Here is a 115,343-nt window from a genome sequence, read left to right as displayed (position 1 = left end):
CCATTGCAAAAATAATTGCTTTATCGGCCATAGTGGTAACCCATTCTTTTTTCAATGCGCCTGGCGCTGATACACCAACAAATACATCTGCACCTTTCACCGCATCTTGTAGGGTACCAGTTTGTTTTTCTCTATTGGTCTTTTTCGCCATATCTAAGTGATGAGGCGGTAAAGATTTATCGTCTTCACATAAAATACCAATTTTATCGACAACCTTAATATTTTTTGCACCTGCAGCTAAAAGCATATCAGCAATAGAAAGGCCAGCTGCGCCGCCACCATTAATGACGATTTTAACTGTTTCAAGCTGTTTTTTAGTCACTTTGATTGCATTATAAAGCGCTGCTAATACCACAATTGCGGTGCCATGCTGATCATCATGAAATACCGGAATATCTAATATTTCTTTTAAACGCCGTTCTACTTCAAAGCATCTTGGTGCACTGATATCTTCTAAATTAATGCCACCAAAAGAAGGGGCGAAAGCGGCAATATGACTGACAATTTCATCAACATTTTGAGTATTAACTGAGAGTGGAATTGCATCAACATCAGCAAAGCGTTTAAACAGTATTGCTTTTCCTTCCATCACGGGAATGGCGGCTTCTGGGCCAATGTTGCCAAGTCCCAATACAGCGGAGCCATCAGTAATAACTGCAACGAGATTACGTTTAGATGTATATTCATAAACATCATCTTTATTCGCTGCAATTGCGCTACAAACCGCAGCAACGCCAGGCGTATAGGCAACACTAAGATCTGCCATTGAATTGATTTCTACTTTAGAGCGAATTTCTAATTTTCCGTGTTTTTCTTTACTAATTGCAAGTGCTTTTTCTTGAACCGTTGTCATGATTTTCACCTTTCTATTTTTGACTAACTGATAAATTTTTATATTAAAGTATAAGATATTTTATTAAGAATGAAGGTAACGCAGTAGCGCCGTTGCCCCAATAACCATTAACGCACCACCAAGGCGAGTTGCAACTTGTGCAAATGGCATTAGATTCATACGATTTGCTGTTGATAAAATCGCAACATCACCCGTACCGCCCATGCCACTTTGACATGATGAAATAATTGATGCTTCGACTGGATACATTTTGAAAAAATAAGCACAAACAAATCCAGTTAAACATACGGTTAAAACTACCGATACAACGGTTAAGAAGTAAGGAATGGTTAAGACATTAACCACACTGCCTAAATCAATATAAAGTAAACCAAGTCCCGCCATTAATGGATAGGTAAAGTGACCTGAAATAAATTTATACCACTGTTGGCTGCCTTTTTCGACACTAGCAGGCAAAATACGTAAATATTTAACAATCGCAGTAGCAATAATCATTAATACTGGGCCAGGGAAGTGAGTTATTTTTTCAAGAATTGCACCAAGCATAAACATCGCAACTAAAATCATTACGGCGCCGCTCATCGCTCTTGCATCAAGAGGGCTAGTATCTTCTTTTAATGCCTCTTCCATGCCATCAAATTCAATTTTTACTAGCTGTCCTTTACCACTTAAATGGGGTTTTAACTCACCAACACGATTAATTATTGCTGTATAAGTTATCGCAAAAAAGTTACCTACAACGGTTGCCGGTATCAAAGCACTGACAAACGAATCATAATCAAGGCCAAGTATATTACTATAAGCGTTTGAAAGCTGTAACACACCCTCACCAACACCACCTGCCATAACCGGCGCTACCGTATAGAAAAATGCATGTTCCCAAGTATCACCAAATGCAACAGCGACGCCAACACCAACTACCGCAGCAAGGCACATACCTATTAACATTGGGATCATCATACGGATAAAACCGTTTACTAAGATAACTCGGTGCATGCCCAATATACTACCGCAAACGAGACTGGCAATATAAAATAATAAGAAATTAGAGTCTTTCATCAACATTTTAGCAGCCATTAATGTGTTGCTGTCAAACACATTGTTATAAACTAAAATTGATGGCACGATCAGCGCCAAAATTGCAGGGGCACCAAATTTTTTCAGGTAGGGTAGATTTTGACCGATAGTACCGAGCAACCAACCTAGGGGTAGAATGACGGCAAATCCACCAATTAAACTTTTTGGCAAAATATCAAGCCAAGCAGAAACCATAACGATGATTGAACAGCCAATGAAAACGGATAAAGGTAAAGAACCAATATAGAATTTTTTTTCTTTTATATCTTGTAAAATACTCATAATGAAACCTCATGATGGGATTTGCTTTTTAAATAATTCTTCTGAGGCGGTTAGTTTAGATTGGTTATATAAGAATGAATATAATTAGAAAGTAATTGAATCAATTATGTAATTAATGTAAGTGACAGGGCTATAAATTTATAAAACATACTATCATTACGTTTATTTAGTAAAAATAGTATGCTATTTATTTTGGTGTTATAAACTTGCTTATAAAAGAAAACTATCGAATATTTCAACTGTAACTAATTCACCTGATGTAACATTACCTCGCTCAGACTCTAGTACAATAAAGCAATTTGCCTGATTAAATGATGAGGTAATATGTGATCCTTGTTCGCCTGTTGAGCTAACAACAAGTTCACCATCTTTATTGGCATGCACATATCCACGCTGAAAGTCTAAACGGCCAACTGATTTTTTTAAGTTTGAAACTGTTTTTAGGTTTAGAGTATGGCTATTACTATCTTGCTGATATAGCGCTAAAATTAACGGCCTAACTAATTGATAAAAAGTAACAAAGGTTGATACTGGATTGCCGGGTAAACCACAAAAAAGCGCATTATTAATCTTACCAAAGGCAAACGGCTTGCCTGGCTTCATGGCGATTTTCCAAAAATTAATTTCACCAATTTCAGCTAATGCCATTTTAGTATAATCTGCATCACCAACCGATACACCGCCACTAGTTACCACAATATCAGCTTCTTTGGATGCTTGTTTTAACGTATTTGAGATCAAATCTAAATCATCTTTGATAATACCAAAATCGATGACTTCACAGCCCAATGCTTTTAACATTAAATGAACGGTAAAACGATTACTATCATAAATACTACTTATTGATGGTAATTGCTCACCAATAGGGGTTAACTCATCTCCAGTCGAGAATATTGCCACCTTTATCGGTTTATATACCGTTATCTTATCTAAACCTAACGTTGCTAGCGTCGTTAATTTTGCAATCGTTAATTTTTCACCTGCTGGAAATATTTCGCAACCAGCTCGGACACTTTCACCAACATAACGAATGTTTTGGCCGGCTTTTATTTTAGTAGCATCAAAGCTAATTGTATTAGCTTTCTTTTCTACGTTTTCTTGCATAATAACGGCATAAGCACCTTCGGGAACTGGTGCTCCGGTCATTATTCTTAAACAACTCTTTTCTGGCCAATGAGTGAATTGTTTTTGTCCGGCAAAAATACTCTCTGCAATGGTCAGTGAGTGACAATTTTTTAGATCAGTTTCTCTTATTAGATAGCCATCCATTGCAGAATTATCAAAGGACGGAATATTCATTGGTGAAATAACAGATTCGGCAGTGACTCGATTTACGGCATCAAATAGTTTAATTGATTCAATTTGCTGGTAATTTATCGAACTTGTCGTTTGTAAAATGAGATTTTTCGCTTCAGAAAATGATAGAAGAGGGGCATTAGACATAACGATTTCCTTACCTTATTGGGAATATAACCATGAAGTTATTTCTAGTGTTGAGCCTAAATTATATATTGGGCAATAAAATAAAGCTCAAAAAATTGAAATAGATCACAAAATTGACTAAAAAATATTATAAATTAATTAAAAAGTATTATAATGACTTTAATCAAATATAACTATAAAGTTTCATATTAAAGTGATATTTAATATGAAATAGGACATATCCTACTAAAACTTAATCATCAGGCTCGATGAATTAAGTTTTTTTTTGACCAAAATTTGTATAAGTTTTTTATCTCAACTCTTTGTACAAATAATAAAGCCGACATTTAGTCGGCTTTATTATTTATGTTAATTTTAAACATTAAATAAGAAGTTCATTATATCGCCATCTTTAACAATATAATCTTTTCCTTCTGAGCGCATTTTGCCCGCTTCTTTTGCACCTTGCTCACCTTTGAAGTTAATAAAATCATCAAAAGCAATTGTTTGAGCGCGGATAAAGCCTTTTTCAAAATCAGTATGAATTTTTCCTGCTGCTTGTGGTGCGGTTGAACCAACAGGTATTGTCCATGCTCTCACTTCTTTTACGCCTGCGGTAAAATAAGTTTGTAAATTGAGTAATGAATAACCTGCGCGAATTACTCGATTTAAGCCTGGTTCTTCTAAGCCAAGATCTTGCATAAACTCATCACGCTCTTCATCATCAAGCTCTGCAATTTCAGCTTCAATTGCTGCGCAAACTGGCACAACAACTGCATTTTCTTGATTAGCAATTTCAATTACTCTGGCAAGATAAGGGTTGTTATCAAAACCTTCTTCATTAACATTTGCAATATACATTGTTGGCTTAATAGTTAAAAAGCTAAGGTATTTAATTGCTTCAGCTTCTTCTTTGGTCAGTTTTAATGTAATAAGTTTATTGCCTTGTTCCAAATGAGGTAAGCATTTTTCAAGTACTTCTTGCTCATATTTGGCATCTTTATCGCCACCTTTAGCTTTCTTTTGTACTCGTAAAATTGCTCGTTCGCAGGTATCTAGATCGGCTAATGCTAATTCGGTATTAATTATTTCAATGTCTTGTGCTGGATCAATTTTACCTGCAACATGGATGATATTATCATTTTCAAAGCAGCGCACAACATGACCAATTGCTTCTGTTTCACGAATATTTGATAAAAATTGGTTACCAAGTCCTTCACCTTTAGAAGCACCTTTAACTAAACCTGCAATATCAACAAATTCCATGGTCGTTGGTAATATTCTTTGTGGTTTAACGATTTCAGCTAATTTATCTAAACGAGCATCAGGCATTGGCACAACACCTGTATTTGGTTCTATTGTACAAAACGGAAAATTTGCTGCTTCAATTCCTGCTTTGGTAAGTGCATTAAAAAGTGTTGATTTGCCCACATTTGGTAAACCGACAATTCCACATTTAAATCCCATGATTATACCCTAATTAAACATCAAAAAATGGCTGCGATTATATACTAATTTCGATTGTAACGATATAGCTAAGATCGCTATCCTATTTTTCAATTTAGTTGATTTAGCGATCTTATAAAGGCAATCGATTTATATCGAGTCTCTTTATATCCGCTAATAATTAGCTTTTTATCAATAAAATATCTTTGTTTTAATTCTGTGCTGACACGGTGTATGATAGCAAGATGCTTATAAAGGAAAATTACATATGAATCAAAAAGTATCAGCTCATAAACGTTCGATTATTAATGGCATATTAACAGTTAAGCAAAGTGAGCGTTTATCGCCTAATCTTATTCGTATCATTTTTAATTGTGATAAAACGTTTGAATTTGATCCACTCTGGATTGGTCCTCATGCAAAATTACTTTTTCCTATCAAGGGAAGTCGTGATATCGTTTTTCCCCAAGCGAATGAAGAGAATAAAATTATTTGGCAAGACGGTACTCGCGAGCGAGTAAGGACCTATAGTATTCGAAGCTATAATAAAGCTGATAATACTATTGCTGTTGATTTTGTGGTACATGATAGCGGCATCGCAACGTTATGGGCTCAGCAGGCTAAAATAGGCGATTGCATTGGTTTGATTGCAATGGGCGCTAAAAATCGATTTGATGAAAGTAAACAATTAGTATTATTAGGTGACATTGCTGCAATGCCAGCGATTTGCTATATATTAGAGAATTTACCACAAGGGCAAAAAGCAATAGCGGTAATAGAAGTTCGAGATGAGCAAGATAAGTTGCCTTTAACAATAACTGGATCTGCCCAATTGACATGGATTGTTACCGCACACGGTCAAGATAGTCAATTAATTAACCAGTTAACTAAATTAAATCTAACTATCGATCCACAAAATACAATCTTTTGGGGCGGTATGGAATCCTCTATTGCACAGGCAATACGCCATTTTTTAAAAGATAATTTTGCAACGTTACCAAGTGATGCAATGCATTTTATTAGTTATTGGCGGGAAGGCTTTGCTGAAGGGCAATTTAAGCATCATGATTAATAAAGTATAGCTAATTAATTTATGAATATACTCGCCCATCTTCATCTTGCTTCATTGGCTAATAGCTCGATTATTGGCAATGCGGCGGCTGATTTTGTTAAAGGTGATCCTTATCGGCAATACTCAAAACGTATTGCCGATGGCATTATGATGCATCGACGGCTTGATAAATTAATCGATAACTTACCAGCAGTGAAACAAGCTAAGTTACTTTTTCGGCCGCAAACTCAGCGAGTAGCACCAATAACCCTTGATATTATTTGGGATCACTTTTTAGCGAAAAATTGGCCTAACTATGTAACAAGTGTTAGCCTTAACGAGTTTAATTTACAAATAAAAACCATTGTTGATAAAGATATTACGCTTTTTTCGTCGGATTTTTCGCAATTTATGAGCCACCTATGGCAAGGTCAATGGTTGGTAAATTATGCAAATATCGATTTTATTGGGCGGGTATTAAATGGAATGGCTAATCAGCGGCCAAAACTGGTTTTATTGCGTGACACTTTTCTCGACTTTACTGACAATTATCATCAATTAGAGCAATCATTTATCACTTTTTACCCACAGTTAATTATTCAAGCAACTGATCGTCAATTATAGCCTTTTATTGACCGAAAGATTTTATTTTATACTGCGATAATTAAAGCAAACTTAGTTATTTAATCTAACAACTCACCAAATATTGATAAATTATTTTATACCTATTTTTAATCTAATTTATGTGGTTAGTTATGCAAAAAATTGTGCTGATAATTTTATTACTAGCTAATATGGGGTGGGCGAATTGCCCAAATTTTACTACCTACCAAGCCGAAAAAGAGCTACTTTCACTCGAAAGTCAAATTGCGATTTGGGATAATGCCTATTTTATTAACGGACATTCATTAATTCCTGATGAAGTCTATGATCAAGTGCTAAATCGTTACCAACAGTTGCTTATTTGTTTTCCAAATTATCAACAAACTGATTTTAGTCAGCAAGTGATAATCAACCATAAAATTATTCATCCAGTTGTTCATACTGGCGTAAAAAAACTAACATCAATCGATGCAATAAAAAACTGGATGGTAAATAAAACGGATCTTTGGTTGCAGCCTAAAATAGATGGCGTTGCGGTGACACTCATCTATGAACATGGCATATTAGTTTCAGCAATTAGCCGCGGAAACGGTAGCTATGGTGAAAACTGGACCGAAAAAGTCAAATTAATGCCCATGGTACCTCAAAAAATAATAACTCTCACGCCACAGGTTTTATTACAAGGCGAGCTATTTTGGCTGGTTGAAAACCATATACAAAAGCAGCATGGCAGCAATAACTATCGTTCAAAAGTTGCTGGCGCTTTAATGGAAAAATTACCAAATCACGAAAAATTAAGCCAAATTCGATTTTGGGTATGGGAATGGCCAGCTGGGCCACCAATGATGACGCAGCGCTTAACAGAGTTAAAACAGATGGGATTTAATTATGGGGTTGATGATACAACAGCCATTAGCACTTTTTTGCAGGCACAGGCAATTCGTGAACAATTATTTAACTCCCCGCTTAATTATCCCACCGACGGTATTATTATTCGCGAAGGCAAAAGGCCAGCAGGGCAATATTGGCAGGTTAAAGAACCGTATTGGATTATCGCTTGGAAATACCCAATACAAGAAAAACTAACCGTCGTTAAAGATATTCAATTTTCTGTTGGCCGAACCGGTAAAATATCAACAATTATTTATATTGAACCCATTACCATTGATAGTAAAAAAATAACCCGTTTATACCTCGGTTCAATTAATCAACTTATCAAAACTGATATTGCTATTGGTGATAGCATTGCCGTTAAATTATCAGGGCAGAGTATTCCACAGTTAAAATCAATTGTTTGGCGCGCATTCGATCGTAAAAAGCAGCTATTACCTGATGAAAAAGTTTATACATTTATGACATGCTTTACATATAGTAAGGCTTGTCATCAACAGTTTTTAGCGCGCCTGGCTTGGTTGAGTGGTAAACAGGGTTTCAATTTTAATCATATCGGCCAAGCAACTTGGTTAAAGTTGGTAAATGAAGGCAAAGTCACCTCGGTGATTAGCTGGTTAGAACTAGAACTTAATGACTTTGCTAATATTCCAAGTATTAGTGAGCAACAGGCCAATAATCTCTTTGCCCAGTTTCAATTAGCTAAACAATCATCATTTGTTCTATGGCTAGCAGCATTAGGCATAACCGATTTACCACCAACAATTAATCAATATTGCTGGCAAGACATCGTCTTATGGAGCATTGATGAATGGCAAACCAAAACAAATATATCTTTATCTAAAGCAAAAAAATATCGATTATTAGTGAATAGTGAGCAAATTAATAAGCTACAAAAAACCTTAGCAAGGCAAAAGGTTAGCGGATTTTTTTAGCTTTGTTACCTAATGATAAAAATAGGCTATTTAAGCTTTTAAGTATATAATTTAGCAACAATTGAATACCACAATAGCGGCTAGGTTATTGATGATGGGTAAACAAATAAAAGCAATTACGTGTCCTAAATGTGGTTATAATCACAAGGCAAATCTGGATAATGAGCGATATCATTGCAAAAATTGTAACACTGATTATTCTTTAAATAATGATCAAGTTAATATCAATAATAGCCCTGATAGACCGCAAGCAAAAAGCCCACTTGATGCGGTTAATATTAGTAAAAATAAGACCAGCGTAAGTATTATAAGTGCTATTATTGGCTTACTTTTTGTTGTTATGATAATTAATAGCATTACAAGCAAATCGACACCAAAAAATGATAACAGTAATACTCGCTTTTCAAATAATGATTTACCAACCAGCGATAAAAATAGCATTATTAGCCAGCAATCTGGCGCGATCTTAAAAGACAATATGAAGTAATTTTATTAATCTATGGATAATAGTCATGAATGAGTTAAACCAAACTGTAGCGCCAAACCATGATAGTACAACTGTGCCGGCTATTTTGCCGATAAAAAATAGTTTACTTTTATCTTGCGCCCCCATATACAGTTGCCAATTAGATGGCAAAGGAAAGTCGATAGCAATTGCGCCTGATGGACAAGCAACAGTAAAACAACCTTGCTGGCTACATTTGGATTTTACCAACCCACAAACCATTGATTGGGTAAACTCAACTCAATTGCTATCTGACCTGGCTAAAGAAGAATTACTAAAACCAATTCAAATAGCTAAAGAGGCGCGGTTTGATAGTGGTATTTTAGTGGTATTAAAAGGGGTTAATATAACGCCAAACGCATTACCTGATCCAATTGTCACATTTCGTTTTTACATTACTGATAATTTAATTATTTCAACTCGTCACCAACAAATTGATGCCATCGCTTTCTTAAAGGAAAACTTAGATAAAGGAATTGGCCCTGTTGATGTGGCTGATTGGCTGATTCAAATTTCTCAATTAATTAGTGATCAAGTTAATATATCATTTGATAATGTACATAATAATATTATTAGGCTTGAAGATAATGCACTAAATCAACGCACTTTTTCTTATAAAGAAATTGGCCGAGTTCGTAAACAGTTGATTGTTTTACGGCGACTATTATCCCCACAACGAGATATTTTTGTTCGCATCTCAACTGAGCGAATATCATGGATTGATGATAATGATCGGCAACATTTGCATGATATATCTAATCAGCAAAGTCATTACATTAGTGACATTGATAGCTGCTTATTAAGGCTGGGTTCATTAATGGAGCAAATCAACGGATTTTTAGCCGAATCAACCAATAAACGTATTTATTTAATGACCTTAGTTACGCTTATTTTTATGCCACTGACTTTTTTAACTAGCTTACTTGGGGTAAATTTAGCTGGCATTCCATTTAGTGAAGCAAAATGGTCATTTGGAGCCTTCGTTATTATCATTATTGCGGTATGTATTGGTTCAATTATTTGGTTAAAGTCTAAAAAATGGATGTAATTTATATCTCTAAAGTCATAAATAATATTTAGGCATACTAAGGTAAATTTTCATGGTTATTTATGATGTACAAGATAGGGCATCGATTGCGCAATTATTCCTAAGTTGTGATAAGACGTTTATACAATCGTACTTTCAAGGTTATATGGGAAAGGGCTATGTCGATGATTTAAATAACCCTAAGTCGGCTTTAATTATTATTGGTGAATTCTATTTTTTTGCCGGTACTGAAAATTACCACTTAGCCAGTTTTAAGCCCAGTTCCTACCACAGTAATTTCGCTATAATGGTGCCGCCTAATCAACAATGGGCAACGCTTATTGAAAAAATATATGCGAGCAACGCCCAAAAAATAACCCGTTATGCTTTTAAAAATAACACATTATTTGATATTAATAAGCTTGAAAAAATCGTTTTACAGCTACCGTCAGAGTATCAATTAAAACTCATCGATAACACATTATATCAGCAAATATTACTCTCTGACTGGGGCAAAGATCTTTGTGCTAATTTTAAATCTTACAAAGAATTTAAACTGCGAGGTATTGGTGTAGTTGCACTAAAAAATGATATAATTGTTGCCGGAGCATCATCTTACGCAGCCTATAAAAACGGTATTGAGATTGAAGTCGATACAAAAGAAACGGAAAGGCGTAAGGGGTTAGCGTTAATTTGTAGTGCAAAATTGATAATGACATGTTTAGATAAAAATATTTATCCAAACTGGGATGCTCACAACGAGGCTTCGCTTAATTTAGCTCAAAAACTTGGTTATCATTTAGATAAAAACTATTTTGCATATATTATTGGTTATTGTTGTTTATGAGTCAGATTTCTACTAATGGTTATAAATTATTCATTGCTGAAAAGCCAAGCTTAGCAAGAGCGGTTGCCGATGTGTTACCCAAACCGCACCAAAAAGGTGACGGTTTTATTCGTGTCGGTAATGGCGATATTGTCAGTTGGTGTATCGGTCACTTACTCGAACAAGCCCCACCAGATAGTTATAATGAGCGCTATAAAAAATGGCAAATTAGCGATCTACCTATTATTCCTCAAAGCTGGGTATTATTACCTAAAAACAGTACCCAAAAGCAGTTTAATGTTTTAGTTGGTTTAATCGGTAAGGCAACTGAAATTGTACATGTAGGCGATCCCGATCGTGAAGGCCAATTACTGATTGATGAAGTGCTAAACTACTGCAAAATCCCAAACGATAAACTTCGTCTAGTTAAGCGCTGTTTAATTAGTGATCTTAATGCTTCTGCCGTTGAAAAATCACTCAATAATTTACGTGATAATTATGATTTTGTTCCGCTATCAACCTCAGCTTTAGCAAGAGCAAGAGCCGATTGGCTTTACGGCATTAATATGAGCCGATTATGTACGATAAAAGGTCAAAATCGGGGTTATAAAGGCGTGCTATCAATCGGCCGAGTACAAACGCCGATACTTGGTTTAGTCGTTAGGCGAGATCTCGATATTGAAAATTTTGTCAGTAAACCGTTCTATGAAGTTTTTGCCATCATTCAAACTAAGCATCAAGAAACCTTTAAAGCAAAATGGCAACCAAGCGAAGCATGCGCACCTTATCAAGATGAAGAAGGCCGGCTTTTAATTAAAGCATTAGCCGAAAATGTTTGTGAGCGCATCAAAAACCAGCCAGCATTCATTGAAAACGTCAGCAATAAAAAGAAAGAATTAGCGCCGCCGATGCCATTTAATTTATCGGCATTGCAAATTGAAATGGCCAAAAAACTTGGTTTAAGTGCGCAAGATGTATTAGATACATGCCAGTCATTATATGAAAAACATAAATTAATCACCTATCCTCGTTCTGATAGCCGCTTTTTACCTGAAGAGCATCTACAGCAAATTGATGGCATAATAGCCGCAATTAGCAATAATTGCACCAACTTACAAGATGCGATTTTAAATGCAGATTTAAAGATTAGAACTAAGGTCTGGAATGATAAAAAAGTTGAAGCGCATCATGCCATTATTCCAACACTAAGAAAAGCAGATACCACGCGCTTAAACCATAATGAATTTGCTGTTTACACCATGGTTGCAACTCAATATTTAGCCCAGTTTTACCCGAATTATCGTTACGCTGAGCTGCAAATTGATGTCGATATTGTCGGTGGTAAATTTATCGCTAAAGCGAATCAAATGTTAGCTGAGGGCTGGAAAGTATTATTTAAAAATACTCAAAATGTTAATGCAGAAGAGTCGGAGCCATTACTGACTAAACTAGTTAAAAAAGGTGAGCAAGCATTATGTATTGATGCTGAGCTAATTAGTAAAGAAACCTCACCCCCTAAGCCGTTTAGTGATGCAACACTACTATCGGCAATGACGGGAATTGCGCGCTTTGTGAATGATCCTGAAATCAAAAAAATCTTAAGGGAAACCGATGGCTTAGGCACCGAAGCAACGCGCGCAGGAATTATTGAGTTACTGTTTAAACGTGAGTTTTTAACGCGCCAAGGTAAAACTATTCGCTCAACTGAAATCGGGCGGCAATTAATTAATATGCTACCAACGGTTATGACCGTACCGGATATGACTGCCCACTGGGAATCCCAGCTTGACGCAATTAGCCAAAAGTCATTTAGCTATCATCAGTTTATGGGGGAATTAACCCAGTCCATTTATCAGTTAATTGAAAAACTTACTAATATCCGTTTTAACCGTTAATTATTGCGTGATAATTATAATTTAGTCCATCAAATTTATGCATTAAAAAGTAACATTTAGTTATAATCAAGTTAAATAATTAAAGGGAATCATATAATGGCTATTATTGATAATGCAAAATATTCATATTAAAAAAATAATTTTAATTTTGATAATTGTAAATTAAATAGAAAGGCATATGGTGAGTTTATAGCATCTTATATAACTGGTGAGAAGGAGGGGTTTGTTTTAAATATAGATAGTGAATGGGGTTCAGGTAAAACTGAATTTTTAAAACGCTTATATATAGAATTATTAGCAAGAAATCATCCAACAATTTATATTGACGCGTGGGAAAGCGATTTTTCAAATTGTCCTTTAACTGTTGTTTCAAGTGAATTAATTAGTCAGTCAGTTATCTTTATTCGATGAAAAATTAATTGAAAATAGTACATTAGATGCTATTAAAACTAATGTTGGAAAAGTTATAAAAGTTGCAGCAGTAGGAATGGCTGGAATTGTTTCTCATCGGCTTTTTGGAAATTCGACAATTGGTATCGATACAGTAAAGGAATTAATAAATAAAAATCCAAACTATATTTAGATAGCTTAAGTGATGAGTATCAAGAACAAGTGAAGGCCATTAGTTGTATTCGTTCCGACTTAATCTGACGGTTTTCACTTGTAGCATACAATCAAATCTGACAGTCTGCTTTGAGCGAAAGGCGGAAGTTCTCAATCGTTTTACTCAAAGATTAGTATTTAACTCAGAAAAGTCCCACTTCAGTGTCGCTTCGGTACAATTCTATTTTTGTGCCCTTAGGTAGACTGATAACTCATTTTATTTAAGAGGAGTTTCAATATGTCTGATATTTTTAAAGCCGCCTTTATTTTTGTTGCGCCGGCTGCTGACTCTAAAAAGCACATGTCTTGGGTAAAGACAGACAAGGTTCATGTTAAAATGGTCGCAGTGCATGATTATCATCAAGGCTGTATGATAATTGATGATTTATGTCTCGAAGGTATCAAAGCAATAGAGTTATGTGCAGGATTCGGTTATTTGGGGGTTGCTAGCATAGTGAAGGCTGTCGACGGACGGATGCATGTTGGTGTTGTACGTTTTGATCGTCATCCTTGCTTGGATAACCTCAGCGGTGATACACTGTTCATGTCATCTTCTGAATCTTAAATATTGCACCATATATGCTATGCCGCAGATACCGACCTCAACCCGATTTGGCGCCTTGGCTAGCTCATTGTTGGGAATGGAGCTTCAATAAAAACGACATTTTACCAGAAATTTTCCCAGGGACGGGCGCTGAGATTCTTTTTAATTTGGGAGATAATTTTTCGATAACAAGCATATCTCAGTATGGCTTACCTCAGAATTTTTTAGTTAATCAAGGTGCTGTGATATTACTTAGTCCACGCTACAGCCGTCTGATTTTTTCCACTTGTAAACAAGGCCATATATTAAGTCTACGACTACGCTCTGCTGCTTGGTTCGAAATTTTTAATATACCGTTAGATCTTCTCTGTGATCAGGTGTTACATCTCGATGAATTGGGTGTTTTTCCTACGAAAGCAGAAATAATTCTTAAACAAGGAGCCCCCATTCTAAGCCATTGGATACGACAAGAGCTTACTAACCGATCTCGTCGCAATATCAATTTTTTGCAGCCGATAGAAAAACTTTATCGTGGTATTCCATATAGTGAGTTTAGACAGTTACTAGACATAAATACACGTACACTTCAGAGACGGTTACGTTGCTATCTTGGTGTCGATGCCCGTTATTTCCAACGCACAGCTCGCTTTCAGAGAACGTTACACAGGCTTTCATCAGGGACACTATTATTTGATGCTATGTTAGAAGAAGGTTATTATGACCAATCTCATTTTATCAAGGATTGTCAATTTTTTACTCAACGTTCACCAACTAACTTACTAACCCAAGAGCAAATCATTATTAACTATTACAATCACGAAATAGACACATTTGTTAGTTTTTTTTAAATAATTTCACATGGGTGAACAAGAAGAAAATCACCTATTTCAGATCCTGATGATTATTCGACTAGCTAGGCTATTGATTAATAAGGACAGATATAATTACAGCACCCATAGTTTGGCGAGAAGTTAGGAATGTCCGTTTCTGGCACAGAGCTGCCTGTCAGATTAGGTTTAGGTCTGTACCGTAGGGGGGCAGGTGGAATCTGAGCTAATACAATTAAGTGATTCTATAGTTACTTTTTAAATAGAAAATAACTATTTGTATATCAAATAAATAACTTAATCCTATTTTTTAATAATTATCATTGAATTATGCCGTAACATGCCCATGGCGATTTTTGACTGATTTGAAATACCAGTAAAGAGTTAAATAGGCAAGTATGCTTGCAAGTAAATCAGAAACGGGAGCGGCTAACCAAACACCATCTAAACCTAAAAACTTTGGCAAAATATAGAGCGTAGGTAATAGTATTAAAACTTGCCTTGATAAACTTAGAATGATAGATATTTTTGCCATACCAATACATTGGAAGAAGCTCGTTGTTACCATCTGAAAGCCAATCAAAATAAATAATAGCGTAATATAACGCAGCGCGGTTGATGATAAGTCAATCATATCTTGCTCTGAGGTAAAGGCACTGGCTAATAAATTGGGAATAAACATACCAAGTAAAAAACCAATACCGGTGATGACTGTTGCAATTTTAACAGCATAAAAAAACGTCTCTTTAACGCGAGCATAGTTTTGCGCACCATAATTATAACCGACAATTGGCTGCATCCCTTGATTAACGCCAATAACAACCATAATAAACAAGGTAATTAATCGATTGGCGTTTGAATAAGCTGCAATTGCATCATCACCACTAATATTGGCTAATGGCGCATAGTGATTGAGTTGCCAGTTAATAAATACAACCACAACTGACGTTGCAACTTGCATCGCAAAGGGCGACATACCAATTGATAAAATATCTAAAATTGACTCTTTATCAAGGCGTAGGTTTTTTAATCGAAGCCTGACAACGCTTTTATTGCTAGTAAAATGAATCATGACCAAAATAAAGCTAAGCATCATTGCGATAGTTGTTGCAAGGGCAGCTCCGCGCATTCCCCAATCAAATAACTTAATAAAAATGGGCGCTAAGATAATATTTGCAACAACGGTTGATAAAATAATCAGCATTGCTTTTAATGGGTAACCACAAGCCCTCATCATATTCGCGTAGTTAAAGGATAATGTTAAAAAGAGGCTTCCTGGTAAAAATATTTGTAAAAACTGTTTGGCATAAGTATGGGTAACCTCGCTTGCACCAACAAGGTAGAGCAGTGGATCAATAAATATCATTAAAACGGCAAGCGTTATGCCACTTAGTAACAATGTTAGTACAAATGACGAGCCAATAATTCGTTCCGCTTTATCTTGTGCTTTTTGGCCTAAAAAAATCGAAATCCGACTTGCAGAGCCAACACCGATTAATAAACCAATTGCGGCCGCAATGGTCATAACTGGTAGGATTAATCCCGCAGCACTTAATGCCTCACGGCCGATCCAATGGCCAATAAAAATACCATCAATAATGTTGTAAAGTGTATTCACGGTTGTGCCAATAATCGCAGGTAAAGCGTATTGCCAGAAGAGTGAACTCATTTTTTTGTCGGTAAAATCTTTATAATTGGTTGCCATCAGCGGATCTTTTTTATTTATGTAGTGAGCAAAAGTGAATATACTTGCATGAATTAAGGCTAATCAATACATTTTGCTATTAAAATATACTTATAGTCTTATTTGAATTGTGGCTATTCTAACAGACAAATAAATTGTTTATACGCATTTTTTTGATAATTTCTGTTAAAATAGCACTAATGTTTATCAACCAAAGATAGGTTAGCCAATGAGTTTACAAATTGAACAAATTATACTTCATCAATTGATCCGAAAAAGTGAGACAGAAATTGATGTCGTATTACGTGATTCAGTGCTTGAAAATCATCAGGTTGTTACTGATTTAATCGCTGATATTAACCGTGTTTATAATAATAAAGCGAAAGCTTATGGTTTATTCCATGAAAATAGCTTATTTGAAACATCAGTTAAAGAGATGAAATTAGGTAATCAAGATTTTTTAAATTTTAGCCAACAATCGGTTAAACAATTACGTAATGAACTTGCGAAGTATCCTTTTGCGGAAGGTGGTTCAGTAGTATTTTGCCTCTATCGTTATTTAGCCGTTGAATATTTATTAATAGCCGTACTAAATACTTGCCATAGTATGTTAGTTAATGACAAGCTTGAAATTAACCAAACTCAATATCTAGACATTGATCACGCTGATATTATTGCAAGAATCGACATTACTGAGTGGCAAACCGATCCTGATTCTAAGCGGTATTTAACGTTTTTAAAAGGCCGTGTTGGTCGAAAAGTGTCAGACTTCTTTATGGATTATTTAGGGGCTAGCGAAGGCTTAAATGCAAAAAACCAAAATAAGAATCTAGTCCAAGCTGTTGATGATTATTGTCAGGAAATTCAACTTGATAAGCAAGAGAAAAAAGCCGTGCGCGAACAAGTCTACGGTTATTGTAAAGGGCAGTTAGAAGCAGGTGAAGAGATAAAATTGTCTAATTTGGCTAAAGAGCTACCAACGTCAGATGATAATAATTTTACGTCTTTTGTTGCCGGTCAAGATTATGATCTTGATGAAGAGTTTCCAGTTGATCGCGCGACATTACGCCAATTGAAAAAATTCTCGGGTAGTGGTGGCGGATTGACGATTAATTTTGATTCAGACCTTTTAGGCGAACGAATTCGATGGGATGCTCAAACCGATACGCTTGTGATTAAAGGATTACCGCCTAATTTACGTGATCAGCTGCAACGTAATAATAAATAATTACTATAATTACGATGATTTAAACATCTAAATAAACGTTTTAGATGTTTTCGTTATTTTTTTATTGTAACGTATCATTATAATGAAAAAACACACCATAGAATTTTAACCATTAATTATCATTAGACTGACTGGCGCTATTTATAAATCTAATTATTGTAATAGCTTTAAGATAATAGTTGGATTAGCTATGATAGGTGCAATAATTTATCGTATGGTTAGTTTAAATAAATGGAGAGATAAAGCATGAAATATATTGGTGCCCACGTTAGTGCATCGGGCGGCGTTGATAATGCCCCGATTAATGCAAATCAAATTGGTGCGACGGCTTTTGCTCTATTTACGAAAAATCAGCGTCAATGGCAAGCAAAGCCACTTGAACGTGCAACGATTGATAAGTTTAAATTAAACTGCGAAAAATATGGTTATAGTAGTAAACAAATCTTGCCTCATGATAGCTATTTGATTAACTTAGGTCATCCAGAAAGTGAGCAGTTAGAAAAATCGCGAGCTGCATTTTTAGATGAAATGCAGCGCTGTGAGCAGCTGGGTTTAACACTATTAAATTTCCATCCTGGTAGTGATTTAAGGCAAATATCGGTTGATAACTGCCTTGCTCGCATTGCTGAGTCAATTAATATCACGCTTGATAAAAGCAAAAATGTGGTAGCCGTGATTGAAAATACCGCCGGACAAGGCTCAAACTTAGGTTACAAGTTCGAACATTTAGCGCAAATTATACATCAAGTTGAAGATAAATCGCGAGTGGGTGTTTGCATTGATACTTGCCATGCATTTGCTGCCGGCTATGATCTACGCACGGTTAAAGCGTGCGATGAAACTTTTGATGAATTTGATAAAATAGTTGGCTTTAAATACTTACGCGGCATGCATTTAAATGATGCTAAAAGTGAACTGGCTAGCCATGTCGACAGGCATAACAGCCTTGGTAAAGGAAATATTGGCAAAATAGCCTTTGAGTATATTATGCAAGATCCTCGCATCGATGAAATCCCGTTAATTTTAGAAACTATCGATCCCGATATTTGGGCTGAGGAAATCGCTTGGTTAAAATCCTTCACCTAAGCCAGCATGACTTTTAGTTTTTCAATTATCATCTCTCGACTTGGTCCTTGATAAATCGGAGGATCGGGTCGTTCACAAAATTCTCGCCATATAAAAAATGTAAGCTCAGCACCATCTGTTATTGTTTCAGGGTTTTCAGCGCCAAAAGACTGCAATTGGCGATATCTTTGATCTTGCCAAAAAAGATTGATTAACCACTGAGTGATTGGAATAAAGTGAAAATGAATAGCTAAATTTTTATTATGGCCATAGCGGCTTATATATAGGTGGTTGGGCGTCAGTAATTCATTTAACGCATAGTCAATTTTAGACATCAAATATGTCATCTCTGTTAAAGCTTTTTGGGGCAGTAAATGCAGTTGCCCCTCATCTAATCTAGAACTTAACATAATATAGCCTGGTAGCGCAGAATTAATACGATGGTTAATATTCCAATAAGCTGTCTGCTTTATAAGCATATTTGCAGGGATTTGCATAATGTTCCTTTTATTGCAAGGCTGACGAACTTAATTTTCTAAAATGAACATCATTAATATAATAAAATAGGGTTATTTCTACTCATTGTATTATAAAAAATAGCAATGCCAAATAACGTTACTAAAATTATATGATAAAGTATTTATGGATCCTCTTTCCGCTATGTCGTAATAAACGATCCCACATCGATAATACATAACTATATAAAATAATATTAGGAGATACTCTACATGTCGAGTAATAGTGATAAATCCCATAAGGTACCGATTAAAATCGGTATTAAAGCTTATCTTTCACTTATTGTTGCTATCCTCTTTTTTTCAGGCCTTTTTCTTAATGTAGATGGCATGAAATGGCTAGGAGCATTCGATTTTACAACCCTTGGTGGGTCATTTGGTACGATGCAAAACCCAGCGAAAAATACCTTTGTTGGTGAAGCTGGAATTAGTGCCAAGGCTGGTTTTTTATTTGCACTATCATTAGTCCCAACGGTAATGCTAGCACTTGGGGTGCTTGAAATTTTTACTCATTACGGCGCAATTCGAGCTGCACATAAATTACTTACACCATTATTAAAACCAGTTTTAGGTTTACCGGGTTTAACTGGCCTTGCTTTAATTACCGATTTACAAAGTACTGATGCGGGGGCCGCTTTAACTAAAGAATTATATGATGAGAAAGTGATTGGCCAAAAAGAGTTAATCATTATGGGCTCGTGGCAATATTCAGGCGCGGGGCTAATTAATAACTATTTTGCTATTGGCTCGGCTCTATTTGCGTGGCTAACGGTGCCCGTTGTTATTCCATTAATTTTAATGTTTGTAATGAAATTTGTTGGCGCTATTTTTGTTCGTATTGCATTAAATACATTTTATAAAAAGGACTTTTACTAATGAATAATACGACTAAAAAAGAGACAAATAACCCATTTGATATTTTTATCATTGGTGCTAGAAAAGGCTTTAATATTGCTATTAATAATCTAATGCCTAATGTATTAATGGCTTATGTTATTGCGCAAATTCTTAATTTACTAGGCTTAATGGATTTTTTAGGCATTGTTTTTTCACCAGCAATGTCGATTTTTAATCTACCAGGCGTTGCAATAACTGTGCTCTTAACTGCGTGGTTATCGGCATCAGCGGGGACTGGTGTTGCGGTAAGCCTATTTGCCCACCAGCAACTAGGTATTACCGATATCACTATTTTGGCGCCAGCTATTTTTCTAATGGGCTCACAGTTACAATATATGGGGCGCCTTTTAGGTGTAGCAGACGTGCCTAAACGATACTGGCCATTACTGATGGTAACGAGCATTCTTAATGCGATTATTGCAATGCTAGTGATGAGAGTTATTATTTCTCTCTAATTTAAAGGAGTAAGCATGTCACAAGTACTAGAACATTATAAATATTTACACACTATTCCCGAACTTGGGTTTGTTGAACACAAAACCGCAGCGTATATCAGTCAGCGCCTCAAAAATGCAGGATATGACGTTTGTGAGCACGTCAATAATACAACTGGGATCACGGCGCTTTATGACAGTGGTAAACCAGGGCCTACGTTAGCGCTACGAGCAGATATGGACGCGCTTGGTCATATTATTGATGGCAAACACTGCGCAATGCATACCTGTGGCCATGATGCGCATTCGTCTATTGCACTAACGACCGCCGAGCAAATTATGCAAGAAAACATCGTGAATAAGGGCCGTATCAAATTTATTTTTCAGCCAGCTGAAGAACTAGGTTCTGGCGCGTTAGCCATGATTGAGGGCGGGGTTATTGATGATGTCGATATGATTATTGGATTGCATTTGCGCCCTAAAGATGAGTGCCCCAAGGGCTTTGCTTCTCCTGCAATGTATTATTCTGCCTCGACAACCATTGAAGTTGATTTTATTGGTATTCCTGCGCATGGTGCGCGTCCGCATCTAGGTATTAATGCCCTTGATGCCGCATCACTTGCGATACAAGCCGTTAATAGTCTTCATTTAAATCCAGCCCTTAATTATAGCGCTAAAGCGACGCGCTGCATTTGTGATGCAGGGGTTACTAATGCTATTCCTGCTAAGGCTCATGTTTGCTGGGATTTAAGAGCACCAACTAATGAGGCAATGGATGAGTTAAAAGCTAAAGTACTTAACGCGATTGAGTTTGCTGCAAAATCGATTGGTGCAAATGCTAACATGTTAGTTTCCAAAGAGATCCCAGCCGCTGTGATCCATGATGAAGTTACTGACATTATCGCTGAAAGCATTAAAGATGTACTGGGCGAAGCGGGCTTAAAGGCGCCAATTTATACACCCGGTGGAGAAGACTTTTTTAATTATCCACGCGAAAGAGCACACATTAAAGCCGGATTTTGGGGATTAGGCGTAGATTTAGTGCCTGGTTTACATCATCCCGATATGCATTTTGACACCACTGCTATGGTCGATGGCGTTAATATCTCTAAAGCATGTATTAGGCGGGTTTTAGGCTAATTTACTTTCCCTTTTTATCATTTAATAAGTTTGTGAAAAAGTCACAAACTTATTTCTAATTTCATCGTTCACTCATTAGCAGCCAATTGAATTTATCATGCTTAATATATAACTAAACGCTATATGATTATGCTTAATTCATATTTAGTTAGTCAGATTTTTATTGTTAGATTATTACTAAAACAATACCTTATCAGGATTATATTAGGGATAAATAATGAAAAAACTACTAACGCTACTTGTACCATTAATTTTTATGAGTGGTTTAGCCAGCTGCGATAACGCCGATCAAAGTACTCATAATCAAAGTAAACACATTATTAAAGTTGGTACTTCACCTGGTCCTTACAGTGAACTGTTCTTAAGCGCAATTAAGCCCATTTTAGAAAAAGAAGGTTATCAAATAACTGTAATTGATTTTACTAATTTGCGTCAGGCTGATGTTGCACTTAATGATGGCGATATCGATTTAAATGTTGACCAGCATACTGCTTACTACCAAGATTTTAATAAAAGTACTGGCGCTAACCTAATTGGCATTACCCAGATCCCAACCGTGCCAGCTGGAATTTATGGCGGTAAGAAAAAGTCATTAGATAAAGTCGCTAAAGGTGATACGGTAGCAATTCCGGTAGATCCATCAAATACTGCGAGAGCTTATACATTATTACAAAAAGCGGGCTGGCTTACATTTAAAGAGGGCACTGATTTAACCAAAGTATCGGCTAGCGATATTGCTGGTAATAAATATAACCTCAATATTATTGAAATCGATTCTGCAACAATCCCACGTTCATTAGCCGATGTTGATTACGCAATTATTCCCGGCAGTGTTGCTTATGCAGCAAGTGTTGATATTAACAGTACATTATTAGCGGAAGATATTTTGGAGCACTTAATTTTAGTTGTAACAATTAAACAAGTTAATGAAGATTCACCATGGGCTAAAGCGGTAGTTGCAGCTTATCACAGTGAACAATTCAAACAGTATTTAAGCGCGCATAATCAACATAATTATTGGTTTATTCCACCAGCATTAAGATAAGTCGGTACTAATATTTAGGATGAATGATAAGCGATAAATCCCTTTTAATAATATTAAGTTGCGAAATATGATTAAGTTAGAAAACATTGATGTGATCTTTAATGATAAAAATAAACAGCCATTATACGCGGTAAAAGGAGTTAATTTATCGGTTAAAAAAGGCGAAATTTTTGGTATTGTTGGCTACAGTGGGGCCGGCAAATCAACGCTGGTGCGAGTGATTAATTTGTTACAAAAACCTACTTTGGGTCAGGTTACGGTAAATCAACAAAATTTATTAACCTTAACATCGGCTAAGTTACGCCAAGCTAGAAAAAAAATTGGAATGATATTTCAGCATTTTAATCTGATGAATTCTCGCACTGTTTATGACAATGTCTTATATCCACTACGTGATTCAATTTTGTCTAAAAGTGATAAAAAGCAAAAGGTAATTCAGCTACTTGAGTTGGTCGGGTTGACGGATAAAATGCACGTTTATCCGTCACAGCTTTCTGGTGGCCAAAAGCAGCGCGTTGCTATTGCAAGGGCATTAGCTAATGATCCTAATATTTTATTGTGCGATGAAGCGACCAGTGCCTTAGATCCTAAAACGACTCAGGCCATTTTAAAATTATTAAAAGAGTTAAATCAAAGGCTTGATTTAACCATTGTTTTAATTACTCATGAGATGCAGGTAGTAAAAGAGATCTGCCACCAAGTTGCGGTGATGGAACATGGTCAAGTAATAGAGCAAGATGATATCGTCAATATTTTCAGTCATCCAAAGCAAGCCTTGACGCAAGACTTTATTCGAACTGCATCAAATATTGAGCAAGCCTATGAAACGATTTTTAATCACCCATTACTCGCTAACGAATTAAAAAATCAGACTCTTTTTGAGCTGCGTTTTACGGGCAATAATCATTTTTCACCTTTTGTTAGTCAGTTATATCAGTTATACCAAATCAAGGTCACTATTTTATATAGCCATTTAGAGATCATTCAGCGCCAGCCAGTAGGTAGTCTAATTGTGATCTTTGATGGTAATGAGAAGGCGGTTATTACCGCTGAATATTTTCTTAGTCAGCAAAATATTTCAGTGAGCCGTTTAACCTCACTACAAAACAAAAATTATTACTCAATATAGTACAAGGGATAACTATGTATCATTTATTTGCCGAATATTTTCCAAACGTTGTTTTGATGCCAGATAAATTTATTCAAAGTACCATCGAAACGATTTATATGACCTTTTTTTCAGGTATTATTGGCGGCGTATTAGGCGTAGTACTTGCAATTGCATTAGTTGCAACTAAAGCAAATGGTATTTTAGCAAATAGCGTATGTTATTCTTTTTTAGACAAAGTAATTAATTTATTTCGCTCAATTCCCTTTGTTATATTACTTGCACTAATCTATCCAATTACTCGATTTATTGTTGGCACAACGATTGGTATGAACGCCGCTTTAGTACCTTTAACAATAGGTTTTGCACCATTTTTTGCTCGTCAAATTCAAAATGCATTATTGGAAGTTGATGAAGGAATTATTGAAGCGGCTAAATCAATGGGATCATCTCCGCTAGAAATTCTTATCTATGTCTATTTAAAAGAGGGATTACCTGCAATTATTCGCGCCTCAGCCGTCAGTATTATTAGTTTAATTGGTTTAACCGCTATGGCTGGGGCGATTGGCGCGGGTGGTTTAGGCAGCCTTGCAATTAATATCGGTTATAATGGCTTTAAAAATGATGTAGCAGTCATGAGCACCTTAATTATTTTGTTGTTCGTTTTTATTACGCAATGGATCTGTAATTGTTTAATTAAAAAGGTCAGTCATTGATATTGGCTTTTAATGAAAACCTGAAGTAGCGGTAATTTTACCGCTACCAAAATTTATGATAATTGGATTATGATTTTTTTTTCTATACCTTTTTCAACCACATTTGCTTGGTTTATGTAAGGCAGATTCTGCTTGCTGGCATCGGTGATTTGTTTTAAATCAAAGCCATGTTGAATTAGTGATGCTAGCGCTGAATTAGGCAAAATAGTATTTAAAATATTAATAAAAGCGATGGGAACAGTAAATGATTCATTAAGTTCATTGTGAATAAATTTTTTAATAATTAGTTTTTTCATAAGTTATTCCTATAATTAATTAAAATATCATTGATACAAAGTATGATTAATTATGACATTGTTCTAATAGCATCATCATTGCTCCTAGCTTTGCTCCTAATGTGCGTTCAATTAAAACTAACATTGCTTGTTTTCGTGCCAGTTCCTCTTGCTTGGTCCAACTAAATACACTTTCCCCAAACAAGAATAATGAACCTGCCAAAATAAACTGAATCGTACTAAGAGGATCATCAACGTGAAAAAGTTGTTGTTTATTACCTTGCTCAATTACCTGCGCTAATATAGGTCCTAATATTTTTATTATTTTGATGTTGATACGATCATGTAGTTCTCTATTTTCAGGTAAATGCATACTATCAACGATATTTTGCTTTTCATTTCGTAAACGATTTTGTTGGCTAATGATGCTCACAATTTTTTCAATTGCATTGCGATCGTTACTATCTGCAATTTGCTTGGATTTGATCGCCATCTCATCGACAAGTTGCTTCGTTAGTGCTTCAAGAATATCTTCTTTTGATTTAAAGTAATAATAAAATGTACCTTTAGCTATACCTGCTTGACGTACAATCTCCTCGACGGCCGTTTTACTATATCCCTTGCTTTGAAATAAATTATTTGCTACTGCTAATATTTCTGCTCGTCTAACATCAGGGGTTTTCACTGTTCGCATATTATGTGATCTTTTCTAACTATTTTAGAAATAATACATTATAGACTGACCGTCGGTCAATTATTTTTAAAGTGGTATTGTATGAAACCTAATTCATGAAATAATGAGAGATGTATTTTTATAGGTTGTTGATTACAAGAGCAAATATTTGCTCTTGTAATCAATCGTCAGCCCAACTGACTTTGGACAAAGTATTTACTATTTTTATAGTGGTAATGTTTAACTGAATAATCAAACGGCTCACCAGCTGAAGTATAAAATATCTCTTCGACATAGAGCGTGGGCGAACCTTGCGGTAGCTCAAGTAGCATGGCACTGTCAGTGTCAAGCGTTGTTACTTCAAAATATTTATCAGAAAAACCAATATTGATATTAAAAACGTGTTTGATGTAATTAAAAATTGATCCAGATATGATTTCTAAATTTAAATATGGCACCAAACTTTTGCGATAATACGACTGTTCAAGGCAATGAATATTATTTTCAACATAGCGAATGCGTTTAACCGAATAAATATCCTCACTTAAATCACATTGTAACTCTTGAGCAATTTTTGCCGTCGGTTTGATAATGCTTAGCTCGATGGCTTTGGTTGAACTTGGAATTCGATCTTGATCATTGGTAAAGCCATGGCTTTCAATAAAACTAATATAATCATTTTTTTTGGGCTGCCTAACAAATATGCCACTACCTTGCTGTTGGTATATAATGCCTCGACGCTCTAATTGGTCGAGCGCTTTAATAATGGTGGTTCGACTTACATCATAGTGTTTAATTAACTCTTCAATATTTGCAAGTCTCGTGCCTGCAACGGGTTTTGTAGCATAAATTTGTTGTTCTATTTTTTGTGCTACTTCATCATATTTCAACATATAAAATCTCAATGGTAGGTTTTGTATTCACGAGGTATAAATTAAAAAAGCGAAGGTTCTTTTTTATTCATTTTTAATTATTTCATTGTTTATTAACGGTTTTTATTCTTTTATTAACTATTTATGCGACGTAAAATACGATTATTGGCGAATAGTTTAGCGTTAATTAGGGTATTTTTACAATTTAAAATGCAGATAATTTGTGATTTAGATCCCAAACAATAAAATTGTTAGTAACTAATTTTATTGTTTGCGTGTAATAATTTGATCTCAATAATAATGAGGTTATGTTATGACTAAAAAAGTAAGAGATTACGACAAATTAGCAGCGCAAATTTTACAAGAGCTTGGCGGTGAAAAAAATATTATCAGTGCCGCTCGCTGTGCAACTCGCTTAAGGCTCGTAACCCAAAATCAACCGGCAGACGCCAAACAAAAAATTAGTGCTTTAGCCGGTGTTATAACGGTGGTTGAAAAAGGAGGGCAGTTACAAATTGTTATCGGTACTCATGTTGATAAGGTTTATGACGCTTTTTTAAAGCTAGTTAACATAGAAGGCGCAGCGCCAAGCGAACAAAAAATGTCGGTGTTAAATCGTATTATCGCAACCATGTCAGCTGTTTTTGCGCCTTTTGTCTATATTTTAGCAGCAGCAGGGATTTTACAAGGTATTCTTATTTTAACTTGTTTAGCTTACCCCTCTTTTAATACGACAACGACATATCAAGTGTTAAGCTTTATGTCTTGGACACCATTTCATTTCTTACCTATCTTGATTGCAATTACGGCATCAAAGCATTTTAAATGTAATTTATATATTGCATTAGTTTGCTGTGCGGCTTTAGTTTCGCCTGATTGGGGCGCAATTGCATCATCAATTAAGAGCGGTGAAAACTTATATTTTTTAGGGATCCCGTTATCTGAAACGGTCTATTCTTCAAGTGTTTTACCGCCACTTTTTTTAGTTTGGCTACTTTCATATCTTGAGCGTTTTTTAGAGCCACGAATTAACAGTGTCATTAAGCCATTATTTTTACCGTTAATTTGTATGTTAATTATGATCCCGTTAACAATTGTGTTTATCGGCCCAATTAGCTCACATGCCGCAAGTTTTATTGCTGATAGTTATAATGGCTTAGTTGCCCTTTCTGCGCCGTTAGCCGGTAGTGTGATAGGGGGCGTGTGGGAAGTCTTTGTTATTTTTGGTGTGCATTGGGGAATAACGCCAGTTGTCATGGCTAATTTTCAAATGTATGGACATGATTCGTTCCAAGCATTCCAAACAATTTCTGTTATCGGGCAAGTTGGTGCGGCATTAGGTTTCTATCTAAAATCTAAAAATCATGAGATGAAAGGTATCTCGTTATCTGCGTTTATCACCGGAATTTTTGGTATTACCGAACCAGCTATTTATGGTGTTAATTTAAGATTTAAAAAACCATTTATTTATGGCTGTATTTGCGGACTGATTGGTGGTTTAGTTTCTGGATTTTTTGACCCATTCTATTTTGCTTATGCAGGTTTACCTGGGCCGCTAACAATTGTTAATGGTATTAGTGCCGAGTATCCTAGCTCAATTGTTGGTATTGTCATTGGTTCAATTATTGCCTTAATTGGGCCGATTGTTTTAACACAGTTTTTTGGCACTGGTGAAAAAGCATTAACGAATGATACGGTCGATGAACAACCAAAAATTATGTTTGAAAGCGTGCAAATTAAAAGCCCAATGATTGGTGAAGTATTCCCTTTATCTGCTGTACCTGATCCAGTTTTTGCAGAAAAGATGATGGGTGATGGCGTTGCAATAGAGCCTAGCGATAATCATGTTTATGCCCCATTTGATGGTGAAATTAAGGTGTTATTTGATAAGTCACGTCACGCTGTTGGTTTAGTTTCACCGCAGGGTGTTGAATTGTTAATTCATGTTGGTATTGATACTGTCAAATTAACTGAGCCTTATTTTAGTTATCATGTATCACTTAATCAAAATGTTAAACAAGGTGATCTATTAATGAGCTTTGATATGGAAAAAATTAAAGCAAGCGGTTGCCCATTAATTACGCCAGTTATTATTACCAATTCAGCTGATTACCAATATATTGATCCAATTGATCAAGGATTGGTTACGACGCAAAACACCATATTAATTATTAAACAGTAAAAGGATATTGTATGAAAAAGAAAACATTTTTATGGGGCGGTGCATTTGCCGCTCATCAATTTGAAGGTGGATGGGATCAGGGCGGCAAAGGCCCAAGTGTGGTTGATGTAATGACGGCAGGCGCACATGGCGTAGCAAGGCAAATTACTCAAGATATCGATCCCGATAAATTTTATCCCAACCATACAGCGATTGATTTTTATCATCATTATAAAAGTGATATCAAGTTATTAGCTGAGCTTGGGCTAAAATGTTTTAGAACATCAATTGCATGGAGCCGAATCTACCCTAAAGGTGATGAGTTAACACCTAATGAAGAGGGATTGATGTTTTACGATAATATGTTTGATGAGCTTATTCGTTATGGGATCGAGCCAGTTATTACGTTATCACATTTTGAAATGCCACTTCATTTAGCGCGCCATTATGGTGGTTTTAAAAATCGTAAAGTGGTGGAGTTTTTTGAACGATTTGCTAAAACCTGTTTTGAGCGTTATAAAACTAAAGTTAAATATTGGATGACATTTAACGAAATTAATAACCAAATGGATACCGCTAATCCTATCTTTTTTTGGACTAATTCAGGTGTAAAAGTTGAGGCAGGTGAAGATCCGCAGCAAGTATTGTATCAAGTTGCTCATTACGAATTACTTGCGAGCGCTAAAGCGGTGATTGCCGGCAGAAAAATCAATCCGGATTTTGAAATTGGTTGCATGATTTCTCATGTTCCAATCTATCCTTATTCTTGTAACCCTGATGATATTATGGCTGCTGAAATTGCGATGCGTCAGCGTTTCTTTTTTCCTGATGTTCATGTTAGAGGATATTATCCGTCTTATGCCATCAAAGAATTTGAGCGCAAAGGCTATCAATTAGATATTACTCAAGATGATTTGGCTATTTTAAAAAAAGGCACCGTCGATTACATTGGCTTTAGTTATTATATGTCGACTGTAGTTAAAGCGGACGTTAATAATGATAATAAAGAGAATATTGTTAATGGTGCATTACCCAATTCTGTGCCAAATCCATATATTAAAAGTAGCGATTGGGGCTGGCCAATTGATCCAGAAGGTTTACGTTACACGTTAAACCGGTTATATGAGCGTTATCAATTACCCTTATTTATTGTTGAAAATGGCTTTGGCGCAATAGATGAGGTAGATGCACAATTTAATATTCATGACACGCCGCGTATTTCGTACTTAAGCCAGCATATAAAAGCAATGTTAACTGCGATTGATCAAGATGGCGTTGATGTGATGGGTTACACGCCTTGGGGGATAATTGACGTTGTTTCATTTACTACTGGCGAAATGAAAAAACGTTATGGCGTTATCTACGTTGATCGTGATAATGAAGGTAATGGGTCGATGAAACGTTATAAAAAAGACTCTTTTACTTGGTATCAAAACGTGATCTCAACCGATGGTAGCTCAATTTATCCTAAGTAAATTATGAGGATCAACAATTAAACTGGTTAATTATAGCCAGTTTAATTGGTTTGTCAGGTAAAGATTAGATCCCATCATCGATAGTGGTTTTTTTGATTGAAAGGGTATGTTAACAGGGCAAAAGTTAACAAAAATTAGTTTTGCTCTAAGATTTCGAACTTTTTAGAATAAACCCGCGATGAATCTCCCCAAGGATGATAGCCTAATCCATTATAGGTAAAACCCAATTTTTCATAATAACCAATTAGTTCTGTACATAAATGAACATCGTTAAAACCCAATAATTTAGCCTGTTCAAGAATATGATCAACTAAATAACGACTCAAACCATGTCCACGGTGATTGGCTTCAATATACAGTGCACAAAGCCAAGGGTATAGCTCACATCGGCTTATAAAATCATTAGGAATTAAGCCTGCGCAGCCAATAATGTTATCTCCATCAAATAGTAAGTACCATTGTGGTAATGGGTTTTTGGCATCAATCGAGCGCATTATGGCATCTTGATATACCATCATCGATTCTTTTGTCGCCCATTTTTGTTGAAAATAGCTGATAGCTTTGGCCGCAAATTCAGGTTGGTTGCGGATTGAAATAATGTTCATTAATATCGCCTAAATGGATGTAACACTAAGTTATAAGATTATGCCGAGTTAGTTTATCGATAATTAAAGTCATTGGCTTAATGTATGTCATTATAAATATATTGTGCAGGTAAGGTAAATGAAAAACAGCTACCTTTGCCCAATTCACTTTGTATTTCAAGTTTAGTATTCGTATGATTTTGGAGCGCATGTTTCACTATGGCAAGGCCTAATCCGGAGCTATTTTTTACATGTGTTCTTGCTGTTTCAACTTGATAAAATCGTTCTGTTAGGCGGTGTTGATGGTGAGGGGCAATGCCAAGCCCAGTATCTTTGACGCTAAAATAAGCACCCTGAGCAGTTTTTTGCCAAGTGATGGTTATATGCGTATTGGCCGGAGTATGTTTGATTGCATTGTAAATTAAATTACTAACGACGCCATAAAGCTGGTCTTTATGTCCCATAACCATCAATTTATCATCAATATGACTATTTACATGATATTGAGGATAAATTTGACGAATATTTTGTATTATATTATGCAATATTTCAGGTATATCTATTAATTGAATTTGATTTTTAATGGGATTATTTTCGATCTGGCTTAAGGTTAAAATTTGCCCGACCAATGACTCCATTCGTTCAATTTGACCTTGCATAGTGGTAACGATTTTTTGCTGACTATTTGGCGGAACTAAGCCGTCATTAAGCATATCTAAATAACCTTTTACAACCGTCAACGGCGTTCTTAGTTCATGACTTGCGTTAGTAAAAAAATCATGACGCTGCTGTTCTGCTAAATAGAGTTGGTCAACGTCACGGACAATAATCATCCAATGGCTATCGATATAGGGAATAATACGAAATTCAATATAGCTTTTATTATTAAATAATAGTGTTAGGGGATGTGCAAAATTTTTTTTCTGCATATAGCTTGCAAATTCAGGGTGGCGAATTAAATTTATAATATTTTGTCCTTTATCATTAGGCCAACGAATATAGAGTTGATACTGAGCAATTTTATTACACCAGTCAATTTTGCCATCTTTATTGGTTAATATCAGTGCATCAGGAATTGACTCGGCGCCGTAACGAAAGCGTTTAATGATTTCGGCCAGTTCATTTTGCTTTTGCCGCATTCGTTTTTGGCGCTTGTGTAATCCATAAAAAATAATATTAAAACTTCCCATACCGGTTGGGGGATAAAGTGTATTTTGCTGCCAAATCCAAGAGGATAAAATAGAGAGGTGATAAATATTCCATAATAGTAAAAGCACGAAGGCAGATAATACAAATAACAGGATTTTATCAACAATGATCCCAAGTATTATTGCAATTAATAACGTTACACTAATTTCCAGTAGTATGCGTTGCCAAAAGTTTTGCTTTAACAAAATATCTCCTGTTATTTTAGATTTTCACTGAAAATCGATAGCCTGAGCCACGCACAGTTTGAATAAATTGGTCATGACCAGATTTTTCTAACTGTTTACGTAAACGGCCAATATGAACATCAATTGTGCGATCATCAATATAGGTATCTTGTCCCCAAATATGATCAATTAACTGATCACGGGTAAACACGCGCTCAGGTCTACTCATAAAAAATGAGAGCAATTTATATTCGGTAGGGGCGAGTTCGATTTCTTGATTATTGGCAATGATACGATGTGATTGTGTATCAATTTTGAGGTTGTTAAACTCAATAATATTGCTATTTTCTGGGTAAGTTCGGCGTAATATTGCATTGATTCTAGCGATTAACTCTTTATTTGAGAAAGGCTTGGTTATATAGTCATCTGCGCCACTATTTAGGCCCGTTATTTGATCGTCTTCATGCTGCCTGGCGGTTAACATAATGACAGGTATGTGCTGGTTTTGGTCTTGTTTTCTTAATTGCTTTATAAAATCAATACCACTGCCACCAGGTAACATCCAATCTAATAAAACTAAATGGAAATTAGCTAATTGGCTTTGTTTAATAGCCTCGGCGTAGTTTTTTGCCTCAAGGATATGATATTGATGTTGTTCAAGTAACATTTTGACCATATCAAGAATTGCTTGTTCGTCCTCGACAATAAGAATGGTTTTTGTCATAACAGCGATCACACTTAATAACGTTATATTAATACACCAATTATGTAACAAGTATATGACAGTTTTATGAAATGAGTAAAATATTGTGACAAATGTCGATAATTTTGCGGTTATTGGCCCATTAATATATGGGCCTACTATCACTTAGATTTATTTGCCTTTTTCGATGTAACTCATGTCACCAACCGATTCGACAATAAATTTCCCATCATCGCTATAGCGAATTTTAGTAACACTTGCATTACCTAATTGGCGATTAAGGGGTTTATCGGTCATATCATTAATCATCGCTAAAATTGCCATGCCATGAGAAACAATTAACACATTACCACCGCCTTGTGCTTGTGCTTTTTTCGCTATCATGGTTAATGTATTTTGCATACGTTCTTTAACTGTTTGGTAATTTTCTGCCTGCCCAGATTGCTCGACAGCCGCAATTGCATTCATCATTTTATCAATCGTTATGTTACCCGCAGAAAAATCCTGCATTAATGCTTTATCAGATTGATAGCCTAAATGCTTAGCCGCTGGGCCCCACATATTGGGGTCTAAATCACCCTCAAAAACGCCAAAACATGTTTCACGTAACCCTTCAAGCTCCGTTATATCAATTTTATCACCTTTTGCAGCTAAAATAACTTTGGCTGTTTGCCTTGCCCGGCCTAAATCACTTGAATAAGCGGCAATGAAATCAGTGCCTTTTAAACCACGACCTAATTGCTCGGCAACGTCGATCCCTGCCTTAGTTAACGGGGTGTCTGACCAGCCTTGCGCACGGTGAGTGGTATTAAACATAGTTTTGCCATGGCGAGTAACATATAAATACACATCGGCGGCAAATGCGTTTGAATAGGTAACAACAAGCAGTAAAAGAATACTGATTGATTTAAGTAGTTTTTTCATAATAAATTCCTTTAGTTATGTCATCGATTTAATTTTTCTTATTTTATTAAAGTAAATTAAATCGGTATTCAATAATCGCTTCACCAGATAAGCTTGGCGAACGTTGATATTTGCCGTTTTGATCTAAAGTTGGTGTTCGATTATTATTTTTGTAAGACCAACCGTAACCAAACATGGTAAATACCGATAGATTTTTTAACCTTGGATCGGTTGGTACCCAGCGGTTAAAAATATTGATTTCACCAGTTTTTACAGTATTGCTTTTATAATCAAATTGGCCGTAATTGAGTTGTAAACCTGTTGTTAATTCATCAATAAAATTATAAGTACCAACCGCGGTTAACGCCAGTTCACCATCGCGCATATAATCAGCGCCTGCAGAGGTTAGGGCATTAAACCGGCCTCGAGTGTTTTGTGCAATATGGCGGCCATAATAACCAATTGCATTATTTTTTTTGGCATTGGTATAAGCAACGCCAAATTTTAAGCTCCAGTCTTGCTCCTGCCATTTGGCATCGGCAGCATAATGCCAGGCGTGATTATCGTACTCTTTTTTGTTTGCTGGCATATTTTTATAAGCATCTAATGCATAGCTGCCGTAAAGCTGACTACCTAATGTGAACTGCTTTATTGGTTTATATGAGGCTTCAATCACATGGCGGCGCTGATAATCCTGCGCTTCACCGTAATTATAAGTTAAGAATAAATTTTTATCTTTGTAGGTAAGTCCGCTGGTAACGATGTAATCGATATTTTTTTTATTTTTGGTTTGAAAATGGGTCTTATTAGGTGAGTCACGATTAATTGCCGACGTTACATAAGCGGTATCTAACGATAAATTTTGATAAGATAGCGTAGCACTATAACCAAAATAGCTATTTTGCGATAAACGATTTGAGGCGGTTAATACGCCATAATTTTTTAGTATTTGCCAGCCGTACTTACCATTAAATTTTAGCTCGTCATAACCCAACTTTATTTTTAAATAACGTTGGCCAATTTTGCTAAAACCTTTGGCATTGTCTTTATTAAAACCAGAACCATCGTTATAGAGTAAACCACGGGTTGAAAAGTAATCACTGGCACCTAATTTAATTACGCCAGTAAATGTTGCATCAAAACCAATAAAATCTAAAAAATAACCAGATTTGTAATCTATGCCAAAAGCTTGCCCCCAAGCATTATGAACTTCTTTTGGTTGAGCTTCATTTTCTTTTAAATATTTCCAATAATTTCGTAATGTAAGATCAACTTTACTGTCTTTAAAAAATGAATCTTCGGCTAAGGTATCTAATAATTCATAATGGTTATTTTCGGCTGCTTGTACGCTAAGTGTTGCTGATATTAGTCCTAAAATTATCAATTTATTCATATTTTTTATTTCCTAAAATAAAAAACCCAATAATCCAGATAAGCGAACTTATCAAAACTATTAGGTTTTGCCTGCGACGCAGTAACAATCCTATTCATTAAATAGTATTTACTTTATCTTATTGATTCTATTGGTTATTTAATGCGATCTTACCTTTATTTACATAGTCCATACTACCAATTTCATCAACATGATATTGGCCATTCTTGTAGGTGATTTTTATAATAGTTGCATTGCTTAATGGTTTATTTTTTGCAATATCATCGGTTAAATCAGATATCATCACTTGCATCGACATACCTGATGAAATGGCTAATATATTTTTATCACCATTTTGTAACGCATTTTGCACAATGGTATTAAGTGCATCTTGGGTTCTTGATTTCACTTGTAGGTAAGTTTCAGCAAGTTGCTTTGGATCGACTTTTGCAATCGCATCAACCATTGGCTCTATAGCAAGTTGTCCATTTTTGTAGTCTTTGAAATAGTTATCAACTGATTTATAACCAACTAGTTTCATGCTATCAGCAACAATCTTAGCATTTGGCCCGCCTTCAAATCCGCCATAAAAAACTTCTCGTAACCCTTGTAGTTCATTAATTTTATAATCTTTAATGCCCATTTGCGCTAAAATAACTTGCATCGTTTGGCGCTGACGGCCTGCATCGCTAGTATAATACGCATCAAATTTGATATCTTTAAGTCCTTCACCTAGGTAACGAGCAACTTCAATACCTTGCTCGGTTAATGGCGTGTCAGCCCAACCTTGCACGAGATCGAAACTGTTAAATAACGTTTTACCATGCCTTGCAAAATAGATAGTCACGCTATCATCATGTTTGCTTTGGGTTGAACAACCGACTAAAGCGGTTGTTATAGCAAGTAATCCAACAATGAGCAGTTTCGTTATTTTCATCATAATCTCCTCTGTTTTAGGGGTAGAGCATTATTTTAATGTGTTGCCATTAGACTTTATAACTGATTGATACCAATAAAAACTTTTTTTACGAGTACGGTTTAGTGTGCCAGAGCCATCTTCATTTAGATCAACATGGATAAAACCATAACGTTTCGATATTTCAGCTTTAGATGCACTGATTAAATCGATAGGTCCCCAACTGGTATAACCCAGTACTTCAACGCCATCTTCGATAGCTTCATGCACTTGCACTAGATGGTCATTAATATAATCTATTCGATAATCGTCATTAATTGATCCGTCAGTTTCAACTTTATCTTTAGCACCTAAGCCATTTTCAACAATAAACAGTGGCTTTTGATAACGTTCATAAAGTAAATTAAGTAGGTAGCGAATGCCTGTTGGGTCAATTTGCCATCCCCATTCAGATGCTTTTAGATGTGGATTAGGCACCATATCTAAGATATTGCCTTTTTGGCGTAAAGAACTATCCGCAGTACCACAACAGCTCATGTAATAACTAAATGAAATAAAGTCGATGGTTTCTTTTAAATCTTCACGATCTTGTTCAGTTATTGTTAGTGTTATATTATTTTCTTTAAAATAACGAGTCATATAACTTGGGTAGTAGCCACGTACTTGCACATCACCAAAATATAACCAGCCATGATTTTCAAGGTGCGTTGCCCAAACATCTTCAGGTTTTGAGGTTAAAGGGTAGGCAACTGCGCCAAGTAACATATTACCAATTTTAGCCTCAGGCATTATTTGGTGACATAATTTAACTGCTCTAGCACTTGCGACTAATTGATGATGAATTGCTTGATATATCTGTTCTTTGCTACTATCTCTTGCTAAACCAACGCCCGTAAAAGGTTCATGTAATGACATATTTATTTCATTAAACGTTAACCAGTATTTCACTTTGCCTTTATAGCGATTAAACACGGTTTTTGCATAGTTAGTAAAAAAATCAATTAATTTACGGTTGCCCCAGCCGCCATATTGTTTTACTAGTTGGTATGGCATTTCGTAATGTGACAAGGTGATCATTGGTTCAATATTATATTTGGCCATTTCAGCGATAAGTTTATCGTAAAATTCAAGGCCTTTTTCGTTCGGTTGATTTTCATCACCGTTAGGAAATATTCGAGACCAAGCAAGCGATATACGTAAACAGCTAAAACCCATTTCAGCAAATAAAGCGATATCTTCTGGGTAGCGATTATAAAAATCGATTGCGGTATCTTTAATGCTAGTGATATCGGTTTGGCTGCGGTCAACGATGTCACCAAAAATTCCATTTGGTGTACAATCTGACGTTGATAATCCTTTACCGTCTTTTAAATATGAACCTTCTACTTGGTTCGCCGCGACTGCGCCGCCCCAAAGAAATTTTTGTGGAAATTGTATTGTCATATATTGCTCCTTATTTTTGCGATAGTACTAACAGTGATTCACCGCATTTAATTTCTGTTTGATTAGTGATTGATGTGACATCAGTATAATTATCACTGTTACTAATAATAATTGGGGTTGTTACTTCAAATCCAGATTGTTTGATAGCGTCAATATCAAAGCTGACGAGTAATGTCCCTTTTTTAACTCTATCACCCATTTCAACATGAGCCTCAAAATATTTTCCATCAAGTTTAACAGTATCAATACCAACATGAATTAATATTTCAGCATTGGAATCAGTCATAAAACCAATGGCATGTTTGGTCCTAAATAATGAGACTACTTCGCCATCTTCAGGAGCGACGACTTGACCAACTGTTGGAATAATTGCGATCCCTTTGCCCATTAATTCGCTGGCAAAAGTTGGGTCATTGACTGACGATAATGCAATGCATTGCCCTGTCATTGGGCTACTGATGGTGATCGTTTTGCCATGTTCATTATCTTTAGCTAGGGTTGTTGCATCTAAGGTATTTGACGGCGCAGTTGATTTAGGTAAGCCCCAAAAGTAACTGAGTATCATCGCAATAACGAAGGCAATGATCGTTGCAACAATCGCCGCGTAAACCGTTGCGTCAATTCCGGTAGAAGGGATAATTTGTATAAAGGTAAATACACTTGGGAAACCAAAAGAAAAGATCAAGGTGTTATATAAACCAACAACGCCACCACCAATCGCTGCGCCGACGCAGCCAAAAATAAACGGTTTTTTATTGGGTAGATTAACGCCATATATTGCAGGTTCAGTTACCCCAAACAATCCTGATAATACTGATGAACTCGCGAGTGCTTTAAATTCTTTATCTTTAGAACGTAACATAACGCCCAGTGCTGCGCCGGTTTGTGCAAATACGGCTGGAATAAGAATAGGAATAATAAAATCTGATCCTGACACGGCTAAGTTATTCATAAAGACAGGGATCATTCCCCAATGAATACCAAATATTACTAGCACCTGCCAAATAGCAGCAAGGATCATCGATGCTATCACCGAATTTAGTTGATAAACAACCATGATCCCATCAGCAATTGCGCCACTTAAATAAGTTGCAACTGGGCCAATAAGGATAAAGGTTAATGGCACGGTGATAATTAAACCACAAAGCGGTGAAATAAACTTTTTAAAAGAATCATGGAAAATTTTATTAAAGTTTTTTTCTAACAACGAATAAAACCAAGCGGCTAAGATTACAGGAATAACTGATGATTGATAAGGTACGAGCATAACCGGAATTGAGAAGAACTCCGTCGTACTGTTAAGTTGCCCACCTAGCATATTAACAATGTCGGGATAAACTAATCCCCCGCCTAATGCCATACCAATAAAGGCATTGCCGCCAAATTTTTTCACTGCACAATAACCTAAAATTATCGGTAAGTAATAGAACGCTGAATCGGCAATAGACGATAAAATAATATCAGTTGATGATTTTTCGCTAATAACATCGGTAATGCGTAAAAAGGAGACGATCCCTTTTAAAATACCCGCTACAACCAGCACGGATAACATCGGCGCAAAAATACCAGATATAATATCAATTAATTTTGATAAGATATTGCGTTTATCTTTTGTGGTTGACTTAGTTTCATTGTCTAGTTGGGCGATTTCCATTATATCGCTATAAACTTCATTCACATTATTACCAATAACAACTTGAAATTGGCCACCACTTTCGACAACCATAATAATGCCTTTTTGTTTTTTCAACATTTCAGCATTGGCTGTCGCATTGTCCTTAAGGACAAACCGTAATCTGGTCGCACAGTGTACAAGGCTAATAATATTCTCTTTTCCACCAACATTTTTTATTATCGACTCTGCAAGTTCTTTGTTTTTCATAAAAAAATCCCATATTGAAGCCAAAAAAAAACCTAAATCCTCTTATGCAGAGAGATTTAGGTTTTGCCTGTCTTTTAAGTAAAAGCAGTAACAATCCAAAATTTAAACGCAGACTAACAGTTTTATAATATGTTGAAAAGTACTACCCACGGGATAAATTTAATTTTGTGATAAATATCACGCTTTCTTTAATTCAGATTGATGCTGTAGTTCTTTTCTTAATCGTTCAATATGAATCGTTAAATATAGACTTTCATCATCAGTTAAAGGATGCTCATATTGTTGAATAAGATGCATATCGATACGATTAGTACAGAGATAGGACTGATGATATTTTTCTTTAACTATTTCATACAATGAAATATCCTCACTTGAGGAGAAATTACCATTAATTACGCGCTGAGCAAAAAACTTTAAATGAGTGATAAAGCGTTGATAGGTTAAACTTTCTTCATCATACTCAAATTTAAAATGATATTTAACAATATTTAAAATTTCACGCATCACTTTCGTCATTGTGACGATATTTGGCATGGTGTCATTTAATTGTGCATTGATAATATGGAAGGTAATAAACCCAGCTTCATCTTCGGGCAGTCCTACATTTAAACGTTGTTTGATAATTTGTAGCGCATATTCGCCGATCTTAAACTCTTTTGGGTAAAGCTTTTTAATTTCCCACAAAAAGCCATTTGGAATATCAAAACCTTGTTTATGTCTTTCTATTGAAAAATTAATATGATCAGTGAGTGAAATATAGATGCTATCTTGTAATTTTTCACCCAGCACAGATTTAGCATGGTTGATGATTATCTCGCTGACGGTTATTACCTCAGTTGGAATTTCAGATAATAGTTCTGCAAATCGAGGTAGCGTCTCTTTATTATTGAGTGAAAATTGTTTTTCAATTAAAGATTCATCAATAATATCACCTTCTTTTTTCTTAAAGGCAATACCACGACCCATAATAATGAGTTCATTATTTAATTTATCAAGCGTTACAATTACATTGTTATTTAATATTTTATGGACTTTCATTATTGTTCTAAAGGAAAATTTATTAAATTAAAGGCGCTATATTATTGTGATGTCTTTGAATACGCCAAGAAAAAATATCTATAGTGTGATTTATCTCTGATTATTTTTCATGATTTTTTATTTAATCATTAATTGAGTAAGTACTTTTAGTATTTTCGATAAGATATTTCATTTTTTGTACTTCGTTTATATCGATGGTATAGCGTAGTGATTCATTATTTTGAGTATGGCTCATATTTACATCGCTATTTTGATGCCGCATAGGCGATAAAATGGTTTTCGTGGCCGATGAATGAAATTCGCTGAGGCCGATATTAATAAATTGTTGAAGGTTAGCGGATTTTATCCCACATCCAGGCATGATAATTAAATTTTTACTAGAATTATGAAGTTGTTCAATTAGGTTTATTCCCTCTAGCGCAGTATTTTTTTGACCCGATGTTAATAAGCGGTGAAAACCTAAATCATGCAGCTGTTCTAAGGTTATTAACGGATTTTTACAAATATCAAAAGCACGGTGAAAAGTAAGTGATAATCCTTTAGCTGCCTCGATTAAACGCGTTAAATTTTCAATATCTAACGTTGCCGATAATGTTAACGCGCCAAATACTACCCCTGCAAAATTGAGATCATGCACTAATTTAATATCGTTAATCATGGTGTTGATTTCACTTTGGCTATAATAAAAATCACCACCTCGAGGCCTAATTATTGGGTGAATTGGTATGGGTAAATTGAGTTGTGATAATTGTAATAAATCACCGTAACTTGGTGTTAAGCCGCCATCGCTTCGACCCGCGCAAAATTCAATACGATCTGCGCCGCTTTGAGCTGCAACGATGATGTCATCAATGCTATAACAACAGATTTCTAGCTTCATGTTGATTAAATTATAAAAAAGTATAGTATGAATTTTATTATATCGTTTATTGCTGAATAATTCACGATTATCAATGTCTTTATTAACCTATTAAGTGGGCCTATTATGTTTTATGATGCAGCTTTCAGGCAGAAAAAAATGGTAATTTTTGCTGCTTTTTTAATTAGTACATTCATTATTGGGATAGCTGGAGCACTTCAGTCTCCAACATTAAGTCGGTATTTATCTTTTGAGGTACAAGCCAATCCTATTTTTGTCGGGATATTTTTTTCAGTTAATGCGGTTGCAAGTATTGTTGCGAGTTTCTTAATTGCTAAATATTCTGATAATCATGGCCAACGGCGTTACATTGTTCTGTTTTGCTGTATTATGGGCATTTTTAATAGTATTACTTTTGCATTTACTCGTCATTATTATGTTTTGATTACTGTGGGCGTTTTTTTTGCTGCACTTGCATCAGCCGCGATGCCTCAAATATTTGCATTAGCGCGTGAATACGCAATTAAAACTGGCAGTAATGTTGTTGCATTTAATTCACTAATTAGAGCACAGCTTTCGTTGGCTTGGGTTATTGGGCCGCCATTATCGTTTTTTTTAGCGGTAAATTATGGTTTTACAACCATGTATTTAAGTGCTGTTGCAATGTATATTGTGGTTATTGTGGTGATAACGTTGTTTTTACCCTCAGTACAACGAAACCCAACACCAGTAGACATTTCGCCAACCATATCAGCCGATCCCGAGCAATCAATTCTTAAAAATAAGAGCGTTATTTTTCTATTTTTAGCAACCATGTTTATGTGGATTGCAAATATGATGTATTTGATTGATATGCCACTATATGTTGATAGTGTATTACATTTATCTAGCGCTTTGCCAGGCAAACTAATGGGGCTTGCCGCGGGAGTTGAAATTCCAGTTATGCTTATTGCTGGTTATTTGGTTCCTTATGTTGGTAAGCGTAATTTAATATTTTTTGCAGTGGTATGCGGAGTATTATTTTATATTGGGCTTATTTTATTTCAAAATGAATATGCCTTATTGGCGTTACAAATTTTTAATGGATTATTTATTGGGATTGTAGCGAATATTGGTATTATTTATTTTCAGGATCTATTGCCTACTAGAGTCGGCGTTGCATCAACGCTATTTAATAATGCGGTGACATGTAGCGTGATTATCGGCGGATTAATTCAAGGCATTATTTCAGATCTCTATGGGCATCAAGCTATATATTGGATTGGGCTTGTTATGTTACTTATTTCGTTATTATTATGTACACAAGTAAAAGCAGCGCAATAGTATTGCGCTGCTTGATAAGATAAAATTATTTTAATTTTGCCTTTAGTTCTTCAATCTCTTTGATCCACTGCGAATTCATTTTTTTAGCATATTTGGGCATATGTTTTAATCTTACTTCATAATTATTTAGCTGCTTTTTTGCTTCATCAAATTCTTGCCAGTAGATTAACGCTTGTAAGTAATTTGATAACGCATCTAAACTCGGATAATAATCGACTAACGCTTTAAACTCTTCGTGTGCTTGTTCTTTTTCACCAAGTTTAACCAAAATGTTAGCATATAATAGGCGTCCTTGATCTGTGCGATAATTCGGATTGGTTTCTCGCAAATACTCGAGTGTATTTTTAGCTTTGGTGTAATTATTAGTTTTAAATAATGCGTAAGCATATTCTAATAAGATATCTGGTGCGGTTTTGTAAATTCCCGATAATGCCGTCTCATAATAGTGAAGGGCTTCTTGTGCTCGGTTATTATCAACAAGTGATTTAGCCAAACGGACTTGGTTATCTACTGTCGGTGATATTTCAATTGCATTTTGTGCCGCTTTTAGTTCCCGTTGAGGGGTAAGTATGTGACGAACTTTAGATTCAATTTGATAAGCAGAGCGAGTGTTTCGTAATGAAGGTAGAAAGATCGCAATAAAATAAACAATACTACCTAAAAAAGGAAACATGAATAATATTAAAAGCCAATAATAGCTTTGTCCAGAACGTATAACATGTATTGCAAAGCAAATTGCAATGATGGTACTTAATCCAATTCCGAAAAATGGCATAACAAAACCTATTAGTGTAGAAATATAAATCAAATAAGGATAAATTTAACATATATTTTGTAATTAGAAAAACATGCTCTTAATTAGCATATAACAATAATATTGTAATAAATATACGACCACTCAAAATAAAAGGGCAGTTAAGCCCTTTATCGATAATAATTAGTTATTAAACTAATTGATCTGCTGATTTTAGAATCGAAAGTAGTAATTGCCAGTATTTTTCAACTGAGTGAATATGAACTTTTTCATCTGGTGAATGAGGCGATACGATAGTTGGCCCGATTGATATCATATCCATATGAGGATAGTGTTTGGTAAATAAACCGCATTCAAGTCCTGCATGGATCACCATTATTTTTGCTTTTTGGTCAAAAATACTGTGGTATCGATTTTCCGCAAGTTTTAGTAGTTTTGAGTTAAGGTTTGGTGTCCAACCTGAATACCCACCATTAATTTCATAATTTGCATCGATTAATTGGCTATGGGAAATTAATGATGATGCTACCGCATCTTTAGCTGAATCGACTTGCGAGCGAATTAAGAAATAAGCGGCAATTTGATTATCTTTAATTTCAACAATCCCCAAATTTAGCGATGTTTCTACAACTCCAGCAATATCGTTACTCATTGTAACTACACCATTTGGCGCACTGTTAAACCAATTTAATATTTTTTGTTGCTGCTCAGCACTAATGACGCGTTTTACGTCCTCTTTTTCAAGCTGATTATAGGTAAGCGAAATATTGGGTTCAATATGTTTAAACTCATTTTGTAAGGTTTGTTGGAACTGTTTAATGAGTGCATCAAAAGCAGGTAAGTCTTTTTGACTTAATGTTATTTCAGCAAATGCTTCGCGTGGGATCGCATTACGTAGTGTACCACCAGAAAAGTGAGCGAGTCTAAATGGTACATCTTGAGCATATTGAGCTAAAAAGCGAATTAATAATTTAATCGCATTCCCTCTACCTAAATGGATATCACAACCAGAATGACCACCTTTTAATCCTTTTAGTGATAAACGTAAAAAGGTATCTTGATTATCAGGAATAATTGCGTAGGTAATAGGAAAACTTGATTTAAAATCAACACCGCCTGCGCAACCAGTAAAAATTTCACCTTCGTCTTCTGAATCGGTATTGATTAAAAATTGACTTTTGAGCCAGTTAGGCTGTAAACCAAAGGCACCAAACATTCCAGTTTCTTCTGATGCCGTTACTAAAACCTCAAGTGGGCCATGTTCAATTGTTGGATCAGATAATGCAGCTAAAGCTGAAGCAAGGCCAATCCCATTATCAGCGCCAAGTGTTGTACCTTGCGCTTTAACCCATTCACCATCGATATAGGGTTTAATTGGATCGACTGAAAAATCATGAATGGTATCTTCATTTTTTTGTGGAACCATATCCATATGAGCTTGTAGCGCAATAGAAGGGTAATGCTCCATGCCTTTGCTAGCTGGTTTGCTTAACAAAATATTGCCCACTTTGTCTAATTTACACTCAATTTTATGTGTTGTGGCAAAATCAACAATATAGTTAGTTATCATCTGTTCATGATGAGAAGGGTGCGGAATTTGACAAATATGGTCAAAAATAGTCCAAAGTGACTTTGGTGCCAAAGAAGAAATCATAATAACCTCAATATTGTATTAATAAATTAGTAGTTTTTATTTACTACTCACTCTATAATTAGGTGCAATTTTACATTCATTTTGGGTGTATTGATATCTCAATCTATCGATTTGGATATTCAATGTGCTCTATTATCTAAAATTGTAGGTCATTATGTTAACACAAGAAGAATCATTGCAAGAAGAAATTAAGGCAAAAAAGCAAATCAAAGCTGATCAAATTGCCGAAAAGCAGAAGTACACCGTAACGTGGGATATGTTACAAATGTATGGACGACAGCTATCCGCTCGGTTATTACCTGCGAGCCAATGGAAAGGTATTATTGCCGTTAGTCGTGGCGGGCTAGTCCCTGCAGCTATCCTAGCGCGAGAATTAAGTATTCGCTATGTCGATACAGTTTGTATTTCTAGCTATGATCATAATCATCAACGCGAAAAGCTTATTTTAAAACAAGCTCAAGGTGATGGTGAAGGTTTTATTGTTATCGATGATCTCGTCGATACAGGCGGCACCGCTCACACCATTCGCGATCTGTATCCTAAAGCAAGGTTTGTAACTATTTTTGCAAAACCTGCGGGTAAACCACTTGTTGACGATTATGTTATCGATATTCCTCAAGATACTTGGATCGAACAACCTTGGGATACGGGTATTAGTTTTGTTCAACCATTAAGCGATAATAAATAAGGTAGATAGCACTTAACGGTGCTATTTTGATGTACTCCACCATTATCTTTATTGATTTTGAGTATGACAATTATGGCTGCGAATAAGAATTTATCGGAACAATTATTTAATCCTAAGTTTGATTATCCTGAAACGTCATCTCTTGTTCAACGTAATGATTCGTTTGCCTATCAAATAGGCTCGGTTCTTGATGGTGAGAATCGTGATAATTGGTATCGTATCATTAATCGTTTAGCTTGGCACTGGCGTGGATTACCTTTACTTGATGTTGAAGAAGTGTTATCACGTATTGCAGTATCGACGCGTAAACATAGTTATGATAAATGGTTAGATACCGTTATTGGTTATCAAGCAGGTAATTGGATTTATGAATTTTTGGCCAAGGCCGTAATATGGCAAAAAAAAGCTGAAAACTATCATGAAGATGATGAGGCAGTACAGTTAAAATTTCGCTGTCACCAAGCATGGTTGACGGCGAGTTTGTTTGCGAGCTTAGCGAGTTATCCTCATTATCGTAATGATGATCTTGCTATTCAAGCTCAAATGTTTGCTAATCGCTATTATCGGGAAGCGATGAATCATAGTGAATATCAAATTAAAGATCTTGAGTTTATTGTTGATAATAAACCCGTAAAGGCTATTTTGCATACGCCATTAAAAATTGATGAGACACCAAAGGCTTTTCCTGTGGTATTTTTATGTGCAGGCTTAAGTAATTTGCAAATAGAATTTTATAATTATTTTTCACAATATCTAGCGCCCCATGGGGTTGGCTTATTAACTGTTGATACGCCATCATTGGGTTATAGTCGTCAATTTAATCTTTCACAAAATACCAGTATTATTCACCAATCAATACTTGAGCAGATTAAAACGGTGCCGTTAATTGATTATGATAATATTATTTTATTAGGTCATCGGTTTGGTGCAAATATTGCGACAAGGCTTGCTTATTTAATGCCAAATAAAATTAAAGGTATTATTAACGTCGCACCTATCTTGCATCAATTATTTGTTGATCGTCAAATGCAGACAAGTTTACCACCAATCTATCGTGATATTATTGCGAGTCGTTTAGGTGTTAATGGTATTTCAGATCAGCAGTTGATGGCTGAATTAAAATTCTTTTCATTAAAAGAGCAGGGCTTACTTGCAAGGCCATGTTCAGTGCCCGTGCTAAATATTCATTACGAGGGTGATGTAATGAGTTCACTTAACGAGATAAAGCTACTCACGTCAAGTAAGAAAGTCTCATTAGTTCAACTTAAATCGCTTTCTTTAAAAGAGAGCTTAAAACAATCATCAGCTCAGTCAGCTAAATGGATTGAAGCATTAATTAAATAATTATTTTAAAATTAAATGGTTGAAAAATGAAGCTACAGACTATTGTAATAAAACTTGGCACTAGCGTTTTAACGGGTGGGTCAAAAAAATTAGACCGCTCTAAAATTGTAGAACTAGTCAGACAGTGCCATCAATTACATCAACAAGGGCATAAAATTGTTGTAGTTACGTCAGGCGCAATTGCCGCAGGGCGCGAATGCCTTAATTACCCAGAACTTCCTAAAACGATTGCTTCAAAACAATTATTAGCATCGGTAGGACAAGGTAAGCTGATTCAATTATGGGAACAGTTATTTTCTATCTATAATATTTTTATAGGGCAGATGCTATTAACTCGCGCTGATTTAGAAGATCGTGAGCGCTTTCTTAATGCGCAAGATGCATTAAAAGCGATGCTTGATAATCAAATTATTCCGGTCATTAACGAAAACGATGCGGTCGCAACAACTGAAATTAAAGTCGGTGATAATGATAATTTATCAGCACTAGCTGCAATTCTTGCGCAAGCTGATAAATTAATTTTATTAACTGATCAAGAAGGGTTGTTTACCGCCGATCCAAGAATAGATCCTGATGCTAAATTAATTGCTGAGATTGAAACTATTGATACCGCATTAAGAGCAATCGCGGGTGATAGTGTTTCAGGGCTTGGCACTGGTGGTATGGGAACAAAATTGCAGGCGGCTGAAATAGCGGGTATAGCTGGTATTGAAGTGATTATCGCGGCAGGCAGTCGAGCTAATGTTATTATTGATATTGCAAATAATATTCCTGTGGGGAGCCGCTTTCTTGCTAAAAAAACGCCGCTTGAGCATCGTAAGCACTGGTTATTTGGTGCTCCAGCCGCTGGCATGATTGTACTTGATGATGGGGCTGTAGATGCCATTTTACATCAAGGCCGCTCTATTTTACCCAAAGGTATTATTAATGTCGTGAGTAATTTTTCACGCGGTGAAGCAATTGATATTTGTAATAAAGCGGGGCAAAGTATCGCTCGAGGAGTATCGCGGTATAATAGCGATGCTTTAAGACAAATAGCGGGTCATCACTCACAAGATATTAGTCAGTTAATTGGCTATGAATATGGCCCCGTTGCGGTTCATCGTGATGATATGATTGTTAAATAAATATGGAAAGTAAACTCAAAATAATAAAGAATGAATATAGGGTTTAAGCTGTACTAAATATTCAATAATTAATGGGCTTAAATATAGGAGTAGTTATGTTAATCGAAATGGGTGAATCAGCAAGGCAAGCTGCATTTCAATTATCCCAGTGCTCTACCTCAAAAAAAAATGCTGCATTAAATTGTATCGCTGATTTGTTAGAGCAAAAAACAGAATCGATTTTAGCGGCTAATGATCTTGATATACAAGCAGCCAAAGATAATGCGGTTAGTGACGCAATTTTAGATAGGTTGTTACTAACTAAAGAACGATTAATTGGGATCGCAAATGACGTTAGAAAAGTCGCTACATTGAATGATCCTGTTGGTGAGATAATTGATGGCAGTACATTAGATAGTGGCTTAAAATTACAACGACGCAGAGTGCCATTGGGCGTCATTGGCGTAATTTATGAAGCAAGGCCAAATGTTACGATTGATATTGCATCACTATGCTTAAAAACGGGTAATGCTGTTATTTTACGAGGTGGTAAAGAAACAGTTTATACTAACAAAGTTATGATTGATGTTATTCAACAAGCACTTGAACACGTTAAACTGCCCGCTTGCGCTGTGCAGTCGATTAATAATTCTGATCGTAAGTATATTAATGAATTACTTAAGCTTGATAAGTATGTAGATATGATTATTCCGCGTGGTGGCGCTGCGCTGCATAAGCTATGCCGTGAACAATCAACGATCCCTGTCATCACTGGTGGCATTGGCGTTTGCCATCTTTTTATTGATGAAAGTATGGATTTTGATAAGGCATTACCCATTATTATTAATGCCAAAACCCAGCGACCAAGCACATGTAATACACTAGAAACACTGCTTATTCATGCAAGTATTGCTAAGCAATTTTTACCTAAATTAAGTCAAGTGATGGCTGATAATAGGGTCGTTTTACATGCCGACTCAGCTTCGCTCGCGATGCTAAAAGGAACCCCGGCTAGTGTTTTACCTGTTACAGATGATGAGCTACGACAAGAATGGTTATCAAAAGATCTTAATGTGGTAATTGTTGATTCATTAACATCGGCTGTTAAGCATATTCGTGAATATGGTAGCGCTCATTCCGATGGAATTTTAACGCGAAGTTTAGTAAATGCTGAAAAATTTGTTAACTTAGTCGATTCTGCCGCTGTATATGTTAATGCTTCAACACGGTTTACCGATGGCGGACAATTTGGACTAGGCGCTGAAGTTGCTGTTAGCACGCAAAAACTGCATGCAAGGGGCCCGATGGGGCTTGAGTCGTTAACCACTTATAAATGGATTGGTTACGGTGATGATTTAATTCGTGATTAATTTTTATATCAAAAAAAAGGCGACTAAGGTCGCCTTTTTGCTATTTGCTTAATGGATTATCGGTTGTTGCGCCATCAGGAAAATTACGCATCAATAAGGCAAATTCAAGAGAGATATCCTCAGATATTGGTAAATAAACAATGTGCCCATCACCAAGGCCTGATGTTACGTCTTGACCTTTCTTATTTTGCATACTTTCAATGACAAAATTAATATTACCATTAGGTGTCATCAATTCAACACTATCACCTACTGAAAAGCGATTTTTTACAATAACTTCAGCAAGGCCATTTAAACGTTTACCGCTAAATTCACCAACAAATTGTTGTCGCTCCGAAACAGAATGGCTATGAATATAGTTTTGCATATCTTCATGATTATGACGACGCAAAAAGCCTTCGGTATAACCACGATTAGCCAGTGATTCAAGCTCAATGAGTAAGCTTGGGTCAAATGGTTTACCTTCAGCTGCCGCATCAATTGCGCGGCGATACACTTGAGCGGTACGAGCGCAGTAGTAGAACGATTTTGTGCGACCTTCGATTTTGAGCGAATGCACGCCAATTTTAGTTAAGTCTTCAACAAGTTCAATTGCTCTAAGATCTTTTGAATTCATGATGTAAGTGCCATGTTCATCTTCAAAAGCTTGCATGTATTCACCTGGTCGACCTGATTCTTCGAGCATAAAGACTTGATCAGTGCGACTTGCTAATCCTTCAATAGGTTTTATTTCAGTGATGGAGATTGGCTGATGCTTATGGACAATTTGACCTGTTTCGTCTTCTTTACCTTCGGTAATGTTATATTTCCAGCGGCAAGCATTAGTGCAAGTCCCTTGGTTTGGATCGCGCTTATTAATGTAACCGGATAATAAACAGCGGCCAGAATAAGCCATACAAAGTGCTCCATGAATAAACACTTCTAGTTCCATTTCAGGTACTTTTTCCCTTATCTCACTAATTTCATCTAATGATAACTCTCTTGATAAAACAACGCGGGTTAAGCCCATTTGATGCCAAAATTTTACCGTTGCCCAGTTTACTGCATTCGATTGTACCGAAAGATGAATTTCCATTTCAGGGAAATTTTCTCGCACTAACATTATTAAACCTGGATCAGACATAATAAATGCATCAGGTTTCATTTCGACAACGGGTTTTAAATCGCGAATAAATGTTTTAAGTTTGGAATTATGTGGCGCGATATTCACGACAACGTAAAATTTCTTACCTTGTGCATGGGCTTCATTTATACCGATAGCTAAATTTTCGTGATTAAATTCGTTATTACGTACACGTAAGCTATAACGGGGTTGGCCTGCATAAACGGCGTCAGCACCATAAGCAAACGCATAGCGCATATTTTTAAGTGAGCCAGCAGGGGATAACAGCTCAGGTTTTAGATATTGAGATTTCATTTTATAAAATGCCTCTGATTTCAGGTCAGTGAATTGACGTTTAATTTATCAAGTCAACTCGTTTTTAGCATATTGTTTAATTACAATTTACTGTATAAATTTTAGGAAATTTTGACTATTTGTAACTAGCCGTAAAACCGAGGCATTATTACCGCCTTTTTGTTTTACTTCAAGTTGTTTTTTAACAAAAATGGATGTTATGCTAGCTACGATTAATTAATCGTTATTTTATTGTTGTAAGGTGTTATTATAGTGAAAAACAACATAATGATAAATTGTAAATTACTGGTTATTTAAATAAGGATTATAGCAATGCAACATAACCCATCTTTTGAAAAACTGTGTGAAAGTGCTCGGGAAAATGTTAAAGAGATCGATATAGTACAAGTTAATCATTTAATGCAAAACAATCAAATGCCCTTGTTTATCGATGTACGAGAAGATAGTGAATGGCAAAATGATCATTTACCGCATGCAAAGCATATTGGACGGGGAATTATTGAACGAGATATTGAAACGCTAGTACCTGATAAAAATACCACCATAATTTTATATTGTGGTGGCGGTTATCGCTCTATACTTGCAGCTGAAAGCCTACAAAAGATGGGCTATAAAAATGTTATCTCAATGGCTGGTGGATATCGTGGATGGAAAGAACACGGTTACTCTTTAGTAAAAGATTAATCTTAATAAAAAAATTTGTTTCGATGAATTTTAATCTGATTGAGCAATTATATTTTTTGTCTGTTAGTACGTTATGCTTTTTATATGAAAAGAGCATAACGTTGATTAATCACTGTAAAACAGCATGAAATGAGTTAGTTATAGCTTTTATTTAAACTATCCAACTCTTGCCCCACCTTTTTTTGTATCTCAATGGATTGTTTTTGCAGTAATGCTATTTCATTTTTATCTTCTGATGTGAGCTCAGTTTTTGAAGATATTTCTTGAAGTTTTAAGGCTAGATTATTTCCGTCAATGATACCTGTTCGAACTTTCTCAACTTCTTGGCTTTTGATGTTCATTGCAGCCAATGAGCTATTGGTTGTTTCGAGTAATTTTTTAGATTTTGCTATGACTGATTTTATTGATTCTTTATCATGATTTTGCATTGCTTGCGATAGGGAATTGCGTATGGTTATCGCTTCATTATTGGAATTGTTTATAATCGTATTAATTAACTTTAAATCAGTACGAATATCTGCCTCATTTTGTAATGAAAGCGAGTTAACACTGCTGGTTAACTTGCTAGATGTATTTGTGTGATTATCTGCATTATCACACCCAACTATGAATAAACATAGTAACAACAGCGGAATAGATTTTTTTTGCATCAGTATTTCCCTCATAATTGATTAAATTCTATCGAATAGCCTTTGTTATCGCAATCTGCATTCTTTCTAATGCTTTAGTTAAAATGAAAATATTTCAACATTAGCTAAAAGCATTATGTTGGATAATAAATGATCCGTTAATGGATAAAAGAATAAATAAGATAACACAAACAGCGTAATTATAACTGAAATTTTTCTTTTTTTAGTAATTAAGTCATTTAGATTAAATTTTAGCAGTAATGTGGGGTGGCTTTTTGATTGAAATGATATGATAACGGGGTGAAAAGTTAACAAAATAATATAAGTTTATAAATTTTTAGTTTATTTCTTGAAGAATTGAATTGATTATATTGAAAATTTTAATGGAGGCGCGTCCCGGAATCGAACCGAGGTCCGCGGATTTGCAATCCGCTGCATAACCACTCTGCCAACGCGCCAAATAAGCGACGCTAATTATGGCGTTATTTTATAATTATGACAAGAAAATTTTTCAAATTTATATTTTATTGAATAAATATTCACCTTTTAAGTGATAAAAAGGGCGGCTAGCTTAAATTTAATACGAATTCAAGCTATGTCATAATTATAAAATAATCATTATTGTATTAACTTTCTTTCTCTTTTTGATAAGAATATATCCAGAGCTTATTTTCATGCCATTCTGCCAAAAAAATGTCGTCTAGCTTAGAGTGCTGTTTAGCAATTTCACTTTTTAACCATTGCTCGGTAAAGTTTAATGACTCTAAGTTTTCAGTATTAATGTTACTATTCTCAATTAGCGCAATAGCCATCTCTTGCTCACCTTTTTTGACCACCGTCAGTTGCCCATTATATTCATACCAAACATTTTCAATGTCATTTAAATTGGTGTAACCGCGCTGATGTAAAAGCATAATAAAATCACGGATGGAAATTTTGGCAGAAGCAAAATTTTCGGATAAAATTTTTCCGTCTTCTATTAATCGAATTGGGCGACCATCGACCAGATTTTTTGCTTCACTACGTTTAAATGTTACGTAGCGAACGAGCAATAATAAACCCGCCCATGCACCAGCTGCACTAACTAATAAATAGACGGTAATTGAAGGATTGTAAAGAGGCCCCCCAATGATGGCACCCAAGACGATATTACCCACTTGATCCAGTGCTGAAATTGGTGCTAAAGAACCTTTACCGGATAAATGAATATAGATAATAAGAATGATGAAGGCTGCTGCCATTTTGATAAAAATGTTGATATAAATAGAGTCCATCAGATCATACCCCTTATAGGCCATAAGTAAGATTACATTATGATTATGCTATTTAAATTTCAATAAAAATTAAATTAATCAATTAATTAATTTCAGACTAAGCATAATTCTATCTTTAATTATTAGCAACCATTAAAGATAAATTTTTAAGATCTAAGCGATATAAATATAGGCGTAATTTAGATTTAAGTACATAATTAATTTTATTTTTTAATGTGTTCAATAGGTTATGATATCAGGCTTTTAGGTGGATTTCTATTTAGTCTAGAACAACTCGGTTAGCGATATTGTAAATAGGTATCATAATAGTATTTATCGATTCTATTTACTAAAATATCATAAGGTTATAAAGTTTTCACAAAATATAAAGAGAGGTCCCGTCCTAAAAAAAACTGATCATATGGACGGGATAAGGCATGTAAACGTTGTCGTTGTTATGCGGTAAAAAAATATGCTTTGGCACTATACATAAAGCATATTTAATTAACAATTTTCGTTTAAATCAATTTACTCATCACCCAAAAAACCACCACTTTGGTGCTTCCATAGCTGAGCGTATAAACCATTTTTTGCTAATAACGCTTGATGCGATCCTTGCTCAATAATTTTACCTTTATCTAATACAATCAAGCGATCCATTGCCGCAATAGTGGATAAACGGTGCGCGATCGCAATAACCGTTTTACCTTGCATTAATTTATATAGGCTATCTTGTATTGCAACTTCAACTTCAGAATCAAGTGCACTTGTTGCTTCATCTAATAGTAAAATAGGTGCATTTTTTATCATTACACGCGCAATGGCGATGCGTTGCCGCTGTCCACCAGATAATTTAATTCCCCGTTCACCAACAAAGGCATCATAACCACTACGACCTTTAGCATCTTTGAGCGATAAAATAAACGGCTCTGCTTCAGCTTGTTTAGCCGCATTACGCATTTGTTCTTCTGTTGCGGTTGGTTTACCATAAAGTAGGTTTTCTCGAACAGAGCGATGCAGTAATGAGGTATCTTGTGTGACCATACCAATTTGAGCTCGTAAGCTATCTTGAGTGACACCGGCAATATCTTGATCATCAATTAGAATTTGGCCACTTTTGATATCATACATACGTAATAGCAAGTTGATGAGTGTCGATTTACCCGCGCCAGATCGGCCAACTAAGCCAATTTTTTCGCCAGGATTGATGGTAAGCTGCATATTTTCAATAATCGAGTTATCTTGATGATTATCATAATTAAAGATAACATTATTGAAAGTTATTTTACCTTGCTTTACGCTTAATTCTGTCGCATTTGGTTTATCTTGCACAGCTTGAACTGCTGAAAATGTATTAATACCATCTTGTACTACCCCCATATTTTCAAATAGAGCGGTCATTTCCCACATAATCCAATGAGATAAGCCATTTAGCCTTAATGACATTGCCGTTGCAGCCGCGATGGCGCCAAGCCCTACCAGAGAATTTGTCCATAATAATAATGCGATCCCAGCGGTGCTTAATATTAAGCCTATATTGAGTAGATGATTGATTATTTCAAAACTACTGACTAATCTCATCTGCTTATTAACCGTTGTTAAAAATCCATCCATTGACTCTTTTGCATAGCTTGCTTCATTACCCGCATGTGAAAATAATTTTACCGTCATGATATTAGTATAAGCATCGGTAATTCTTCCTGTCATCAGTGAACGGGCATCGGCTTGCTGCCGTGCAACTTTGCCAAGTCTTGGTACAAAATAAATTAAAGCGATAATATAACAAGTTAACCACGCTGCAAATGGTAATAAGAACCAAAGGTCAAATCCCGATAAAACCGCTGACATTGTTATAAAATAGATCACTGCAAAAACAAGAATGTCAGCCAGTAAAAAGCAAGTATCACGTACCGCTAATGAGGTTTGCATTACTTTAGCCGCAACGCGACCGGCAAATTCATCTTGAAAAAAACGCATACTTTGGTTTAACACTAAGCGATGTAAGTTCCAGCGTAAGCGCATTGGAAAATTACCTGCAAGTGCTTGATGCTTAATGATGGTTTGTCCCGCCACTAACAACGTGCTGGCTAAAATAATTGCGGCTAAAATAAATAGCGTTTTCCCTTCTTTTTGCCAAAGCTCATTAGGGGCAATAACCGTTAGCCAATCGACCATTTTACCCATCATTGCAAATAAGAATGCTTCAAAAGCACCGGTTGTTGCGGTGAATAAAATCAGCAAAAAGATGAATAGTCGAGACCCCTTAGTTGCTTGCCACATAAATGAAAATAAACCTTTTTGGGCAATTTCTGGCGTCGAGTCTGGGTAAGGATTAATTAATTTTTCTATAAATTTATACATCAATATCTATCCAATATGATTACTTCAATATTCTTATATGTAGGTAAACTAGCACAGTTTCAACCATTTGACTGATATAATTTACTACAACTGCGTCAAATAAATATTATAAACAAAAAGTGATAAGCAATAATTATCGATATTTTTTTTATTTATAAAAATTTAATTTTAAACGTTATTTACGGAATTTAAGATATTTTAAGTTTTACAATGAAAGTTAGCTGGTTTATTCAAGCTAGGGTGATTTATTTCTTTAAACTGTCTAATCATATTCACCAGAGAATTTATTAATTTAATGAGTGTTAATTATCATTAGGTATTTAAATGGAAAACGTTATAGAACAAGATTTCAATTTACAAAAAAACAAAAAATCAGCGCGGGTAAAAAAAATAATAATTCTTGCGCTTATTTTTATTATCATAGGCTTAAGTTATGTAATTTATTGGTATACCTTTTCTCGCTTTAGACAATCTACTGATAATGCATATGTTATGGGAAATCAGGTTGCAATCCATGCACAAATTGGTGGTGGGGTATCATCTATTTATGTTGATGATAATGATTTTATACAGAAAAAAGACGTTATTGTTACACTCGAGTCTATTGATGCTGAGAATGATTTTGGTTATGCAAAAAATGTTTTAGCAAAAGTTATTAGAGAAGTACAACAAATCAAACTGACAAATGAAAAATTATCGGCAAGCATTGAGTTAAAAAAAGTAAAGTTAGAAAAATCACAAAAAGATTTAGATAGACGGGAAGCACTTTGGTTACGAAAATCGATCTCACAAGAAGACATTGATCATGCTAGGCAAGATGTACAAATTGCACTTAATGATTTAGAAATCGTTACACAAGAGTTAGCGATTAACCATGCACTGTTAATGCAAACACCATTGTTGGCACATCCAAGTATTCAACAAGCGATTTTTAAATTACGAGAAGCATGGTTAAATTTAAAACGGACAAAAATTATTGCGCCAGTAACGGGATATATTTCTAGACGCAGTGTTCAAATTGGCGAACAAATAACAAAAGGCGAACGATTAATGATAATAGTGCCTCTTGATCAAGTTTGGGTTGAAGCTAATTTTAAAGAAGTTCAGTTAAAAGATATCCGTATTGGTCAAAAAGTCACATTAACTAGCGATTATTACGGTGATAATATTATTTTTAATGGCAAGATTGCAGGCATTGCGATGGGTACAGGCAGCGCATTTTCATTGTTACCAGCACAAAATGCGACAGGTAACTGGATCAAAGTAATTCAACGCTTACCGGTCCGTATCGAGTTAGATAAAGAACAAATTCGCGTTAATCCATTACGCATTGGCTTATCTATGACTGTCAATGTCGATACTCGCGATCATAGCGGCAAATTATTAACCGATATTCCTGCTCGAAAGATTAAATATCAGACAGATGTGTTTGATTATGATGATGATGAATTTGAACAATTAATTCAGCAAATTGTGCAAACTAATCTCAAATCAACCCCAAAATGAGGTATTAAATGCCATCATTCCCTTTTTCTGGAATTAAATTAACGGCGTTTATTTTTGCTTTAGCAACGATAGCTTTTTTGCAAATTTTAGATTTAACGATAGCTAACATTGCACTTTCAACTATCGCTGGAAACCTTGGTGAATCTACATCACAAGGCACTTGGGTTATTACGTCATTTGGCGTAGCTAATGCAATATCGATTCCTTTAACTGGCTGGTTAGCAAAGCGATTTGGTGAGGTAAAGCTATTTTTAGTTTCAATTCTATTATTTATTTTTAGCTCTTGGCTATGTGGTATTTCTAATAGTCTTGAAATGTTAATTTTTTCGCGAATATTACAAGGCGCGGTTTCTGGCCCCATTATTCCTCTTTCTCAGAGTTTATTATTAGCTAACTCGCCAGATTCTAAAAAAAACATGTCGCTAGCAATATGGTCAATGACCATTATTATTGCCCCTGTTTGTGGTCCTATTTTAGGCGGATGGATCAGTGATAATTTCTACTGGGGTTGGATTTTTTTATTAAATATCCCGATTGGTATTGTCGTATGGTTGAGTGCAAGAATATTATTAAAAGGGCGGGAAAGCGAAACTAACAAGCTTCCTATTGATACGGTTGGGCTCGCTTTATTAATCGTTGGTATTGGCTGTTTACAATTGATGTTAGATAGAGGTAAAGAGCTAGACTGGTTTAATTCTTCAGAAATTATATTTCTTACTGTAATAGCATTAGTTTGTATCTCATTTTTAATTTTATGGGAAACGACATCAAGTTATCCTATCGTGGATCTTTCTCTATTTAAATCACGAAATTTTACGGTTGGTACTATTTGCATTAGCCTTGCATTTTTACTTCATATTGGTACGTTAGTTATTTTGCCGCAATTATTACAACTGGTTTTTGGCTATAGTGCAACTTGGGCAGGACTTGCACTTGCGCCAATCGGCCTTATTCCAATCATATTAGCCCCCATTATCGGTCGTTTTGCTTCTCAGCTCGATATGCGAAAATTGGTCACATTGAGTTTTATTATTTTTGCTTTATGTTTCTTTTGGCGAGCTTATACATTTGAACCCAACATGAATTTTGCAAGCACCGCTTGGCCTCAGCTTATACAAGGGTTAGCTATTGCTTGTTTTATTATGCCTTTAAATATTATTATTTTATCTGATATTCCTACTAATAAGTTAGCTGCAGCAGGGAGTTTATTTAATTTTTTTAGGACGTTAGCAACTTCAATCGGCACTTCTGTAACAAATTCATTATGGGAACGAAGAGAAGTGATTCATCATAATCACTTAACTGATTTTATGAGCACGAACGTACAAACCGTTGAAACAACTTATCAGCAATTTAAAATACAGGGATTTTCAGTTACACAAACGTCAGCAGTATTAGCAGAAAAAATCACACAACAAGGGCTAATCATATCGTCAAATGAAATTTTCTGGTTATATGGTGTTATTTTTATCGTTCTTATTGTGATACTTTGGTTTGCAAAATCAACCATAAAACCTAAAAAAGCACTTTACCCCAAAAAGCTAATTTAAATTAATAGATAAGTGATTACTCTATTTTTTTACGAGTTCTCAAATATTCTCGCATTGCACTTTATTAACTTTAGACATTAATTATGTTATCTTTTTAGCTTGGTTAATAAGTGGTTTTTCGTTGTGAAATGCGTTAACCGATGAATAGCTTTTAAATAAATAAGTTGTAAAAATAAATAATAATTCAGTCTTTATTTAGCTAAAAAATCAGAGCGAAGAATTATGACAAATACTATTATAAGAAATAATTCGTTAATTAAATTATATAAACAAGAGTTATCGACATTATATTTTTTATCAAATATCACAACTGATTGGCATAGCCATCCTAGTATCCAGTTATGTATATCATTGCATGATGTGCCTTTAGAATTGGAGATAATTGGTAAAAAACATAAGGCGTTTGGCTTTATCATTCAGTCAAACGTTTCTCATAAACTCAATACAACAGGAATATGTTGTATGAATTTTTTAGTTAATCCAGAATCGCCTTTTTATCATTTATTATCTCATTTCACAGAAAATAGCACTATTCATTGTCTTAATAATCACGAGGCACTTAAACTTGCTAATTACTTTATTAAATCGATTGTAACGCAGCAATCTTTGGATATTTACCATATTTGTGGTTTATTAGGTGGATTAGATGCAAATTGTGTATGCCGTCAAGATAACCGCATAATTAAAGCTGCAGCTATCATTTCATCATTACACATAAAACAGATTTCCTCACGAGAAATTGCAGCTAAAATACATCTTTCAGAAAGTCGTTTTCTGCATTTATTTCGATCTAAATTAGGTGTTAATTTTCGAGGTTATCTTTTATGGCAAAGGTTACAAGATGTTCTTGATACAATCGATTCGCAATTCACATTAACAACATTAGCCAACGACATGGGATTTTCTGATTCTGCGCATTTTAGTCGAACATGTTTATCTTGTTATGGACTAAGGCCTTCTGAGCTTAAACGGGCACTCATTGATAACGATGAAATGGTATGTAATACTCCGAATAGAAAAGGTTATTGCCTTCACCGTATATTTAAAACGCTGTATTCTCAAAATAGCAAGTTAACGATATAAACTTATTGTATATTATTTTTTAACTCACCAAGGAACAGATTATGACCAATTCGGTGACGATTGCAGCTATTCAAATGGTTTCGACTCAAGACTTACAGCAAAACCTTGCTAAAGCGAAGCAGCTTATTAAAAAAGCTGCATTACAGGGCGCACAATTTATTTTATTACCTGAATATTTTTGTTTAATTCATCAAGATCCAAATGCAAAACTAACTATTGCAGAGTCTTTTGGTCAAGGGCCAATTCAATCGATGTTAAGTAAGATTGCCTGTGAATATAAAATATGGCTTGCAGCTGGAACTATTCCACTTAAGAGTCATGAACCAAACAAAGTAACGAATAGTTTATTGCTTTATGCGCCAGATGGCTCAATACATACGCGTTATGATAAAGTTCATTTGTTTAGTATTCAAACACCAACAATGCAGATAAATGAAGGTGACACTATGGTTGGTGGGCATAATATTGTCACCGCAGATTTACCTTTTGGCCGTGTTGGTTTTGCGATTTGTTATGATGTACGTTTTCCGGCTTTTTTTGCAGCGATGGGTGAGTTAGATCTTATCTTAATGCCCGCCGCCTTTACTTATCCAACCGGTCAAGCGCATTGGGAATTACTACTTAGAGCAAGGGCTATCGATAATCAATGTTTTGTGTTAGCCGCAGCTCAAGGCGGCATGCATCAATCAGGTCGGCAAACTTGGGGGCATAGTATGATAATTGATCCGTGGGCATCAATTATCGACTGTTTAAATGAAGGTGAGGGCGTTGTCATTTCAACAGTCGATTTTAGTCAAGTACAAAAAATACGTCAAATTTTACCTGTGACGCGTGATCGTCATTTACTTGATTCATTATAATAAAATTATTTATTTAGGAGTGTTTCAATAACATCATCGCCAACATGTCTAAAATCTTGGCCTTTTATAAAATAAAAGATTAGTTCGCTAATATTTTGACAGCGAGAACTGATTCGTAAGATTGAGCGAGCGCAGTTTAAGGCTGTGATAATGTTTGGAATAGAGCGCGGATCTTCCATCATAAATGTCATATGTTGGCGGATCACCATTTCATAATTTTGATTAATACGTTTATCTTCTTTATAAACGCGTACCGCTTCATTAAGATCCATACGAGTAAAGGCATCTAAAACATCACGAAGCATTAAAATGACGTTATGGCCCATTGCATCAAGGCCGGTTAAAATATCTTGTTGCTCTTGAGTAAAACTTTGTTTCGCAATTTGGCAGATATCTTTAGCCGAGTCGCCAATGCGCTCTAGTTCAGTTATTGCTTTAATAATGACCATAATTAAACGTAAATCACTTGCTGTAGGTTGCCGCTTGGCGATAATTTTGACGCAAGCTTCATCAATTTCAACTTCTAATTTATTCACTTTTTGATCATTTTCAATGACTTGTTCAGCCAAGTTCACATCGTGATTAAGTAGGGTACTTATTGCATCAGTGAGTTGTTTTTCAACTAACCCCCCCATAACCATAATTTGAGTACGAATATAAGCAAGATCAGCATCAAATTGACCAGAAATATGTTTGCCTAAATAATCCATAATGTCCTCTTTATTTTACTTGAGACGATGTCACACCACATATAATAACGGTTGATTCAATCAGCATTAAAACGGATCATATCAACCGTAACGACCAGTGATATAATCTTCGGTTTGTTTCTTAGTTGGTGAGGTAAAGACATCATCAGTATTACCATATTCAACTAATTCACCTAAATACATAAATGCGGTAGAATCAGAACACCTTGCCGCCTGCTGCATATTATGTGTGACGATTAAAACGGTATACTCTGATTTAAGCTCGGTTATTAGCTCTTCAATTCGCCCTGTTGATATTGGGTCAAGTGCTGAGCACGGCTCATCAAGGAGTAGTACTTCAGGGCGAATAGCAATCCCCCTTGCAATGCAAAGGCGCTGCTGTTGACCTCCAGACAAACTATAACCGCTCTGGTGTAGTTTATCTTTTACCTCAGTCCATAATGCTGCTTTTGTTAACGCCCATTCAACCCTTTCATCCATTTCAATGCGAGATAATTTTTCAAATAATTTAATACCAAACGCGATATTATCATAGATTGACATTGGGAAAGGCGTCGGTTTTTGAAAAACCATCCCCACTTGGGCTCTTAATAGTGAAATATCTCGGTGGTCAGTTAGTATATCATTCCCGTTTAATAATATTTCACCGGTTGCATGCTGCTCTGGGTAGAGTTGATACATTTTATTAAAAGTACGTAGTAGCGTTGATTTACCGCAACCAGAAGGACCGATAAATGCAGTGACGCAATTTGCTTTAATATCAATTGAGATATCTTTTAAAGCATGAAATTTATCATAGTAAAAATTAAGATTATTTACTTGAATTTTTGTCGTTGAATTTAATGTCATAGTTAATCCAAATCATATCGATTAATGAGTTTATTTCGCTTTTCGACTAAATAGCAGCCTTGCCACAATATTTAATAAGAGCACAAATAGTGTGATGATAAGTACGCCAACCCAAGCGAGCTGTTGCCACTCGATAAATGGACTCATTGCGAACTTAAATATTGTTACTGGTAAGTTGGCAATTGGGTGCGATAAATCGGTGCTCCAAAACTGGTTTGATAAGGCTGTAAATAACAGCGGAGCTGTTTCACCTGCAATCCTTGCAACTGCCAGTAAAACGCCCGTTACAATTCCTGATAATGACGCTTTTAAGGTGATTTTAACAATCACTCGCCAGCGGGGTGTACCAAGTGCATATGCTGCTTCGCGTAGGGTGTTGGGTATTAATAACAGCATATTTTCTGTTGTTCTGACAATGATAGGGAGCTGGATCAGTGCTAATGCAATAATGCCTGCCCAACCAGAAAAATGGCCCATATATACAACAACAAGCATATAGACGAATAAACCGATAATTATTGACGGTGCTGATAGCAAAATATCATTGATAAATCGAATAATGCTGGCTAATAGCCCTTTTTTACCATATTCGGCAAGATATACGCCGGCCAAAATTCCGATAGGTGTACCAATTACGGTCGCCCATACAATCAGTAACATACTGCCCATAATGGCATTAGCAAGGCCGCCTCCATCGGTATTTGGTGGCGGGGTCATTTCGGTAAAAACATCAAGCGATAAGCCGCCTAATCCTTTCTCAAAAGTTGAGAATAAAATCCATATCAACCAAAACAATCCAAATGCCATGGTTAATAGCGATAGAGTAATTGCAATTTTATTTTTAATATTGCGCCATTTTTGTAATCGATTACGACTTGATAGATTGCCGTTTGTCATTATCGACCTTCCTTCTTATTCAATCTTGCGATAAGCAGTTTAGAGCAAGCAAGGACGATAAAGGTGATCACAAATAAAATAAGTCCAAGTTCCATTAATGCCGCCGTATGTAAACCCGGCTCGGCCTCGGCGAATTCATTTGCGATAGCTGACGTTATGCTATTCCCTGGCATAAAGAGTGATAAACTATCAAGTTGATAAGTATTACCAATAATAAACGTAACAGCCATCGTTTCGCCAAGTGCGCGGCCAAGCCCTAACATAACGCCCCCAATAACGCCGTTTTTGGTATAAGGTAATACGACGTGGCGAATGCATTCCCAAGTTGTACATCCAACGCCATAAGCGGCTTCTTTCATCAGTACTGGCGTTTGCTCAAACACATCACGCATTACTGAAGCAATGTAGGGAATGATCATGATCGATAAAATGAGTCCAGCTGCTAAAATCCCGATCCCAAAAGCAGGCCCGGTAAAAAACAAATTAAGAAAAGGAATATTGGCAAAGATATCATTCATCGGCGTTTGAAAGTAGCTTGCAAAAAGTGGCGCAAAGACAAATAAGCCCCACATACCATAAACTATGCTTGGGATCGCAGCTAATAGTTCAATTGCAATGCCTAAAGGCCTTTTAAGCCAATTAGGTGATAGTTCAGTTAAAAATAGCGCAATACCAAAACTCACAGGAACTGCAATTAATAACGCAATAATTGAGGTGACAATCGTACCATAAATCGGGACTAAGGCACCAAATTGCTCAGCTGGAACATCCCACTCTTTATGCCATAAAAAAGATAGCCCATACTCGCTAATACTTGGCCAAGCTGCAATAATTAGTGCGAGAATAATCCCACTAAGAAGTAATAACACTAAAATTCCAGCGCCCCGTACGAGAGCATCAAAAATTATATCGCCCCATTTAGAGGGGGCTTTAGTCGTTTGCTTAATTTTTATCATTGTCTATTTAATTTTATAAAGTTAATTACATCAATTAATAAATTGCTTTGCCATCAGGACCTAAAATATTCGTTGCCCATGCCGCTTTTATTTTTGCAATAACAACATCAGGTAAGGTTGCATAATCAAGGTTTATGGCTTGCTCGCTACCATTTTTATAAGCCCAATCAAAAAATTCGAGGATATTTTTACCTTTAACTACATCAACTTGAGACGTATGGACTAGAATAAACGTGGTTGATGTAATCGGCCATGCATTTTGACCTGGTTGATTAGTTAAGTCTTGTGCAAATGATTCATCCCATTTAGCTTTTTCTGCCGCAGCACTAAAGCTTGCTTCAGATGGGGAAACCACCGTTTTATCAGCCGAAAATAATTTGGTATAGGCTAAGTTATTTTGTTTAGCATAAGCATATTCGACATAACCAATCGATCCTGGCAAACGCTGAATAAAGGCAGCAACGCCATCATTACCTTTACCTCCGATGCCAACTGGCCATTTTACCGTAGTGCCAGCGCCGATACGACTTTTCCAATCCTCATTAACTTTGTTTAAATAGCTCGTAAATACAAAAGATGTACCTGAACCATCAGCACGTCTTATGACATTGATTGCTTGATTGGGTAATGTGATAGTTGGGTTAAGTTTGCTAATTGCCGCATCATTCCATTTGGTAATTTTACCTAAATAGATATCGCCAAGCGTCTGACCATCAAGCAATAAATCACCTGACTTAATACCCGGTACATTAACGGCAATGACAATACCACCAATCACTGTTGGGAACTGAAATAGGCCTTGTTCTTTTAACTGCGGTTGAGAAAGCGGGGCATCACTTGCACCAAAATCAACGGTGCCAGCGTTAATTTGTTTAATGCCGCCTGATGAGCCAATTGATTGATAATTAACTTTAACACCGGTTGCCTTATTATAGGAATCTGCCCATTTGGCATAAATAGGTGCTGGAAATGAAGCCCCCGCACCAGTAATATTAACATCGGCTTGAACTGATGTGGAAAGAAGAAATAATGACGAAATAATAGAAGAAAGCATAATTCGATTTTTCATATCTGCTCCATTGGTCTGATTGCACAATTTATTTTATGCTAACAATAATATAAAAGTTTTGTGACAGTCTTATGACAATAGAATATTAATTATTTCGTTATTTTTTTGTTGTAAACTACAATTATAGTGAAAAACAGCATAATGGATATTATGCTGTCTTGGGAGGATCAGTCTGTTTTGACTACCTAGCTAATTAATCGACTATCAAGGGTCTTATTTTCGTTAATGAATTCTTGCAAGTAACGGTTATCAGGTAACGCAGTGAGTGCGCCTTTTTTGGTTGTTGCTAATGCACCACATGCACTGGCAATTGAAATCATGGTGTCAATCATCGCAATGTTATCGGGTAAGCCATTTATTGCAATACTGCTTAATAAGCCTGCAACAAAAGCATCCCCCGCACCAGTAGTATCAATACTACTAACTTTATAAGATAAATATTGATACTGATGATTATTCCATAAAATGATACTTCCTTCGCTTCCTTTCGTTATAATTTTTAAGCTCGCTGGGTAGTTGTTTTTTAATTTATCTAATGCAATCGACCAGTCTTTGCTTTCGGTGAGCCAAAAAAGTTCTTCATCAGATAATTTTAAAATATCAGCTTGATTAACAAAATCAGTAATAATATCGCGCATTTCTTGCTTATTATCCCACATTTGTTCACGTAAATTGATATCAAAACTAATTTTCCCTGCACTCGATTTTAGTTTTTTAATTGCATGATCTAACGTTGCTCGTCCCGTTTTTCCAACTAAAGCTAGTGAGCAAAAATGCAAAATATCAGCGCCAAAAGCTGGGATTGCCTCTTGTGATAAAAATTGATCGGCTGAGGGTGAAACTAAAAAGGTAAAACTGCGTTCGCCATTCTTGGCTAAATCAACTAATACCGTACTGGTTTTGATTTTAGGATCAAATTCCAAACATTGGCAATCAACACCATAATCAGTGAATGTGTCTTTCATAAAATGGCCAAAAGGGTCATCACCGACTCGCCCAATAAATCCGGCTGGATTACCAAGCTTTGCAATGCCAACTGCGACATTAGCCGGTGCACCACCAGCACAAGCTTGATAAGTTTTATTTTCTAATGGTAACAAATCAACAACTGCATCGCCTAAACACCAAATTTTTGTATTTTGCATAGTTCAATTCTTATAGTTAGTGATAATCATCAATGATTATAGGAAAGTAAATAATAAATAACTAAATTTATTTTATGTTAGGTTGATCACAAATAGCTAATGTTAACGTTAACTTTCGTGATTAACATCACATTTTTTAAATCAAAAGATACCATTTCTATAGGTTAACGTTAACATGTCGGAAGATTAATAGTAAATATGAAGGTTTAATTATTATGAAAAAGTCTAGTAGACAGTATTATTTTTTACTTAGTGGATTGTTTTTCTTTTTCTTTTTTACCTGGTCTTCATCGTTCTCGCTTATTTCAATTTGGCTGGAACAAACGCTGGGTTTAGGTGGCATGGATACGGGGATCATCTTTTCAGCTATTTCAATTGTTGCTTTATGCTTACAGCCCCTATATGGATTTATTCAAGATAAATTAGGCCTAAGAAAAAATTTATTATGGGTGATTGGATTTTTGTTATTAGCCTCTGGGCCATTTTTTATCTTCGTTTATGCGCCAGCATTAAAGTTTAATATTATTATTGGGGCGGCATTAGGCGGAATATATGTGGGTGCAACTTTTGCGTCAGGTATTGGTGCATTAGAATCTTATATCGAACGAGTTAGTCGTATTGCTGGTTTTGAATATGGACGTGCCCGTATGTGGGGATCGCTTGGCTGGGCTGCGGCAACGTTTTTTGCAGGGTTTTTATTTAATATTAATCCAAATATTAACTTTGTATTGGCGTCATGTTCTGCTGTGGTTTTTCTTATTCTTCTATGCTTTATAAAAGTTGCCAAAATCGATGCTATGGGACAACTTGAATACGGTAAAGCGAGTAAATTACAAATTAGCGATGCGCTCGGATTATTAAAACTTTCGCAGTTTTGGGCATTAGTTATTTTCGCTATTGGCGTGAGTATGTATGGCGTTTACGACCAACAATTTTCTGTTTATTTCTCTCATCAGTTCGCAACAAGAGAAGATGGTAACCGAATCTATGGTTTTCTAAACTCATTACAAGTATTCCTTGAAGCAGGGGGTATGGCATTAGCACCATTTTTAGTTAATCGAATTGGTGCTAAAAATAGTTTACTATTAAGCGGCGCTATTATGACTTTACGTATTATTGGTTCCGGTATCGTTGAAGGGCCAATATTAATTTCAGCAATGAAATTATTGCACGCTGTTGAGTTACCCATCTTATTAGTCGCAATTTTTAAATTTTTCTCTACCCGCTTTGACCACCGTTTATCAGCAACACTGTACCTTGTTGGGTTTCAGTTTGTTTCTCAAGTTTGTGCCAGCTTTTTATCGCCATTAGCAGGCTATGGTTATGACAGAATTGGTTTTGCAGATACATACATGATAATGGGCTGTGTAACTGGGGTATTTATGTTAATAGCTGCTTTCCTACTTCAAGGGGATAAGCAAATAAAATCAGTAATTGGAGGAGTTGTAAATGAAAGCGTTACTCACTAAAGGTAATCAAGCTGTTGAGGATTTAGCTAAACAAGTTAAAGATCGTTATTATCCGGCGTATCACATTGCAGCTAAAGCTGGTTGGATTAATGATCCTAATGGCCTTGTTTATTTTAATGGTAAGTACCATGCCTTTTTTCAACATTATCCTTACAATGAAAATTGGGGGCCAATGCATTGGGGCCATGTTGTTAGTGATGATTTAGTACACTGGCAACATCTGCCTATCGCCCTTGCACCATCGGAAGATTACGACATAGATGGGTGTTTTTCAGGCTCGGCAGTTGATGATAACGGTGTGCTCGCGCTAATTTATACTGGCCATGTATGGCTAAAAGAGCCTGGTGATGATAGTGCTATTCGTGAAGTACAGTGCTTAGCTATTAGTCATGATGGTATTAATTTTGAAAAACAAGGTGTTGTACTAACGCCTCCTGATGGGATTATGCATTTTCGTGATCCTAAAGTTTGGCGACAAGCTAATAAATGGTTTATGGTAGTTGGCGCCCGCGATCAGCAAGATGTTGGTCAGGTTCTACTTTATAGTTCAAATGATTTACGTCATTGGAATTTTGAGCAAGTGCTTGCTAAAACCGATGATCCAGATGTGTACATGATGGAGTGCCCAGACTTTTTCCCATTAGGCGATAAATATGTCTTACTATTTTCACCACAAGGGATGAAAGCTAATGGTTACGAATACCGTAATCGTTTTCAATCAGGCTATTTAGTGGGTGAATGGCAGCCGGGCTCGCCATTTAAAATCGTGCGTGAATTTACCGAAATGGATAATGGTCATGATTTTTATGCCCCTCAAACATTAATTGCAAAAGATGGTCGCCGCATTGCAATTGGTTGGATGGATATGTGGGAATCGCCAATGCCAAGTAAAGCCGATAAATGGGCGGGGGCTTTAACGCTACCTAGAGAGCTGACTTTAGCATCAGATAACAAAGTACTTAGTAAACCTGTGCGTGAAATTAAATCATTACGTGGTGATGCACAAGAATTTACCCGCATAGAATTAAAAAGTACCAAACAAGATTTACAAATAGCAAGTAATCAGTGCGAACTTATTGTAAAAATTGATTTATCTAAAACTAGTGCAGAAAGAGCAGGGCTTGAATTATCTGCATCTAAAGATTGCAACGAATCAACGCTTATCTACATTGATAATCAAGCTAAACGTTTGGTATTAGATAGAGCTCGCTCTGGTGAGGGGGTACAAGGATATCGCAGTATTCCTTTGCCTGCTGGTGATGTTTTAACGTTACATATATTTGTTGATCACTCCTCTATTGAAGTTTTTGTGAATCAAGATCAGGCAGTACTTACGAGTCGTATATATCCAACCCATGATGAACGAACGATCTATTTATTTGCTGAAAATGGAGAGTTAGTCGTTGAAAAAATAAACTATTGGTATTTAAATAAAATGAGATAGGTAATAATAAATGAAATCATCTAGTTTAATTCTTGGTCTATGTTGTTTGTATTCAGTACCAGCTTTGGCATCAATTGAGTGGCAAACGCCACAAGGTGAACTAAAGCTGTATGGCGATGTTGAATTTAATGTTGATGCTGCAAGCAAGAAAAAACAGCTCACTTCAGTTAAAACAACCGCTAAAAAGGATTTTGATGCTGACGATATTAATCGTTGGGATGTTAATGGGCGAATTTTAATTGGTTTAGATGGCAAAAGAGTATTGGAAAATCAAAATTATGCAGGATTTTCCGTGCAACCCCTTGCTGACCTAAGTGGAAAAGTTAATTTAGATGATGCTGATTTTTATTTTGGTAAACAAAATGACTGGCAATTAAAAATAGGTCGCTTTGAAGCGTATGATATGTTCCCATTAGGTCAAGATACCTTTATTGAGTATTCAGGTAATACTTCTAATGACTTATATCATGACGGCTTTGGCTATATCTATATGATGAAAGAAGCTAGGGGGCGTAGCAGCAGTGGCGGAAGCTTACAGCTTATAAAAAACTTAGGTGGTTTTAATTTTGAAGTTAATACGATGATAAAAGACGGTACAACGTTATTTTATGATGATCTTTATCATGGTTATAAGTTAAAAAATGATAAAAACGTGGTTTATTTACGCCCTGTTATTTCGTATAAAGATCAAGATTTTTCAATCGCTGCCGCAGTTGAAAGTAATGTTGTTAATAATGCTTATGGTTATCATGATGCTAATGGTGATTGGCAAGATCAATCTAAACGAACCGGTTATGGATTAACGATGAGCTGGAATAGTGTCGGTGATTTTAGTCGTGCATCAGAGGGCTTACTCGTTAATATGAGTACCGCTTACTTAGATGCTGAGCAAGAGAAAGACTTTACGGCAGGTATTAATGCTATTTGGCAGCAATATGCATTAGGCTATATTTTTGCAGCTAATGATATTAAAGCGTTTAACCCTGCATATACTAACTTTAATGGACTTGACACTGTTGGTAAATATAAAGTACATACTGTTCATGCTTCTTATCTTATTCCTAATGTCATGGATATGGATAATTTTAACATCTATTTAGGTGCATATTGGTCAATGCTCGATCGTGATGAGAAGCAGGGCGGCGGTGACGAACATCGTTATGGTGGAAGGGTTAGGTTCAAATATTTCTTCTAAACGATCGGTCGATTTAATTCACTTACTTTGCTAAGTTAGTTAAATAAACTCGGTATTTAAATAGATTGCCTGATTAATAATGGGCAATCTATTTTATATTCTTGTTTGTCTTTTATTCCATTAATAATATGCAATGCTGCTCGTTCGCCAATTTGATAATGTGGCAGTTGCACGGTCGTTAATGGTGGATAAAACAATTCACCGATCCCAACCATATTATCGTAACCTAATACCGCGACTTGTTGGGGAATTTTATAACCTAGCCCAAGTAATACTTGATATACGAGCAAAGCAATTCGATCATTACCACATATAATCACATCAATATCTGGTGATCCTTCTTTAAAATAGCGATTAATAATTTCGATCGTGTCGAGGTAGTGTTCATCGCCAAGTTCAAGATTTAAGTGGTATGACGTTAAGTCACTCAATAATAAATTATGATCTTGCCAAGCTTGTTCAACGGCTTTACGACGAAGTTTACCTGCTAGTGTATTTAATGATAAGTATATACATAACGGTTTTTTATAACCTTGCGCAATAACACGTTCCATTGCGTGGTATTGTCCTTGATAATCATCAGGAACATAACTTGCGACAGGCAAATCGGAGCTAATGCAATTAGCCAGAACAAGAGGCTGACTTTGTAATTTAGACGGAATAGTTATTTTCCTAAATCCCATCGAGGTGAAAATAATCCCCGCAGGCCTATAAGAGAGTAGCGTATTAATTGATTGCTCAGCATCATGATCATCAAATAAGTTTACGATTAAAGTAGTACATTGGTGTGCTTGCGCTGTTTTTTCAATTGCTTGTAATAACTCTACAGAAAAGGGAGTGGTTGCCGTATCTAAGGCAAGTACGCCAATTAATTGTGGTACTTTTCGATCGCCACGAATTTTTAATGCCGATACATCTGGCACATAATTTAGCTCATCAATCGCTTTTTTAACTTTTGTGTAAGTATCTTTATTTAATTTATCAGGGCTATTAATCGCTCTAGATACCGTCATTAATGATACTTGCGCTAATTTTGCCACATCCTTTAATGATGCCATTTTTCCCTCATAATATTCCCTGAACTAAAGCCTGACTATCATATCATACTTCACTATTCGATATCATCTTCGTTAGACGAGCTAGCTATTTAATTCACCGATTTAACGAGACGACGTTTGTTGGTGGTACTTTCAATAAATTACCTCGTTAATTTAAGTCCCTTTTAGATAATAATTATTTTTAAATATTTACTTTTGTATGTGGTACCGATAAAAATTGATTAAATTTCTTTCTTATGTAAAAAAAAAAGTATAGTTATAATGAAAGAAGCTTAACCTTTGTAATAAAGTATATATAATATGAAAAATTAAATTTGATTTTAATCAATTAAATTTTAAAGAAATAAAGTGGGATATGGATAATTAAGTATATCTCACAATAATAATTTGACAAACAAAGCAAAAAGAGATGAAAGATGAATAAAATTTATAAGATCAAGAAAAATGGTCAAGGGCAATCAGTTGTTACTTCTGAATTGGCAAAGAATAAAAGTGTGAGCGCTTCCATATTAGCTGTAATGGTTGGCTCTGCTTTATTATCTGTATCAAGCCTAGCTCTTGCAACCCCAATCAGTAAAACTGCAACGGGCTCAGGAAAGACAGTAACAATTAGTGAGAATGAGCTAAATAACAATGAAACTGAGACTGCAATTATTGGAGTAGGTACTGATGGTGCAAATTCTTCAATAACAATTACAAACTCCATTATTTCAACATCAGGTACTAATACGTCGGCAGTTGTTGGTAAAACAACATCATCAACACCGGATACTATTGGTAAAGTTACCGTTACAGTAGATGAAGGAACCTATTCGACAACAAACAGTAATGATGCGAATGTTATTGTTGGTGAAATTAGTAATTATACTGGGGCAGGTAAAGATGTGAGTGTTACGGTTACCTCTTCGACAGTTAATGCGGCAGGAACAGGTAATGCTAATGGTATATTCGCAAGTACTAGTGCTGACTCAGGAAAGGTTAGTATTGAGTCAGCAAATTCCTCCTATAATATAGACACTAAGGGGAATGCGATTAATGGTGTTAGTAATTCGGCCGATAATTTATCGATAAGTTCAACTTCAGATACGATTGTGTCAACCCAAGGTGGCGGGATCTATGCTAATGCTCAAAGTACTGGCGCATCGAGTATTGATATTAACTCATCATCCTCTATGATTGTAAAGGGGAATGGTATTAGTAGTATCAATAACGGTTCAGGTTCGAGCACGATTACTTCATCTTCATCTAGTATCACTGCAAATGGAATTGGAATTAGCAGTATCAATAACGGCTCAGGTTCGAGTACGATTACTTCATCGTCATCTACTATTACTGCAGATGGAGTCGGAATTAGTAGTATTAATAATGGTTCGGGCGCTAATGTAATTACAGTCGGAGGAACCCTTAAATCAGGCGAGAGTGGTATTTATGCTACGTCAAAGTCTGGAAAGATAAATATTAATAACACGGCAAGTATGGAAATTTTAAATGATTCAGCCAATGCTATTGATGTAATATCTGCTGGCGGTGATGTTAATATTTCTGCTAATGATAATAGCATTAAAACTAATGGCAATAATGCTAATGCTTTCAATGTTGTGACAACTGGCGACAAAGCTGCAATCACGGTAAAAGCATCTCATATGAAATACAGTTCAACCGGTGCTGATACGTCTCTTGTAAATATTCTATCTAAATCGGCCAGTGGTGATATCGATGTTAGAATGACTAGTATTGACGCTAATTCGGTTGGAAATAATGCAAATGGAATTATCGTTGCAACCGATACAGGTAGTTCTGCAAATAATATCTCTATCACAACTAGTGGCGGGATAATAAACTTAGATACACCGGTAGGAAGTAACACCAATACGTATGGTATTTATGCTGTACATGAGAGTGGGTCAGTTAACAGCGGTGATATTAATATCTTTAATACTGATACCGCAATTACCATCGGAAATTTAGCCGAGGCTAATGATACGCAAATCAAATCTCATGCGATTAAAGCCGGTATTTTAAATAGTGCAAGTACCGGTATTATTAATGTTACCAATACTGGTAAATTAGTGACATATTCTGGCGGCTCAAATGGGATCGATATTGTTAATAATGGTTCTGGAACAGTTACTCTTAGTAATAGCGGTGAAATAATTACATCGGGCGTTAACTCGCATGGCATTAGTGTTTCGGGTGATAATAATGGAGTAATGATAGAGCAAACTGCGGGAGATATTGTAACCAACGGAATCGACTCTTCAGGTATTAATGTTACTGGCGTTACATCGGGTGATATTGATATAAATACTCAAGCTGGCTCAACGATTACAACCAATGGCGATAATTCAAATGGTATTACCGTTGCCGGTAATAGCTCATTGGGCAATGTAAATATTAATAATATCAGCGATATTAATATCAATGGCAAAGCAAGTAGTGGTATCAATTATTCAAGCATGCCAACTACTCAGGGCGTGACTGCTAATATTATTAATAGTGGTAATATTAATCTATCAAATGCGGCTAATTCAGTTATAGCTTCAGGAATAGTTGCGCAAACCAATGCTAATGATTCTTTAGTTATTACCAATACCGGTAATATTACACAAACGAGCAAAACTAATTCATTAAGTGCAATTAGAGTAAATGTTCAAGAAAATTCAAGTACTACAGAAACAAATCTGATTGCTAAATCAAGTGCGAAAAGCGTTATAATCAATAATAGTGGCGCTATTAATGCCGAAAATAGTATGGGAATTGCAGCCTATTTAGTTAATGGCGATATCACAATTAATAATACAGGTAATATTGCAACAACATATAACAATGCTGATTTTATTGCTTATACTCATGGTATACAAGCAATCTCAGATACAGGAAATATTGTTGTAAACCATGATGGTGGAAATATCGTATTAAAATCCGATCCTAACAATACTGTATCTAATGCAGGTATAATGGCATTACAAAATGATTCTAGCGTGGCAAATACGATTAATGTCAATGTCAATAATGACGCGGTTGTTGACGCTTCGTTAGGATTAAAAGGTATTGATGTTAGAACGTCAGGAACGGCTGATATTTATATTGCAAGCGCAGCTAAGGTAACGGGCGGTGCTCATAGTGGTATAGCGATTAATGCCTATTCAAAAGACGGTACATTTACCGTGACCAATGACGGTACATTAAATTCAAGTAATGACCGAGCTATCTTTGTTCAAAATGGCGGCACAGCAGCGGTCAATGTGACTAATGCTAGCAATATGACAGGTTATATCCAAACGGGTACTGCTACTGACTCAACATTTGCAACAACTAACCTAACCAATACTGGAGCGTGGGATTTACGAAATACTTACCAAGCAGCCGCATTAAATTATGGTAATTATACTAAAGATACGGAAGGCGCTGCTATTTCAAGTTTTGGCGGTGGTGTGATTGATAACCAAGGTACAATTAGTTTAGTTGCCAGAAATAGCGATTTAACACTTGATACCACGGGCGATTATCATTCTGTTGGCGCATTAAGTATGGCTGATGGTGCAAGCCAAGCACAACTATTAAATGTGAGTCGTTTTAGTAACTCGGGTATTATTGACCTAACCGCTAATGGAAGCTCTAAAGCAGGGAATGTACTAGTTATTAGTGGTAGTGATACGGCGGGAACCAATGGTGATGGTACTTTTGTTGCTAATGGTGGCTCAATTAAAATGAATACTGTTATTAACCAAGGTGATGCAGATAGCCAAAGTGATATGTTAGTACTAGATAATGTTGAACTAGGAAGCGCTGCAACGAAAATCTTTGTTACACCGGTCGTTGGTAGTACAGCAGTAGAAACGATTAACGATGGTATCAAATTAATTGATGTATTAGGCACACAAAACAATGATGCCTTTGTTTTAGGTGATGTTGTGGTTTATGGTGGATATGAATATCGATTAACGACAGGAAGTGGTCAAGGCTTTTATTTAACTTATTTTGATAAAGTTAATAATAAAATGGTTGATCCAAATGTTGGTACACACTTAGCTAACCAATATATTGCAGCCACAATGTTTAACCAAGATATCTATGATAGACGTTATAGTGTTAGGGAAGGCAATAGCGCAATTTGGGGGCGCACCAATTATTCAAAAGCGAAAAGCGATACACTTAATGGTAGACAACACTTTAAAGCCGATACTTACATAATGCAAATTGGTGCTGATATTGTTAAAAGTGATGATTTTGTTGGTGGTATTTATTATGGTTATGGTCACAGTAATGTTAAAAACCATTCAAATCAATCAGGCACCAAATCAGACGGTACGGTTGATGGGTATATGATGGGGATTTATGCAAGCTGGGTACCTGATGAGAATAAAGGACCATACGCTGATTTTTGGGGTCATGGCGCGTTGTATAACAATGCATTAAAAGGTGATGCTCAAGTAAATAAAGTTAAATACGATAGTTACGGCTATGCATTATCATTAGAAGGTGGTTACGGCTTTGTACTATCTGAAGATAGTGATACAGGTCATAGCTGGATTTTACAACCACATAACCAAATTATCTTTAATCAAGTTAATTCTGAAGCATTTACTGATAGCAATGGTTCTGAATTTGGAAAATCAAAAGCATCAGGGATCACCAATCGACTAGGTGTACGTTTATATAGTAACTATACTGATAACGTAGATAAATTTAATCCTTATGTTGAAGCTAACTGGCTCTACAATAACGTATCGGAAAAAACGAAGATTGATATTGAATCATTTGACGATACAATTGGCCGTAATGTCGGTGAGATTAAAGTTGGTTTACTTGGTAAGTTAACGAAAGATACTAGCATATGGGGTCAGGTTGTTCATCAATTTGGTACAAATAGTTATAGTAAAAATGAAGTTCAATTTAATATTAGCTATGAGTATTAATCATTAAATAATATTATCTGTTGATAACACCAAAAAAGCGTATTTGCTATGAATACGCTTTTTTTTAACAATTTTTAACTCAATGAAAAGAAAATACTCACCCTTAAATGATTAATTATTATTTTTACTTAGTTGCTCAATTAACTGTAACATCTCAGGTAAAATATCTAATATCAGTAATAGTTGTTGCAAAATAATTGAGTCATTATTATCGATATCATGAGTTTGTTTATCTAACGTATCGCTAATAACTTGACGAAGTAAGACTAAGTGCTGATCAATTTTTTGTTGCTCATTTAAGACATTAATAATAAAAACTGACGTATCATCAAACAACGTTAATGTTCCATCTGTTATTGTTTTATCTCGGTGAGCTGCAAGTGTTGAAATATAGCTAATTAAACTGTGATTTAAGGTTAGAAAACGAAAGGCTTGATCGGTAAATTGCTGATCAATATGGGGCTCTTTGGTCATAATACTAATCAGCGCCGATAAGTCAGCATTATTTTCATGAACACTGCGCCTAATTAATCGATACTGAGCATCGTTGCTTTTACCTGAAAGATATTGGCTTCCTATTAAGGCAAGATAATGACTATCATCATTACATGCCCGTTTTATGAGTTTACCTAAATTTCGAAACTTCCAATCAGGCCAAATAAAACTGACCGCAAGCCAAGCAATAATGCAGCCAATAACCGTTGCAATAATTCTCAAGATAGCAACTGTTAAGCTACTTTCGCCAATAAGTCCAAAACTAAAAAACACCAGTAAAGTAATAAATGCTGTAGCATAGGCATATTGAGAGTTTTTAAATAGAAAAAATAACCAACCACTTAAAATAATAAGTAATAATTGTGCTTCAATGTTAGGTAATAAAAATGTAAGAGGAATACCTATTGCAATACCTGCAATCGTACCAAGTACCCTTAATTTTAGCCGAAATTTAGTGGTTGAATAGTTCGGTTGGCAGACAAATAAGCTGGTTAAAATAATCCAATAGCCATGCTGCATATTTGTTATTTGAATAATAATATATCCAATTGAGAAGACTAAACTCATACGCACAGCATGACGAAATAGCGGCGATTTAATCGATAAATTTTGTTTAATTTGTTGCCAACTGTCTTTTATACCACCTAAGTTGTTATCAATGAGTTGTCTTTGCGTATATTGGCTCGAGAGTTGCTGTTCATTGTTGATATTTGATAAAAGCAAATCAATATTTTGCAGATTCTTTAATAAATGGGTAAGGGCGTTAATGAGTTTACGATCGCCTTGGCTATTTGTAATAGCTTCTTCTAAGTAGCTAAAATATTTCTCAAATGCCGGATTATGATGATAAATTTGGTTATACTTAATGCTAATTGCAAGGGTATTACAGGCTTTTGCTTGTAAGTTTAAAATACGAGCGAAGCGAAATAAAATATCACTGTGTTTAAACTCCTGACAAAGCGTTTTATAAGCAACGTGAGTGGCACTTGCTCGTTCATGAATATCTTGAGCGACAAAATAGTAATTGAGCATATTACGGATATAAGTTTGACCACGATAACTTTTTAACCGATTAAATAGTGAATGCTTCGTTTGATTTAAGGCATCAATAAGTTGGTTATTTGCAAGTGTCAAACTTGATAATTGGCTTTTAAAACCATTACTTTCATCTGGATCGAACAAAGCCGCTTTTGCATCTAAGTATTGGCCAAGTTTAAAAAATAATACTGCTAAGTTTTGTTGTGTTGTTCTTATTGGTTGCAATATTGATTCAATAAAAGAGATCAAATTATACCAAATTGCTCCAACTAATAAGTATATAGGCTGCGAATAAAAGTCATCATACATTTTATGGCCAAGCATGGTATAGGCAGCAATGAGCAATGAGCCAAAAGCAATCACGCCATAACGTTGACCTAAAGCACCAAGCATCGTAAAAAGAAACGTTGATGAAACGAGGCCTATAATAAAAATAATAGGGTAGGGAAATAATAATTGAACAGAAAAGGCTGCTAATGCAAAGCAAGCTAATGTGAAAATTAGATTGATTAAGCGATAGAGTAAACGTGTATCAATCTCGCTTAATGCTGCGGCAACAACGCCGAGTGTTAATGGGATCACCGCCTTAATCTCACCAAAATACCAAGGAATAAAGGTAGTTCCAGCAAGACTAATTAAAATGCGCATACTATAAAGTACATTGCTATGATAAAAAACTTGTCTTAATGACGAACGTAAAGTATTCACAATTTAGCTAGTAACAGTTATTTATTGACTTTATTGTAGCCTAAACCATTAGCAAAATATAGGGTGTGTCGAGAATATATCGGTAATAGGTATCAGTTAGATAAAAAATAATAACTACAGCGATAGTTATTATCTATGCATATGATTGTTGAATTTTGCGCTAATATATCAAATTACTATACTTAGTAGGATTTGATTTAACGATGACAATGACAACTATTGAAAAAATTAAAAAGCAGATCGGTGACAACCCGATCATCTTATACATGAAAGGCTCGCCGAAATTACCAAGTTGTGGTTTCTCGGCACAAGCATCACAAATTTTATCGCAATGTGGTGCCCCATTTGCTTACGTTGATATTTTACAAAATCCAGATATTAGAGCCGAGCTGCCTAAATACGCTGATTGGCCAACCTTCCCGCAATTATGGGTTGAAGGCGAATTAGTTGGTGGATGTGATATTATGATTGAGATGTTTCAATCTGGCGAACTGCAAACCTTAGTGAAAGAAACGGCTAGTAAATATCAAACAGCTTAACGCGTAATCAAAATTCGTTACTAGATCTAAAATAAGGGAATAACTATATTCCCTTAATAATTAGTCATCCAACTCACTATCTGACGCTTATAAAAGTATGCAAGCTAGCTTAATAATAAGCGATTGAGTTATCATTTTTTAGATAAGTTAAATACAAATCAAACGTTAAGAATGATTATTTTCTTCGGTCAGAGGCCAACCACCGAGTGATTTAAACCGATTAACCATTTCACAAAATAAGACAGCAGTTTTTTCGGTATCATACAGCGCTGAATGCGCCTCTTTGTGATCAAATGGGATCTTCGCCGTTTCGCAAGCTTTAGCTAGCACGGTTTGCCCATAAATTAATCCCGCTAATGAGGCGGTATCAAAGGTTGCAAAAGGGTGAAATGGATTACGTTTGATTTTACATCGCTCTGCTGCGGCCATTAAAAAACCATGATCAAAATGGGCATTATGGGCAACGATAACCGCGCGATTACAATTATTATCTTTAATGCCTTGACGCACCATTTTAAAAATTTCATCTATCGCCGTTAATTCTGATACAGCGCCACGTAGTGGATTTGATGGATCGATACCATTAAAAGCCAATGCAGAGGGTTCAAGTATTGCCCCTTCAAATGGATTGACATGAAAATGAATTTTGTTATCTATAGCGAGCCAACCATCATGATTCATTTTCACTGTGATCGCAGCTATTTCAAGTATTGCATTGTTTTTATTATCAAAACCAGACGTTTCAATATCAATTACAACCGGGTAAAAACCGCGAAAGCGGTCGCATAATTTGTTTGCTAAAGTAGATTCAGGCACAATATTAACTTATTTTGTAAAACTAATGGCTATATTATGCCAGTAATTGTAAAAATTGGATAGCGATACTAAATTGATATAGGCGGTAGGATAAATATAGTATATATTGTATATTTATACAGTTGTAATGATAGTTTAGCGATGAATTTGGTAAAAAAAATTATTCATATTGATATGGATTGCTTTTATGCTGCGGTTGAAATGCGAGATAATCCTCGTTACCGTAACCTACCTATTGCGGTAGGTGGTGATCCTAGAAAAAGGGGGGTAGTTGCTACGGCCAATTACCTTGCTCGTCAGTATGGAATTCATAGCGCCATGCCAATGGCCCAAGCTATCAAATTATGTCCGCATCTTAAAGTTGTAGCTGGTCGTCATCATATTTATAAAGATGTATCTAAACAAATTCATCAAATATTCAAACAATATACCCCATTAATTGAAGCATTATCACTTGATGAGGCTTATCTTGATGTCACTGATTGTACTTTATTTCATGGATCTGCAACGTTAATTGCTCAAGATATTCGGCAAAAGATTGCAAAAGAGCTTAATTTAACCGCATCAGCTGGCATTGCACCATTAAAATTTTTGGCTAAAATTGCTTCTGATATGAATAAACCTAATGGCCAATATGTTATACCGCCTGATAATGTACAAGAGTTTATTATTAATTTACCACTAAAGAAAATCCCTGGGGTTGGTAAAGTAACAGAAAAAAAATTAGCTGAATTAGGATTAATTTATTGTCGAGATGTCACTCGATATGATTTAAGCAAACTCTTAAATCAGTTTGGTAAATTTGGGCGAGTATTGTATGAACGTTGTCAGGGGATTGATGATCGAGAAGTTCATAATGATCGACAACGTAAATCAGTAGGTGTTGAAAGAACGATTGCTAGTGATATTTATCGCTGGGAGGAATGTTTACCTTTTTTCGACTCATTATATGATGAGCTGGAAAAACGATTAAGTAAAGTCAGAGATGATTTAGTCATTGCTAGGCAAGGTGTCAAATTTAAATTTCATGATTTTCAGATAACTACACAAGAACATATATATCCAAAACTTAATAAGCAAGATCTCATAGATCAGGCTAATCAAATCTGGCAAGATAGGCGAAAAGAACGGGGGATTAGATTGATTGGTTTCCATGTGACATTAATCGATCCGCAGCTTGATAAGCAACTTATTTTGACCTTCTAATCAGACTTATTTTTCGTTAATATTTTGTTGTAAGGTGTTATTATAGTGAAAAAAAAGCTAAAGGATTGAACCCTTTAGCTAGCATAATTATTGCTTTATTGCTTTATTGCTTTATTGCTTTATTGCTTTATTGCTTTAATAACTTCAAATGATCCTGACATAGTTAATGTAATTGAAAACTCAGAGGGTGGCTGAATATCAATACTATCCTCAGTAAAATTTTGAGCTTGAGCGCTCAGCATTTTTTGTGTATAGCCATAATTTCTTGCTTGTACTGAGTAAATATTGCTATTTTCATCGCTATTAAGGTTAGTTGGAAAGCCTAGCTGATATTGCTGACCAAGTAATCGAGTGGCTTTTGCCGCAAGTTTATTATAAATAGCTTGTTCATACTGCGCTAAAACACGGTTTTTTTCTGAATCTGACACTTGGTAATTCATATCATTATTTACCATCATTTTTAATTCCTGAGCTTTTGCAATAATTTTGCCAATTAGCGTAAAGTCAGCTACTTTTATTTGAATGGTATTTTGAACATAGTATTTTTTTACAAGTTCAGTTTTATCTGAAATAGCTTTACTATCATAGCCTGCAATTGAAATATTACTAATACCTAACTTATTTAACTCATTAATAATTCGTTGATATTTTTGTTGCGTTAATTGTTTTGCTTTATCGATAGAATCGCTACTTTCTTCAATATTAAAAATATAAAATTTACTCTCGGGATTTTGTTTTATATCATTAATATTATTTTTATCGAGTAATTTTAAGGCATTGAAAAACTGATCATTAGTCATGTTAGCATGGACGGTAAATGTTGAATTATAACGTTTAGCTTGATCGGCTGTTGGTTGTTGTTTTTCATTTTCATAATTTTGATAAGCGACGGTCGTTAAATCATCATTTTTAATACCTAATTTATTAAGGTACTCATTTAACATTTTCATGCCAGTTGCATTACTATTGGATGCAATGGTTGGCGTTGTGCCTTCGGTGATAAAGGTAATTGAGAACTCAGCTGTATCGGGTTTTATTTTGATTGTTTCGCTTATACTGGTATTAATGTTGCCGATGACAATAGCATCGTTACCATATTTAAGACGTTGTAATTCGAGTATATTATTTGAATCATCGTGCGCGATAACTGATTGAGCCGCATGAGATACTGAGGTGATCCCTAAATTTAATAGTAGAACAAATAAAAGTTTCTTTTTCATTTTTTCAACCTTCTAAATAACGTGATTTATGGTGAATGAATTACATAAGTAAGCGATATTATGCTCGATAAAACACACTTTGTAATAGAGCAATTATTGATTATATGTGATTTTGGGTCAATTTATTATATTAATAAAAATATGCATCTAATAGTCCGAAAAGATAATAAAAATAACACTGCATTATTGAATTAATATTATACCGTTGTAATGTGTTTCATTGATATTATTTTAACCAACTTAGAGAGTTTAGTTGCGGTGATAATTATTTGCTTAACGTTTTTTTAAAATGTGTTGCGTTGATACTCCTGATAAGAATTCATTAACAATGATAATTTTTAAATTTCGACTGTATTTTGACATAAAAAGACCCCCAATAATTGATTGTCCAACTATTGGGGGTCACTTCAAATTCGCACTTTTTTTATCGGATGACAACGCTACTGTTATTGAGTGACGCCATATTGTTTTTGGTATGCTTCAACGCGCGCCAATTCATCTGTTTTATCATCTTCTTCAGATAAATAATTAACTAAATCATCTAATGTAATAATCGATATGACATCACAGTTATAAGCTTTTTTGATCTCTTGGATAGCAGATAGCTCCCCTTTGCCTTTTTCTTGACGATCTAAGCTAATAAGTACGCCAGATAATTTTGAGTGATTATCTTCAAGAATACGCATTGATTCACGAATGGCTGTCCCAGCTGTAATAACATCATCAACTAACATTACGCGCTTATCTTTAATTGAACTACCGACTAAATTACCACCTTCACCATGATCTTTAGCTTCTTTGCGGTTAAAACAGTATGGAATTTCAATATTATGATGCTCTGACAGTGCAACAACTGTTGCTGCAACAATTGGGATCCCTTTATATGCAGGGCCAAAAATAACGTCATATTTGAGATTTGCATCAATGAGAGCTTCGGCATAAAAACGACCTAATAGCGCGAGATCTTTACCTGTATTAAACAATCCAGCATTAAAAAAGTAGGGGCTTTTTCGTCCTGATTTCAAAGTAAATTCGCCAAATCGCAATACTTCTCTTTCAAGTGCGAATTGAATAAATTGGCGTTTGTATGACTTCATATGATATTTCTCCAGACGTTAAGGTACTAATACTTTAAAAAATAGCTTTAATAAATGAGCTTTAATAATATAAATAAAAATAAAGCGACTTATGTCGCTTTTTAAATCGATTTTATGAGGCAATACTTAATGCTGTTTTTTGTGCCTCAATAATAGTACTAATGCCATTTTTTGCCAAAGCAAGTAAGGTCATTAATTCATCGTGACTAAATGGTTCGCCCTCAGCGGTTCCTTGTATTTCAATCATTCGTCCATCGTCAGTCATAATTACATTCATATCGGTTTCAGCATTAGAATCTTCGATATATTCTAAATCACATAATGCTTCATTTTTAACGATCCCAACTGAAACAGCGGCAATAAAGCCTTTAAATGGGTTGGTTTTCAATACACCTTTTTCTACCATGCCATTAAGCGCGTCATAAAGTGCAACACATGCGCCAGAAATTGATGCCGTGCGTGTACCGCCATCTGCCTGGATAACATCACAGTCAAGGGTTATCGTATATTCACCTAGTACTTTAAGATCAACTGCTGCGCGAAGTGAGCGGGCAATTAAGCGCTGAATTTCCATTGTTCGGCCACTTTGTTTGCCTTTAGCTGCTTCACGTTGAGTTCTGGTATTTGTGGCTCTTGGTAACATACCATATTCAGCTGTTATCCAGCCTTGATTTTGACCTTTAAGAAAACGTGGAACACCTTCTTCAACGGTTGCATTACAAAGTACTTTAGTTTCACCAAATTCAATTAAAACAGAACCTTCGGCATGTTTAGTATAATTACGCGTAATTTTTATCGAGCGGACTTGTTCCGCAGTTCGGCCGGAAGGGCGCATGTCTATCTCCAACGTGGTTTTTTATTTTATATTGAATCAATACTGTATTAGGAGGACATTTCTCAATTTGAATGAGCAATGTTTAGCCTAAGCTAAGGGCGCATTATACAGAATTTGTTGCATAATGCACAGATCAATTTGTGTAATATACTGAGATTTTAGTGATTAAATCGAGCTTTTTGATATGACAAATTTAAAACCCGCAATTTTGCGGGTTCTATTTAATAATGATGAACTTAAGCGCCTACTGTTAAATCAACAACTTCAGCGATTGGGGCATTTTTTTGTACTGATTCAACGCCATTATCTCTCGCTGATTCACTTGAATATTGCTGGCTTGTACCAATGATTTGGCCATTATCTAATGACTTTAAATTAAAATATTTTGGTTTTTTGTCATAAGCTTTCTCGCTAGGGGCATTTTTCTTAACTGATTGAACGCCATTTGAGCAGTTACTTTTCGTTGTATATCCTTCGCTTTGTAAAATTATCTGACCATTACTTGCTTTTAAATGGAAATAAAACTGATTATTCTTCGGACTTTTAAAAATTTCAAATTTACTACTCATGATTAACTCCTGATTAAAGCTGATTAAAAAATAAAAAACATGCAGCGCAAATTATATACTATAAATTATTAATTTTAATGCAGCTTGTTATTCTATTTTGAAATAATTATGTAAATAAACAGTAAGTTAAGTTCTATTCTTTAGTGTGTTATCTTGAGATATTAAAAATCAGTATGATAATAATCTGTTTTATTATCTATTATATTAATCATTCTTTAATATGATATTATGGGCGTAATTTGTTATTAAAGGTTAAGATTATGATTCGTAGTATGACAGCATATGCAAGAAAGGACGTTAATGCCAGTTGGGGACATGCCGCTTGGGAACTTCGCTCCGTAAATCAACGTTATTTAGAAACGTATATCCGTTTACCAGAACAATTACGTTCACTCGAACCCATCATTCGAGAAAAACTTAGAAGCCGTTTAACGCGGGGAAAAGTTGAATGTAATTTGCGTTTTGAGCTTGATTTGGCTAATCAACATCAAGAACTCTTTTTAAATAAAGAGCTTGCTAAACAGTTATTACAAGCCGCGAATTGGATCCGCGATGAAGCATCAACGGGTGAAGTCAATGTTGTTGATGTATTACGATGGCCGGGTGTTATGTCAGCGAAAGAACAAGATCTTGATATTATTTCACAAGAAATTTTAGCATCACTTGAAATCGCGATTAATGACTTTATTGAAGTAAGAGAAAGAGAAGGTAACGCGTTAGAGTTATTGATTATCCAACGTTTAGAGGGCATAACCCAAGAAGTGATAAAAATTCGTAATTGGATGCCTGAAATTTTACAGTGGCAGAAAGATAAATTACATGCCAAATTAGATGAAGCTAAAATTGAGCTTGAATCAAATCGTTTAGAACAAGAACTGATCTTATTAGCACAAAGAATCGATGTTGCCGAAGAGCTAGATCGATTGTCAACGCACGTAAAAGAAACTTATTCAATCCTTAAGAAAAATGAAGCGGTAGGGCGTAGACTCGATTTTATGATGCAAGAGTTTAACCGTGAATCAAATACTATCGCTTCCAAATCGATCAATGCAGATGTTACAGCATCAGCAATTGAGCTTAAAGTATTAATTGAACAAATGCGTGAACAAATTCAAAATATTGAATAATCATTCGTATCATTATAAATATGATAAAATTCAAAAAAGCCTTAAATAAAAGGCTTTTTTTATATTGAGATAATCAACAACGCTCACTGATAAGTTATACCGCCATCATAATAAAATATTGCTAGCGATTAGCTATATTGCTAATCTACCTTATTGGCAAAATAAAAAAATTAATAACTAAAACGATATTATTGCATGTTAAGCGAATGTTATTTTAGCAACGAATTTGATATTAAAATGGAGTTTTTATGTCTACGATGTTAGATATGCCGCAAATGATGGCATTTGTATTGATTCTTTTTATATTATATATCGGTGATGTTATTTCAACATATACCAAAGCATGGGTTCCTTCTGTTTTCATCTGTGCGGTGCTTTTCCTTGCCGGTTATTGGACTTTTTTCCCAAAAGATATTGTTGGTAGAGCGGGGATAACAACATCAGTTGCAGTGATGTTAATGTACCTATTAATTACGAATATGGGGACATTATTATCTTTACGTGATTTAAAAAAACAGTGGAAAACGATTTTAATTTCTTTAGCGGGCATTGTCGGCATTATTGTTATATGTGCAATTGTAGGTATGCTCTGTTTTGATCGTAATACGGTAATCGTTGCTATTCCCCCCTTGGTTGGGGGCATTGTTTCGGCAATTATCATGTCGGGTGGCGCGAAAGAAGCTGGTTTACTTGATTTATCGGTATTTGCAATAGTGATTTATGTTATGCAGGGTTTTGTTGGTTACCCATTAACATCGATTATGTTAAAACGTGAAGGTTTACGTGTGTTAAAAAAATACCGAGCAGGTGTATGGCAATCTAGCTATGAGACTACGTCAACAAATCATAAACTTGATGTGGTTAATACACTAGATGAATACCCAATGCCCAAATTATTTAGCAAGTTCCCAAATAGTTATAATAGCAGTTATTTCCAATTTTTGCGCTTAGCATTGGTCGGCTATTTAGCTTATTTAGTTTCAACTCTTTTAGCCCCTATTATTTCAGTTAGTCCTTTTGTGCTATGTTTATTATTTGGTGTGATTGCCTCATCTATCGGTTTTTTAGAACGTCATCCGCTCAAAAAAGCGAATGGATTTGGCTTTGCCGTTATGGCATTGATGTTATTTATTTTTGACACACTAAATCATGCAACTCCGCAGATGTTATTGAATTTACTTGTGCCATTAGTGGTTTTAATTTTATCGGCTGTAGTTGGAATGCTTATTTTTGCAGCGATAATAGGTAAGGTTTTAAAAGTTAGTATTGAGATGGCATTTGCCATTGCATTAACTGCACTATATGGTTTTCCGGCTGATTATATTATTACCAATGAAGTGATTAATAATTTGACGTTTGATGCAAAGGAAAGGCAAATTCTTAACAACCATATGTTAGCACCAATGCTAATTGGTGGCTTTATATCAGTTACCATTGTGTCAGTAGTGTTAGCTGGCGTCATGGTTGGAATGATAACGCCAATAAATTAGTAATAAGCTGAGTGAAGGAAAGGAAGAGTAATGATTAATAATAAAATAGCGACATTAGTTGCTCAATATAACCATGATATGGTGGCTTTTCGGCGCGATTTGCATAAGCATCCTGAATTACCCTTTGAGGAAGTTCGTACTACAGAGCGTATTGCACAGGAGTTAGATAAACTCGGCATTCATTATAAGCGAACTGAGCCGACGGGTATTATTGCTGAGATAAAAGGTGGTAAACCGGGTAAAACGATTTTACTTAGGGCTGATATTGATGCTTTACCCGTAAAGGAGCTAAACCAAACAATCGATTATAAATCGACCATTGATGGTAAAATGCATGCGTGCGGACATGATTCTCACACGGCAATGTTACTTACCGCAGCCAAAGTACTCAATGACATCAAACAGCAAATAGCTGGCAATATTAGATTCGTTTTTCAGCCAGCAGAAGAGATTGCTCAAGGCGCTAAAGCGATGATAAAACAAGGCGTGTTGGAAGGTGTTGATAATGTATTTGGTATGCATATTTGGTCACAAACACCCGTTAATAAAATTTCATGCATTGTTGGTCCTTGCTTTGCCTCTGCCGATTTATTGACTATTAAATTTAAAGGTAAAGGGGGACATGGCTCAATGCCTCATGATACCGTTGATGCCGTTATGGTCGCATCTGCATTTGTGATGAATGTACAATCGATCGTTTCTCGTGAAGTTGATCCATTAGAGCCTGCAGTTGTTACTATTGGTCGTATGGAGGTTGGTACTCGTTTTAATGTGATTGCTGAAAATGCCGTATTAGAAGGAACTGTGCGCTGTTTTAATCTTGATGTTCGTGAAAAAATAGTTTTAGCAATAAAGCGTTATGCAGATCAAGTTGCGGCAATGTACCGAGCTACGGCAGAGGTGGATTATGTTTATGGCACTTTACCCGTTATTAATGAGCAACGTAGTGCGTTGTTAGCGCAGTCGATAATTAAACAAGCTTTTGGTGAATCTTATTTATATCAAGAACGCCCGACAACAGGAGGCGAAGATTTCAGCTATTATATCGAAAATATCCCAGGTACCTTTGTATTATTAGGCAGCGGTAACAAAACGAAAGATACGCAGTGGGCGCATCATCATGGTTGTTTTAATATTGATGAAGAGGCTATGGCACAAGGTGCGGAGCTCTATGCTCAGTATGCATGGGCATATTTAAATCAAGATGAATTTTAAACGATAACGATTAAGCTACATACTTATGACGTATGTAGCTCACTTTCTTTAAAAATACTGTAACAAAATTAAGCTAAATCCCATTACTGTCATACCACAAAGAATACCAATGCTTGGGTTGCGCTTAGGATCCACTTCTTTCGCTAAAGGAATAAGCTCATCAATTGAAAGCGCAACCATAATACCAGAAACAACAGCCATAATGCTTGCCATTAGTGTTGGTGTTACGTAGTCACCGAGCATAACATAAGTTAAAGCGCCACCCACAATCTCAGAGAAACCCGATATGCTAGCCCAAAATAATGCTTGCCATTTTGAGCCCGTCGCAATATAAATGGGTGCGGCAACGGCTAACCCTTCGGGTATATTATGAATAGCAACCGCAATTGCAATGCCGATCCCTAATTCAATGTTTGCACTGGCGGTGATAAAAGTTGCAATACCTTCAGGAAAATTATGTAGGCTAATCCCAAGTGTTAATAAAATTGCTGTGCGTTTTAATTTATCTTTATGTGATGATGTAACCCGCTTTATACACTCAAGATCGCCACTTTCGCATGGAATATCTTGTGGATGATAGTGAGGTAATAATCGGTCAATGGCAAAATAACCAAGCAAGCCAACAATAAACATTAAGTAACATAAAATAGGCGAAACAGAAGGCGTATTAAGCGCCGCCGGAAGCATTTCCATTAATGAAATTAATAACATAATACCTGCTGCAAAGCCTAGGGAAAATCCTAATAGCCTCGCGGAAGGTTTTTTAGTTAAAACACCCAAAATAGCGCCGATAAATGTCGATGCACCGGCTAAGATAGTTAGGATAAGTGGAGTTGAAATCACATAACACCTTATCGGCTCAAGGAAATAATTCCCCACCATGGGCTAAACAGGCTCATAAACACCATATTCAATATAATCAAAATAAAAACAAAGATCATAAAAGATAGGTCAATATTACCAATTGGTGGCACAAAGCGTCGTATTGGTGCAATAAGTGGCTCGGTTAATTGATATAACACTTCTTCGAGTACCGATTTACCGCGGCTAATCCAGCTTAAAATAGCTCTAGCAAGTAACATCCAGAAAATTAAATTACCTAGCGAGTATAAGATGACATAAAATCCACAGATTAAGTACTGTAAATTAAAATTGGGTGCATTATTATCATACATTTTCATAATCACGATAAATTTAATTACCGCAAGAATATACAGTACTAATATTGTTGCTGTATCAATTTTACCAAGCGAAGGAATCAGTTTGCGTAGAGGACCAATCACCGGTTGGGTGATTTTAATTACAAATTGAGTACACGGATTATAATAATTGACTCGCGTATATTGCATCCATACTCGTAAAATAACCAGATAGACACAAAGCGTTAATAACATATTAATAATATAAAACAACGGTGACATCAAAAACTCCTTTATCTTTATTTTTAGCAATATAGCATAAAAAGGCTAAATTGTATTATCTCATACCAAATATAGCCGAGCCAATTCTTATCATATTACTACCCGCTAAGATTGCGGTTGTCATGTCATCACTCATTCCCATTGATAACGTATCAATTGGGTAATGTTTCTTTAAGGTGCTATAGAGATTAAACATTTGTTCAAAAGCAATGCGCTGCTGATTGGGAGCAGTTTCTGCTTTGGGAATAGCCATTAATCCTCTTAATTTTAAATTAGGTAGCCTTGCTATCTCATGGGCTAATGGTAGGAGTTCATCAGACATAATTCCTGATTTAGTTTGCTCATTACTGATATTAACTTGAATGAGAATGTTTAAAGGTAATAATGAATTAGGCCTTTGTTCATTAAGGCGTTTAGCTATTTTTAGCCTATCTACCGTTTGTACCCAATCGAAGTGTTCGGCAACAAGTTTACTTTTATTTGATTGCAATGGCCCAATAAAGTGCCATTCAATCGGTATATTTAAACTTAACTGCCTAAAATACTGTACTTTTTCAATGCCTTCTTGCACGTAGTTTTCACCAAAAGCACATTGCCCTGCATTAAGCGCTGATTCAATTGCTGAGCACGGTTTGGTTTTACTTACTGCAATAAGTTTTATTTGATTGGGATCGCGATCGCACGCTTTTGCTGTTTGCGTAATTTTATCATGTACATGCTGTAAATTATCTTTAATCATTATTGCTCACGTAAGGATTGATATATGGAAACTATTTTCGCATTAAGTGTAACTCAAAATGCCTCTGATTTGCATCTTTCTAGTGGTGAAAACGTTATAATTAGGCAAAACGGTCAATTAGTTAAAATAGAGGACAGTGCCTTAACGAATCAAGAGCTAGAAAAAAAACTTTTTGCTATTTTAACACAAGAGCAATTACAGCAAATAGAGAAACATAAACAAGTTGATTTTGCTTATCACCATGAAAAATTTGGTCGGTTTCGCGGTAATATATTTTATCAAAAAAGAGGTATTTCAGCCTGCTTTCGTCTTATCCGTGGCGCAATTCCCTCCCTTGAAGATATTAATGCCCCTGAAATATTAAAAAAATTAGTTATGAAAAAACAAGGGCTAATTTTTATTACGGGAGCAACTGGATGTGGTAAATCAACAACACTAGCGGCGATGTTGGAACATATTAATCAGCATCAAGGAAAACATATTTTAACACTAGAAGATCCTATTGAGTTTATATATCAAAATAAGTTAGCGTTAATCCAACAACGTGAAATTGGTACACATTGTACGCGCTTTTGTGATGGATTATCATCAATGCTTCGACAAGATCCCGATATTATTATGCTTGGCGAATTAAGGGATAAAGAGACGACCGCAGCTGCATTACAAGCTGCTGAAACTGGGCATTTAGTTTTAGCAACATTACATACTAACTCTGCGATACAAACAATTAATCGCATTATTGATTTATTTCCTGAACAATCGAAAAATTTTATCAGTTCACAATTAGCCAGCTCATTACTGGCAATCGTTTCACAGCAATTGATTATGGAAATAGGTGGTGAACGAAAAGCAATTTTTGAGGTATTAATTAATACATCCGCTGTGAGTCATTTAATTCTTCAAGGAAAAATTAAACAATTGGTTTCCTTAATGCAAACGGGTTCTAGTCATGGCATGAACTTGATAGCGGCAGAATAAAAAAAGGTGCAAAGTAGCACCTTTTTTTATTGCGATCAGGCTTAAAATAGACGCATGAGTAATAATAATACGCCTAATACAATAGCTGCAATACCTAATATATTTTGGAATGGAAGTAATTTGGTTATTAAATTCTTGCCAGTTACTTGAGATTTAGGATTCTTTGATAAAACATAATTATTAATCAAATTGAAACCTAAAAGAAAACCAAGAATTATCATAATTATCGCTGTCACGAGTAATAAAACCCAACGACCACCGAAACCAAAAGTAAAGTATAGATTTGCTTCACTTAATAAATCGATGATTTTAATTAAACCGATAAATATAATAATTACACCAAACCAGCCTTGATAGGGTGCGACTTTATCTAATAAATCTTTAGCACTTGGCTTTTTAGACAAAATTAATGTTGGGATAGCTAAAATTCCCGATATGATAAGAATTAATAAGTATAGAAAATACAACATCATAATTTTTGCCCTTCATTGTTAACTTGTTTTTACTATTACCTTGTTTTCAATTATTAGAAAACGAGTGAATTATCTGGCTTTTCTAAAATGAAATCAAGAAATTTCTATATGAAATAGCGTAAGTTATATAATATATTTTACGGTTATTCTAATTCCTTTTCAGTAAAAAGCCCGCTAAACAGGTCGGTACTTAAATAGCGTTCACCTGAAGAGGGGAGAATAACAACAATTGTTTTATCTTTATATTCTGGCAAATTAGCTAACTTATCTGCCACAAATACCGCAGCGCCTGATGATATACCTGCTAATATGCCTTCTTTATCCATAATTTTACGAGCGGTTTCAATGGCATCTTCATTAGAAACTTTTTCAACTAAATCAATTAAACTCAAGTCAAGATTATCTGGAATAAAACCAGCGCCAATCCCTTGAATTTTATGAGGCCCTGGCTGTATGGCTTCCCCTGCAAGCACTTGACTTATAACGGGAGAGCTTAACGGCTCAACTGCCACCGCAGTAACATTTTTACCTTGTGTCTTTTTTAAGTAACGAGTAACGCCAGTAAAGGTACCGCCTGTGCCAATCCCAGCGATGAACATATCAACTTGTCCATCTGTATCTTGCCATATTTCAGGCCCAGTTGTTTTTTCATGAATTTCAGGGTTTGACGGGTTACTAAATTGTTGTAGCATTAGGTTATGTTTAGGATCACTAGCGACGATTTCTTCAGCTTTTGCAATTGCACCTTTCATGCCTTTTGATGCTTCCGTTAAAATAAGGTTAGCTCCCAGTACTTTTAACAATTTCCGTCTTTCAATACTCATGCTTTCAGGCATGGTTAGTGTTAATTTGTAACCTCTCGCCGCTGCAACTGCGGCAAGTGCAATACCTGTATTACCACTAGTGGGCTCAATTAGTTCAACATCAGCCGTAAGTAAGCCTCTTTTCTCTGCATCCCAAATCATATTTGATGCAATGCGGCATTTAATACTAAAGCTTGGATTACGAGATTCTATTTTGGCTAGAATATTACCGTGGCCAAAATGTTTTAATCGTACAAGAGGTGTATGACCAATAGTTTGTGAATTATCATCAAATATTCTACTCATTAGGAAATCCCCGTTAAGATAAAAGGAATGGTTTATTTAAAAACCAATCAACATTATTATTAAAATTATAGATCGTTAATCATAAGATTGTACTAATAATTTGTTATAAGGATATATTTATTTGAGATAAGCTGTAGATTATTAATTTTTGCGATAAAGAGGCGTTATAGCCCCTAAATATCGCAAAAATTGAGATACTAATAATCGAGCTGATCGACATTTAGTCCTAAAAATACAAAAGGCTTACTGACTTTATAATCATTTGTTGCATCGCCAGAAAATATATTACGTTGTTCCTTGCCTAATTTAAGTTCTTTTACTTGACCTGTCTCTGCTGAAAAATCAATTTTCTTTAAGTCAGTCCAAAAAATATTTGGCGTTAATGCCGATTCAAAAAAGTAAAGTTGATGTTTATGGTTATAAAGTGTTCGCCAGCGAGTTGATGATATTTCTGGCGATGCTTCGGTTGTCAAGCCATAAGGTACTGAAACATTACGTATAACACTAAAAACACTTGCGATGGCAGTAGTGGTGTCGCTATCTTTGGGAATACTTTTAATATAAAAAGAGGCTCTTGCAAAGCGATCAGCCGCTCGATTGGTACCAGGTAAGAACGATAATCCGCCAATACCTTGCCAATACTCTTCCATTGCAAGCTGCTTATCATAAGTAGGGGAGTTGGTCATTACTTGATAATTACGGCTATGGTGAATAACTTGTTTTCCATCAATATATTCAATTATTGCGCTATCACCGCTACTATCTGATAATGATAAGTGCAGCGTTGCAAGTCTCTTTTGGCCTGGCACATTATCAGTTACAACCGCTAATGGATGCTCAGTTATATAATCTATTGCCTCAGCAACTGAAGCAAAATTATCTAACATATACTGCGCCCAAACTGAAACAGATAAGCCATTATTATTGGTCAATTTACTTGGATATTGTGATTCAGCAAGCCAAAGTAAATTAGCCACTAAGCCTTTTTCATTAACGCCATCGGTTGTTGAAACATCATAGCCGGAAGCAATCACACTACCATATTTTGATGTCCATTTTAACGCGTGCTCAGCTATTGCCCCATTACGATCCATTCCTCGAGGGAAAATCCATAAGTTAGTCGCAATTTCATCTTTCCAATCCATTGATCGCGCGGTAATAATTTGCTGATTATTACCTAAATAAACAATTCGAGTACAGGCGTCACTTATGGCTGAAAATCCAATTAATGATGCGATAAGTGCGCATTTTAATTGTGGTTTAAATTTAATGTATTTCATTACCTTCTCCCTTACTTTGTTAATGCACAGATTATCCCATTGATTTAAAAGGTGGTTTTGCTAACCAAATTGTAACAGTTAATGCAATGAATACCCAGCCACATAACCAAAAAATATCATTTGCAGAAAGAATTAAACTTTGCGCTGAAATCTGTTCATTTATATATATTGAAGTTTGTGTCTGGGACAAACCGTATGATGACATTTGCTGATAATATTGTACTGTATTTGGACTATATTGATTAATCGATTCCGTTAGGTTGGCATGATGTAGCGATGCTCTATTCGCCCACATTGTAGTTGTAATTGAGGTGCCGACTGAGCCTGCTAAAGTGCGAAAAAAGTTAGACAGACTTGAAGCCGAGGCGATACGATCGGCAGGTAATCCTGATAAAGTTAATATTGTTAATGGCATAAAAAAGCAGGCGACAGCAACCCCTTGAACTAATTGCGGCATCGCTATCCCGATAAAATTTATGTTTGATTCAAAGGTATAAGCTCGCCAAAAGAAGCATAATGCATAGAATAAGAATGAATTAGTAATAATCCAACGAATATCAATATGGTCAGCTAATTTCGCCACATAAGCGGATAATAAAATAGGCAAGAGCCCTATTGGTGCAAGGGCAATACCCGCCCAAGTTGCCGTGTAGCCATAAACTTCTTGTAATAATTGGGGTAATAGTACTATTGCGCCAAAATATGCCATATAAGATAGGCTTGTTGAAATGGTACCAATTGAAAAATTTCTAATTTTAAATAACGCCAGATCAACAACCGGATTTTTATTATTTAACTCCCAAATAACTAAAAATGTGAGTGCAATAGTTGCAATAATTGCTAGCACGACAATCTCTTTCGATGCAAACCAGTTAAGTTCTTGCCCTTTATCAAGGAAAACTTGTAAACAGCCAACACCAACTGTTAAAAGAGCAAGGCCGATATAATTAAAGGCTAATTTTACGGTTGTTGATTCCATTTGTTTTAGTAAATAAGCACCTAAAATAACAACAAGAGTACCGATTGGCACATTAATAAAAAATATCCAACCCCAGTTATAATTATCGCTAATATAGCCACCAAAAATTGGCCCACATACCGGCGCTAAAATAATTGTCATAGACCAAAGCGCTAGTGCTAATTTTTGCAGGGCAGGGGGATAACCTCGGAGTAAAATACTTTGAGATAATGGAATAACTGGGCCAGCAACCGCTCCTTGGATCACTCTAAAAAAGAGTAGCATTGCTAAACTATCTGATATGCCACACAAAAAAGAGAATAATGTAAAAAGTGCTGTAGCCCATAAGAAAACCTTTACTTCACCATAGCGTTTTGCTAAAAACCCTGTGATGGCAATCGATATGGCATTTGAAACCCCAAATGCGGTAATAATCCAAGTGCCCTCGGTTGTCGAAACGCCCAATGAGCCAGATATAGTTGGAATTGCCACATTAGCAATAGTTGAATCTAGCACTTGCATAAACGTTGCCAGTGATAAAATAACTGTCATCAGGACAAGTTTTGCACCTTTAAATGGTGTAAAGTTGCCCATGCTATTGCTCCGTTGTTACTCGATAAGTATTTTGTTCAATAATATTTTCAATGATCAAGTTAACATCATCTAAATTGAGAACAAGCGCATTACTTTCATAAAAAGGTGTTGTTCTTTGCGTTGTCGTCAATACTTGTCCTTCATCATTTCTTACGTCTACAGTGACATTCATTGAAAGCCCAATTCTTAGGGGGTATTGATTGACTTGCTGTTTATCTAATTCAATTCTAACGGGTAAACGTTGTACCACTTTAATCCAATTACCGGTTGCATTTTGTGCCGGTAATAATGAAAAAGCGCTACCTGTGCCCATATTTATACCGACAACTTTTCCTTGATAAGTGACATCATCACCATACAAGTCGCTCGTTACCGTAACGCTTTGACCAATACGAATATCTTGTAATTGCGTTTCTTTAAAATTTGCGTCGATCCAAACTGGCTCTTGTGGCACAATCACCATCAATTGGCTTTGCGTGCTAACTTGAGTCCCAACCTCTACATTTGTTCTTGCCACATAACCTGTAATCGGGCTTTTAATCGCTGTTCGTTGTAAATTTACCCAAGCTTGTCTAAGCGTATCTGCTGCCTGTTTGACGGCGGGCTGCTCATTTAATGTCACATCATGAAGTAATACTTGATTTGCCTGATATTGCTGTTTTGCTATTTCAACTTGTAACTGTGCTAACTCCATTGTTTGTTTTGCATGTTGCAACTCTTCAACCGATACATCATCTTTACGGCCTAACGAGATGCGGCGCTGATAATCTTGCTGTGCTTGTTGTAAGCTAATTTCATCAGATTTTATTTTTGACAAATATTGATCTGCATTAATATACAAAACTTGAGTTTGTCGAACGGTGTTAGCCAGTGAATCTTTGGCTTGCTGGTAAGCAAGTTTAGCATCAGTGTCATCAAGAATAATTAAAATATCACCGGCTTTAACTAAATCAGTATTAATTACATTAACTTGGGTAACTTTACCTGAAGTTTGAGCAACAATTGGCGATTGGATCCCTGATACGTAAGCATCATCAGTTGAGACTTCACCACGTAAGTTGATAAACCAGTAGATCCCATAGAGACAAAAAAGAAAAATAAATACACCGATAGCAATAAAGATCCATCGATTACGACGTTTAACGTTATTTGGGGCGGGGTTGGGTGATGAAACCATAAATAATTATCTCTCTTTTTTATCAATTATTAATCTCGGCATAATTAGCATGCATCAATAAATCAATTACTTAGAGTAATGCTGTTTAATATATAAGATAACGATTATTTAACAACTATGTAATACCTATTAATCATCTCGCTAATTTGGTTATACTTAAAAATAGCTTGTCTGGATTTTATTGTCGGTTATATGCTAGATTGTAAATAATTCGAACTAATCAGTGCCTAAAGCTTCATGTATTGGTATTTAAATAGAACTGCTGATGTTATTATCAAATAGGCGCTTATTGTTGATTAAAAGGTATTGATAGAATGGTAAAATCAGATTTAGATTGTCTGCAAACTAAATTACAACTTGGTATTAGTAAGTGCCTATTAGGTGAAAAAGTGAGATATGATGGCGGAGATAAACGATTATCCTTCGCGGTTGATGATCTTTCTCCTTTTGCAAATTTTCATTCTATCTGCCCTGAAAGTGCAATTGGATTACCGACTCCTCGCCCGACAATTGGTTTATATCAGACAGATCAACAATCGGTTATGATGCGTTTTAATGATCAGCAAATAGAAAGTGATATTGACCACCAAATGACGCTATTTTGTCAACAAATCATGAGTGATTTGCGTAATTTATGTGGTTATATTGTTTGTGCTAACTCGCCAAGTTGTGGTTTGGATAATGCCAAGGTCTACGAGAATGAAAGGGAACATCTTATTACATCGGCAGATGGACGATTTAGGGCCTGTTTACGCAGTTATTATCCTTGGTTACCTATTGAAGACAATCTTCGCCTAGCTAACCCTGATATTCAAAATCATTTTGTTATTCGCCTATTTGCCTTACAACGTTTAAATGATCTTAATCGTCATGGACTAACTCGTCATGCATTATTAACCTTTCATAGCCGATATAAATTACTTTTACTTGCCCATTCTCAGCCACTTTACCGCCAAATCGGCCCCTTTGTTGCAAAGCTTGATCAGTTTGATGATTTGCAAGCATTTTTTGTACAATATCGTGAACAATTAATGACATTATTATCTACACCGGCAACTAAGGAAAACCACACTAATGTTTTGATGCATATGCAAGGTTATTTTAATCGTTACTTAAACGGGCAACAAAAAAAATCATTAACCGATACTATTTTAGCATATCGCCGAGGTGAGTTACCGTTAAGTTCACCTATGTCATGTTTAAAAACATGTTTAGAGCAATACCCCAATAGCTATTTATCAGATCAATTTTACTTTACCCATTATCCAAAAGCACTGCCGTCTATCGATAATGGTGTGACTTAACTTTGTTCGATTTGCTGTTCAATTATCGATAAGGCATGACGACAATTAGCAATACGTTTTTCGATAACCGCTAATTGTTTTGTTTGCTCATCGGGTTGAAGTGTTAAGTCTTGTTGTAGCTGATATTTCATTGACTCTAACCGAGTTAAATAGCCTAGATTTTTCGCGAGTTGTTCATGCAGTGTTGACTCGGTTTGAACGTTATTTTTTGTTTTGCGCAGTGATAATGTCGATAATTCGCGTTGTAAAGCAGAAAGTTGCTTAACAATTAAATCAGATAAATAAACGATTTGTTCTAAATAATGATTTTGATTTTCCTTATTTATTAGATTGGTCAACTTTTGATAATTGGACTCTAATTCAGTTAGGTAAGGGGTATAACCGTTTAATAATACGCCTTGATAGTTAAATAGCTGAGCATCAAAGCAAGGCTCGTATAGTTTTTTTTTCGATAACGCGGCAAATTGCTGCGTTAATGAGGCAATTTTATCATTTAACTTAATTAAAAAAATTTCGTCTTGTGTCACTAAATATTGCCTTAGTTAATTGTGATATTTATTTTGATAATCATCGTCTAAATACATTGCTGATAATTTATATAATTGCATAAAATGCATTAAATCGATGGTTTCTTTTTCAACTGATTTTTTAGCTAAAATGCCAAGTTGAATCAGCTTTTGCTGAGTTTCGATATACCAAGGGAGTAGGTTAAGAGGTAAAGGACTACTAGCGCGTTTACCCAACCATAAAATTCCTTGTATCGGTAAGCTAATTGCAAATATAGCGGTAATTATAGTACTTATTATGCTTGAGTGCATATAAAATTGCCAAACAAAGAACGCGATGATAAGTGGTGGCAAGTATTTATTGGCGGCTTTAATATAAAAAATAATTTTTATTTCAGGGAAAGATAAAGCCAAAGACTTATCTGTCGGGCAGGTTTTCATATATTTATGGCCAGTTTTAAACAATTTTATTACATTCATTATTATTCGATTCCTCGACATTAGCTTTTTATTGCCTTAAAATAACTCCCATATTAAAGCTTAAGGGGCGCTTGCTATTGTAATGCAAAGTTTCAATAGATTAAAAGTGTTTCTTATTATCGTGTTAATCGTCAGATTAATTTAAAGTATTTTTTTCTAATAGTCTCACCGACGAGCCGTTGTGGGTGACTTTGTTTTATTTTAAAAAAGGGTTTGCTATGTCGAGTAATCTTATTCTCGTTCTTAATTGTGGTAGTTCTTCACTAAAATTTGCAATTATCGATCCTGCAAATGGTGATGAATATATTTCTGGCTTGGCTGAATGTTTTAATTTGCCTGATGCGCGTATCAAGTGGAAACTTGATGGTCAAAAGTCTGAAGCTTCATTAGGTGCAGGCGCTGCGCACAGTCAAGCGTTACAATTCATTGTTAATAACATTTTTTCTAAAAAGCCAGAATTACTTGCTAATATTAAAGCAATTGGTCATCGAATCGTTCATGGTGGTGAAAAATATACAAAATCTGTCGTAATTGATGATTCTGTATTAAAAGGTATTGAAGATGCAGCAGCATTCGCACCTTTACATAACCCAGCTCATTTAATCGGTATTCATGAAGCATTTACTGCATTTCCACATTTGAAAAATAAAAATGTTGCGGTATTTGATACTGCATTCCACACGACTATGCCTAAAGAAGCCTATTTATATGCTTTACCGAAAGAATTATATGAAAAACATGGCGTAAGACGCTATGGTGCGCATGGTACTAGCCATTATTATGTTAGCCGTGAAGCTGCTAAAATGTTAAATAAACCAGTAGATGAATTAAATGTGATTACTTGTCATTTAGGCAATGGTGCATCAATTACTGCGGTTAAAAATGGTAAATCGGTTGAAACTTCAATGGGATTAACGCCACTTGAAGGCCTTGTAATGGGCACTCGTAGTGGTGATATTGACCCAGCTATCATGTTTTTCTTACACGACAACTTAAAAATGTCAGTTGCTGATATCAATAATCTTTTAAATAAACAATCAGGATTATTAGGCTTAACTGATGTAAGTAGCGATTGTCGTTATGTTGAAGATAATTATGGTAAAGTTGAAGGTGCAACCAATGCGTTTGATGTTTTTGTTCATCGCCTAGTTAAATACATTGGTGGATATAGTGTATTACTTGATGGACGCTTAGATGCCATTATCTTTACCGGTGGTATTGGTGAAAATTCTGAAGGTGTTCGCCGCCATGTAATTGAAAAATTAAGTATTCTTGGTTTTGAACTTGATCAAGATAAAAATTTAGCGGCTCGTTTTGGTAAAGATGGTTTTATCAACAAAGAGGGAACTCGTCCTGCATTAGTTATTCCAACTAATGAGGAACTTGTTATTGCGCAAGATACCGCTCGCTTAACAGCATAATGATAGATGACCGCCTGATACAGGCGGTTTTTTTTAAGATTGATTTAAAAGGAGTACAAACAGTGGCTCGTACAATTATGTTAATTCCTACTGGCTCAAATGTTGGTTTAACTGGCGTGAGTTTAGGTGTTATTAGAGCAATGGAGCGTCAAGGCGTAAAAATTAGCTTATTTAAACCTGTCGCTCAACCTGCATCAGGTGGCGACCGCCCTGATCAGACAACTACGTTAATTCAAAGTAATACTTCAATTCCAACAAATAAACCACTTAAAATGAGCCATGTTGAAAAACTATTAGGGTTAAATCAACAAGACGTTTTAATGGAAGAAGTTATTGCACTTTATGCCGAAGGCAGTAAAGACTCTGAAGTTGTTTTAGTTGAAGGTATTGTTCCTACAGCCAATTATTCATTTGCCAACGAATTAAATTTTAATATCGCAAAAACATTAGGCGCTGAAATTATTTTTGTTATGTCGATGGGCAGTGATACGCCGGATCAACTAAAAGAGCGCGTCGAAATTGCACGATCTAATTTTGGTGGCATCAAAAATGATAAAATCACTGGCGTCATTGTCAATAAAGTCAATGCTCCAATTGATGCTCAAACACTTGCACGCCCTGATGTCGTTGAAATTTATCATACGCCGAAATACGATGGTAAAAAAATTGAAATCGATGACTTAAGAAAATATAGCCCATTACCTGTTTTAGGTTGTATTCCTTGGAATATTGATTTAACTGCTTGTCGTACAATTGATATGGCAAATCACCTTGCAGCTAAAATAGTTAATGAAGGTGAGATCAAACAACGCCGTATTAAACATGTTTCTTTCTGCTCACGAAGTGTCCCTAATATCATTTCACATTTACGTCCTAACGCATTGTTAGTTACCTCAGCAGATCGAGCAGATGTATTAGCAACGATTGCACTATCTGTTATGAACGGCACTGAAATTGGTGGCGTATTATTAACTGGTGGTTATGAGATAGAACCGCAAGTCGCTCAGCTATGTCAACAAGCATTTGAGACAGGCTTGCCTGTATTTAGTGTTGATACAAATACTTTCCAAACATCGATTAATTTGCAGCGTTTTAATTTAGAAATCCCAGTTGATGATAAAGAGCGCCTGGATTCAACGCAAAATTATGTTGCTGACTATATCGATTCTAATTGGATCAAGTCGTTAACGACAGAACTATCGTTACACCAAAGCCGTATGTCACCACCTGCGTTCCGCTATCAATTAACCGAACTCGCGCGTAAAGCTGAGAAAACAATTGTATTACCGGAAGGTGATGAACCTAGAACCATTAAAGCTGCGGCGATTTGTGCTGAGCGCGGCATTGCTAGATGTGTATTACTGGGTAATCCTGATGAAATTAAACGCGTTGCTAAGTCTCAAGGCGTAAATTTAGGTGAGGGGATTGATATTCTAGACCCTGAGGTTGTCCGTGAAAATTATGTTCCACGTTTAGTAGAACTACGTAAAAATAAAGGTATGACCGATATTTTAGCGCGCGAACAGTTAGCAGATAACGTTGTCCTTGGTACTATGATGTTAGAACGCAGTGAAGTCGATGGTTTAGTCTCTGGCGCGGTTCATACAACGGCTAATACTATTCGTCCACCATTACAGTTAATTAAAACAGCACCAGGTAGTTCACTTGTTTCATCGGTATTTTTTATGCTAATGCCTGAACAAGTTTACATTTATGGTGACTGCGCAATTAATCCTGATCCAAATGCACAAGAGCTTGCTGAAATTGCTATTCAATCAGCAGATACTGCAATTGCATTTGGCATTGAGCCTAAAGTTGCAATGATCTCTTATTCAACAGGTAATTCGGGCCAAGGCGCCGATGTTGAAAAAGTAAAAGAAGCAACTAAGATAGCGCAAGAAAAACGTCCTGATTTATTAATTGATGGTCCATTACAATATGATGCAGCGGTAATGCCTGATGTTGCTAAGTCTAAAGCACCTAATTCCAAAGTTGCTGGGCAAGCAACTGTATTTATCTTCCCTGATTTAAATACAGGTAATACTACTTATAAAGCCGTTCAACGCTCAGCTGATCTTATTTCAATTGGTCCTATGCTACAAGGCATGCGTAAACCAGTGAATGATTTGTCTCGCGGTGCATTGGTTGATGATATTGTTTATACAATTGCTTTAACGGCAATTCAAGCAACTCAGCAGTAATACTTCTACTTTAGAAAGTAGAATTAATTATATGAGGTGATATAATGTCGCCTCATATTTATTTAGGGTATTTATAAATAACGGCTTATTGTGAAATGTTATTTATAAGTATCATAATTTTATAAATAAAATCAAAGCAATCTGTATTGATTTATATTTTTAGTCCCATTTATTTTGGCTTTAGGAAACTTGCAATGAAAAAAGATATTCACCAACAGCGTATTTTAATTCTTGATTTTGGCTCACAAGTGGCGCAGCTTATAGCTCGTCGTGTTCGTGAAATTGGTGTGTATTGTGAACTTTGGCCTTTTGATGTTGCGGAAGAAAAAATTAAACAATTTAATCCGCAAGGGATCATCTTATCGGGTAGCCCAGAAAGCACGACAGAAGCAAATAGCCCAAGAGCGCCAGAGTATGTATTTAATGCAGGGGTTCCGGTATTAGGCATTTGTTATGGTATGCAAACGATGGCAATTCAAGCGGGTCAAGGTGGGCAAGTAACTGGTTCAAACCAACGTGAGTTTGGTTATGCTAAAGTCGATATTGTTGCATCATCTAAATTAACCGACGGTATTTTTGATAATAAAAATAGTGCAGGGCATAATGAGCTTGATGTTTGGATGAGCCATGGCGATAAAGTAACTAAAATACCTGATAATTTTACGTTAATTGGTAAAACCGAAACGTGTCCATTTGCCATTATGGCTAATGATGAAAAACAATTTTATGGTGTGCAGTTCCATCCTGAAGTGACTCATACGGTTAAAGGATTAGAACTATTACAACGTTTTGTAATTGATATTTGTCAGTGTGAAAAATTATGGACACCATCGTCAATTATTAATGATGCAGTTGAGAGAATTAAACAAAAAGTTGGTAAAGATAAAGTATTATTAGGTTTGTCGGGCGGCGTTGATTCTTCTGTAACGGCATTATTACTTCATCAAGCTATTGGTGATCAATTAACTTGTGTGTTTGTCGATCACGGCTTATTACGCTTAAATGAAGCACAGCAAGTAATGGATATGTTTGGTGATAAATTTGGCCTAAATATTATTGCTGTTAATGCTGAAGAGCGTTTCTTATCTGCATTAAAAGGTGAGGCTGAGCCTGAAGCAAAACGTAAAATTATTGGTCGTGAATTTATTGCAGTATTTGATGAAGAAGCGATTAAATTGAAAGATGTACAATGGTTAGCTCAAGGTACTATCTATCCTGATGTTATTGAATCAGCCGCAGCGGATACGGGTAAAGCGCACGTCATTAAATCACACCATAATGTGGGCGGATTACCTGATGATATGAAAATGGGCTTAGTTGAACCTTTACGCGAACTCTTTAAAGATGAAGTGCGTAAAATTGGTTTAGAGCTTGGTTTACCTTATGATATGTTATATCGTCACCCATTCCCTGGGCCAGGCCTTGGTGTTCGTGTATTAGGTGAAGTTAAAAAAGAGTATTGTGACTTACTACGTAAAGCCGATGCTATTTTTATTGAAGAACTATACAAAGCCGACCTATATCATAAAGTTAGCCAAGCGTTTACTGTATTCTTACCCGTTCGCTCTGTTGGCGTTATGGGCGATGGCCGTAAATATGATTGGGTTGTATCATTACGAGCCGTTGAGACCGTTGATTTTATGACTGCGCACTGGGCACATTTACCATATGACTTTTTAGGACGCGTATCTAACCGTATTATTAATGAAGTTAATGGTATTTCACGTGTTGTTTATGATATAAGCGGAAAACCACCAGCAACTATTGAGTGGGAATAATATCAATCGATATTATCGTATCTCATATCGTCTTGCCTAACCTAAAAGAGCCTTGTTTATCAAGGCTTTTTAGTCTCTTGTAATCTCAACTATCTTAAATTTTTTTATTGGTGTCTTTGGCGGTATAGAAAAATTAACATAGACTTTTTAGAAACAAATACCGACAAGCGTGACGGTATCGAGGTAATTATCTTAACGCAAACCAAGTTAAAATCAATAAAACCAAAAGAGAAATTATATAAAATACTTGATCGAAATAGATTGCATGCCTCAGTATCAAAAATAACCACTATATCATTTAGGTATGATTAACCAGATTAATGAACGAAGATAAACCATACAGTGCGATAAAGTGGTTAATTAATAAAATAGTTGTATAATTGGTAACAAATTAATGTCGTGAGCTATTAATATGTTTGATTGGTCAGTACCTGAATTAATCTTTATTATGTTTCTTCTTGGCCCTGCATATTTTTGGTATGTTTATGTTGTTGTTCTGTTTATTTCTATAATGCTAATAAGGCACAATAAGAAAAAGGAAAATATAAAAAATAAAATATTCTTTTTTCTTGGGTGGTTTTTAACTATATTTACGATTATCAATTGCATTTGTACTGGCCTATTTATATTGTCATGGGTTCATAGATAATATTTTTTCACACTCAATTTCTATTAAAATTTTCCGTGTTTATTCTACATAAAATAGATAAATATATAAGGTGAAATTTAGAGTTTAATGAATATGGATATTGGATAAAAGCAGAAAAACAGGTGATAATGGAGCGGTTACTGATCTCATAAGAGAAATTAAATATCGGTAAATAAAATACCTGCCATATAAGCCTGACCAAGTGTTGGGCTTTTTTAGATCCAAAATTTGAGTAAGGCGATCTTTTTAACCAAACCTGCATATAGATAATTCCATTCGGCTTATTCAATCTAGGTGTGTCATTTTAGTTAAGCTATTGTTTTATTTTTTAGTTTATTGATGTTAAAAGATTTGTTTTAAATAAAATAATGCGATACCACGTAAATTCAAATTGACAAAATAATGATATAGCTGTATATTTATACAGCATTAAGAGGCCGCTTAATTCACCAATCTAATCCAATAAATATAATAAAAAAGGAATTAAAATATGTATTATTCAGACAAACCTGCCAATATTATTGCAACAAATAGCATGTTTATTTTAAATGAGCATTATGATGGAAAAACAATTCAAGTGGGAGGTACGATCTCTTTTCCTGATACACCTGAGGCATCATTTAATGATGGTAGATATAACACTTACCTCTATTTAAAAACCTTTGAGGAAGATGGTCAAGGTAACTATAATGGAAAAAATAAATATGTAAAAATAGTTATTAAACCAACTCAAAAAGTATTTATTAGTGAGTATGGCAAGTCTTTAATGAGAGTTAATGACATGGGAGAAATTACGAGCAAAGACACTGCATGCACTATTTCTATTGTTAATGTTAATGACTTTTCTATGGATGATGAATTTTGTGACCAATCATATAACAAACGTCTCCTTCGTAAAGTCTATAGTTGTTATTTTGATAATGAGCGCGGCTTTTATGGTGATTCAGCAAGTTATATTATGAGAGCTTTTAATGACAAAGCAATTAAAGATTTTAATATAGAAGTTGTCGATGATATTGATCTTCATATACTGTACATGGCTGAACATTACAAAGAATAAAATAACATAATATTTAGCTATATTACAATTCCAAATAAAGCATTCCTAGTGAATGCTTTTCTAGATTTAACCTAATTTAGCAAAGCCAGACAAACAATCAGACTAACCTTCAAATAAGCGCTGGTATGCTAACTCCTTTTAACTAATCGCTTCTAATAGCAGGCTTTATGTTTTCTGTGTGTAAAAATGAGCCCTAAGAAGCTAGCTTTTGAACGACTAAGTTATATCTAAAAGTTAAAATGAAAATAGATAGAGTAGAAATCAATTTTGTGCAATCTAAATTAATCACTATCAGCATCAGTTTTTAGCGATATACTTAAGATACTCTTTATTTATTCTATTTTACCTAACGCCCGGAAAGCTATTTACTTTTTGAATGGTAAAATCAGGAAATGAATTAACGACTTTAACCTTATAGTCGGGAAATGAATCAACAATTTTTATTTTGCCATAAATTTTAGCTACATCGACATTTGCGATAGCAATAACAGGAACAAAAACAAGCAATAATATTGAGATATATTTTTTCATTGTAACTAAGCCTTGTCAGTTTTATTCATTATACAACACAATATCAGTGATTATTATCTAACATTAAAAATAATAATAGCCGACGAAAATCACTTTTTAAAAGTATTAGAGTGTCTATAAATTTATTGAGCAAAGTCTCGATTTCTTCTTTTTAAGGCATTTCGCTATTCAGCGTAAATTTTACGGATGGAAATACAGAAAAAAAGCGAGCTATAAAATAGCTCGCTAAAGCAATGAAGAGATGAAAGAATAAAAAAATCATTGCACTTTATTATTTTCAATTTCAACATTTTTGTCAATTTTATTTTTGTTTAAAAATTGTAAAATCACACAAAAAAGAGTATTTGTATTTAAAAGTGTTATTTTGATGTATGTTTATTCACTATTTGATCATTTATTATGATGTTTGGTTTTTTACTATCTGTTCCTGCTTATTTTGATAAGTCATAGGGTATAAATACTTAATCGAAAAGAATACGTCATCAGTGCAACATCGGTATTGAGTATTTATGATAACTATCTTTTTCTACTTTTATATCAAGACTAATATAGCCATTTGATTCTTATTTACTTTTATTATCTATTATACAATACTATATATAAATTATATTTGAATAGGGTATTTGTTATGCAAGTAGTCGAACATGATTTTTTGGAATTTTCATTGATAATACAGAGTTTTATCAAATGGCTTGATATTCCTCATGTATGGCAAGATTTTGCTTTTATGACGATATCCATCATTGTGTTATTAATATTTAGTTATATTTTTCAAAAAGTTACGCATAGTGTTTGTCGATTTTTATTAATTAAAGCTAACGACAAGTTACACTCTGCTTTCTTTAAATATATGCTGCAATATCACTTTTTACATCATGTTATTTGGCTTGTAAATATTGGCTTGATCCAATCACTCGTGCCACTAGTATTCTTCGGCTACCCCAATTCGATTTTAGTGATGCAAGCAATATTAAGTATTTATATCGTGTTTATTATAATGAATGTGATAATGTCTTTTATACAAACAGTGACAAAATTACTAGCCCAAAAACGTAATTTTAGTAACATTCCTTTTGATGGCTATTTGCAAGTTATTCGCATCATTCTTATTTGTATTGCTTGCTTACTGATTTTTTCGATATTAACTCATCGTTCTTTAGTTTCTGTTATGACAGCGCTTGGCGCTGCTTCCGCTATTTTAATCTTATTATTTAAAGATACCGTTATGGGATTTGTTGGTAGTGTACAAATCACGATGAACAACCTTGTACATGAAGGTGATTGGATAACCGTATCACAATATGGCGCAGATGGCATTGTTAAAGAAATTTCATTAACGACAATCAAAATTTTAAATTACGATAACACATTAACGACAGTTCCCACTTATTCACTTGCTGCGGGATCTTTTCAAAATTGGCGGGCAATGCAGGAATCAGGCAATAGGCGATTTATTCGTAATCTTTCGATTATATCCCATGATATTCGTTTTTTAAGTGCTGATGAGCTTGAGAATTTTAAAAAGGTTGGTGGATTAGATGATTATATTACTAAAATGAGCCATGAATACCAAAAACGTAATGATGCACTCAGTGTTGATAAAAGCATTTCGATTAATCTGCATCAACTGACTAACTGCGATCTTTTTATGGAGTACGCACGGTGGTATTTAACTAATCACCCTAAAATAAATAGTACGACCACGCAATTAGTACGGCAAGTTGGGATCACTGACGAAGGTGTGCAATTACAAATTTATGCTTTTACTAATACTTGTGTTTGGGCTGAATATGAAGCTATTTTAGCCGAAGTGATGGGGCATTTATTATCATCTATTTCTTATTTTGGTCTACATCATTACGCGGCAACAGCCGCTAGTGATAGCTTAGATGTGAATCTTAATATGCAGCAAGAGCCGCCAAAAGCGGTGACGAATAAGGAACCAGCCATCAAATAAAAGCCTTCCCCGTTAAAGCTCATTACCTAACGGGGAATTTGATTGTGTTGAGTGGAAGCTTGTTAACTACTTTGATTTATTTAAATCAATTAGCATCTATGCTACATGCAGCAAACTTAGCACTACTAAAAATAATAGAGCAAACCCGCACTTAGTGTACTTATATTGGTTCGATTAACAATTGGGCTTGATTTTACTTCATGGCTAAGTAAATTATAATCATATTCAAACACCGCAGACCAAGCCTGATTAAACTTATAAACGGAAGTTAATGTGATATAAGGCGTAATACTACTGCTTGGCTGATAGCTTGCAAAGCCACTTCGCATAGATTCGTTATTACTAACGCCATAATAATAACGATTATGTTTATGATTGTACCATGTTGCGCCAATTTGAGGGATCAGGGCTAATTGTTCGCTAAGTTGTAAATAGCCCGCATATTCGACATCAATTGACATACTTTGACTATTATTTAAAGTATCAACTAACGCTTCAGCCGAAAATTGCCCGTAGGGTGTAATGATTGAATAGGCAAGTCCGCTTAAAAGTGTCGCTTTACGGCGCTCAAGCTGCTTCATGCGTGAGTCATCATTATCCGAGGGTTTAAGTTCAAATGATTGGTATTCAAAGGCTAAATCGAATTGTTGATTATCATTTTGCCAAAGATGAATACCGCCAGAAGTACCAGACATAAATAGATACTGAGAATCATAATCAATGAGGGGTAACAGCGAAAACTGCCTTTTTTCGCCAATATAAGGTGATTGTTCCCATGAACCACTTAGTCCGATCCCAATATTATGTTCAGCAGCGAAAGCGCTAGAAGATAATAATAAGCTCGCTATTGGTATTATTTTTTTCATATTATGTCTCTTTATGGCAAATTTTAAACCACTAAATAATCGATTGGTTTCAAAACGTGAGCTAGTATAAATGTTTAACAAAAAATGCATAGTACAAATAAAATGATTTCGTTAAAAAGTTGTTGTAAGGTATCATTATAGTGAAAATTAATGCATTTTTTGACTTAGTGGTGAATGATTAATTCCTTTAGCAATAAAACTCTCTACACTACTAGCATCTAAATGCTGATTTAAATATTGCTCTAGAGCTAAAGCTTGCTCTTTACTATCACATTCACAAAAAATACATGATCCTGTGCCCGTTAGCCGAGTAGGGTGCTTAACTGATAATAGCTTAATTAAATATTCTATTTGCGGATAAAGCTGACAAACTACGGGTTCACAGTCATTAGCAAAAGGCTTTGCAAGTAGCTGTGTTATATTTTTTATTGCGCTATCACGTTTTAATTTAGGGTGAGTAAAGATTGAGGCAGTTGATATAGCAACATCGGGTTTAATAATTAAGTACCAATTTTCAATCGGTTTTATAGCCTGTAATTTATCACCGATCCCTTCTGCAAAGGCACTATGACCAAAAATAAATACCGCTACATCAGCGCCAAGCTTACTTCCAATTGCCATTAACTGTTGTTTTGATAATGCTAATTGCCAAATATGATTTAAGGCAACTAATGTGGTTGCAGCGTTAGATGAACCACCACCTAAACCACCGCCCATTGGCAGTTTTTTATCAATTGCAATGTCAATACCATAGATCTGGGGTAATACAAGCCCTTGCTTCTTAGCATACTCGAGTAGTAAATTGGCTGATTTAATAATTAAATTATCATCATGTTTGACATCTTTAACATCGGTTATTAAGTGAATTTGATTATCAATGCGTGGTTTAAAGTAAAGATAATCGCAATAATCAATAAATTGGAAAAGGGTTTGTAAATTGTGGTAACCGTCAGCCCTAAGGCCTGTAATATATAAAAATAAATTGAGTTTAGCCGGTGACGGCCAGCATGCAGCATCTTGCATATTAGTTAAGTTTCCAGTTATTAATGGTCATTTTTAATTTATTATTTTTATTAACAAGTTCAATACTTGCAGGCAGATAGATGGTGTTATTTGCAAGTGGGTAGCTGTTATACTTATTGATTGTTAATAACCATTTTTGATCATCTTGCGGTAAGGTTGTTTTTATTAGATGACCTTGTGCATCAAACTTATCTGTTGCCAAATTATTAGACATGCCTTTAAACCAATTATGCAGAGACTTAAATGGAATATTCATGCCAGTGAGCTTTGTCATTAGGCGTTCAACATTCTCATCAGTATATTTTTTACCATCTCTATCCGTTAATTCGGCTAGGTAAGGTGTTACGGTTAGTGAAAAAATTGAGGTACCTACTGGCGTAGTCAATTTAAGTTGGTATTGATTGTCTGAAATTTGATTAATAAAAAATCGGCCGTAATATTTCGAGCGATCGGTAACATAAGACAAACTACCGATTGCTTGATAAGCCGTTAAGTTAGATAATTGTTGTTGATGTTTTTCATTCGCAGTTTGCTGGCTTTTTTGATTAAGCCCAAACCCAGTGTTACTACAGGCTGTTATTAACGTAACAATAAGAAATAAAACAATAATGTTATAAAATTTAACCAATAAATGCATTTGAAAGGCACCACAACAAAGATATGATGGGATTATTATAACCAATACTCATGGCTAATGGAATCGATTGTATTTCATTGTTTTAAGCTATTAACTTTTTTTGCTTTATTGTGTATAATTGCCTGCAATAACATATTGTTAATATTATTAGTAAAAATAAAGAAATAATTGAGCATGTCTATCGCAATTCTTGGTATTAACCATAAAACAGCACCTGTCGCATTGCGGGAAAAAATCGCATTTTCTCCTGACACTATCGATAAAGCGCTATATAGCTTACATCAACACCCTTTACTTGGTGGCTGTGTTATTTTGTCTACCTGCAATCGGACTGAAATCTATGTTGGCTTTGAGCATCAATCTGATTTGGTTCGCATTAAAGCTTCCGTTGAGCAGTGGCTATGCCAATATCATCATATTACATTGAGTGATTATCAAGATTGCCTTTATTGGTATGATGGTAAAGCTGCGGCGGAGCATTTAATGAAAGTTGCCAGTGGGATTGATTCAATGATTCTTGGTGAGCCACAAATACTTGGGCAAGTGAAGCAAGCTTATAGCTATTCACAACAAAATAAATGTTTATCTAGTGAGCTGGAAAAATTATTTCAACGTATTTTTCACGTTGCCAAACGAGTTAGAACCGAAACCGATATCGGATCCAACTCCGCCTCCGTTGCTTATTCGGCTTGCCTTATTGCTCGGCAATTATTCCAATGTGCGGCTAATTTAAATGTCATGCTAGTTGGCGCAGGTGAAACGATAGAACTGATTGCTCGTTACCTTAAACCACATGGTTTTAATAAAATCATTGTCGCTAATCGAACTCGAGAAAAAGCATTAAAACTTGCTAATTTAATGGACGCCGAGATTATCGCTCTGCCTGATATTCCCATTCGATTAAAAGATGTGGATATCGTTATTAGTTCTACCGCAAGTCCACTGCCTATTATCGGTAAGGGAATGGTCGAAAGGTCAATCTCTTTACGTAAGGCAAAATCGGCTGCAAGTAAAATGTTATTTATCGACTTAGCTGTACCAAGAGATATTGAGGGTGAAATTGCTGAATTAACTGACGTTCACCTATTTACTATTGATGATTTGCAAAAAACGGTACAGTCTAATCTTGAGCAGCGAGCTATTGCCGCTAAAGAGGCTGAATATATCATAGAAGAAGAAGCCGAAATATTTATGCAGTGGTTACGTTCACGCAATGCAATTGATTTAATTAAGCAGTATCGTGAACAAGCAGAAATCATTAAGCTTGAACTAATGGATAAAGCTATCTTAGCCATTAAACAAGGCGGTGATGTTGACGATATTTTAACTAAATTTTCCTATCAGCTTACTAATCGACTTATTCATGCTCCCACTCAAACACTACTTCATGCTGCAACTAAAGACTGCTGTGATTGTCTAAAAGTATTGAGTGACGGTCTTGGTCTTAAAGAACATTAGCTTAAGTTAATGTTCTTAACATTTGCATGTAATTATTTTTAATAAAAAAATCAATAGATTAAAAAAAGGCGCCCCCTTTATATGAAACCATCCATTATTGCTAAACTAGAAGTACTAACTGAACGATTTGAAGAAGTTCAGGCACTCTTGTCAGATCCTAGTGTCATTTCTGATCAAGATCGTTTTCGTTCATTATCTAAAGAATATTCTCAATTAACCGACGTGGTTAAATGTTTTGAGCAGTGGAAGACGACACAAGATGATATTGAAACAGCTAAAATGATGCTATCTGATCCTGAAATGGGCGAAATGGCACAAGAAGAGCTCGATGAAGCTAAATCTAAGATCGAACAACAAGAAAATCAACTACAGTTACTATTACTGCCTAAAGATCCAAATGATGAATATAATTGTTTCTTAGAAATCAGAGCAGGGACTGGTGGTGATGAAGCTGCGATATTTGCCGGTAACCTAGCTAGAATGTATACCAAGTATGCTGAAACAAAGCGCTGGCGCACTGAAATCTTAAGCTGTAATGATGGTGAACACGGCGGTTATAAAGAGGTTATATTACTAGTTAGCGGTGATAATGTTTATGGTAATATGAAATTTGAATCAGGTGGACACCGAGTACAGCGCGTACCAGAAACAGAATCACAAGGGCGTATACATACTTCAGCTTGTACTATTGCCGTATTACCTGAAGTTCCCCAGGCCGATCTTCCTGAAATTAGCCCAGCTGATTTACGTATTGATACCTTTCGATCATCAGGTGCAGGTGGACAACATGTTAATACCACGGATTCGGCTATTCGTATAACACATATTCCAACAGGCATTGTGGTAGAGTGTCAAGATGAGCGCTCACAACATAAGAATAAAGCTAAAGCAATGTCAGTATTAGCGGCTCGTATTCAAGATGCCGAAAGACAAAAGCGGCAACAAGAAGAAGCTTCAACGAGACGTAACTTATTAGGTTCAGGCGATCGCTCAGATCGAATTAGAACCTATAATTATCCCCAAGGCCGAGTGACTGATCATCGTATTAACTTAACTATTTACCGTTTAGATGAAGTTATGGAAGGTAAGCTCGAAATGCTAATTGACCCTATTGTACAAGAATACCAAGCAGATCAGTTAGCCGCGTTATCGGATCAAGAGTAATGACCTATTTAGACTGGCTAAAGCAAGCAACACTACGATTAAATGGTGGCGATAGCCCACGGCGTGATGCGGAAATTTTATTAGGATTTGTAACGGGGCGAACGCGTACCTTTTTAATGGCCTTTTGTGAAACAGTTTTAACGCAATCTGAGTTAGCGCAGTTAGATACATTTTTAAGTCGTCGCCATGCAGGTGAACCGATCGCTTACATTACTGGCGTAAAAGAGTTTTGGTCGCTTAACTTTAATGTTTCCCCCTCAACTTTGATACCAAGGCCAGATACCGAAAAACTCGTTGAGCTAGCATTAGAGTGCTTACCTGAAACCCCATGTGAGGTGTTAGATTTAGGTACTGGCACTGGCGCAATTGCAATTGCGATGGCAACGGAAAGGCCTGATTGCCTTTTTACTGCCGTCGATAAAAGTGAAGAAGCCTTAATGCTTGCCCAAACTAATGCAAGGCAAATTGGGGCCAATAATGTTTACTTTTTGCAAGGTAATTGGTATAAACCAACTAGAGGGCGAAAGTTTTCAATGATAACAAGTAATCCGCCTTATATTGATCCTACCGATGTTCATTTATCACAAGGTGATGTTCGTTATGAACCTCGTAGTGCATTAGTCTCTGAGGATGACGGTTTTGCGGATATTAAATTAATTGTGCAAGGTGCAACAAGGCACCTTAATCAATATGGTTGGTTATTAATTGAGCATGGTTGGAAACAAGGCGAGGCGGTGCAAACGATTTTTAAGCAGCGTGGTTTTCAATTGGTAAGAACCTATA

100 protein-coding genes and 1 tRNA gene (2 of these 101 only partly in view) are annotated in these 115,343 nt (G+C 35.5%); 48 read left to right on the top strand and 53 right to left on the bottom strand.

Annotated elements, in window-relative coordinates:
• The 4 genes from RHO14_08800 to ychF form a co-directional block, all read right to left on the bottom strand.
• Positions 1-853 carry the 5' portion of an NADP-dependent malic enzyme gene (locus tag RHO14_08800; GenBank protein WVD70453.1) on the bottom strand. It extends 305 nt beyond the left edge of the window, so the window shows 853 of its 1,158 coding nt (coding positions 1-853); its start codon is at positions 851-853; its stop codon lies beyond the left edge, outside the window.
• A gap of 63 nt (positions 854-916) precedes the next feature.
• Complete coding sequence (locus RHO14_08795; GenBank protein ID WVD70452.1) at positions 917-2,212, bottom strand: 2-hydroxycarboxylate transporter family protein; 1,296 nt, start codon at positions 2,210-2,212, stop codon at positions 917-919.
• 210 nt (positions 2,213-2,422) lie between these two features.
• A complete protein-coding gene (gene moeA, locus RHO14_08790; protein ID WVD70451.1) occupies positions 2,423-3,655 on the bottom strand; it encodes a molybdopterin molybdotransferase MoeA in 1,233 nt (410 codons plus the stop codon).
• Positions 3,656-4,009: 354 nt separating this feature from the next.
• Positions 4,010-5,101 carry a redox-regulated ATPase YchF gene (gene ychF, locus RHO14_08785; protein WVD70450.1) on the bottom strand — a complete coding sequence of 364 codons (1,092 nt, stop codon included), beginning with the start codon at positions 5,099-5,101 and terminating at the stop codon, positions 4,010-4,012.
• A 247-nt stretch (positions 5,102-5,348) separates the two neighbouring features.
• On the opposite strand from ychF, the gene RHO14_08780 reads away from it, so the two are divergent.
• The 9 genes from RHO14_08780 to RHO14_08740 all read left to right on the top strand — a co-directional run bounded on the left by RHO14_08780 (position 5,349) and on the right by RHO14_08740 (position 14,808).
• Positions 5,349-6,152: a siderophore-interacting protein gene (locus tag RHO14_08780; GenBank protein WVD70449.1), complete on the top strand. Its 804-nt coding sequence runs from the start codon at positions 5,349-5,351 to the stop codon at positions 6,150-6,152.
• A 21-nt stretch (positions 6,153-6,173) separates the two neighbouring features.
• Positions 6,174-6,755: an ACP phosphodiesterase gene (locus RHO14_08775; GenBank protein WVD70448.1), complete on the top strand. Its 582-nt coding sequence runs from the start codon at positions 6,174-6,176 to the stop codon at positions 6,753-6,755.
• A 131-nt stretch (positions 6,756-6,886) separates the two neighbouring features.
• A complete protein-coding gene (gene ligB, locus RHO14_08770; protein WVD70447.1) occupies positions 6,887-8,560 on the top strand; it encodes an NAD-dependent DNA ligase LigB in 1,674 nt (557 codons plus the stop codon).
• Between the two features lie 91 nt (positions 8,561-8,651).
• On the top strand, positions 8,652-9,047 hold the full coding sequence (locus RHO14_08765; GenBank protein ID WVD70446.1) for a hypothetical protein: 396 nt from the start codon (positions 8,652-8,654) through the stop codon (positions 9,045-9,047).
• A gap of 25 nt (positions 9,048-9,072) precedes the next feature.
• On the top strand, positions 9,073-10,113 hold the full coding sequence (gene zntB / locus RHO14_08760; GenBank protein WVD70445.1) for a zinc transporter ZntB: 1,041 nt from the start codon (positions 9,073-9,075) through the stop codon (positions 10,111-10,113).
• A gap of 52 nt (positions 10,114-10,165) precedes the next feature.
• Positions 10,166-10,939 (top strand): GNAT family N-acetyltransferase, encoded by a 774-nt coding sequence (locus RHO14_08755; protein WVD70444.1) that lies wholly within the window; start codon positions 10,166-10,168, stop codon positions 10,937-10,939.
• Positions 10,936-12,813 (top strand): DNA topoisomerase III, encoded by a 1,878-nt coding sequence (locus RHO14_08750; protein ID WVD70443.1) that lies wholly within the window; start codon positions 10,936-10,938, stop codon positions 12,811-12,813. Before RHO14_08755 ends, RHO14_08750 begins: the two co-directional genes overlap by 4 nt.
• 841 nt (positions 12,814-13,654) lie before the next feature.
• The gene (locus RHO14_08745) at positions 13,655-13,981 is read left to right on the top strand and encodes a DUF6506 family protein (GenBank protein ID WVD70442.1); all 327 of its coding nucleotides are present in this window, start codon (positions 13,655-13,657) and stop codon (positions 13,979-13,981) included.
• A 14-nt stretch (positions 13,982-13,995) separates the two neighbouring features.
• A complete protein-coding gene (locus tag RHO14_08740) occupies positions 13,996-14,808 on the top strand; it encodes a helix-turn-helix domain-containing protein (GenBank protein ID WVD70441.1) in 813 nt (270 codons plus the stop codon).
• Positions 14,809-15,115: 307 nt separating this feature from the next.
• Here the strand turns inward: RHO14_08740 and RHO14_08735 are convergent, their stop codons facing one another.
• Positions 15,116-16,492 carry an MATE family efflux transporter gene (locus RHO14_08735; protein WVD70440.1) on the bottom strand — a complete coding sequence of 459 codons (1,377 nt, stop codon included), beginning with the start codon at positions 16,490-16,492 and terminating at the stop codon, positions 15,116-15,118.
• Positions 16,493-16,700: 208 nt separating this feature from the next.
• On the opposite strand from RHO14_08735, the gene yejK reads away from it, so the two are divergent.
• A complete protein-coding gene (gene yejK / locus RHO14_08730) occupies positions 16,701-17,699 on the top strand; it encodes a nucleoid-associated protein YejK (GenBank protein WVD70439.1) in 999 nt (332 codons plus the stop codon).
• Positions 17,700-17,945: 246 nt separating this feature from the next.
• Positions 17,946-18,785, top strand: a complete 840-nt coding sequence (gene nfo / locus RHO14_08725; GenBank protein ID WVD70438.1) for a deoxyribonuclease IV — start codon at positions 17,946-17,948, stop codon at positions 18,783-18,785.
• On the opposite strand, the gene RHO14_08720 is transcribed toward nfo, so the two are convergent.
• The gene (locus RHO14_08720) at positions 18,782-19,261 is read right to left on the bottom strand and encodes a hypothetical protein (GenBank protein ID WVD70437.1); all 480 of its coding nucleotides are present in this window, start codon (positions 19,259-19,261) and stop codon (positions 18,782-18,784) included. The genes nfo and RHO14_08720 overlap by 4 nt on opposite strands.
• Before the next feature lie 231 nt (positions 19,262-19,492).
• Between RHO14_08720 and RHO14_08715 the strand changes: the two genes are divergently transcribed.
• The 6 genes from RHO14_08715 to RHO14_08690 all read left to right on the top strand — a co-directional run bounded on the left by RHO14_08715 (position 19,493) and on the right by RHO14_08690 (position 24,619).
• Positions 19,493-20,155, top strand: coding sequence for a nucleoside recognition domain-containing protein (locus RHO14_08715; protein WVD70436.1), 663 nt, complete (start codon positions 19,493-19,495; stop codon positions 20,153-20,155).
• Entirely contained in the window at positions 20,155-20,631 is a 477-nt protein-coding gene (locus RHO14_08710) for a YjiG family protein (protein WVD70435.1), read from the top strand. Before RHO14_08715 ends, RHO14_08710 begins: the two co-directional genes overlap by 1 nt.
• A gap of 15 nt (positions 20,632-20,646) precedes the next feature.
• Complete coding sequence (locus tag RHO14_08705; GenBank protein WVD70434.1) at positions 20,647-21,750, top strand: amidohydrolase; 1,104 nt, start codon at positions 20,647-20,649, stop codon at positions 21,748-21,750.
• A 217-nt stretch (positions 21,751-21,967) separates the two neighbouring features.
• On the top strand, positions 21,968-22,795 hold the full coding sequence (locus RHO14_08700; protein WVD70433.1) for a MetQ/NlpA family ABC transporter substrate-binding protein: 828 nt from the start codon (positions 21,968-21,970) through the stop codon (positions 22,793-22,795).
• Between the two features lie 67 nt (positions 22,796-22,862).
• Entirely contained in the window at positions 22,863-23,924 is a 1,062-nt protein-coding gene (locus RHO14_08695) for a methionine ABC transporter ATP-binding protein (protein ID WVD70432.1), read from the top strand.
• Between the two features lie 14 nt (positions 23,925-23,938).
• Positions 23,939-24,619 (top strand): methionine ABC transporter permease, encoded by a 681-nt coding sequence (locus RHO14_08690; protein WVD70431.1) that lies wholly within the window; start codon positions 23,939-23,941, stop codon positions 24,617-24,619.
• Positions 24,620-24,672: 53 nt separating this feature from the next.
• Here RHO14_08690 and RHO14_08685 read toward each other — a convergent pair whose 3' ends face one another.
• The 3 genes from RHO14_08685 to RHO14_08675 all read right to left on the bottom strand — a co-directional run bounded on the left by RHO14_08685 (position 24,673) and on the right by RHO14_08675 (position 26,460).
• On the bottom strand, positions 24,673-24,915 hold the full coding sequence (locus RHO14_08685; GenBank protein ID WVD70430.1) for a hypothetical protein: 243 nt from the start codon (positions 24,913-24,915) through the stop codon (positions 24,673-24,675).
• 46 nt (positions 24,916-24,961) lie between these two features.
• The gene (locus RHO14_08680; protein WVD70429.1) at positions 24,962-25,588 is read right to left on the bottom strand and encodes a TetR/AcrR family transcriptional regulator; all 627 of its coding nucleotides are present in this window, start codon (positions 25,586-25,588) and stop codon (positions 24,962-24,964) included.
• A 167-nt stretch (positions 25,589-25,755) separates the two neighbouring features.
• The gene (locus tag RHO14_08675; GenBank protein WVD70428.1) at positions 25,756-26,460 is read right to left on the bottom strand and encodes a GntR family transcriptional regulator; all 705 of its coding nucleotides are present in this window, start codon (positions 26,458-26,460) and stop codon (positions 25,756-25,758) included.
• A gap of 292 nt (positions 26,461-26,752) precedes the next feature.
• Here RHO14_08675 and RHO14_08670 point away from each other — a divergent pair, with 292 nt between their 5' ends.
• Positions 26,753-28,621 carry a glucose PTS transporter subunit IIA gene (locus tag RHO14_08670; GenBank protein WVD70427.1) on the top strand — a complete coding sequence of 623 codons (1,869 nt, stop codon included), beginning with the start codon at positions 26,753-26,755 and terminating at the stop codon, positions 28,619-28,621.
• An 11-nt stretch (positions 28,622-28,632) separates the two neighbouring features.
• The gene (locus tag RHO14_08665) at positions 28,633-30,075 is read left to right on the top strand and encodes a 6-phospho-beta-glucosidase (protein WVD70426.1); all 1,443 of its coding nucleotides are present in this window, start codon (positions 28,633-28,635) and stop codon (positions 30,073-30,075) included.
• Between the two features lie 134 nt (positions 30,076-30,209).
• Here the strand turns inward: RHO14_08665 and RHO14_08660 are convergent, their stop codons facing one another.
• From RHO14_08660 to RHO14_08615, 10 genes are all read right to left on the bottom strand, one after another.
• On the bottom strand, positions 30,210-30,680 hold the full coding sequence (locus RHO14_08660) for a GNAT family N-acetyltransferase (GenBank protein WVD70425.1): 471 nt from the start codon (positions 30,678-30,680) through the stop codon (positions 30,210-30,212).
• 77 nt (positions 30,681-30,757) lie between these two features.
• Positions 30,758-32,053: a phosphate regulon sensor histidine kinase PhoR gene (gene phoR / locus RHO14_08655; protein WVD70424.1), complete on the bottom strand. Its 1,296-nt coding sequence runs from the start codon at positions 32,051-32,053 to the stop codon at positions 30,758-30,760.
• 16 nt (positions 32,054-32,069) lie between these two features.
• Positions 32,070-32,756 carry a phosphate regulon transcriptional regulator PhoB gene (phoB, locus tag RHO14_08650; protein ID WVD70423.1) on the bottom strand — a complete coding sequence of 229 codons (687 nt, stop codon included), beginning with the start codon at positions 32,754-32,756 and terminating at the stop codon, positions 32,070-32,072.
• Between the two features lie 150 nt (positions 32,757-32,906).
• Positions 32,907-33,659 (bottom strand): histidine phosphatase family protein, encoded by a 753-nt coding sequence (locus tag RHO14_08645; GenBank protein WVD70422.1) that lies wholly within the window; start codon positions 33,657-33,659, stop codon positions 32,907-32,909.
• A 46-nt stretch (positions 33,660-33,705) separates the two neighbouring features.
• The gene (locus RHO14_08640) at positions 33,706-35,031 is read right to left on the bottom strand and encodes a hypothetical protein (GenBank protein ID WVD70421.1); all 1,326 of its coding nucleotides are present in this window, start codon (positions 35,029-35,031) and stop codon (positions 33,706-33,708) included.
• A 127-nt stretch (positions 35,032-35,158) separates the two neighbouring features.
• A complete protein-coding gene (locus tag RHO14_08635; GenBank protein WVD70420.1) occupies positions 35,159-35,950 on the bottom strand; it encodes a histidine phosphatase family protein in 792 nt (263 codons plus the stop codon).
• Positions 35,951-35,977: 27 nt separating this feature from the next.
• Entirely contained in the window at positions 35,978-37,369 is a 1,392-nt protein-coding gene (ascB, locus tag RHO14_08630; protein WVD70419.1) for a 6-phospho-beta-glucosidase, read from the bottom strand.
• A gap of 10 nt (positions 37,370-37,379) precedes the next feature.
• Positions 37,380-39,251 (bottom strand): beta-glucoside-specific PTS transporter subunit IIABC, encoded by a 1,872-nt coding sequence (locus RHO14_08625; protein ID WVD70418.1) that lies wholly within the window; start codon positions 39,249-39,251, stop codon positions 37,380-37,382.
• 177 nt (positions 39,252-39,428) lie between these two features.
• Complete coding sequence (locus RHO14_08620; GenBank protein WVD70417.1) at positions 39,429-40,289, bottom strand: PRD domain-containing protein; 861 nt, start codon at positions 40,287-40,289, stop codon at positions 39,429-39,431.
• 121 nt (positions 40,290-40,410) lie between these two features.
• On the bottom strand, positions 40,411-41,169 hold the full coding sequence (locus RHO14_08615; protein WVD70416.1) for a copper homeostasis protein CutC: 759 nt from the start codon (positions 41,167-41,169) through the stop codon (positions 40,411-40,413).
• A gap of 105 nt (positions 41,170-41,274) precedes the next feature.
• Between RHO14_08615 and RHO14_08610 the strand changes: the two genes are divergently transcribed.
• A complete protein-coding gene (locus RHO14_08610; protein ID WVD70415.1) occupies positions 41,275-42,471 on the top strand; it encodes a sugar efflux transporter in 1,197 nt (398 codons plus the stop codon).
• Positions 42,472-42,496: 25 nt separating this feature from the next.
• Here the strand turns inward: RHO14_08610 and RHO14_08605 are convergent, their stop codons facing one another.
• Entirely contained in the window at positions 42,497-43,246 is a 750-nt protein-coding gene (locus RHO14_08605) for a tetratricopeptide repeat protein (GenBank protein WVD70414.1), read from the bottom strand.
• A gap of 169 nt (positions 43,247-43,415) precedes the next feature.
• Complete coding sequence (locus RHO14_08600; protein ID WVD70413.1) at positions 43,416-44,879, bottom strand: aminoacyl-histidine dipeptidase; 1,464 nt, start codon at positions 44,877-44,879, stop codon at positions 43,416-43,418.
• 154 nt (positions 44,880-45,033) lie between these two features.
• On the opposite strand from RHO14_08600, the gene gpt reads away from it, so the two are divergent.
• The 4 genes from gpt (at position 45,034) to proA (ending at position 49,387) form a co-directional block, all read left to right on the top strand.
• Positions 45,034-45,567 carry a xanthine phosphoribosyltransferase gene (gene gpt, locus RHO14_08595; GenBank protein WVD70412.1) on the top strand — a complete coding sequence of 178 codons (534 nt, stop codon included), beginning with the start codon at positions 45,034-45,036 and terminating at the stop codon, positions 45,565-45,567.
• 72 nt (positions 45,568-45,639) lie between these two features.
• Positions 45,640-46,911: an alpha/beta hydrolase gene (locus tag RHO14_08590; GenBank protein WVD70411.1), complete on the top strand. Its 1,272-nt coding sequence runs from the start codon at positions 45,640-45,642 to the stop codon at positions 46,909-46,911.
• A 26-nt stretch (positions 46,912-46,937) separates the two neighbouring features.
• Complete coding sequence (proB, locus tag RHO14_08585; protein ID WVD70410.1) at positions 46,938-48,038, top strand: glutamate 5-kinase; 1,101 nt, start codon at positions 46,938-46,940, stop codon at positions 48,036-48,038.
• Positions 48,039-48,133: 95 nt separating this feature from the next.
• The gene (proA, locus tag RHO14_08580) at positions 48,134-49,387 is read left to right on the top strand and encodes a glutamate-5-semialdehyde dehydrogenase (GenBank protein WVD70409.1); all 1,254 of its coding nucleotides are present in this window, start codon (positions 48,134-48,136) and stop codon (positions 49,385-49,387) included.
• Between the two features lie 40 nt (positions 49,388-49,427).
• Here the strand turns inward: proA and yegQ are convergent, their stop codons facing one another.
• Entirely contained in the window at positions 49,428-50,804 is a 1,377-nt protein-coding gene (yegQ, locus tag RHO14_08575) for a tRNA 5-hydroxyuridine modification protein YegQ (protein WVD70408.1), read from the bottom strand.
• A 312-nt stretch (positions 50,805-51,116) separates the two neighbouring features.
• Here yegQ and RHO14_08570 point away from each other — a divergent pair, with 312 nt between their 5' ends.
• A complete protein-coding gene (locus tag RHO14_08570) occupies positions 51,117-51,488 on the top strand; it encodes a rhodanese-like domain-containing protein (protein ID WVD70407.1) in 372 nt (123 codons plus the stop codon).
• Positions 51,489-51,622: 134 nt separating this feature from the next.
• Here the strand turns inward: RHO14_08570 and RHO14_08565 are convergent, their stop codons facing one another.
• The 4 genes from RHO14_08565 to RHO14_08550 form a co-directional block, all read right to left on the bottom strand.
• Positions 51,623-52,138, bottom strand: coding sequence for a hypothetical protein (locus RHO14_08565; GenBank protein WVD70406.1), 516 nt, complete (start codon positions 52,136-52,138; stop codon positions 51,623-51,625).
• Positions 52,139-52,501: 363 nt separating this feature from the next.
• Positions 52,502-52,575, bottom strand: a tRNA-Cys gene (locus RHO14_08560).
• A 168-nt stretch (positions 52,576-52,743) separates the two neighbouring features.
• Positions 52,744-53,391, bottom strand: coding sequence for a DUF421 domain-containing protein (locus RHO14_08555; protein ID WVD70405.1), 648 nt, complete (start codon positions 53,389-53,391; stop codon positions 52,744-52,746).
• 507 nt (positions 53,392-53,898) lie between these two features.
• Positions 53,899-55,731: an ABC transporter ATP-binding protein gene (locus tag RHO14_08550; GenBank protein WVD70404.1), complete on the bottom strand. Its 1,833-nt coding sequence runs from the start codon at positions 55,729-55,731 to the stop codon at positions 53,899-53,901.
• Positions 55,732-56,055: 324 nt separating this feature from the next.
• Here RHO14_08550 and RHO14_08545 point away from each other — a divergent pair, with 324 nt between their 5' ends.
• From RHO14_08545 to RHO14_08530, 4 genes are all read left to right on the top strand, one after another.
• Positions 56,056-57,237, top strand: a complete 1,182-nt coding sequence (locus RHO14_08545) for an efflux RND transporter periplasmic adaptor subunit (GenBank protein WVD70403.1) — start codon at positions 56,056-56,058, stop codon at positions 57,235-57,237.
• An 8-nt stretch (positions 57,238-57,245) separates the two neighbouring features.
• Positions 57,246-58,787, top strand: coding sequence for a DHA2 family efflux MFS transporter permease subunit (locus tag RHO14_08540; GenBank protein WVD70402.1), 1,542 nt, complete (start codon positions 57,246-57,248; stop codon positions 58,785-58,787).
• A gap of 222 nt (positions 58,788-59,009) precedes the next feature.
• Positions 59,010-59,870: an AraC family transcriptional regulator gene (locus tag RHO14_08535; protein WVD70401.1), complete on the top strand. Its 861-nt coding sequence runs from the start codon at positions 59,010-59,012 to the stop codon at positions 59,868-59,870.
• A gap of 41 nt (positions 59,871-59,911) precedes the next feature.
• Positions 59,912-60,730, top strand: coding sequence for a carbon-nitrogen hydrolase family protein (locus RHO14_08530; protein ID WVD70400.1), 819 nt, complete (start codon positions 59,912-59,914; stop codon positions 60,728-60,730).
• 5 nt (positions 60,731-60,735) lie between these two features.
• Here RHO14_08530 and phoU read toward each other — a convergent pair whose 3' ends face one another.
• The 6 genes from phoU to RHO14_08500 form a co-directional block, all read right to left on the bottom strand.
• Complete coding sequence (phoU, locus tag RHO14_08525; protein WVD70399.1) at positions 60,736-61,440, bottom strand: phosphate signaling complex protein PhoU; 705 nt, start codon at positions 61,438-61,440, stop codon at positions 60,736-60,738.
• A gap of 81 nt (positions 61,441-61,521) precedes the next feature.
• Positions 61,522-62,289 (bottom strand): phosphate ABC transporter ATP-binding protein PstB, encoded by a 768-nt coding sequence (gene pstB, locus RHO14_08520; GenBank protein WVD70398.1) that lies wholly within the window; start codon positions 62,287-62,289, stop codon positions 61,522-61,524.
• Positions 62,290-62,319: 30 nt separating this feature from the next.
• Positions 62,320-63,186, bottom strand: a complete 867-nt coding sequence (pstA, locus tag RHO14_08515) for a phosphate ABC transporter permease PstA (GenBank protein ID WVD70397.1) — start codon at positions 63,184-63,186, stop codon at positions 62,320-62,322.
• Positions 63,186-64,142 (bottom strand): phosphate ABC transporter permease PstC, encoded by a 957-nt coding sequence (gene pstC, locus RHO14_08510; protein WVD70396.1) that lies wholly within the window; start codon positions 64,140-64,142, stop codon positions 63,186-63,188. Before pstC ends, pstA begins: the two co-directional genes overlap by 1 nt.
• A gap of 34 nt (positions 64,143-64,176) precedes the next feature.
• Entirely contained in the window at positions 64,177-65,211 is a 1,035-nt protein-coding gene (gene pstS / locus RHO14_08505; protein WVD70395.1) for a phosphate ABC transporter substrate-binding protein PstS, read from the bottom strand.
• Between the two features lie 185 nt (positions 65,212-65,396).
• Positions 65,397-66,356, bottom strand: coding sequence for an aminoimidazole riboside kinase (locus tag RHO14_08500; GenBank protein ID WVD70394.1), 960 nt, complete (start codon positions 66,354-66,356; stop codon positions 65,397-65,399).
• A 215-nt stretch (positions 66,357-66,571) separates the two neighbouring features.
• Between RHO14_08500 and RHO14_08495 the strand changes: the two genes are divergently transcribed.
• From RHO14_08495 to RHO14_08485, 3 genes are read left to right on the top strand one after another with little or no spacing between them, the layout of a single operon-like run.
• Complete coding sequence (locus RHO14_08495; protein WVD70393.1) at positions 66,572-67,825, top strand: MFS transporter; 1,254 nt, start codon at positions 66,572-66,574, stop codon at positions 67,823-67,825.
• Positions 67,806-69,269, top strand: a complete 1,464-nt coding sequence (locus tag RHO14_08490; protein ID WVD70392.1) for a glycoside hydrolase family 32 protein — start codon at positions 67,806-67,808, stop codon at positions 69,267-69,269. The genes RHO14_08495 and RHO14_08490 overlap by 20 nt, the downstream gene beginning before the upstream one ends.
• A 10-nt stretch (positions 69,270-69,279) precedes the next feature.
• Positions 69,280-70,464 (top strand): carbohydrate porin, encoded by a 1,185-nt coding sequence (locus tag RHO14_08485; GenBank protein ID WVD70391.1) that lies wholly within the window; start codon positions 69,280-69,282, stop codon positions 70,462-70,464.
• Positions 70,465-70,520: 56 nt separating this feature from the next.
• Here RHO14_08485 and RHO14_08480 read toward each other — a convergent pair whose 3' ends face one another.
• The gene (locus RHO14_08480) at positions 70,521-71,522 is read right to left on the bottom strand and encodes a LacI family DNA-binding transcriptional regulator (protein WVD70390.1); all 1,002 of its coding nucleotides are present in this window, start codon (positions 71,520-71,522) and stop codon (positions 70,521-70,523) included.
• A 416-nt stretch (positions 71,523-71,938) separates the two neighbouring features.
• On the opposite strand from RHO14_08480, the gene RHO14_08475 reads away from it, so the two are divergent.
• The gene (locus tag RHO14_08475; GenBank protein WVD70389.1) at positions 71,939-76,441 is read left to right on the top strand and encodes an autotransporter outer membrane beta-barrel domain-containing protein; all 4,503 of its coding nucleotides are present in this window, start codon (positions 71,939-71,941) and stop codon (positions 76,439-76,441) included.
• A gap of 111 nt (positions 76,442-76,552) precedes the next feature.
• Here the strand turns inward: RHO14_08475 and yccS are convergent, their stop codons facing one another.
• Positions 76,553-78,682, bottom strand: a complete 2,130-nt coding sequence (gene yccS, locus RHO14_08470) for a YccS family putative transporter (protein ID WVD70388.1) — start codon at positions 78,680-78,682, stop codon at positions 76,553-76,555.
• A gap of 209 nt (positions 78,683-78,891) precedes the next feature.
• Between yccS and RHO14_08465 the strand changes: the two genes are divergently transcribed.
• Positions 78,892-79,221 (top strand): Grx4 family monothiol glutaredoxin, encoded by a 330-nt coding sequence (locus tag RHO14_08465; protein WVD72502.1) that lies wholly within the window; start codon positions 78,892-78,894, stop codon positions 79,219-79,221.
• Between the two features lie 165 nt (positions 79,222-79,386).
• Here the strand turns inward: RHO14_08465 and rnt are convergent, their stop codons facing one another.
• Positions 79,387-80,037, bottom strand: a complete 651-nt coding sequence (rnt, locus tag RHO14_08460) for a ribonuclease T (protein WVD70387.1) — start codon at positions 80,035-80,037, stop codon at positions 79,387-79,389.
• Between the two features lie 141 nt (positions 80,038-80,178).
• On the opposite strand from rnt, the gene dinB reads away from it, so the two are divergent.
• Positions 80,179-81,243, top strand: coding sequence for a DNA polymerase IV (gene dinB, locus RHO14_08455; protein WVD70386.1), 1,065 nt, complete (start codon positions 80,179-80,181; stop codon positions 81,241-81,243).
• 119 nt (positions 81,244-81,362) lie between these two features.
• Here the strand turns inward: dinB and RHO14_08450 are convergent, their stop codons facing one another.
• The 4 genes from RHO14_08450 to RHO14_08435 all read right to left on the bottom strand — a co-directional run bounded on the left by RHO14_08450 (position 81,363) and on the right by RHO14_08435 (position 84,964).
• Complete coding sequence (locus tag RHO14_08450) at positions 81,363-82,463, bottom strand: SIMPL domain-containing protein (GenBank protein WVD70385.1); 1,101 nt, start codon at positions 82,461-82,463, stop codon at positions 81,363-81,365.
• A gap of 446 nt (positions 82,464-82,909) precedes the next feature.
• Positions 82,910-83,560 carry an orotate phosphoribosyltransferase gene (gene pyrE, locus RHO14_08445; GenBank protein WVD70384.1) on the bottom strand — a complete coding sequence of 217 codons (651 nt, stop codon included), beginning with the start codon at positions 83,558-83,560 and terminating at the stop codon, positions 82,910-82,912.
• 112 nt (positions 83,561-83,672) lie between these two features.
• Positions 83,673-84,395 carry a ribonuclease PH gene (rph, locus tag RHO14_08440; protein ID WVD70383.1) on the bottom strand — a complete coding sequence of 241 codons (723 nt, stop codon included), beginning with the start codon at positions 84,393-84,395 and terminating at the stop codon, positions 83,673-83,675.
• A 236-nt stretch (positions 84,396-84,631) separates the two neighbouring features.
• Positions 84,632-84,964 (bottom strand): YegP family protein, encoded by a 333-nt coding sequence (locus RHO14_08435; GenBank protein ID WVD70382.1) that lies wholly within the window; start codon positions 84,962-84,964, stop codon positions 84,632-84,634.
• A gap of 260 nt (positions 84,965-85,224) precedes the next feature.
• Between RHO14_08435 and RHO14_08430 the strand changes: the two genes are divergently transcribed.
• The 3 genes from RHO14_08430 to RHO14_08420 all read left to right on the top strand — a co-directional run bounded on the left by RHO14_08430 (position 85,225) and on the right by RHO14_08420 (position 88,796).
• Positions 85,225-86,091: a YicC/YloC family endoribonuclease gene (locus RHO14_08430; protein ID WVD70381.1), complete on the top strand. Its 867-nt coding sequence runs from the start codon at positions 85,225-85,227 to the stop codon at positions 86,089-86,091.
• Positions 86,092-86,339: 248 nt separating this feature from the next.
• Entirely contained in the window at positions 86,340-87,581 is a 1,242-nt protein-coding gene (locus RHO14_08425; protein WVD70380.1) for a hypothetical protein, read from the top strand.
• Positions 87,582-87,611: 30 nt separating this feature from the next.
• On the top strand, positions 87,612-88,796 hold the full coding sequence (locus RHO14_08420) for a M20 family metallopeptidase (protein ID WVD70379.1): 1,185 nt from the start codon (positions 87,612-87,614) through the stop codon (positions 88,794-88,796).
• A gap of 48 nt (positions 88,797-88,844) precedes the next feature.
• Here the strand turns inward: RHO14_08420 and zupT are convergent, their stop codons facing one another.
• Genes zupT through RHO14_08405 form a run of 3 tightly spaced genes read right to left on the bottom strand, consistent with a single transcriptional unit; the run spans position 88,845 to position 90,956 of the window.
• The gene (gene zupT / locus RHO14_08415; protein ID WVD70378.1) at positions 88,845-89,639 is read right to left on the bottom strand and encodes a zinc transporter ZupT; all 795 of its coding nucleotides are present in this window, start codon (positions 89,637-89,639) and stop codon (positions 88,845-88,847) included.
• 8 nt (positions 89,640-89,647) lie between these two features.
• Entirely contained in the window at positions 89,648-90,217 is a 570-nt protein-coding gene (locus RHO14_08410; protein ID WVD70377.1) for a YggT family protein, read from the bottom strand.
• Positions 90,218-90,272: 55 nt separating this feature from the next.
• Complete coding sequence (locus tag RHO14_08405) at positions 90,273-90,956, bottom strand: YggS family pyridoxal phosphate-dependent enzyme (GenBank protein ID WVD70376.1); 684 nt, start codon at positions 90,954-90,956, stop codon at positions 90,273-90,275.
• 24 nt (positions 90,957-90,980) lie between these two features.
• Here RHO14_08405 and RHO14_08400 point away from each other — a divergent pair, with 24 nt between their 5' ends.
• Positions 90,981-91,934 (top strand): PilT/PilU family type 4a pilus ATPase, encoded by a 954-nt coding sequence (locus tag RHO14_08400; GenBank protein WVD70375.1) that lies wholly within the window; start codon positions 90,981-90,983, stop codon positions 91,932-91,934.
• A gap of 41 nt (positions 91,935-91,975) precedes the next feature.
• On the opposite strand, the gene RHO14_08395 is transcribed toward RHO14_08400, so the two are convergent.
• The 5 genes from RHO14_08395 to RHO14_08375 all read right to left on the bottom strand — a co-directional run bounded on the left by RHO14_08395 (position 91,976) and on the right by RHO14_08375 (position 97,525).
• Positions 91,976-92,407 carry a hypothetical protein gene (locus RHO14_08395; GenBank protein ID WVD70374.1) on the bottom strand — a complete coding sequence of 144 codons (432 nt, stop codon included), beginning with the start codon at positions 92,405-92,407 and terminating at the stop codon, positions 91,976-91,978.
• A 143-nt stretch (positions 92,408-92,550) separates the two neighbouring features.
• On the bottom strand, positions 92,551-93,516 hold the full coding sequence (gene cysK / locus RHO14_08390; GenBank protein WVD70373.1) for a cysteine synthase A: 966 nt from the start codon (positions 93,514-93,516) through the stop codon (positions 92,551-92,553).
• Positions 93,517-93,713: 197 nt separating this feature from the next.
• Positions 93,714-94,796: a linear amide C-N hydrolase gene (locus RHO14_08385; protein ID WVD70372.1), complete on the bottom strand. Its 1,083-nt coding sequence runs from the start codon at positions 94,794-94,796 to the stop codon at positions 93,714-93,716.
• 31 nt (positions 94,797-94,827) lie between these two features.
• The gene (locus tag RHO14_08380; protein WVD70371.1) at positions 94,828-96,348 is read right to left on the bottom strand and encodes a DHA2 family efflux MFS transporter permease subunit; all 1,521 of its coding nucleotides are present in this window, start codon (positions 96,346-96,348) and stop codon (positions 94,828-94,830) included.
• Position 96,349: 1 nt separating this feature from the next.
• Entirely contained in the window at positions 96,350-97,525 is a 1,176-nt protein-coding gene (locus RHO14_08375; GenBank protein ID WVD70370.1) for an EmrA/EmrK family multidrug efflux transporter periplasmic adaptor subunit, read from the bottom strand.
• 314 nt (positions 97,526-97,839) lie between these two features.
• Between RHO14_08375 and RHO14_08370 the strand changes: the two genes are divergently transcribed.
• Positions 97,840-98,829, top strand: a complete 990-nt coding sequence (locus RHO14_08370) for a DUF523 and DUF1722 domain-containing protein (GenBank protein WVD70369.1) — start codon at positions 97,840-97,842, stop codon at positions 98,827-98,829.
• Here the strand turns inward: RHO14_08370 and priC are convergent.
• Both priC and yfbV read right to left on the bottom strand, forming a co-directional pair.
• On the bottom strand, positions 98,826-99,356 hold the full coding sequence (gene priC / locus RHO14_08365) for a primosomal replication protein PriC (GenBank protein WVD70368.1): 531 nt from the start codon (positions 99,354-99,356) through the stop codon (positions 98,826-98,828). The genes RHO14_08370 and priC overlap by 4 nt on opposite strands.
• Positions 99,357-99,371: 15 nt before the next feature.
• Positions 99,372-99,815: a terminus macrodomain insulation protein YfbV gene (yfbV, locus tag RHO14_08360; GenBank protein ID WVD70367.1), complete on the bottom strand. Its 444-nt coding sequence runs from the start codon at positions 99,813-99,815 to the stop codon at positions 99,372-99,374.
• 218 nt (positions 99,816-100,033) lie between these two features.
• Between yfbV and RHO14_08355 the strand changes: the two genes are divergently transcribed.
• The 4 genes from RHO14_08355 (at position 100,034) to RHO14_08340 (ending at position 106,924) form a co-directional block, all read left to right on the top strand.
• On the top strand, positions 100,034-101,236 hold the full coding sequence (locus RHO14_08355; GenBank protein WVD70366.1) for an acetate kinase: 1,203 nt from the start codon (positions 100,034-100,036) through the stop codon (positions 101,234-101,236).
• Positions 101,237-101,298: 62 nt separating this feature from the next.
• Positions 101,299-103,437, top strand: coding sequence for a phosphate acetyltransferase (gene pta / locus RHO14_08350; protein ID WVD70365.1), 2,139 nt, complete (start codon positions 101,299-101,301; stop codon positions 103,435-103,437).
• A 194-nt stretch (positions 103,438-103,631) separates the two neighbouring features.
• Positions 103,632-105,215, top strand: a complete 1,584-nt coding sequence (gene guaA / locus RHO14_08345) for a glutamine-hydrolyzing GMP synthase (GenBank protein ID WVD70364.1) — start codon at positions 103,632-103,634, stop codon at positions 105,213-105,215.
• Positions 105,216-106,354: 1,139 nt separating this feature from the next.
• Complete coding sequence (locus RHO14_08340; GenBank protein ID WVD70363.1) at positions 106,355-106,924, top strand: hypothetical protein; 570 nt, start codon at positions 106,355-106,357, stop codon at positions 106,922-106,924.
• 342 nt (positions 106,925-107,266) lie between these two features.
• On the opposite strand, the gene RHO14_08335 is transcribed toward RHO14_08340, so the two are convergent.
• Positions 107,267-107,455 (bottom strand): hypothetical protein, encoded by a 189-nt coding sequence (locus tag RHO14_08335; protein ID WVD70362.1) that lies wholly within the window; start codon positions 107,453-107,455, stop codon positions 107,267-107,269.
• A gap of 628 nt (positions 107,456-108,083) precedes the next feature.
• On the opposite strand from RHO14_08335, the gene RHO14_08330 reads away from it, so the two are divergent.
• Positions 108,084-109,412, top strand: a complete 1,329-nt coding sequence (locus RHO14_08330; protein WVD70361.1) for a mechanosensitive ion channel — start codon at positions 108,084-108,086, stop codon at positions 109,410-109,412.
• A gap of 125 nt (positions 109,413-109,537) precedes the next feature.
• On the opposite strand, the gene RHO14_08325 is transcribed toward RHO14_08330, so the two are convergent.
• From RHO14_08325 to lolB, 3 genes are all read right to left on the bottom strand, one after another.
• A complete protein-coding gene (locus tag RHO14_08325; GenBank protein ID WVD70360.1) occupies positions 109,538-110,278 on the bottom strand; it encodes a MipA/OmpV family protein in 741 nt (246 codons plus the stop codon).
• A gap of 147 nt (positions 110,279-110,425) precedes the next feature.
• Positions 110,426-111,301, bottom strand: a complete 876-nt coding sequence (gene ispE, locus RHO14_08320) for a 4-(cytidine 5'-diphospho)-2-C-methyl-D-erythritol kinase (protein WVD70359.1) — start codon at positions 111,299-111,301, stop codon at positions 110,426-110,428.
• A 1-nt stretch (position 111,302) separates the two neighbouring features.
• The gene (gene lolB / locus RHO14_08315; protein WVD70358.1) at positions 111,303-111,938 is read right to left on the bottom strand and encodes a lipoprotein insertase outer membrane protein LolB; all 636 of its coding nucleotides are present in this window, start codon (positions 111,936-111,938) and stop codon (positions 111,303-111,305) included.
• A 174-nt stretch (positions 111,939-112,112) separates the two neighbouring features.
• Between lolB and hemA the strand changes: the two genes are divergently transcribed.
• From hemA to prmC, 3 genes are all read left to right on the top strand, one after another.
• The gene (gene hemA / locus RHO14_08310) at positions 112,113-113,396 is read left to right on the top strand and encodes a glutamyl-tRNA reductase (protein WVD70357.1); all 1,284 of its coding nucleotides are present in this window, start codon (positions 112,113-112,115) and stop codon (positions 113,394-113,396) included.
• Between the two features lie 81 nt (positions 113,397-113,477).
• Positions 113,478-114,560: a peptide chain release factor 1 gene (prfA, locus tag RHO14_08305; GenBank protein WVD70356.1), complete on the top strand. Its 1,083-nt coding sequence runs from the start codon at positions 113,478-113,480 to the stop codon at positions 114,558-114,560.
• On the top strand, positions 114,560-115,343 hold the 5' portion of the coding sequence (gene prmC / locus RHO14_08300) for a peptide chain release factor N(5)-glutamine methyltransferase (GenBank protein WVD70355.1). It continues 53 nt past the right edge of the window; the window shows 784 of its 837 coding nt (coding positions 1-784); it begins with the start codon at positions 114,560-114,562; the stop codon falls past the right edge of the window. Before prfA ends, prmC begins: the two co-directional genes overlap by 1 nt.

It is taken from the genome of Orbaceae bacterium lpD04 (assembly GCA_036251935.1).
Classification (GTDB): Bacteria; Pseudomonadota; Gammaproteobacteria; order Enterobacterales; family Orbaceae; genus Orbus; species Orbus wheelerorum.
The sequence above is the reverse complement of the archived record's forward strand: the minus strand, read 5'-3'. Positions and strand labels throughout refer to the sequence as shown.

Bases quoted from the DNA above. Each gene is read 5' to 3' on its own strand.
- RHO14_08795 (WVD70452.1), bottom strand. From the start codon at position 2,212: ATGAGTATTTTACAAGATATAAAAGAAAAAAAATTCTATATTGGTTCT.
- moeA (WVD70451.1), bottom strand. From the start codon at position 3,655: ATGTCTAATGCCCCTCTTCTATCATTTTCTGAAGCGAAAAATCTCATT.
- ychF (WVD70450.1), bottom strand. From the start codon at position 5,101: ATGGGATTTAAATGTGGAATTGTCGGTTTACCAAATGTGGGCAAATCA.
- RHO14_08780 (WVD70449.1), top strand. From the start codon at position 5,349: ATGAATCAAAAAGTATCAGCTCATAAACGTTCGATTATTAATGGCATA.
- RHO14_08775 (WVD70448.1), top strand. From the start codon at position 6,174: ATGAATATACTCGCCCATCTTCATCTTGCTTCATTGGCTAATAGCTCG.
- ligB (WVD70447.1), top strand. From the start codon at position 6,887: ATGCAAAAAATTGTGCTGATAATTTTATTACTAGCTAATATGGGGTGG.
- RHO14_08765 (WVD70446.1), top strand. From the start codon at position 8,652: ATGATGGGTAAACAAATAAAAGCAATTACGTGTCCTAAATGTGGTTAT.
- zntB (WVD70445.1), top strand. From the start codon at position 9,073: ATGAATGAGTTAAACCAAACTGTAGCGCCAAACCATGATAGTACAACT.
- RHO14_08755 (WVD70444.1), top strand. From the start codon at position 10,166: ATGGTTATTTATGATGTACAAGATAGGGCATCGATTGCGCAATTATTC.
- RHO14_08750 (WVD70443.1), top strand. From the start codon at position 10,936: ATGAGTCAGATTTCTACTAATGGTTATAAATTATTCATTGCTGAAAAG.
- RHO14_08745 (WVD70442.1), top strand. From the start codon at position 13,655: ATGTCTGATATTTTTAAAGCCGCCTTTATTTTTGTTGCGCCGGCTGCT.
- RHO14_08740 (WVD70441.1), top strand. From the start codon at position 13,996: ATGCTATGCCGCAGATACCGACCTCAACCCGATTTGGCGCCTTGGCTA.
- RHO14_08735 (WVD70440.1), bottom strand. From the start codon at position 16,492: ATGGCAACCAATTATAAAGATTTTACCGACAAAAAAATGAGTTCACTC.
- yejK (WVD70439.1), top strand. From the start codon at position 16,701: ATGAGTTTACAAATTGAACAAATTATACTTCATCAATTGATCCGAAAA.
- nfo (WVD70438.1), top strand. From the start codon at position 17,946: ATGAAATATATTGGTGCCCACGTTAGTGCATCGGGCGGCGTTGATAAT.
- RHO14_08720 (WVD70437.1), bottom strand. From the start codon at position 19,261: ATGCAAATCCCTGCAAATATGCTTATAAAGCAGACAGCTTATTGGAAT.
- RHO14_08715 (WVD70436.1), top strand. From the start codon at position 19,493: ATGTCGAGTAATAGTGATAAATCCCATAAGGTACCGATTAAAATCGGT.
- RHO14_08710 (WVD70435.1), top strand. From the start codon at position 20,155: ATGAATAATACGACTAAAAAAGAGACAAATAACCCATTTGATATTTTT.
- RHO14_08705 (WVD70434.1), top strand. From the start codon at position 20,647: ATGTCACAAGTACTAGAACATTATAAATATTTACACACTATTCCCGAA.
- RHO14_08700 (WVD70433.1), top strand. From the start codon at position 21,968: ATGAAAAAACTACTAACGCTACTTGTACCATTAATTTTTATGAGTGGT.
- RHO14_08695 (WVD70432.1), top strand. From the start codon at position 22,863: ATGATTAAGTTAGAAAACATTGATGTGATCTTTAATGATAAAAATAAA.
- RHO14_08690 (WVD70431.1), top strand. From the start codon at position 23,939: ATGTATCATTTATTTGCCGAATATTTTCCAAACGTTGTTTTGATGCCA.
- RHO14_08685 (WVD70430.1), bottom strand. From the start codon at position 24,915: ATGAAAAAACTAATTATTAAAAAATTTATTCACAATGAACTTAATGAA.
- RHO14_08680 (WVD70429.1), bottom strand. From the start codon at position 25,588: ATGCGAACAGTGAAAACCCCTGATGTTAGACGAGCAGAAATATTAGCA.
- RHO14_08675 (WVD70428.1), bottom strand. From the start codon at position 26,460: ATGTTGAAATATGATGAAGTAGCACAAAAAATAGAACAACAAATTTAT.
- RHO14_08670 (WVD70427.1), top strand. From the start codon at position 26,753: ATGACTAAAAAAGTAAGAGATTACGACAAATTAGCAGCGCAAATTTTA.
- RHO14_08665 (WVD70426.1), top strand. From the start codon at position 28,633: ATGAAAAAGAAAACATTTTTATGGGGCGGTGCATTTGCCGCTCATCAA.
- RHO14_08660 (WVD70425.1), bottom strand. From the start codon at position 30,680: ATGAACATTATTTCAATCCGCAACCAACCTGAATTTGCGGCCAAAGCT.
- phoB (WVD70423.1), bottom strand. From the start codon at position 32,756: ATGACAAAAACCATTCTTATTGTCGAGGACGAACAAGCAATTCTTGAT.
- RHO14_08645 (WVD70422.1), bottom strand. From the start codon at position 33,659: ATGAAAAAACTACTTAAATCAATCAGTATTCTTTTACTGCTTGTTGTT.
- RHO14_08640 (WVD70421.1), bottom strand. From the start codon at position 35,031: ATGAATAAATTGATAATTTTAGGACTAATATCAGCAACACTTAGCGTA.
- RHO14_08635 (WVD70420.1), bottom strand. From the start codon at position 35,950: ATGATGAAAATAACGAAACTGCTCATTGTTGGATTACTTGCTATAACA.
- ascB (WVD70419.1), bottom strand. From the start codon at position 37,369: ATGACAATACAATTTCCACAAAAATTTCTTTGGGGCGGCGCAGTCGCG.
- RHO14_08625 (WVD70418.1), bottom strand. From the start codon at position 39,251: ATGAAAAACAAAGAACTTGCAGAGTCGATAATAAAAAATGTTGGTGGA.
- RHO14_08620 (WVD70417.1), bottom strand. From the start codon at position 40,289: ATGAAAGTCCATAAAATATTAAATAACAATGTAATTGTAACGCTTGAT.
- RHO14_08615 (WVD70416.1), bottom strand. From the start codon at position 41,169: ATGAAGCTAGAAATCTGTTGTTATAGCATTGATGACATCATCGTTGCA.
- RHO14_08610 (WVD70415.1), top strand. From the start codon at position 41,275: ATGTTTTATGATGCAGCTTTCAGGCAGAAAAAAATGGTAATTTTTGCT.
- RHO14_08605 (WVD70414.1), bottom strand. From the start codon at position 43,246: ATGCCATTTTTCGGAATTGGATTAAGTACCATCATTGCAATTTGCTTT.
- RHO14_08600 (WVD70413.1), bottom strand. From the start codon at position 44,879: ATGATTTCTTCTTTGGCACCAAAGTCACTTTGGACTATTTTTGACCAT.
- gpt (WVD70412.1), top strand. From the start codon at position 45,034: ATGTTAACACAAGAAGAATCATTGCAAGAAGAAATTAAGGCAAAAAAG.
- RHO14_08590 (WVD70411.1), top strand. From the start codon at position 45,640: ATGGCTGCGAATAAGAATTTATCGGAACAATTATTTAATCCTAAGTTT.
- proB (WVD70410.1), top strand. From the start codon at position 46,938: ATGAAGCTACAGACTATTGTAATAAAACTTGGCACTAGCGTTTTAACG.
- proA (WVD70409.1), top strand. From the start codon at position 48,134: ATGTTAATCGAAATGGGTGAATCAGCAAGGCAAGCTGCATTTCAATTA.
- yegQ (WVD70408.1), bottom strand. From the start codon at position 50,804: ATGAAATCTCAATATCTAAAACCTGAGCTGTTATCCCCTGCTGGCTCA.
- RHO14_08570 (WVD70407.1), top strand. From the start codon at position 51,117: ATGCAACATAACCCATCTTTTGAAAAACTGTGTGAAAGTGCTCGGGAA.
- RHO14_08565 (WVD70406.1), bottom strand. From the start codon at position 52,138: ATGCAAAAAAAATCTATTCCGCTGTTGTTACTATGTTTATTCATAGTT.
- RHO14_08555 (WVD70405.1), bottom strand. From the start codon at position 53,391: ATGGACTCTATTTATATCAACATTTTTATCAAAATGGCAGCAGCCTTC.
- RHO14_08550 (WVD70404.1), bottom strand. From the start codon at position 55,731: ATGTATAAATTTATAGAAAAATTAATTAATCCTTACCCAGACTCGACG.
- RHO14_08545 (WVD70403.1), top strand. From the start codon at position 56,056: ATGGAAAACGTTATAGAACAAGATTTCAATTTACAAAAAAACAAAAAA.
- RHO14_08540 (WVD70402.1), top strand. From the start codon at position 57,246: ATGCCATCATTCCCTTTTTCTGGAATTAAATTAACGGCGTTTATTTTT.
- RHO14_08535 (WVD70401.1), top strand. From the start codon at position 59,010: ATGACAAATACTATTATAAGAAATAATTCGTTAATTAAATTATATAAA.
- RHO14_08530 (WVD70400.1), top strand. From the start codon at position 59,912: ATGACCAATTCGGTGACGATTGCAGCTATTCAAATGGTTTCGACTCAA.
- phoU (WVD70399.1), bottom strand. From the start codon at position 61,440: ATGGATTATTTAGGCAAACATATTTCTGGTCAATTTGATGCTGATCTT.
- pstB (WVD70398.1), bottom strand. From the start codon at position 62,289: ATGACATTAAATTCAACGACAAAAATTCAAGTAAATAATCTTAATTTT.
- pstA (WVD70397.1), bottom strand. From the start codon at position 63,186: ATGACAAACGGCAATCTATCAAGTCGTAATCGATTACAAAAATGGCGC.
- pstC (WVD70396.1), bottom strand. From the start codon at position 64,142: ATGATAAAAATTAAGCAAACGACTAAAGCCCCCTCTAAATGGGGCGAT.
- pstS (WVD70395.1), bottom strand. From the start codon at position 65,211: ATGAAAAATCGAATTATGCTTTCTTCTATTATTTCGTCATTATTTCTT.
- RHO14_08500 (WVD70394.1), bottom strand. From the start codon at position 66,356: ATGCAAAATACAAAAATTTGGTGTTTAGGCGATGCAGTTGTTGATTTG.
- RHO14_08495 (WVD70393.1), top strand. From the start codon at position 66,572: ATGAAAAAGTCTAGTAGACAGTATTATTTTTTACTTAGTGGATTGTTT.
- RHO14_08490 (WVD70392.1), top strand. From the start codon at position 67,806: ATGAAAGCGTTACTCACTAAAGGTAATCAAGCTGTTGAGGATTTAGCT.
- RHO14_08485 (WVD70391.1), top strand. From the start codon at position 69,280: ATGAAATCATCTAGTTTAATTCTTGGTCTATGTTGTTTGTATTCAGTA.
- RHO14_08480 (WVD70390.1), bottom strand. From the start codon at position 71,522: ATGGCATCATTAAAGGATGTGGCAAAATTAGCGCAAGTATCATTAATG.
- RHO14_08475 (WVD70389.1), top strand. From the start codon at position 71,939: ATGAATAAAATTTATAAGATCAAGAAAAATGGTCAAGGGCAATCAGTT.
- RHO14_08465 (WVD72502.1), top strand. From the start codon at position 78,892: ATGACAACTATTGAAAAAATTAAAAAGCAGATCGGTGACAACCCGATC.
- dinB (WVD70386.1), top strand. From the start codon at position 80,179: ATGAATTTGGTAAAAAAAATTATTCATATTGATATGGATTGCTTTTAT.
- RHO14_08450 (WVD70385.1), bottom strand. From the start codon at position 82,463: ATGAAAAAGAAACTTTTATTTGTTCTACTATTAAATTTAGGGATCACC.
- pyrE (WVD70384.1), bottom strand. From the start codon at position 83,560: ATGAAGTCATACAAACGCCAATTTATTCAATTCGCACTTGAAAGAGAA.
- rph (WVD70383.1), bottom strand. From the start codon at position 84,395: ATGCGCCCTTCCGGCCGAACTGCGGAACAAGTCCGCTCGATAAAAATT.
- RHO14_08435 (WVD70382.1), bottom strand. From the start codon at position 84,964: ATGAGTAGTAAATTTGAAATTTTTAAAAGTCCGAAGAATAATCAGTTT.
- RHO14_08430 (WVD70381.1), top strand. From the start codon at position 85,225: ATGATTCGTAGTATGACAGCATATGCAAGAAAGGACGTTAATGCCAGT.
- RHO14_08425 (WVD70380.1), top strand. From the start codon at position 86,340: ATGTCTACGATGTTAGATATGCCGCAAATGATGGCATTTGTATTGATT.
- RHO14_08420 (WVD70379.1), top strand. From the start codon at position 87,612: ATGATTAATAATAAAATAGCGACATTAGTTGCTCAATATAACCATGAT.
- RHO14_08410 (WVD70377.1), bottom strand. From the start codon at position 90,217: ATGTCACCGTTGTTTTATATTATTAATATGTTATTAACGCTTTGTGTC.
- RHO14_08405 (WVD70376.1), bottom strand. From the start codon at position 90,956: ATGATTAAAGATAATTTACAGCATGTACATGATAAAATTACGCAAACA.
- RHO14_08400 (WVD70375.1), top strand. From the start codon at position 90,981: ATGGAAACTATTTTCGCATTAAGTGTAACTCAAAATGCCTCTGATTTG.
- RHO14_08395 (WVD70374.1), bottom strand. From the start codon at position 92,407: ATGATGTTGTATTTTCTATACTTATTAATTCTTATCATATCGGGAATT.
- cysK (WVD70373.1), bottom strand. From the start codon at position 93,516: ATGAGTAGAATATTTGATGATAATTCACAAACTATTGGTCATACACCT.
- RHO14_08385 (WVD70372.1), bottom strand. From the start codon at position 94,796: ATGAAATACATTAAATTTAAACCACAATTAAAATGCGCACTTATCGCA.
- RHO14_08380 (WVD70371.1), bottom strand. From the start codon at position 96,348: ATGGGCAACTTTACACCATTTAAAGGTGCAAAACTTGTCCTGATGACA.
- RHO14_08375 (WVD70370.1), bottom strand. From the start codon at position 97,525: ATGGTTTCATCACCCAACCCCGCCCCAAATAACGTTAAACGTCGTAAT.
- RHO14_08370 (WVD70369.1), top strand. From the start codon at position 97,840: ATGGTAAAATCAGATTTAGATTGTCTGCAAACTAAATTACAACTTGGT.
- yfbV (WVD70367.1), bottom strand. From the start codon at position 99,815: ATGAATGTAATAAAATTGTTTAAAACTGGCCATAAATATATGAAAACC.
- RHO14_08355 (WVD70366.1), top strand. From the start codon at position 100,034: ATGTCGAGTAATCTTATTCTCGTTCTTAATTGTGGTAGTTCTTCACTA.
- guaA (WVD70364.1), top strand. From the start codon at position 103,632: ATGAAAAAAGATATTCACCAACAGCGTATTTTAATTCTTGATTTTGGC.
- RHO14_08340 (WVD70363.1), top strand. From the start codon at position 106,355: ATGTATTATTCAGACAAACCTGCCAATATTATTGCAACAAATAGCATG.
- RHO14_08335 (WVD70362.1), bottom strand. From the start codon at position 107,455: ATGAAAAAATATATCTCAATATTATTGCTTGTTTTTGTTCCTGTTATT.
- RHO14_08330 (WVD70361.1), top strand. From the start codon at position 108,084: ATGCAAGTAGTCGAACATGATTTTTTGGAATTTTCATTGATAATACAG.
- RHO14_08325 (WVD70360.1), bottom strand. From the start codon at position 110,278: ATGAAAAAAATAATACCAATAGCGAGCTTATTATTATCTTCTAGCGCT.
- ispE (WVD70359.1), bottom strand. From the start codon at position 111,301: ATGCAAGATGCTGCATGCTGGCCGTCACCGGCTAAACTCAATTTATTT.
- lolB (WVD70358.1), bottom strand. From the start codon at position 111,938: ATGCATTTATTGGTTAAATTTTATAACATTATTGTTTTATTTCTTATT.
- hemA (WVD70357.1), top strand. From the start codon at position 112,113: ATGTCTATCGCAATTCTTGGTATTAACCATAAAACAGCACCTGTCGCA.
- prfA (WVD70356.1), top strand. From the start codon at position 113,478: ATGAAACCATCCATTATTGCTAAACTAGAAGTACTAACTGAACGATTT.